This is a genomic window from Acinetobacter sp. YH12219 (genome assembly GCF_013417875.1).
In the GTDB taxonomy this organism is placed as follows: Bacteria; Pseudomonadota; Gammaproteobacteria; order Pseudomonadales; family Moraxellaceae; genus Acinetobacter; species Acinetobacter amyesii.
In genome coordinates, this window is record NZ_VPDC01000001.1 from 1 (window position 1) to 115,343 (window position 115,343).

The window sequence follows — 115,343 nt, forward strand, 5'->3', positions numbered from 1 at the left end:
ACTGAGGATCAGAAAGCTTGTTTGAATCGATGTATTTCATCCGCAGATTATGCACGAATGCTAAGAAATCCGGAGTGCAAATATTAACCAAAAAGAAGATCGTTTTTTGATTTATGAAAGAGATCTATTGAATAAGTTAATAAAATTAGGTTTGTGGTAAGGTCAATTCTTTGTATGATAGATTCTATGTGTAGGCTTCTTCATTCTGAAATTATATCGCTGAACAATTTTTTGATAACAGCATTAGGCAACAAGGCTCTAATAAATAAAATGTCCTAAGCAGCAGTACAAATAAAGAAATATATAAATGGGAGTAACTCTAAATTCCTAAAATTATCTGATATGGTTTAAATCCTTCGATCACTGCTTCAGAAATCAATTGGATAAAAGCTTCAGTTTTGTCATAAGCCATCCACTGATCCAAAGCTTCATAGTAAGCCACGCGATTTTTCAACTGTAATAACGCAAGGTGGATATCCAGATTTCAGCAACTTAAGGTTCATCAATAGACGTGATGTGCGTCTATTACCATCAATAAAAAATCCAGGTGTACTTTAGCTGCACGTTCAATAGGATGACGCTGATGCGCTTCCGACTTGTACCAACCGACTAGTTGAGCCATTTTGTCATTCAACAATGTATAGTCAGGTGGGGTAGTCGTAGCACCTGAAATCAATATATTTCGTTGGTGGTAATGACCTACATTGCCATCATCAATATTTTTTAGAATGCTGAATTTTTACGGTATTTTTTGCGGTACAATGATGTAGGTTGGGTTTAAATATTTATAATAAACAATTAGTTAAATTGTATTTACGGTGCGCGCTGAGCGCACCATTTTTTAGTTTTGATTGTTGAACTAAATTTTGCGAATCAATAGCTTTTATTATTACTACTTTTCTATTCAACCCGATCAATCTCAAAGCCCAATATTGCTTTAGCCATCATTGATGTATCTTTTTCTATATATAAAATTCAAAATATTTCTCAGTTGTTTTTATTCTAAGTTCAAAGTCATAAAAACATTTAAATTGAAAGCTTATAAAGAGTGAAAATAGAAAGTTCACTGTATTTATATCTGCATCTAAATCAAAAGAAACTATTGAAATCACGATTATAAAAGTCATGCACCAAAATAGTGGAGCTTGGAAACTTAATAGAACACTTAGTGTATTGTTCTGCCTATACAAAATAGGTAAATGATTGGTTTTAAATATTAAAGCATTGAAAAACAAAGAATAATTATAGTTGGCATGATGTGTGCAACATAGTATTCAAACTTGGATACAAGAATGAGCACATCAATGAACCCAATAAAAACTTTAGGCTGGACTTTAGCGGAATGGAAAGCGGGCTACGCAAACAACACACTTCAACTTGAAGACTTATATGCCTTGGTCGAGCAATTTGACCATGCAGACCCAGCATGGATTTCCATTGCATCGATAGAACAAATAACTGCACAGGTTGACGCTTTAAAACAAATTGAAAATGCGACTGCCTTACCTTTGTTTGGTGTGCCTATTGCAGTGAAAGACAATATTGATGTGGCAGGCTTTGCGTCAACGGCTGCGTTTAAATTATTTACTGAAATTAAAACTGAAGATGCCTATGTGGTACAACGCTTAAAACAAGCGGGTGCGATTATTGTAGGCAAAACCAATTTAGATCAATTTGCCACAGGATTGGTCGGTACACGTTCACCATTTGGTGCAGTGCCAAATACTTTTAATCCTGACTATGTAAGCGGTGGTTCAAGCTCTGGTTCAGGCAGTGTGGTGGCGCGTGGTTTAGTCCCGATTGCACTCGGTACAGATACAGCAGGCTCAGGACGAATTCCCGCAGCATTTAATAATATTGTTGGTTTAAAACCGACCAAAGGTCGCTTTTCAAATACAGGCTTATTGCCTGCGTGTAAAAGCTTAGATTGCATTTCAATTTTTGCCTTAACCGTCGCTGATGCGACTGCTGTGGCAGATGTTATGGAAGGTTTTGATGTAAGCGACAGCTATTCACGTGTGAATCCTGCAACAGCGCCTGCAACGTTCAGCGCACAATTAAAGTTAGCCATTCCAAAACAATTAGAATTTTTTGGCGATGCTCAATCGGCGGATGCATTTCAGCAAGCACTGACTAAATTAAAAAACTTAGGCGCAGAACTGACAGAAATTGATTTCAGCGCTTTTAGTCAATTGGCGAGCCAACTTTACCAAGGGTCATGGGTCGCAGAGCGAACTGCTGCAGTTGCAGACTTATTAGAAACATCGGTACAAGACTTTGATCCAACAGTTTTAGAAATTATTCAAAAAGGCCAGCAGTACACTGCGGTTGATGCTTATAACGCCGAATATTTAAAGCAAGAATTGGCTCGAGACATTCAGCAAACCTTAGCGCAATTTGATGCCTTAGTGGTGCCAAGCTCGCCAACCATACACACGCTTGCAGAAATGGCTGAATCGCCAATTGAAAATAATAGCCACTTTGGCACCTATACCAACTTTACCAATTTAGCAGACCTCAGTGCCATCGCTGTACCTGCAGGCTTTCGTGCCGACGGGCTGCCTTTTGGAATCACATTCATTGCACCGGCTTGGCACGATACGGCTTTAGCAGATTTTGCCGAAAAATGGCAAAAGCATTTGAAATTACCACTCGGTGCAGTAGCTAAAACATTGCCTGAAGCAAATTCAGTCATGTCTGCACCATCCGCACAACATTTTCGAGTTGCAGTCGTAGGCGCACATCTCACAGGCATGCCACTCAATTTCCAACTGACAACACGCCAAGCCGTGCATGTTGAAACCACAACCACTTCTGCCGATTACGCCCTCTATGCACTGCCGGGCACAGTACCTCCGAAACCAGGTTTAGCGCGTCAGGAAGCGGGTCAAAAAATTATTGTCGAGCTTTGGGATATTCCAAAAGCACGCTTTGGTGAATTTGTCGCCGAAATTCCAACACCACTGGGTATGGGCAATATCGAGCTTGCCGATGGACGTTGGGTGAAAGGCTTTATTTGTGAACCTTATGGCCTAAACGGTGCAAAAAATATCAGTGAATTTGGCGGCTGGCGCGCCTATATCCAATCACTGCAAGCAACAACAGCAAAATCAAATTAAAAAAATCGGGGAAATAATCATGTTTAAAACAGTTTTAATTGCAAACCGTGGTGAAATTGCTGTTCGTGCGATTCGTACTCTAAAAAAATTAGGTGTGAAATCTGTTGCCGTGTATTCAGAGACCGACCGTTATGCACAGCATGTCTTAGATGCAGATGTGGCAGTTTCTCTTGAAGGTATTAAACCTGCAGAGACTTATTTAAGTATTGAAAAATTGATTCAAGCAGCCAAACAAACTGGTGCTGAAGCAATATTTCCCGGTTATGGTTTCTTATCTGAAAGTGCCGACTTTGCCCGTGCATGTGAGGAAAATAACATTGCTTTTATGGGGCCAACCGCCGAACAAATTTTAGAATTTGGCTTGAAGCATCGTGCACGTGAATTGGCTGCGGCAGCCAATGTACCCATGACACCGGGCACAGGTTTATTGGCAAGTTTGGATGAAGCACTCGCATCTGCTGCAGAGATTGGCTATCCCATCATGCTGAAAAGCACCGCAGGCGGTGGCGGGATTGGTTTAACCCGCTGTGATGATGAACAATCATTAAAAGATGCGTATGAAAGTGTAAAGCGTCTAGGCGAGCAGTTTTTTAAAGATGCGGGTGTTTTCCTCGAGCGTTTTGTCGATAAAGCCCGTCATGTAGAAGTACAAATTTTTGGTGATGGTTTAGGTCAAGTCGTTGCCTTTGGTGAGCGTGATTGTTCCTTGCAGCGCCGTAACCAAAAAGTGGTGGAAGAAACACCAGCACCGCATTTACCTGAAGCAACCCGTCAAAAATTGCACCGTGCTGCTGTAGAGCTTGGTCAATTGGTGAAATACCGCAGCGCAGGTACGGTTGAGTTTATCTATGATGCTGTCCGTGATGAAGTGTATTTCCTTGAAGTAAATACCCGTTTGCAGGTTGAACATCCAGTCACTGAAATGGTGACAGGATTAGATCTGATTGAATGCATGCTGAAAGTGGCGGCAGGTGATGCTTTAGATTGGGAAAAACTCAGCAATATTCAGCCCAATGGCGCTGCCATTGAAGTGCGGATTTATGCAGAAGATCCAGTGAAAAACTTCCAGCCAAGTCCTGGTGTACTCACGGATGTATATTTCCCTGAAGACATCCGTGTGGATACGTGGGTATCTACAGGCACAGAAATTTCACAATATTTTGACCCGATGATTGCCAAAATTATTGTGCATGCGGCAGACCGAGACAGTGCGGTTGCTAAGTTAAAAACAGCCTTGGCTGAAACCCGTCTGAATGGCATCAGCACCAACTTAGACTATGCGCATACCGTAGTGTCTGATGCACGCTTTGAAAATATGCAAATTTGGACACGCCTGCTGGATGATTTTAAATATGTGCCAAATGTGATTGAGGTGCTGCAACCAGGTACACAAAGTACGATTCAGGATTATCCGGGGCGTGTGGGCTATTGGGATATTGGTGTACCGCCATCAGGCCCAATGGATGATTATGCATTTCAGTTGGCCAATCAAGTTGTGGGTAATCCAAAATCGGCAGCAGGCTTTGAATTTACCTTACAAGGACCAAGTCTTAAATTTCATGCCGACAGCATCGTAGCCTTAGCAGGTGCGCCATGCAGCGCGGCTCTAGATGGAGTAAATGTCGATTTTTGGCAGCCGATCAACATCAAAGCTGGGCAAACTTTGGTACTAGGACAAGTTGAATCGGGTTGCCGTACATATCTTGCAATCCGCAATGGGTTAAATGTACCTAAATATCTAGGCAGTCGTTCAACCTTTGCATTGGGTAATTTTGGCGGTCATGCAGGGCGAGGGCTGCGCGCAGGCGACATGATTAAAATGGTCAATCCTAGCCTGCCTTTGGATGGATTGGAAATTGCTACAGCAGCACCACAAGCTTTGGCAGCAGAGCGTATTCCAAGCTATGGCAAAGAATGGAAAATTGGCGTGCTGTATGGTCCGCATGGTGCACCCGATTTCTTTAAACCTGAATATATTGAAGAATTCTTTGCTTCAACATGGAATGTGCACTTTAATTCAAACCGTTTAGGTATTCGCCTAACAGGTCCGACACCAAGCTGGGCACGTGAAAATGGCGGTGAAGCAGGTTTGCATCCATCCAATGTGCATGATTGTGAATATGCCATTGGGGCGATTAACTTCACTGGTGATTTCCCTGTGATTTTGGCTAAAGATGGCCCAAGCCTCGGTGGCTTTGTTTGCCCAGTCACGATTGCCAAAGCAGAACTTTGGAAGATTGGTCAACTGAAGGCAGATGACAGCATCAGTTTCTATCCAATGAGTGTGGAACAAGCCAATGCCTTGGAAGTTCAGCAAATTGCCGATATCCAAAACTTTGCCCAAGCACCTGAAAAGTCAGAGTTGGCAAATTTTGAATGCAAGCCTGAAGGGATATTGGCTGTGCGTGAAGCAGATTCCCATGCGCCAAAAGCGGTGTATCGTCAGGCGGGTGACAGTTACATCTTGCTGGAATATGGCGAAAATGTCCTCGACCTTGCATTACGCTTACGTGTTTATCGACTGATGCAGCTCATTCGTGAAGCGAACATTGAGGGCATTTTAGAGCTTTCTCCGGGTGTACGTTCACTGCAAATTAAATATGATGGATTGCGTTTCAGCCAAGCGAATTTAATCCAGTTCTTATTGGGTCTGGAAAATGAGATGGGGGATTTGAGCCAAATCAAAATTCCATCCCGTATTATTCACTTGCCGATGGCATTTGAGGATTCGGCAACTTTAGGTGCTGTAGAACGTTATCAAGAAAGTGTCTGTTCCAAAGCGCCGTGGTTGCCAAATAACGTCGATTTCATTCAGCGCATTAATGGCTTAGACAGCCGTGAGCAAGTCAAAGACATCATTTTTGATGCCAATTACCTGATTTTAGGTTTAGGCGATGTATATTTAACCGCACCTTGTGCCGTGCCAATTGATCCACGTCATCGTTTACTCAGCTCGAAATATAATCCTGCACGTACCTTTACCGCAGAAGGCACAGTCGGTATTGGCGGTATGTACATGTGTATTTATGGCATGGACTCACCGGGCGGTTATCAGTTGATTGGTCGTACATTGCCTATTTGGAATAAGTTTAAAAAGAACAAGCAGTTTGGCGATCAGCAATGGTTCTTACGCTTCTTTGATCAAATTAAATATTATGAAGTAACCGAAGCTGAACTCGATCAATTCCGTGCCGACTTTGCCAATGGTGTGGCGGAAATCAAAATTGAAGAAACTGAATTTGATTTTGCAGCCTATCAAGCCTTTTTGGAAACAGAGAAGGACAGTATTGCCGAATTTAAAGCGCAGCAGCAGCAGGCATTTACAACTGAAGTTGAACGCTGGAAAGATGAGTTCGATGCGCCTGCGGAAATAGAAATCCTGCAAGATGATACTGACTATAGCCAATTTGCAGCCTTGAATGCATCGATGACCGGCAACATTTGGAAAATTTTTGTCGAAGCTGGACAGTCTGTGAAGAAAGGTGAGACTGTAGCCATTATTGAAGCGATGAAAATGGAGCTTCCAGTCTATGCCGATGATGACGGCATAGTGAAAGCGATTATCTGCCGTGCAGGACAAACGGTACATAGCGGTGAGCCGCTGGTTTATATGGAATAAACATGACCACAACCACCATTGTTGGGAAAAGCTCAGACAACTTGTCTGAGCTGGTTTTCCAAAAAATAAAAAACGATATTTTTGATTTCCAGCTCAAACCGGGCGCACGGTTTACCGAATCTGAAATTGCCGAGTTGTATGAAGTGAGCCGTACACCCGTACGTCAGGCTTTATACCGTTTACAGCAAGATGGCTATGTAAGAGTACATTTTCGTAGCGGTTGGGAGGTGAAGCCGCTGAACTTTCAAGCTTATGAAGAACTGTATGATTTGCGGATTTTGCTTGAATGCTATGCCATTGAGCAGCTCTGCAAAATGGAATCAGAGCAACTCAAACAGGCTTTACAGGACTTGGTGAATTTGTGGTGTATTCAGCCCGAACAGTATTTGCATGATTTAAAAACTTTATCGATGCAAGATGAAGCATTTCACTGCCAATTGGTTGAGGCAATCGGTAATAGTGAAATGGCGAAAGTGCATCGGGATGTGAGTGAAAAAATTCGTATTATTCGACGTTTAGATTTCTCTAAAGATTATCGAATTGAAGCCACTTATGCAGAGCATCAACAGATTTTACAATTGATACTCGAACATGATGTGACAGCTGCACTAGAGAAGATGCGCAGCCATATTCAGCAAAGCAAAGAAGAGGTGAAAAAAATTACTTTGGAAATGTTGGCGCGAATGGCATAGAAGTATTTGCAAAAGATCTACCTGACGGAAAGTCTTAGAAAATATGCATTTTACGAGTCAATCTGTGTCGTTCGGGCAGCACTTAGAGCTACAAATATCTGTATTCATTGGTTAATATGATGGAGAAAAATAAAAAAAACCACGAAGAGGAGGTTCTATATTTCAACTTTAGAAAACGCGATTTCTTTGGCGACTGAACGCCATTTCGGACAAGTCGATAAAGCGGGTCAAGCTTATATTCAGCATCCACTTCGTGTGATGCAAAATGTGCAACATCCCGACGCTAAAATCGTTGCTGTATTGCATGACATTTTAGAAGATACTGCGACAACGACGGATGAGCTTCGTGCCATGGGTTTTCAAGCGCATATTATTGACGCGATACTGGCACTGACTAAAACAGCAGGTGAGAACCGATTTCAAGCTGCGCAGCGTACCGCCAAAAACGCAGTAGCGTGTGAAGTAAAACTCAGTGATTTGCATGACAATATGGATTTGTCTCGCTTAACCACGGTCACAGCAAAAGATCGACGTCGGTATCAACAATATGTAAAAGTTAAACATAGATTAGAGTGTGCTCGGAGCGTCCATTTACATCTGATCAATTTAAATCTAACAACAGATTATCCGAGATTTCAATTTCAAAGTTCACAGCAAAATTTTCAATATCTTCTCAATGCGATGTTTGATCTAGAGCATTCATTAGGTGGCGTTCAGATTGGAAGTCCACAGGAATGGTGGATTTTATTTGAAGATGTCAGCGCATATTTTGCATATTGCCAAAGAAAGGGAGTAGTTCCCAAGCAGGCAACATTCTTAGATTTAATTTTAACCACAGATCGGGACTATTTCGGGGGCATCTTTCAAATTGAACAAGATCGGCAATTATTTGCCTCTATGTTTGGCGTCTTTATGCAAAATCATTTTTATCGCGTGGAAACTGAAGGCTGATTAGATAGATTGCATCAGCAATAGAATAAAATCACCTTTGATTGATGAATTTTATCTCGATAATTAGATGCTGAGCGGCATATATAAACATCTCGAAATGCTAGACTTCGAGATGTTTAAAGTAATTCCATCCATTGACATCTCCAATGAAACATTTGGCCATGCTTGCTGAACCTTATGCCTCAATCCTACATGGCATCATGGTGGCTGCAGGATTTATCATTCCAACTTTGGTGTTGATGTGGTTGTATAAACGCAGTGAACGCCTAAGCCAAGCGGCATAAAAAAAAGCCCTCACATTTGAGGGCTTTTTCGTTATTTTACTTCGGGTAAATCAAACCAAATCACTTGAGCATCTTCAAGCGCTTCAATTTTGCTAGCTTCTAGAAAGGCGATTGCGCCACCAGCTTCAACGGTATGTTCAGCAATTTTCACTGAGCCTGAAATGACATGCACATAGTTAATGTGTTGTGTTGCTTCAATGTCTAAAGATTGACCTTTAGAAATGACTGCTGTTTTCACTTCAGCTTGTTGGCGAATATGCATCGGTGCATTGTCATTCGGTCCAACAATTAAATGCCATTGATCTGGTTGATCACGTGGATCGCATTTAATTTGCTGATATGTCGGCTCTGCATCACGTTCGTTTGGAATGATCCAAATTTGCAATAAATGAACATCTTCATCACCTTGGTTCATTTCACTGTGACGAACACCAGTTCCCGCGCTCATCAGCTGCCATTCACCAGCAGAAATCCCACCATGATTACCCATACTGTCTTTATGGGTAATTGTACCTTTTAGCACGCAGGTCAAAATTTCCATGTTGTCATGTGGGTGTTGACCAAAACCTTCATGTGCTGCAATTAAGTCATCATTAATTACACGAAGCGCACTAACGCCCATGTATTTCGGGTCATACCAGTTACCAAAAGAGAAGCTGTGTTTAGACTCAAGCCAGCCCATTTTTACGTGACCACGGTTTTCACTTGGATGTAAAAAAGCATTCATGGCATTCATCCTTATCTTAATTATTGAACATGTGCCTATTTTAAGATTGAACTAAATCGGGATATATAGTTTTTTAGCGACAATTCATCCTATTTTTGCAACGATCATTCATGATTGAGTCTTTTGTTATGCATGAATGCACAGCTATAAAAAAAGCCTGCACGAAGCAGGCTATTTTAAATGTGACTAAGATTATTCTAAGAATTTAACAGTCACACCAGATTTGACTTTCTTACCTAAGTCATTTGCATCCCAGTTGGTCAAACGAATACAACCGTGTGATGCAGTTTTAGAGATAGCAGATGGGTTCGGTGTACCGTGAATACCAAATGATTTTTTGCTCAAGCCAATCCAGATATTACCGACAGGGCCATTTGGACCAGGTGGTAATGAAAGTGGTTTTTTGTTGTTGCCTTGAACAAAGTTAGACGGTGAGTAGCTGTACCATGGGTTTGGTGCAACACCTGTTACTTTATATGTACCTGTAGGCGATGGTGTATCTGAACTACCAATCGTTGCCGGGAATGAACCGATCATTTGGTTGCGGCTATTAAACAAGTAAAGTTGTTTCGCGCCTTTATGTGCAACGATCAGGTGAATATCTTCAGGAACTTCGTTACGAATATTCGCAACTAAGATTTTTTCACCAGCTTTTTTAAATGTCGCTTTTGGATTCAACTTTTTCAAAAAGTCTTCGTCCATGTGGAATTTTTCACCCAACATTTCAGTCACACGTGTGTAGTACAAGCCTTTCATTTTTGCTTGTAATGCATAGTCGTGTGGAATTGATGCTGCATAAGGACCTTTCAAGTCTGCGTCAGTCAACGTATATTCAATAAATGCAGGTTTAGAACCTTGTTTCGCAATCAGCGCATCCCAAGTTTCTTTAGTTAAAGTCCCTGTAGGTTTCAACCCATTCATTTGTTGGAATGAAGCGATCGCCTTTAGGGTATTTTTACCACTGGTACCATCAATTGCACCCGGTGAAGCATGTGCATTATTGAGCATGACATGCGCACGTGCATAAACAGGGAATTGACCTTTACCAATGTTGTCATACCACTGCGCATTATTTAGGTCATTTAAACCCCAAGCAACTTTGGCAGCAGGCGAAGTTGGTGTTGGAGTTGTAGCAGTCGCTGTAGCAGGTGCAGCACCGATGTCGGCTTTAACATCTTCTGATTGTTGCAAGCTGTCTAAAGTTTGCGATGCTTGGTTCAGATCTTCTTGTTCTTGAGCGCTAATCTGGCTAGTTGCAGATGAAGCTTCAGTCGCTAACGGATCAATGGGATCCTGAACTGCAACATTAGTCACTTTTTTTGGCGTTAATGGTTGTTCAGCAGTAGATGCGGCAATAGCTGTACCAGCAAATATGCAACTTAGGCTCAGTGCGAGCATGGTGCGAACGAACATGTAATTCAACCTTAAGAATTATTCATTTACTGTGTATTAAAAACTGGCTAAGTATTACAGAAAAAAAGTGGAGATGCAGTAGTTGTTTTGTGTAAATATCATTTTTGGCACTCAACATGATCGGTTTTTAAATGCTTGAGAAGTTATTATATTTACAACCTTTTTGATATGATGATGCCAATATCGAATTAAGTTGGGAAAGTGAATGACGACCTTAAAAAATGATCGTTTCTTGCGTGCCTTATTACGTGAACCGGTAGATGCAACTCCGGTTTGGATGATGCGTCAGGCTGGCCGTTATTTACCAGAGTATCGTGAAACACGTGCACAAGCGGGTGATTTCCTATCCCTTTGTAAAAATACAGAATTTGCTTGTGAAGTTACTTTACAACCTTTGCGTCGTTATGACTTAGACGCAGCTATTTTATTTTCAGACATTTTGACAGTACCTGATGCGTTGGGTTTGGGACTGTATTTTGAAGCAGGTGAAGGTCCGAAGTTTCATAAAACTGTACGTACCGAACAAGATGTACTGAATTTACCTAAGTTTAATGCCAAATCTGACTTAGATTATGTCATGAATGCAGTGACTACGATTCGTTCAGCATTGGGCGGACAAGTTCCTTTGATTGGTTTCTCAGGCAGTCCTTGGACACTGGCAACCTATATGGTGGAAGGCGGTTCAAGCAAAGATTTCCGTTTTACGAAACAAATGATGTATGCACAACCTGAAGTGTTGCATGCCTTATTAGACCGTTTGGCTGTGGCGGTGACTGAATATCTCAATGCGCAGATTGATGCAGGTGCCCAAGCCGTACAAATCTTTGATAGTTGGGGTGGGGCATTAGCACACCGTGAATACATCGAATTTTCACTAAACTACATGCAAAAAATCGTGGCAGGATTACAGCGTGAAAAAGATGGACGCAAAGTTCCTGTGATTTTGTTTACCAAAGGTGGTGGTCAATGGTTAGAGCCAATGATTGCAACGGGTGCAGATGCCTTTGGTTTAGATTGGACTACGCCATTAAATGTGGCGCGTCAAACAGTCGCAGGCCGTGCAGCATTGCAAGGCAACTTAGACCCAGCAACATTATATGGTTCGCCTGAAGCGATTGCGAAAGCGACGCGTGCCATGTTAGATGATGCATATGCCAACGGTGAAAAAACCGGTTATGTGGCGAACTTAGGTCATGGTATTACTCAGTGGGTAGATCCAGCCAATCCAAAAGCCTTTATTGATACGGTACACGAATATAGTGCCAAGTATTTATAAGGCTTCAAGGAAATAGGTTTAGGATTCAACCGTGGTCAAGATGATAAAATCATGTTTTGAGTTCTCTTATAAGGCAGCTTCGGCTGCCTTATTTGGGATATTACTGTTGATCGCTTTTGCATTAACAGCAGCAATGGGAAGTCAGGAATATTTTGGCTTTTTCCGTTATGACTATTTATTGTTTTATGCACTGATTATTCAAGTGTGTTTACTCTACCTGAAACTCGAGTCTTGGGCGGAAGCCAAAGTCATAGCACTGTTTCATATCCTTGCAATGGGGATGGAAATATTTCTGACTCATCCACATATTGCCTCATGGCAATATCCGCAGCCTGCGGTTTTTAAACTGCTGACTGTGCCATTGTTTGCAGGTTTCATGTATTCAGCGGTGGGAAGTTTCTTTGCACGTTCGCTACGTCTATATCAAGTGTCGTTCAGTAACTTACCGCGTTTTTGCAATATGCTGTGCTTAGCCGTTTTGTCATATCTTAATTTTATGACCAAATTTTTTGTGCCAGATATTCGTATGTTTTTGTTTGCTTGGAGTGTGGTGATCTTTTGGAAAACTAAGCTCAGTTTTCAATTACAAAATCATGTGATTCAGTTGCCCATGTTACCAGTACTGTTGATTTTGGCATTTTTGATTTGGATCGCAGAAAATATCAGTACTTTCTATCAAATTTGGTTATATCCAAGTCAGGTCGATGCATGGCATATGGTCGGTTGGGGGAAACTCGGTTCTTGGTATTTGTTGCTATTACTCAGTTTGGTTTTAGTGCTCAAAATTCTTGGAAAACGTGATGAAAATGGTACTTGGTTGCTCAAAAAATAGTGAAAAAGAACGTATTATTTTTAGCCAAAAGTTTTAGATGAAAATGTTTTGCCTTCTCTGAAAGATCAAGTTAATCTACAGGTGTGTAATCAAAATTACACATGTTTTAATAATTAAAAACAATGGAATAAAATTCCCTGGAGAAGTGCTATGTTAAAAAAATTAGCTTTAGTGGCAGTCGTTGCACTAGGTTCTACAGCTGCTTTTGCTGACCGTGACGTAGGTTGTGGTGTTGGTTCTCAAGTTTGGGCGGGTCAATCAGGTAAAATTCCTAAAATTTTAGCTGCGACTACCAACGGTATTTTTACTAACCAGTTACTTGGTATTACCTTTGGTACTTTAGGTTGTAGCGGTACAGGTACAGTAACTGCTCAAGCGGTAACATTTACCAATGAAAATGCTGAATCACTTGCTCGTGATATGGCAGTTGGTCAAGGTGAGAGCCTGAATGTTTTGGCTGAGCTTTTAAACATCCAATCAACAGATAAAGCACGTTTCTTTGCTGTGTCTAAAGCAAATTTTGCTGAAATCTATTCAGCTGAAAACCAGTCTTCTTTACAAGTACTTGCTTCATTACAAAGCGTAATGGCGAAAGATGAAGTACTTAAAGCATACGTTTAATCGATGCTTTCAAAACCCTGTCTCTCGGCAGGGTTTTTTATTATCTAAAATATATAAAAATGGATTTGAATATAACTGAATGAAATCAATTGCTTTATTTTGTACCTTTATGATTCCGAGCATCTTATATGCTCAGCAAGTTGTAGATCCAAACCTCTCTAAAACCGTAGAGCTACAGCGATATATTGAACTTGCACAATCAAAAAAACTGTCTGAACACATCAGTTGGCAACGACTTTTATATACAGATCATAAAGGACAAAGTGAAGTTGCCTATACAGGTTATTTTTTAGCTGAAAATGGCCGCCAAAGTGCTCAAGCTGAATTAGAGGCAGATGTCGCTGCACTGTTTCAACCCGCCGAACCTAATCAAGCCTTTCGTTGTCGTTTCCCTGCGCGTAGTCAGTGGCTGATGCAAGAATTATCCATCCGTTCAGAGCAGTTACCAGTGGTGAGTTGCCCTGAGTTTGATGAATGGTTTGGGAAAATTAAGCCGTATAAAGCGACATTAATTTACGCCACAGACTTTATGGGTAATCCAAGTTCTATGTTTGGACATACCTTATTGCGTCTCGATCCGAAAGATCAAAAAGAGCTAAATTTGGTGTCCTATGCCATTAACTATGCAGCGACAGTTGCAGGTGAAGATAACTGGTCTTATGCATGGAAAGGCTTAACAGGACAGTATCCTGGCGAATATTCCTTGATGCCGTACTACAGGAAGGTGAAAGAATATGGCGATTTTGAAAGTCGTGATTTGTGGGAATATGAGCTAGCACTGACCGAGCAAGAAACCAGTTATTTGGTTAAACATATTTGGGAAATGCAAAATGTCAGTTTTCCCTATTATTTTGCCAGCGATAACTGTGCATATCGATTATTGGGTTTAATGGATTTGGTTCGCCCGACACTGAATTTAACCCAGAAATTTAAAGTCGCTTCGATTCCCGTTGAGACGATTAAAGCGATCAATGATGAACAACTGATTCAAGCAGCGGTTTATCGTCCTGCATTAGAAACGCAGCTTTTATCACAAGCGCAGCAACATGGATATCGTTTAGCACGTGAAGCACATAAGCTCGCTGAAATTGAACCTGCGAACATGTCGACAGCACTCGCTGAGTTTAATGAAGCAGAGCAAGCGAAAATATTAGAAATGGCGTATGACCATCTGTATTTATTGCTGATTGGTCGAAAGGTGAGTGCGGAAGAAACACAGCCTAAGTTACGTCAAATCTTGGCCCTACGAAGTCAGTCTTCGCTACCGAAACAACGAACTGAACCTAAGCAGCCAAGTCTAGACCCAGTCAATGGACATCATGCGAGAAATTTTTCAGCCACAGTGGGTGAAGTTCAAGGTGAAAAATATATCGAACTCGGTCATCGTCAGGCATATCATGATTTGATTGATCCGCAAGGTGGCTTTCGGATTGGTACGCAGTTGATGTTTTGGGATGGCTCGATCCAATATCGAGATCACCAACTCAAGCTTAATCATTTTGATTTTTTATCGGTCAATTCCTACAACCCGATCACACCATTTAAAACACCGCTAACTTGGGGTTTTAATTTTGGCTGGCAGCAAGTATCTGTAGATGCAGGTCAATTTAGTGAAAAGAAACAACATGGCGTTGCTGAATTAAAAGCCCAATCCGGCTATAGCTTGGCCAATCAAGAACGCACACATTTGTGCTATGTGCAGTCTCAAATGCAGGTACAGGGCGGTAAGTCTCTCGATCAAGGTTGGCGAGTTGGACTTGGGCCGACACTGGGATGTCAAAATATTTGGTCCGAACGATTCAATAGTCTGGTTCAGGCAGAACTTCCGTATTGGCAAGATGCACATCAATGGAATCTGAAGCTCGATGCTGAATTACAATATATTGTTAACCAGCAAAATGCCTTAAGATTTGGCTATGAATACCAGCAACAAGATGATCAAGATTGGAATAAATTGAAATTGAGTTATGTATTTTTCTATTAATTTTTAAGATAGATAAAATGTGAAATATCAAATAAATTTGTTTTTTTATGTAAGTAAAGCAAGGTATGATTGCTAGCTTTGTAATAGCTGTGGTTTGTGTCACCGAATGAATCAAGAATGTATTACAGGTCTAAGTCAGGCTTGGAAAGATATTTGTGATCAATATACTGAAAATGAACATCTTGCAGCATTGCAATTTATCCAAAGGCATGTTGAACATTTAGTTACTGTTTTTTATGAACAAATGTCACGTGAGCCAGAGTCAGCTGAATTTTTTAAAGACGATATCATTCAAAAAAGGCTCATCGACACTTTAAGAAAATGGTTGTTAGAAACGTTTAATGTCGCACTGAATGGTGAATTTGAAAGCTCAGTCAAAAGACAGCAGAAAGTTGGAATGGTACACGCGCGTGTTGGTATTCCGTCATGGTTCATCATGCGTGGTGTACGTGAAATAGAACGTAAAATATTTGAAATTTTAGAGTTAAACCAAACGCAAAATATTCTCCATATGTGCAGTTATATTGTACAAATTACGGGGTTCAGCACAGAAATTATGTGCCGCTCTTATGAGATCAATACAGAAAAAAACCAAGAAACAAAACACAATTATCGCTTATTTTCAGCGATGCAAGATGTAGCAGTGCATAAAGATAAACAACGGGGTTCATTGCTCGACTGGGAAAATGAACTGATGTTTAAAATCTTTTCGGGCAATGTTGGTTTTTATCATCCCTTATTTTCAAAATCAGAGTTTGGGCTATGGTTCATTCATAAAGCGGCATATGCTTTTTCAGGTTCAGATCAGGTTCAACTGATTATTGACAGAATTTATGAAGTGGATCAATTAACCCAGCAAACGATGCAGATGACGGAAAAAGATCAGCTGCAACAGTTGATTCAACAGATTCGTGAATTGAACCGTGAAATTCAGCATCTAGTTGATCAATTGTTTCAGGTGGCTGAATATATTGAGTCTGGCAATGATTCTTTGACTCAACTCCTAAACCGTCGTTATCTCAGTACGATAATTTCACGTGAAATTACCTTTGCGCGGCAAAATGAAACGCCGTTGTCTTTGCTCGCCTTTGACGCGGATTATTTCAAAATGATCAATGATAAGTTTGGTCATGCGGCAGGTGATCTTGCGCTCAAATTTATTGCCGAAGCCTTACAGCGTTATAGTCAAGGTAGCGATTATGCATTCCGTATTGGTGGGGAAGAGTTCTTATTACTCTTGGTGGATACTGGTGTAAACCGTGCGATGAAAATTGCAGAAAATATTCGCCAATATATTGAAAAGGGTTTGATCCGAACGGCACAAGGTCAGCAATTTAGTTTTACCGTAAGCATTGGTTGTGTACAGTATGATGGACATCCTGATTATCAGCGTTTCTTAGATGCAGCAGATCATGCGCTGTATGCGGCAAAAAATAATGGTCGAAACTGTATCCAAGTCACTAAGCATTTGTCGTATATCTAATTCATTCAGAGTATAAAAAACTCCCTTATGTGGGAGTTTTTTTATGGGTAAAGAAGTTTAATGGCGAGATGTGCCGTAATTTAAACTTCAACAACCACATAGTATTTTTTGACGGCTTCGACAACTTCAAACTTGCCCTGAAACGATGGGGGAATAATGCCCGCATGGCCAGCGGAAACCTCGATATATCCACCTTGTTGATCATGAATACGTACTAAACCTTCAAGGATTGTAAAAAATTCTTGTTTATTGGGTGCAAAGACAATATTCCATGCGCCAATTTCACATTGCCAAATCCCGCAGTCCATATTGGGGTGTACATACAGGCTTGCAGTTTCACGTTTAGGATTGCCCTGAACCAAACGGTCTGGGCGAGGGAAGTCTATGCTGTGTTTGGCTTGCGCTAAACCCTGACCGGCAATATATACATCTGACATGATTCATCCTGAAAATAGTGCTTTGCTATCAAAGCAAACGATTTGCGATATTAAAACACAAATAAAAAAAGCCTCAAAAGTTTGAGGCTTTTTTAAAGAGCTGACGCTGAATGTTCTATTAATAGCTTTCAGGCACAGCACTTAAGAATTCACGGCGTTCTTCTTTATTGGTTTTGAAGTCACCGACAAAAGAAACGGTACGCGTTGTAGACTCTTGTTTACCCACACCACGCATCATCATGCACATGTGAGCTGAATCAATAACCACAGCAACACCACGTGCACCAGTCACCTCAGCCACAGCTTCAGCGATCTGCTGAGTAAGGTTTTCCTGAATTTGTAAGCGACGGGCAAACATTTCTGTAATACGTGCGAATTTTGATAAACCTAAAACATTGCCTTCAGGGAGATAAGCAATATGTACACGACCATAAAAAGGTAATAAATGGTGCTCACACAAAGAATAGAATTCAATATTCTTAACCAAGACCATTTCACGGTTATCGGATGGGAAAACCGCATTGTTGGTCACTTCTTCAAGTGTCTGGCTATAACCAGAAGTAAGATATGAAAAAGCTTTAGCAGCACGCATAGGCGTATCTTTAAGACCTGGGCGATTCAGATCTTCACCAACGGCAGTTAGGATATTTGCGTAGGATTGCTGCATAGACATAAGACGTGTTCACTTACACTGAGAGATTGAACAAGGACGGCATTGTAGCAGAAAACTATTACAATGCCTTCTTTTGGAGTTAAATCCGATTATTGTTTAAACTGTGGGTTTTTTTCTGCACGTTTAAGCAGAACCAGTACAGCACCTGTGCCGCCTTGTTTTTCTGGGGCGCTCACAAATGCCAATACATCACGATGTTGACGTAACCAACTATTTACATAAGTTTTTAAAATTGCTTCTGGACCTTTGCCATGCACAATTTTAATGACGTTTTGATTGTCATCTTTCGCCATTTGAATAATTTGCAGCACGGCAGAACGGGCTTCTTCAACAGTGCAACCGTGTAAGTCGACAGCTTCAAACCAACGTAGATTACCAGCTTTCAAATCTTCAAAAACTTTATGTTGTAAGGTTGCAATGCGATAGCTTAAAGCAGCTTGACTGGCAACAGGGTTGAGCATCGCTTGCGTATCAGAAAGTAATGCATCATCTGTTTCCATAGGACCAATTGCAGCAGCACGTTTAGCCAACGTTTGCGCATCAGGTTTTTTACGACCCACTTTTTCCATTTTTGCAATATTTCCTGCATTCATTTTTTGAACACCTTGCATTTGCTTTTGGAAAAGCGCGAAGTCTTCTTCCTGCTCTTGTTCAACAGTCTTTGGCGTTGGCTCAGGCTGTTTAGCAATCGTTGAGGAATGTGGATTCGTAATTTGCTTTTTAAAAGATTTCAGTAGGTTGTACTGATCTTTTGAAAGCGAAGAATCGTGTTTGCTCATAATGAAAAAACGGGAAATATACAAAAATTTAGTGCAATTATAGCCTTAAATGGCACTGATTTGAACTGGAAAGACTTTATATAAAGAAGATCTCTTAATTCATTACAAGTCCTATTTGGGCTTCAAAGTTGAATTAATTAATTTAATAACTTTTTTATTTTTATATTGTTCTGCAAGAGCTAATGCTGATTGTTCTTCATTAAATTTAGAAATACACACGATTTCGGTTGAAGCGCCTTTTTCAAGTAAATAAGAAATTATCTGATATTGATTTAGGCGGATAGCTTTACCTAATGGGGAGCATCTAGTGAAATAATATGTTTGTGGTTCAACTTCATCTACTACAAGTTCATTTATTTTTCTAAGCTTCATTTTTTTAATGAAAGAAATATCTGTGTGCTCGATTGCCGCCATAATTAAGGTGGTATCATAAAATTCATTGTTTTCACCAAAATTTAAATATTCAAGATACAAATTTTTGGCTTTTTCATAATTATCAATATCATTTTTCTGTGTCAGGTTCTTTATCGCATTTTGGAAAAAATCATTCATATCATCAAAATCATTTATTGCTGCATGGAACATGAATAGATTTATTAAATATGGCTCATCAGCTAAATTCTTTTTCAATAAATGAGAATTATCTTTATAAAAAATCTGTTCAAAATGATTTAATTTTTCCATGGAAATAGGGTGAGATTTGATATTGATTGGTTTTGATAAAGAATTTTTATGTCCTTTAGAAATAGAAAAATAGGCTGAATTTTCAATATTCTTGTTTTTAGTATTGATTGAGAAATTAATGACTATTGGTAAGCCTTGATAACTAATGATTTCAATTTGATTCTTATTGAAAACATAATTTTTGCCCTTTAGCACGTGAGTATTTATATTTGGAAAAATTTGATTTAGGTCAATCTGAGCAGCAATGATGCCTTCGGGCATAGTGGAAATATTAAAGTAGAGGATATGATTTTGGTCAATAAGATACGGTGAGCCTGTATACAGAGTTATATTTTTTGCCCAACTTATCTGGTGTAGTGAAACCAAGATTAATGAAATGAATAGAAGAGTAGAAGCAATAATCGACTTCATTATTTTTAATTCTCAATTGAATAAAAATTATAAAAAGGATGTGTAATTTTTTTAATATGGATGCAAAGGAGAAAAAGGGTGAGCGAACTCACCCTACATATTCCATTTATATTTTATCAGGCACACCAAACAGCTCCTTAAACGCCTGATCAGGGCGTGGCTGCTTCATAAAACTTTCACCGACCAAGAATGCATGAATGTCATGTTCTTGCATCATCGCGACATCAGCAGGTGTTGCAATACCGCTTTCTGTCACCAGCAGGCGAGAAGGCTCAAGTAACTTCTTCAAACGTAATGATGTATTGAGGTCAACATCAAAGGTTTTTAAATTACGGTTATTGACGCCTAGTAGACAATTGTCAGAAAGACGCATTGCACGCTCAAGTTCTTCTTCGTCATGTACTTCAACCAACACGTCGAGATTGTGCTCAAAAGCAGTTTTCGACATTTCTTCGAGTTGTTGATCAGACAAACAAGCCACGATTAATAAAATACAGTCCGCATGTAAAGCGCGTGCTTCAATTACACCATAAGGGTCAATTAAAAAATCTTTACGTAGCGCAGGTAAGTCACAGTTCGTACGTGCAATCTGAATGTTTTCATCGGCACCTTGGAAAAAATCCACATCGGTGAGAACAGACAAACATGCCGCACCAGCATCTTGATACTGCTGCGCAATTTCAGCAGGGTTAAAGTTTTCACGAATGGTGCCTTTCGATGGTGATGCCTTTTTAATTTCAGCAATCACCCCCGGACGTTTAGAGCCGAGGTTTTGTGCAAAACCTCGAACAGGTGTAGCTGCTTGAGCTAGCTCTTCGACATCTTTATAGCTACGTTGTTTAAGACGGGCTGCAAATTCTTCTTTTTTACGTTCAACAATTTTACCCAAAATTGTATTGGCGATATCTACCATGATCTGTGTCCTAATCTTAAGCTTCGTATTCTTTTAAAGTTTTCGTAAATTCAGACAAAATGCCCATTTTTTCTAAGGCTTGACCGCCATAGATAATGTCATGTGCTAATGCAACACCTTGTTTATAGCTTTTGGTTAAGCCTGAAACATAAATGCCTGCGCCTGCATTTAGGGCAATCATATTCGCGGCTTTATCACCGAGTGCAGATTTGTTTTTACCTAAAGCATCTTTGATCAATTTTAGACTTTCAGCAGCACTATCTACAGATAGACCCGTTAAGGTTTGCGACTCGATATCTACAGCTTCCGGCTGAATTTCCCATTCAGTGACTTCGCCATCTTTGAGTTCTGCAACATAAGTACTTGATGCAAGGCTAATTTCATCTAAACCATCTTTAGAATGCACCACTAAGACATGTTCTGCACCAAGCTGTTTTAAAACTTCAGCCATAGGACGACATAATTCTGTAGAGAAAACTCCAATCACAAAACGTTTTACGCCGGCCGGATTCGTAAGCGGGCCCAGTAGGTTGAAAATGCTACGGAAGCCCAATTCTTTACGTGGACCAGCCGCATATTTCATGGCTTTATGATGATTAGGTGCAAAGAGGAAACCCACGCCCATTTCACGAATACAACGTTCAGTTTGCTGCATGTTCAGGTCAAGGTTGATTCCTGCTTGTTCTAAAAGATCAGAAGAGCCTGATTTTGATGAAACACCACGACCGCCATGTTTAGCAATGGTTGCACCTGCTGCTGCAATGACAAAACTAGACGCAGTAGAGACGTTAAATAAGTTTTGACCATCACCACCCGTGCCAACGATATCTACCAAATGTGGTAAATCACTGACATCGATTTTGATCGCAAATTCACGCATTACACGTGCTGCGGCAGTGATTTCATCAATACTTTCACCTTTTTGGCGTAAGCCCATCATGAGTGCGCCAATTTGCGCATCGGTCGCTTCACCTTGCATGATGGTACGCATCACTTCTTCCATTTGAGGTTGAGTGAGTTCAATATTTTTCGTGATGTTATTTAAAGCTTGTTGAATATTCATAATATTTTTTGCACTCGATTAAGCGTAAATTTCTAAGAAGTTTTTAAAGATTTGATGACCATGTTCACTAAGAATTGATTCAGGGTGAAACTGCACGCCTTCGACAGGCAATGTCTTATGTTTAACGCCCATGATTTCTTCCATCGTGCCATCTTCTTCATTGGTCCAGCAGGTCACTTCTAAACATTCTGGCAAAGTCGCTTGATCAATCACCAAAGAGTGATAACGCGTTGCGGAAAATGGAGAAGGGAGGTTGCTGAAAATGCCTTGATCGCTGTGATACATGTCAGATAAACGACCGTGCATCACTTTTTTAGCGCGAATAATATCGCCGCCAAAAGCTTGTCCTATGGCTTGGTGGCCTAAACACACACCCAGTAAGGGAATTTTTCCCGCAAAGTGTTGAATCGCAGGAATTGAAATACCTGCTTCACTTGGCGAACAAGGGCCAGGACCAATGACTAAATACTTCGGTTGCCATCGCTCGATATCTTCTAAAGTCACGGCATCGTTACGTACAACTTTTACTTCTTGATTTAACTCGCCAAAATATTGGACGATGTTGTAGGTAAAAGAGTCATAATTGTCGATCATCAAAAGCATGAGCGTATTAACCTTTGAAATTTATGCACTTAAATGTGCTCTGAATAGTCCGAAATGATTCTAAATAGTTGTATATTGACCCAAATATCGTGTGGATATTTTAAATAGAAAAATAGTGAAATATTTAGAATGCAGCCAATCATAGCAAATATTATTCAATTTCTGCTGAACAATTTCGCCAAAGTTCATCGCAACTGAAATCATTTCAATAAATTTTCGACTTATAAATTTGGGATTTAATTTGAACAAGACATTAGGCTGAATTTAAGTGGGTAAAATATGTTCAATTGATATTTTAAAAAGATCTGCTTGATGTCGTTAAAAATAGCAATTCAGGCTCTAGATGGAAAAATATGAACCGTTTTGAAGCAAAATCACCAAAATGGAGCACAATTAATGTAAAGGTAAATTGATTAAAATTAAAACAAAATGGTTAAATTAACGTCGAAAAATGGGTACTTTACGGGCTCAAAAAATCTAAATATCGATTATGAATATAGTGATTACGCTGATTTTTTTCCATCTATAACTAGCTAAACCATTAGTTTCTCTCGTATTTAAATTCGATCTTAAAGCTTTGATAAAATCTCAATGATTTTATCGTTGAAAGCGATTAATCATTTTGGTGCATACTAGTGCAAAACCAAGTTGCACTATTTTGATACACCTGCGAGAAGTTTTTAAACAAAAGTGATGAAGAGTGGCTGAATATGGTGCATTTACTGTTACACACAGTATAATAGTCGAAAAGCAAGGAGTTAAAATCTTCTATTCTGATAAGGAATTCAATATTTTAGCTTGGCTTTTAAAAGTTGGTACGGTAATTGCTTAATAACTACCAACTACTAACACGCACTTCAGTGTGCACAAAAAAATCATCGGAGCAAAATGAGCATGGCGAACAAGGTCCTTCAACTCATCCAAGAAAGTGGCGCAAAATGGGTCGATTTTCGCTTTACTGATACTAAGGGTAAAGAACAACACGTAACTTACCCAGCAGATTCAATCGACGAAGATACGTTTGAAGATGGCAAAATGTTTGATGGTTCTTCAATTGCTGGTTGGAAAGGCATTGAAGCATCTGACATGATCTTACGTCCAGATGCAGAAACTTGTTTTATCGACCCGTTCTTTGCAGAAGCTACAGTTGTTGTGACTTGTGATGTTATCGAACCTTCAACTGGTCAAGGTTATGAACGTGACCCACGCTCTATTGCTCGCCGTGCGGAAGAATACCTAAAATCAACTGGTATCGGTGATACAGCTTTCTTTGGTCCAGAACCAGAATTCTTTGTTTTTGACGAAGTAAAATGGGACATCGATATGTCTGGCGCGCGCCACACATTAATCGCTGAAGAAGCTGCTTGGTCTACTGGTAAAGATTATGAAGCGGGTAACTCTGGTCACCGTCCACGTGTGAAAGGTGGTTACTTCCCAGTCCCTCCTGTTGATTCTTCACAAGATATGCGTGCAGATATGTGTGCAAAAATCGAAGATATCATGGGCCCAGGTCGTGTAGAAGTACATCACCACGAAGTTGCATCTTGCCAGCTTGAAATCGGTGTAAGCTTCAACACTATGGTTCGCAAAGCGGACGAAGTTCAACAGTTCAAATATGCTGTTTGGAACGTTGCTCACCAATATGCTAAAACTGCTACATTTATGCCTAAACCAATGGTTGGCGATAACGGTTCTGGTATGCATGTTCACATGTCGATCTCTAAAGACGGCAAGAACTTGTTTGCTGGTGATGAATACGCTGGTCTTTCAGAAATGGCGTTGTACTTCATTGGCGGTGTGATCAAACACGCTCGTTCATTGAACGCAATCACAAACCCATCAACTAACTCGTACAAACGTTTAGTTCCACATTTCGAAGCACCGATTATGCTTGCTTACTCAGCACGTAACCGTTCAGCTTCTATCCGTATTCCTTACGTTTCTAGCCCGAAAGGCAAACGTATCGAAGCACGTTTCCCAGATCCAATGATGAACCCGTACTTAGGTTTCGCTGCACTTCTTATGGCTGGTCTTGACGGCATTCAAAACAAGATCCACCCAGGTGAAGCTGCTGACAAGAACTTGTACGATCTTCCTCCTGAAGAAGAAGCTAAAATCCCTACAGTGGCTCATAGCTTAGATATGGCGCTTGAAGCTCTTGCAGCTGACCATGATTACCTTCTTAAAGGTGGCGTGTTCACTAAAGAAATGCTTGATGCCTACATCGAACTTAAAACTGAAGAAGTTCGTCGTCTTAACACGACTACTCACCCAGTTGAATTCGACATGTACTACAGCTTGTAATTCTGTACAGAATTTCACTGTAAAAAGACCCGCCTTGTGCGGGTTTTTTTATGAGATGGGTTAAGATAATGCAAAGATTTGAATGAATATCTAAACATGGCAAAACCACGTAAAAAACATACCGGTTTTTTTCCTTGGATTGATCCAGCGGATCAAGCAAAGGGATTTAAACTCAACTTCTCAGAAGTGACTTATTTGGAAGTGGGGCGGACCGTTGAAGGTTATAAGCAGGCTGAATTTGTCGAACTGAAAAACCCAGAGCTAGCATTGGAGTTTGATTACCCTGAAAATTTTTATATTACCACCGAAGGACTAGTTCTGATTAAAACGCCGCAAGGCAAGTTTGAAGCCATTGCCAAGACAGATAACTTTTAATTCAACACTAAAAAATTGAACTGAAAAAATGACCTACAACGTCGCAGGTCATTTTTTATTGAATATCTAGAAATTTGCCAATCGTCATTGCAAACCATGCTGTTTCAAATTGTCGATTTCATAAGGCGCATCTTCGGCGGGGTAGCGTAAGTTTTCTAATCCTTTTGTTTTGGCAATGGACCAAATTACACTTTCACCCGCAGGGATGTTTTGGCTGTGCTGTGCATATAACGGGTCTTGCAGGGCGCGCTCAGCTGAAATAAATGTCCAGCCATGCTGTTGAAAAGCAGTAATGGCATCCTTTAAAAATGCGGCATTAATGGCATTTACATGTAAAAGCAAAACATGCTGCGGTGAACGTTGTAAAGTGAGCTGCGCAAGCTGGTCATAATAATCCGCTCGGTGAAGCAGGTGAGCAATATACGCTTGTTTTAGACGCTCTAATTTGTCAAAGTCTTGCTGTTTGGCATAGTCGAGATATTTCCGGTTATAAAACCAGTCACTGGCATCAATACTCACACCGCCAATGCGGTATTGATGCTGCTCTAACCAGTGATAGACAGCATCACGTTTTTCAGCGTTATTACCTTCTTTTAAAAATGGATAACGGTAAATACGGATGTAATTCGGCAGCGTTTTTAGCACTGTATCTGCCTGTTCAATGCTGTGCAGATAATCGTGTACAGTGACATTTTCTTTATTCAGATTTTGGTGCAGTGCACTATGATTGCCAATCAGATGGCCAGATTGTCCCCACGCTTGAATCAGTTGTTTACCTTGATAATCGCCAATTTTAATCAGGCTAGGGAAGACAATAGTTTTGATTTGTTGATCATGCAGATGTTTTAAAATTTGGGCATTGATTTGTTCCGCTTGTGCGTTAAACACTGGATTTAATCCATCATCAAAACTGAGTGCAATAGATTTTGCTTGAACCGTGATATTGGCACAAAGTAAAACGAAAAAAATAAAAACATGTAGCGGGTAAAATGGAAACATTATGCTTGTGTAATTTAGTGGTTATCCACGACATCATACTGTGTATGTGAGGTTTGTGTTGATTGCAAATGTAATGAAGTACTTAAGCCGTTTTGTTTTGTTCATTTTACTGAAAACAAGCTATGGGTCATGAAAAACTATATTGAGTTGGTTACACTAAGGATTCGCTATACTCAGCAAATGGTTATAAGGGAAATGGAATATGCAGCGTCAAGCATGCGAAATGCGGGATAAAAGAATGTCTCCTGAATTAAGAACATGGTTGTATGCTTCGGGTTCATTAACTCAACAATTAACAGATTTTGCCCAAGGCGTATTTAAGGTTGAGCCAAGTATTGAGCAATTTCAACGTATGACGCTTCAAGATGCACGGTGGCTACAAATGCCAATACAGCACACAGCTTGGGTACGTGAAAGTTATTTATATGGCTGTGAAGCTGAGCCGTGGGTCAAGGCAAAAAGTATATTTCCAATCCTCAGTATACAAGGCCGTGCGCGGATTTTTCGGCATATTGGTAAAAAACCCATCGGACATTTTTTATTTCAACGGACCAATCCGAAGTGTGAGCGGCGTGTATTGTGGCTAGACGATGGTTGGACACGTCAGAGCTGTTATACTTGGCATGGTTGTAAATTTATAGTTCAGGAAACTTTTTTAGCGAGTTTTGAGCAATATTTGCAGAAATAACATTACCAGATGAAGGACAGTCATGGCCGTGGTGCAACAGATTACTTGGCAGCAGCGTTTAGAAGCTTATTACTATTTATGTCGCTTCGATAAGCCAATTGGCACGGAACTGGTTTTTTGGCCAACCATGTGGGCACTGTGGATTGCCAATCAAGGAACACCGCAATTCAGTATTTTGATTCCCATGATTTTGGGCACGATATTTATGCGTGCAGCAGGTTGTGCGATTAATGACTTTGCTGACCGTAAAGTCGATGGTGCTGTGGAAAGAACCAAGCATCGTCCTTTAGCCACTGGAGTGATTAGTGCTAAAGAAGCCATATATGTGTTCTTGATCTTGGTACTTGCTAGCGCATGTATGTTGTTCTTTTTACCGATAGAAACTTTTTATTGGTCCTTTGGGGCATTGTTTTTAGCGTTCATTTATCCCTTTATGAAACGCTACACGCATCTGCCACAAGTATTTTTAGGTGCGGCATTTTCATGGTCGATTCCTATGGCTTATACCGCTGTGGGGCAAACACCTGATTTGACTTGCTGGTTATTGTACTTTGGTAATTTGGCGTGGACCGTTGCGTATGACACACAATATGCCATTACTGACCGTGAATATGATTTGAAAATTGGCGTGAAATCGACTGCGATTTTATTTGGTAAATACGATATTGAAATCATTTCTTTATTACAGGCGCTAAGCATTGTATTGATTGGTTCTGCGTTGTATTTAGAAGATCTCTTGATGCCATTTGGTTTAGTTGCAATGTTGGCTGTGGCTGCCGATTTTATTTACCAATGGACTAAAACTAAAGACCGTGATCCGCAGTTATGTTTTTGGGCGTTTCGCCATAACCGTTGGGTAGGGTTTATGATTTTTATTGGAATTTTTATGGCATTGGCTCTTTAATGTCATTGATCTGAAACTGTTTAAATTGAACTAAAGCATCCTATTCGGGTGCTTTTTTTTATGCATTAATAAAAAGGCATGTAGTTTCATGTTTAAAGAATAATGATGAAAAAGGATATTTTATGAAACGTTCAAAAATAGCATTAGCTTTGACAGTTGCAGTTTCTATGCTGTCTTTAACCGCGTGTAATGACGATGATAATGACTCATCATCTTCGAATCAAAAATCAACATTTGTGTCTGAAGCAAATTATGCTTTCAATACAGTAGACAATACATCGTCCATTAAAGTCATGACCTATAACATGACAAATGTACAGGGGAAAGCAGCGACTGCAACAGCCTTGGTGTTATTTCCAAAAGCTACACAACCTAAAGATGGGTATCGCGTTGTGGTGTGGGAGCATGGGACAGTCGGAGCAGGAGATGAGTGTGCGCCAAGTAGAAATGTAATTCATCCACGTTTTAAAATTCTAGCTAACACGCTTATGGCGGCAGGTTATGTAATTGTGGCACCAGACTATGAGGGTTTAGGAACCAAGGGGGTTCATCCATACCTTAATTTATCGAGTGCGGCAAATTCGGCGCTTACTGCAGTTAAAGCGGCAAAAGAACATTATGGTAAGCAACTCAATGGTCAGTGGATGTCGATTGGTCAATCGCAAGGTGGTCATGCATCCTTAGGGACGGCGGAATTTGCGAATACCGATACTAATTATAAAGGTGCAGTAGCAGCCGCACCTGCGTCGAGTTTAGGCACGATTATTAAGATCTATTTAGATCCAAAACTAAATGTTGATGCAAATGGTCAACCTAAACCCCATGGATTGAATAGATTGGATGAACAGTTGGCACAAGTGCGTTATGCACTTAGTATGGGGCAGCTTTCGGAGGTTCAAGCACAAGCTTTAATTGATCAAATTGCTGATGGCTATGCTGAGCTTTTGGCATATGCAGCATTGACCAGTTCGGGTATTAAAGCCTATGAGCCAAATTATGATTTAAAAAATATCTTTACTGCAGATGCTGGTGTTATTGCAGAAAAAGCCTATGGACGTACAGGGGATGATGGTGCATGTTTAAGTTATGCCGATCTAAATGGCGCAAATGGTTTGCAAGAACAGTTTAAAGCAGCTGTGATTGAATTCTTAAAAGATCCAACGCATACGGTTTCACAGTATGGAATTGATTTGAATAAAATCGATACCGATCCTGTTGTTCAGAAATTTTTAATTGACAATCAGCCAGCGACAAATGCTACTGCTGCCAAAGTAATTAAAGCGCCTGTGTATATTATTCAAGGTGCAAATGATCAGGCAGTTATTCCTGTGGTTACGCAAGCGCTATTTGCAAATATGAAAACACAAGCGAAGAAGTATTTCCCAGATGCAAATTATGCTGAAGGTTATCAATTAGACGTTGTGCCAAATGCAAGTCATACACAGGCAATTATCTGTAGAAATGCGCAAGCGGTCGAATTTATTCAAGCTAAAATGTCTGCAGGTACAGGTATTGTCTTAACCAATGAGCAAAAAGATGCAAGCCAAAGTCCACATTGTAAGGGGGTAGCTGCTTCAAGCTAAGCTTTTTCAATAATAAAAAAAGGAGCATGTCTCCTTTTTTTTGCATATTGGATTATTAATCATTCAATCCTTAAAAATGAGGGGCACAGTTAGTTCGAGCAAAGAATGTTATGAAGACTTGAGCGAATTTTGTTTTTTGCTATATTGTGCGTCGAATTATTTATGTAAATGAAAGAATCGTTATGTCTGAAGTAAAGCCAAAACCCAATACCAAAAAGATGATCATTTTGATGGCACTTGGGCTATTGATTCCTATATTTTTGGTCAGTATGGCTTTTCTTGCAGTCAATAGTGATGCCAAAAACCAAGAAAAATATAAGCAACAACAAGCTGAAATGATTGAGCGCATTAAAGCAAAAGAAGCACAAGATGAGGCTTTGGCTGCTGAGGCTGACCAAGCAGTATCGGAAGTGCTGGCTGCTCAAGAGTCAAATGCTCAGTAAAATTCTGCTTACATTATGGATGTGAATGCAATGCGCATTCACCCAATGTTTGATTGTACTTTACGTATTTAACAACTATTTATTTACATCATGCCTGAGCGTGTGAACTGTTGGAATGTTGGTATAGCGGATTACACGGTAGCCAGCTTCTTCAAGCATTGCATCACGTTCAGCATCTTCTTGCTCTTTGCCTATATGACTGGGGTCATCCAGTTCGATTATCACTAATACATTATAAGTTTGGTCAAGTATGACAAAATCAGTGACTTTTCGATTAAATCTATTTCTGATTTTGTAATTTTGAGTGGTGATCAGTGCGCTAAACGCCACTTGTGCTAAAATGTGGTAGTCCGGAAATGCTTCATTTAAACGATGAAACATCTTACTTTCAAAGGCAGTGATTACACGACGTGGGAAAAACTTTTGTTTGCTTCTAAACAGTCTCGGAAAGACTAAGCAGACAAGGGCAAAAGTTGCCAAGCAACCAATAATAAAAAATATGAACTGACTTAGATCTGGCACGGAATAAACTACATATATGAAAAAAGCCCACGTCATGATGCGTGGGCTTTTTAGAATTTGGCTCTCCAACCTGGGCTCGAACCAGGGACCTGCGGATTAACAGTCCGTCGCTCTACCGACTGAGCTATTGGAGAATCTGCACGCATTCTATGGGGCAAATGCAGTGAGGTCAAGTCAGAATTGCAAAAAATAAGGAAATTTAGGCTGAATGTATTAAATATAAACACCTTTAATATAAAGCGTTTTTAAAACTTAAGCTCTGACTATTCTTTCTAATGTGGTCGGAGAGCTAAGTGAATAGCTTAGGTCATAGAGCAAGTTATACTTATCTTAAAACAAAAGTCAGAGCATAAAAAAAGCCCACGACATAATGCGTGGGCTTTTAGAATTTGGCTCTCCAACCTGGGCTCGAACCAGGGACCTGCGGATTAACAGTCCGTCGCTCTACCGACTGAGCTATTGGAGAATCTGAAACGGATTCTAAAGATGTATGGCAGGGTGGTCAAGCCTGATTTAAATAAAATACAGAAAATTCAAATTAAGTGTTTTAAAAATAGCCGAATCCGACAACTTGGTACATATACGGATACTTTTAGGAAAGCAAAAACAAAAAAGTAGGTATGCTTTGTTAAATAGTTGGCGATAAAAAACCCACTTCGCAATGAGTGGGTTTTTTAGAATTTGGCTCTTCCACCTGGGCTCGAACCAGGGACCTGCGGATTAACAGTCCGTCGCTCTACCGACTGAGCTATGGAAGAATATATGGCTCTCCAACCTGGGCTCGAACCAGGGACCTGCGGATTAACAGTCCGTCGCTCTACCGACTGAGCTATTGGAGAATCTGATGCGCATTTTAGGGATGAAAGCTAAAGCGGTCAAGTAAAAATAAAAGATAAAGCGCTTAAATGTTTTTTTATTATCCAAAGATGAGTTTCTTGCTTATTTATTGATTATTTTAAGCTTTTGTTGCGTTAAACCCTATCAGAATACTTTAACAATTATAGTTAATAGAGTGATGGATGGAATGGTGGATAAGGTTGCGTTAGATCGCTATTCTAGTTCTGAACATGCTGAGAGAAGTATGTACTGTCATTTCGGATGACCTTTATTATATTGAAATAGTTAATAATTAGTCAGTAAATTCCAGTTTTTTTAATTAATTAGCAGATTTTTTTAATAATTTTTAGATAAAAAAATCGTCTAAGTACACAAGTGGCTTAGCTTCCTGTATAAGAACTAGGCAAAGTTTCATTGTTTTATGAAATGGTATTGAATATTTACAAAAGTAGTCTAAATTCAGTATTTTTATAAAATTTAAAAATTTATTTTTTAAACAAGGATTTATATGCTTCACCTTAGAAGAAAATTATTCCCTTTAACTCTTTTATCTATTTTATTAGTCGCATGTGGTGGAGGGGGAGGAGAAAGTAGTCCAACGTCATCAGAAACATCTGTACCGAAGCCTATTGAAGAAACTACTGTACTAAGTCCAGATTTGACGCATGGCTATTTTGAAATTGAAAATTCTGGCATTGCTAATCACTCAACCATCAAGTTTTCACCATTTCACACAGATAGTGTGATTGAAGCATCTGCTACAAACAATAATATGTGGGATTTAGAAATTCTTACACCAAGCAATGATTTGTCTGCCCATATTAATAATTTGGCGGGTCTTTATTTTTATCCTAATGACGATAAAGTTGGAGTTTTTAGCTATTCAGAGAATGATAACGGGTATCTGAGAGTTCAATGTCAAAATTCATGCAGCGATACATTTTCTTATAAAATTGAAAAGCAGAGTAATGGTAAAACTTACTTTATTATAGACGCAAATGGTTCTATAGCAGGACGTTTAAATAATATTGGCTTTGCATCTACAGCTAAAATTAAGGGCTCTGTTAAGTTTGAAGTAAATTCTGATTGGCCAGTGTGGAACACCAAACGATTTAATGAATATCATGCGGAATCAGACTTAGTTGTTAATGGTAAACCTGCAACAATAGAAAAATTTTTGGATTGGAAAACTAGTTCTGTTTTAAGTTTTACGACCGATAAAGAATACTATTTTAATTTTAATAATCCTGTGGATCTTGATCACGATAGATTTATCTTAACAGAGGGGAATTATTTCAGTAATGAGCAACCTAAAGATGTGCACATATATAAGGGATACTTCAATCGAGATTTTATATTAAATACAGATTATGAAAATGGTATAACGACCTTTAAATTCATCAATAACTTATTTACTAACCCTATTGAATATATTGCTTCTCCAGACTTAAAAGTATCTGGAGGTTTTGTGAAAAAAATTCCTTATGGTCAAGTCATTGCAGGAGATGAAGTTTTTAAAATTGATGAAACTGTTTCAGCAGTTGCATATGCAGAGAATGAAAGTAAATATTATCGTTTTATGAGTCGAGATAAGCAATCTGATCTAGAGTTCACAGTGAAATACGATACTATAACTAAAAATGTAAATGTAGCTTATCAAAGACCACAGAAGGGTCAATTAAATGTGAATATCTATCTGAAATGGAACTGTAAATTGACGAATAATCATTGTAGTGGTGTAACTGTCAATGATTCAGAGGGAACTATAGAATTTAAAAACGTGCAGTTAGATGATGGTCGTCTAATAAATGGCAAGTTTGGTCATTTAGGCGTAAATGATCTCTTAAGGTAATAATTGCGTAGTTATACTCTCAAAAATATAACTATGGTAATTCTCCTACAATTAATTTAATACATAGTATTTGAAAACACCTTAATTTTAATAAATTTCAGAATCTTGTGTTGGGAAAGGCCATACCTACGGATTTTAAATTTTTAAAATGTTTAACATGCAACATGTGTAATAAAAAATCCTTGTTGCATAACTTTATTTAATTTCACTTGAACTAAAACAAGAAAAAGTAGTGCTTATATATTTTTATAGATTTTAAAATTGTTAAGCCCATAAAAAATCACCCTAAAAGGGTGATTTTTTTGACTTTTGAATAAGTTTTAAAACTTATTTTTCAACGCCAGCAGCTTGACCTGCATATTTAGCGTTTGCATAGTCCCAGTTCACTAGGCTTTCTAAGAAAGTAGAGATGTATTTAGGACGAGCGTTACGGAAATCGATGTAGTAAGCGTGTTCCCAAACGTCGATAGTCAACACAGCAACTTTACCGTGAGCAAGTGGAGTGTCAGCATTTGAAGTTTTAAGGATAGAAAGGTTGCCGTTTACTTCGTCAGCAACTAACCAAGCCCAACCTGAACCGAACTGAGTTGCAGCAGCATTTGCAAATTCTTCAGCGAATTTTTCGTAAGAACCAAAAGCTTCGTCGATTTTAGCTGCTAAAGCGCCAGTAGCTTTACCGCCACCGTTTTTAGCCATACAGTTCCAGTAGAATGTGTGGTTCCATACTTGAGCTGCATTGTTGAAGATACCAGCTTTAGAAGCATCGCCTTTAACAGCAGTGATGATTTCTTCTAAAGTTTTGCCAGCAAGGTCAGTACCTTCAATTGCTTTGTTTAGGTTAACCACATAAGTATTGTGGTGTTTGTCGTGATGGTATTCTAAAGTTTCTTTGCTGATGTGCGGAGCAAGATCTTCGTAACCGTAAGGTAACGCTGGTAAAGTAATCGTTGTCATGTTTTCAATTCCTTGCATTTTGCTGGGTTTTGACATTAAGTGCCGTTATTGTAATAGATTCTTGCAGTAAAATGCGCATTGCTTATAAATAACAATACAGAATAAAGCCTGAAAATATACGTATAAGGACTGAGCCAAAGACCAGAACGATTTAAATTAAATCGGGTTGTTTAATTCGAAATAACTATACTCAATATTGAACTGTTCTGAAATAGCTTTTGCGAGTCGTTGTACACCATATCTTTCAGTTGCATGATGTCCGCAGGCATAATAATGCACATTTAATTCTTCAGCTTCGTAAAAAGTACGTTCACTCACTTCACCTGAAATGTATGCATCACAATCTAATGCAGCGGCTTTGCCAATAAAGTCTTGTGCGCCACCCGTACACAAACCAATTTTTTGAATCGATGGTTTATCTGCCGGCAGGTGAATGACATCAAATCCTAATTTTTCAGAAACGAAGTCTTTAAACGCCGCTGGAGTCATTGCTTGTTTTAAATAACCAACATTACCAATAGGATTGCGCTCAGTAGGATCTAAGGCTTCAATATTCTCTAATTCGAGCAAATTTGCTATCGCTGCATTATTACCTAAAGTAGGGTGACTATCTAAAGGTAAGTGATAGCCAACTAATGAAATATCTTTTTTGATCAGGCTTTTGATTCGTTTGCCACGCATACCTGTGATTGGGTAAGCTTCACCTTTCCAAAAATAACCATGGTGTACCAATAGCAAATCAGCTTTTGCTGCTATCGCGGCTTCAATCGCTGTTTGTGACGCGGTAACTGCACATAAAATTTTATGCACTTCTGCTGAGCCTTCGATTTGCAAGCCGTTGGGAGCATAGTCCTTAAATTCATGTGCTTTGAGTGTGCTGTCACACCATTGAATAATTTCACTTAACTGAGCCATATACTGTCCAAAATCTCAAAAAGATGCATCAAAATTTACGATTGTTTAAATTGTAACTAAAGAATCACAAATCTCTGTGTTTATTTATAAATTTGTTGAAAAGATTACATTACAATACGATATAAATTATTTAGCCATCAATGAATTATAAAATTTAGAGGATATAGACGTGCGTCGGACCTTTACATGGTTACCTTGGGTATTATTAATACTTGTGATCATCGGTTTCTTTACATGGCAACAGGTTCAAAAACCTAAAGCACCCATTGCCCCAGATGGGGTTAAAATGCCTGCAGAAAAGGTTGAGCCCCTCATTGATACGTCGCGTAGAGGCGGTGTAGTTTCGTATAGTGCTGCGGTAAAAGTTGCTGCTCCAGCGGTTGTCAATATTTTCACTACGCAAAAAGTGAAACAATTGGATCATCCTTTATTAAATGATCCGGTTTACCGTGAGTTTTTTGGTAATCAACTTCCAGATCAAACCAATCAAAACGAAAATAGTTTAGGTTCAGGTGTGATTGTTCGTCCAGATGGCTATATTTTGACGAATAACCATGTGATTGCGCAGGCCGATCAGATCGTTGTGGCTTTACATGATGGTCGTCGTGCTGAAGCGAAAGTTGTGGGTACAGACCCAGATACAGACCTAGCTGTGATTAAGATTGAAATGAGTCAATTACCGGTTTTGCCATTTAAGCTAAGTGGCAATGAAGTCGGTGATGTCGTCCTAGCGATTGGTAACCCTTTTGGCGTGGGTCAGACGGTTACGCAAGGGATTATCTCAGCTACAGGTCGTTCAGATTTGGGAATCAACACTTACGAAGACTTTATTCAAACAGATGCTGCGATCAACCCCGGCAACTCTGGTGGTGCTTTAATTGATGTTGCAGGGAACTTAATTGGTGTAAATACCGCGATCTTCTCGCAGTCAGGTGGCTCTTTGGGGATTGGTTTTGCCATTCCTGCAAAAGTGTGCCAACAAGTGCTGAACGCTATTTTAAAAGATGGGCGAGTGGTACGTGGTTGGTTAGGTATTAGTTTACTTCCAATTAAACAAGAAAATATTTTAGATCCACGGGTGAATGGCGTGATTGTCGCAGATGTCATTCGCAATGGACCTGCAGCACAAGCAGGTTTAAAACGTGGTGATAAAATCATGAAAGTGAATAATGAGCTAATTACCTCGACTTCGCATTTAATCAACTACGTTGCACAACAAGCGCCATTGAGCACTATGCAAATTGACATTGAGCGAGATGGAAAGGCGATGACATTGCCGGTACAAGTGGGAGAGCGTAAACCGCAAACTCAAAACAGTGACTCGCAATATATTCCATTACCCCGCTAGCATAGAAAATCCCTCTTCATGAGGGATTTTTTTTGAGTTCCTTTTTTGCACATCGCTTTGAAGAGCTTCGTTTGCGCCAAACAATGCGCTTTGAAATTGAAATATCAATTACAAAAATGCATTGCACGCTTTGCTGAATTTGGCTTAATTTATAAGCAATAATAATCAGATAAGCGTATAAGAATATGAGCTTTTTACCCGCTGAACATGCCAAAGTTTTATCCAGTCAAGCCAATTTAGATATCGCCTTATATAAGACACGTTTGGCTTTGCTGATTGAGGAAAATGCCAAACAGGGGAATACCGCCGTATTTACGGTTTTACCCAAGCATTTAGCTTTAGAAGAGATTCGAAGTTTATCTGCTGAGCTTACAGAATTGGGATATCAAGTTCGATTTGAAGTGAATGAATTCTTCTATAATTTTAATGTCTACTGGATTTGATTCGGGATTCACTGCATTTAAGGTCCTAAGTTAAAAACAAGATGAAACCCTTTAGAAAACCACGCTAAGCGTAGTTTTCTAAAACTGTTTTATAACGCAGTATCTTATTCAGATTTTTGATAGTCGTTAATGACTTCAAGCGCCGCACGAAAGGCTTCTTGAGTCGCTGGTGCACCACAATATGGCAAACTATGAAGTAATACTTCCTGAATTTCTTCTACAGTCGCCCCGTTATTTAAAGCACCTCGGACATGACCTTTGAGTTCTGTCGGACTTTTTTGTGCTGTTAAAAATGCAATAGTAATCAGTGAGCGATATTTACGGGGTAAAACGCCTTCACGCTGCCAAGTTGAACCCCATGCATGCTCATTAATCCAATCTTGCAAAGGTTGAGTAAATGGCACGGTATTGTCTTGAGCACGTTTAACGAAACTTTCACCCATAACTTCAGTACGAACTTTTAAGCCATTTTCATAATCTTGTTGTGACATGTAGCAAACCCTCTGTGATGTAATTTTGCAGTACAGCCTATACCTTTGACTCTGCGATACCATTGGCTGATGGTCGTATAAAAAAGCCATCCCATTGTTTAAGAATGGAATGGCTTTTATTTTGAGAAAGATAAAGCTTAAAAGCGATGCAGAAGCTGATTAATAACGCAGGAAGGCTTCTGGTTCATCATCGGTGTGTTGTTGCTTTTTCACTTCTGGTGAAACGGTTAAATGTGGATTGGATAGCTCAAGTTCGTGGATGAGTTGCATATCGAAAACATCTGTGAGCATACTGTCATAGCGTTGAATGTTGTAAGTGCTGAGCTGTTCAGCTTCGGAGGCAGTAATGACTTTTTGTGCAATGGCATCGGCTATATGTGCTTCAAAAGTTAAACCTTTAAATTGGCCTTTAGATTCAGCTTTTTTAAATTGGTTCCACAGCGGTTCAATTTTCAACAATTGTAAAAAGGCATTTTCCATACGACCAGAAACTTCATCTGCTGCAGTGCTGTAATACACATGCTTTTTGAGTTCTTGGCGGAAAGTATTGTCTAGCATCATTTGAGTGGCAACTTCACGTTTTAAATGGTCTGTAGGTTTGGCAACAACTCGTCCAAACGGAAAGCAGATGATTTTTACTACACTTGCCGCTAGTCGCATTGGGAAGTTATCAAATAAGCCATGGAATGCTTCTTCAACATTGTACAAAGCTTTATCTAAGGCAAGTTGTGCATGTAATTGTTCAGCTTCGCTTCTTTGACCTTGTTCATAAAATTTAAGAATAGCCGTTGCTATAAATAAATAAGAGTGAATGTCTGCAAGTCGGCCAGAGAGCATTTCTTTACGTTTAATATCGCCGGCTAAAAGGCCAAGACACATATCTGCAGTCAGCGCGAAATCGGCACTGAATCGATTAATTTTTTTATAGTAGGGACTGCTAAATTCATCTGCTGAAGCAGGTGAGTCGGATGGGCCACCTGTGAACGCATAAGCAAAGGCACGTGCAGTTCGGTTAAAAGTATAGCCCAAGTGCTTAAAGAGCATTTCGTTGAATGTATTGAGTGCAGTGTTTTTATCTTCGGCTTGAAGTAATTGTAGCTCTTCAAATAAATATGGATGGCACCGCATTGAGCCTTGTCCAAAAATCATCAGAGAGCGACTTAGAATATTGGCACCTTCGACAGTAATTGACACAGGAATGGCCTGATAATTCAAAGCTAAAAAATTACGAGGTCCCATTTGCACGGCACGTCCACCGACGATGTCCATGCCATGATTCACCACTTTCCGCATGGTTTCAGTGGCATAGTATTTGGCCATTGCAGTCATTACAGCAGGTTTGCCGCCTTGGTTTAAACCACAAGTCACCAAATAGCGAAATGCTTCAAGCATATATGCGTCTGATGCGATATCACTCGAAGCTTCTTGTACACCTTCAAAATTACCCACAGAAATTTTAAACTGCTGACGAACTTTGGCAAATGCACCAACATTTAAATATGCCATTTCTCCGGCTGCCGTTGACAAAGCTGGGAGTGAAATGCCACGACCAACCGCTAAACATTCCATCAGCATACGCCAGCCTTTGCCGGCATTTTCAATCCCTCCAATGATCCAGTCTAAGGGAATAAAGACATCTTTGCCTTCAACTGTACCATTCATAAACGGAGAGCCTGGATTATGACGTGGACCTGTAATGACACCGTCATGACTCGCCGGTAGCAGCGCGCAGGTGATACCATATTCCGTTTTATTTTTATCTCCCAATAAGCCATCTGGATCGTATAACTTAAATGCAAGACCAATGACGGTGGCAATTGGTGCAAGAGTAATCCAGCGTTTGGAGAAGTTCATGTTTAAGCCGAGCACCTGTTGTCCCTCAAAAGTGCCATAACAGACGACACCTGTATCTGGAATAGCGCCTGCATCTGAGCCTGCTTCAGGGCTGGTGAGTCCAAAACATGGAATTTCTTCACCTTTGGCAAGGCCAGGGAGGTATCGGTCTTTTTGTGCTTCGGTACCATAGTGTAGAAGCAATTCCCCAGGTCCAAGAGAGTTGGGCACCATACAACTGACTGCGGCAGTCAGTGAGCGAGATGCAATCTTGCTCATGACACGGCTTTGTGCAAATGAGCTAAATTCACGGCCCCCGTAAGATTTTGGAATCACCAGTCCTAAGAAACCATTATCTTTAATAAATTGCCAAGCCTCTGGTGGGAGGTCTTTATGTTTATGGTGAATATCCCATTCGTTGAGCATGGCACAAAGTTGTTCGACTTCATTATCAATGAAGGATTGTTCTTCAGTGCTGAGCTGAGGATAGGGATAAGCCTCAAATTTTTTCCAATCAGGCGCGCCCATAAATAGCTCTTTTTCCCACCAACTTGTTCCTGCATCTAATGCTTCACGTTCCGTAATACTCATACTCGGCATTGCATTTGCTAAGGTTTTATAGGCAGGTTTGGTGAGCAGATTGAGCCGCAGTGGGTCAATCAACATAACTAAACTTAAAGCAATAAGAGGGATGCCAAGTATTAATGACCATGGGGTTAAAAAGGCGAGTGCAATTGAAACAAATATCAGTGTTATTGCGCCTACAGCTCGTGAAAGTTCAAAGAAAAAAACGGCCCAAAGAGCAAAAATAAAGAGTACGGCACTGAGTATAAATAGCATTTGTTATGGCTCCAGTGACAAGGGCCAGAGCGTTATGCGTTTAAAACAGCCTACATGCGTTTAAAAATGATCTCATCTTTTGTCTTTCTGATTTTAAAGTGCATGAGACTGTCAAAATGGCATCACTCGGCTGGTGAGTATGATTGGACAATTGCGCGAATATCATGAAAGCGCAAATAAAGTGTTATCAATAGATTGATTAATAAATAATCACAACACAATCCCTATCGGGCAAAAAAATGTCACATTACGTAAACTTGGATGATTCGATATATTGGATAACGTTTAAGGAACGCACTATTTTCGAAAGATCTTATATTTGTTAACGAATTGGGCTGAGTGTGAAAGCCACAAAAAAGCCCTCAATCAATGAGGGCTTTAATTTGCGATGTTTTAAATCTTTGCGTGATTAAGCTTCAATCGTTTGAACTGCAATTTTCTTTGCAGGATCAGTTTTACGACGTACCGCAGGTACTGGCTCACCATAGTATTGACGGTCAGCAAAGTAGCTTGAACGGACCATTGGTGCAGCCCAAATGTTTTTGAAACCAAGCTTTTGACCATGTGCTGTGTAACGATCAAACTCTTCAGGTGTAACGAAACGATCGATCGGTGCATGTTCTTTAGAGGGCTGTAAGTACTGACCAATGGTGACATAGTCAACATCGTGTGCTTTTAAGTCGTCTAATAACGCGATCACTTCTTCTTCAGTTTCACCAATACCGACCATCAAACCACATTTGGTTGGAACATCTGGGCAGTATTCTTTAAACATTTTTAATAAGTTTAGAGAGTGTTGGTAGTCAGAGCCCGGACGCATTGCTTTATACAAACGTGGCACGGTTTCAATGTTGTGGTTAAACACATCAGGTGGACACTCCGTCATAATACGAAGGGCAACATCCATACGACCACGGAAGTCAGGAACTAGAATTTCCAAAAGTGTTTTTGGACTCAAGTCACGAGCTTCTTTAATACAGTCAACAAAGTGCTGTGCGCCGCCATCAACTAGGTCATCACGGTCGACCGACGTAATTACGGCATATTTCAAACCAAGATTGGCAATGGTTTCTGCCATGTGACGTGGTTCATCTGGGTCAAGAGCATTGGGACGACCATGCGCAACGTCGCAGAATGGGCAACGACGAGTACAGATATCGCCCATAATCATAAAGGTTGCAGTACCGCCACCGAAACATTCAGGTAAGTTCGGGCAAGCCGCTTCTTCACACACGGTATGTAGTTTTTGTGCGCGTAAAGTTGTTTTAATACGTTGAACTTCATCAGGGGCAGCCATTTTGACCCGAATCCAGTCAGGCTTACGAGGCGTTTCAACCGTTGGCACGACCTTCACAGGTATGCGAGCGACTTTTTCTGCGCCACGAAGTTTTACACCCTGTACAGGTTTACGGTTCTCAGACATATTCAACTTTTCCACTGTTTTTGACGAGGAGATATTCAAAAAATTAGCTCAATCATTATAGCGGACTTGAGCTTAAATAGGGGGAAAACGATATTCATATAATAAATGTGGTTATCACATAATATATGTGAGCTAAATATCCAAAAAAGTTAGGATATACGTCATAATACAGCCTAGATTAAAGAATATTTGTAAAGGAGCGTTGAATGCCACGTAAGAAAGAGGTCGTTAGTGGAACTTTCGTGAAATACGATGCGGTAGTTCTGGGTTCTGGCCCTGCGGGTGAAGGCGCTGCAATGAAACTTGCTAAATCAGGTAAGCGAGTTGCAATTGTAGATATGCGTGAACAGCTTGGTGGTAACTGTACCCATGTAGGAACAATTCCAAGTAAAGCATTGCGTCAGACCGTTTCAAGCATTTTACGTTACCAACGTGACCCTATGTTCCAAAAAGTCGGTGAATGGAAACAGTTCACGATGAAACAGGTGTTACGTAATGCGCATAAAGTGATTCAACAACAAGTTGAAACTCATTCACGTTTTTATGACCGTAATAAAATTGATATTTTCCACGGCCGTGCGTATATCCAAGATCAAAACACTGTTTTGATTTTTAGCAATGAAGGTATGACGGAAACTTTAGTATTCCAGCAATTAGTGATTGCTACAGGTTCACGTCCTTACCGTCCAGCTGCTTTAGACTTTAATCATCCTCGCGTATTTGATTCAGACAAAATTTTGGATCTGGATTATTCAATCCAAAAAATCATCATTTATGGTGCAGGTGTGATTGGTTGTGAATATGCGTCTATCTTTATTGGTCTAGACCACAAAGTTGACTTGATCAATACACAACACAAATTACTCAGCTACTTAGACGATGAAATTTCAGATGCATTGTCATATCGTTTACGTGAGCAGGGTGTATTGATTCGCCACAACGAACAGATTGATCATCTTGAAACACATGATGATCATGTGGTTCTGCACTTGCAAAGTGGTAAGAAAATTAAAGCCGACGCGATTTTGTGGTGTAACGGCCGTTCTGGTAATACAGATGGTTTAGGCCTAGAAAATGTAGGCATCAAACCAAACAGCCGTGGTCAATTAACCGTGAATGATCAATATCAAACTGAAGTAGAGAATATCTTTGCTGCGGGTGATGTAATCGGTTGGCCTTCACTTGCATCTGCTGCATATGACCAAGGTCGCTGTGCCGGTTCTAACATGAGCGGTGAAGAAGGAATTGCACCTGTAACGGATATTCCTACAGGTATTTATACAATTCCTGAAATTTCTTCGATTGGTAAAACTGAACAACAGTTAACTGAAGAAAAAATTCCGTATGAAGTGGGTCAGGCATCTTTCCGTCATTTGGCACGTGCACAAATTACCGGTGATACCGTGGGCGAGCTTAAAATCTTGTTCCATCGTGATACTTTAGAAATTTTAGGCGTTCATTGCTTCGGTAATAATGCTGCGGAAATTATTCACATTGGTCAGGCCGTGATGAACAGCCCGAACAATACGATTAAATATTTCGTAGAAACCACATTTAACTATCCGACTATGGCGGAAGCGTACCGTGTGGCAACATTGAATGGTATGAACCGTTTATTCTAAGGCTAAATTGAACTTAGAATGTACAATGAAAGACCCGTAAGTTTCGGCTTGCGGGTTTTTTATGGTAAGAATAAAGTGTATGCAAAATATACATTCAATCCACTTATAATCATCAGCATTTCCAACTCATTTTAGGTAGCTTATGACGATCCGTTCAGTGACCATTCAAGGTTTTCGATCTATTCATCATATGAATCTGACCTTATCGCGTCTGAATATCGTCAGTGGTCCGAATGGTTGTGGTAAATCCAATCTATATAAAGCTGTACGTCTCCTGCATGAAGCTGCAAATGGCCAATTATCCCAAGCTATTGCAAATGAGGGCGGGATTCAAAAAATCATGTGGGCAGGTGGTCACCGTGCGGGTGATCGATCGAAAGACCCTAAGCGCATGAAGCTTGCAGTGGAGATGGAGCATTATGAATATCAACTTGAAATTGGTTTTCCTGAACCGCTCATCACCTTGTTTGCACTCGATCCTTTGGTCAAACTAGAAGGAATTTGGTTGAGCGGCTATCTACGTCGAAAAATGAGTGAGTTGTTGGAAAGAACCAACCAAGCGGCATTTCTTAAAAATGTTGATGAAGAACGGATTGCTTATCCGATGGCATTAACACCAGAAGAGTCGGTGTTTGGACAATTGTCCGATCCACACTTATATCCCGAAGTTTCACAAGTGCGTGAGACCATGAAAAACTGGCGCTTTTATCATGAGTTTTCAGTCAGTGGAAATTCACCGATCCGTGTCCCACAGGTGGGTATTCGTTCGCCGGTTTTAGCGCATGATGGCACAAATTTAGCCGCAGCCTTTGAAACTTTACGTGAGCGTGGCAACAGTGAAACCTTGTTTGAAGTACTAGAAAAAGCCTTTCCGCAGACCCAATTTTATGTGCAGGAAATGGGTGGGCGCTTTCAAATGATGATGCAAAAGCAAGGGATCTTAAGACCTTTGGAAAGTGCCGAATTTTCAGATGGGACTTTACGGTTTTTGTGTTTAGCTGTGGCTTTATTGAGTCCAAGACCCCCAAATTTTATGGCACTGAATGAGCCAGAAAATAGCTTACATCCCGATTTATTACCTGCCTTGGCGATGCTGATTGCCGAAGCAAGTCGCTATACGCAGCTTTGGTTGACCACACATTCCAATGAACTGGTTGAAATGATCAAACAGTATAGTGATGTGCAGCATTATCAACTAGATCAAGTCGAGGGGAAGACCGTGGTCAAGGGCGCAAGCTTAATCGATGAGGATTAGATTATTCCTTTAGCTATAGTTTTTTTGCTTAAGTTTAAAAAGGTAGAAAAGTTAAAAAAGCATAATAGCCGATAAAACTGCTTATTAAGCTAAACCAGACTGGCAGCTTGCTGCGAAGTAAAGCAATAACGACGGCAACAAATATAAAGTCCGTCCATTGAATGATGTATTTCTGGCTCATTTGAAATAGTAGACACAGTAATAGACCGACGACAGCAGCATTGATTATTTTTAAGGTGCCGAAAAGCATCGGGTATTTCATCAACTTATTCCAAAACGGTAATAAGCCAAACAATAATAAAAATGATGGTAAAAATATCGCCACAGTCGCGAGTACAGTATTTAAGAGTAGCACATCAGTCATGGGTAAAAGTGTGCCGAGATAGGCGGCGAAACTAAACAAAGGCCCCGGCATGAGTTGTGCAAGGGCATAGCCTAAGTCAAAATTTTCATTACTGATCAGTCCTGTCGAGACAAAGTCCTGATGTAAAAATGGCAAAATAATATGTCCACCACCAAAGACGAGGGACGCTGTGCGGTAGAAGCTTTCTAAGCTAAATGCCAAGACACTGCTGTGTTGTATATCGAAGAATGGCAGAACGAAAAAAGGGCTGATAAAGGCGAGAAGCCATAACCAAGAGGTGCAAGTATTTTCATGTGCATTCCGGCTAAAATTGTCATGTTTGGGTGGAACTGTTTCGGCGATATTTGGCTTTTGGCTGCGTAATTGATTTGACGATAAAACTAAACCGATAATTGCAGCGCATAAAATCACCAAAACTTGATTCAGAGAAAACTGAAAGAAATAGATAAAAAATGCAGCCAATAGCATGATCAAATACTGCAGTTTTGTTTTACAGAAGCTTCGCATCATTTGCCAAAATGCCCATGCAACAACGGCTAGTACAATTAACTGAATAACATGAAAGAATAAAGTTGAGAGTTGATTACTGAGTTTTATACTTAAAGTGGCCGCGGCACACATCAGCAGGGCTGAAGGTAAAGTAAATCCTAACCATGCAAAACAAGCACCTTGATAGCGGTTGAGTTGAAATCCAATCGCCATGCCGAGCTGGCTACTTGTTGGGCCTGGAAGGACTTGAGCCAAGGCAAGCAAATGAGCATATTCATGCTCTGTTATCCATTTTTCTTGTTTCACAAAATATTGAAAAAACAACACCAAATGTGCCGCAGGTCCACCAAATGCAATACACCCTAATCTTAAAAAGGTGAGAAAGATGACAAGGTTTCGTTGTGGTTTGGACTGGCTCATACGTTACCAATATTTAAAATCAAAAGTAAGGTTATGAATTTCTAAAGGATAAAATTATGAAAGTTAAAAGATCTTAAAGGCTGATTATTGCAGGAGTATGTAAATCCTGCTTCAAAAATATTTTGAAGTGCTTAGCAGGGAAAAAGATAATTGGATAAAGTGACATAGTACTGTCCCACATACACATGGCGTCGGTTTCCGCCGCTGATTAGCATCAGCACATACACATAAAAAATTGTCTAAAAATGACTTCTCCAAAATCAGACACCTTATCAGAAATTTTGAGCGCTTTATTGAAGTGGTTGATGAGTGGCATTGCATCGTTACTTTCAATCATGGCATTTGCAGATGATCAGCTACTTGCTTCACAAGCATTAGCAAGTTATACAGATCAAAACAGTTGGCAGGGCATTCAGCACTATCTACCCAAAGAATACCATTTAACAGAAACGCAGCGACCCAAAGAAGAGTGGTGGAGTTGGCAGGGTCATACTGTTCACTTAGATACTTATCGGAATCCACAGGCAAAAGTGAAGGTGATTCTGTTTCATGGTGTGGGAACAAATGGTCGACAAATGTCGATGATTTTGGGTCATCCTTTGGCACAACGTGGCTATGAAACTATCGCTATTGATATGCCCGGTTATGGCCTCACCCAAGTCAAAAAGGGCTCAAAAATTCGTTATGATGATTGGGTTCAAGCAGGCAATGACCTCATTGAAGCCGAGCTACAAAAAGATCATCGTCCTATCGTTTTGTATGGGCTTAGTGCAGGTGGTATGTTGACCTATCACGTGGCGGCAAAAAATAAAAAGGTGAAAGGTATCGTCGGTATGACCTTTCTAGACACTTCAAATAAAACTGTGCGTGATCAAGTCTCTTTGAATAAATTTATGAGCCGCGTGGGCAGTCCAATGGCTCATGTGACAGCACATACACCATTATCAGCATTACCAATGCCGATGCGGTGGGTAAGTAAAATGCATCGCTTGGTGAATAATGACGCAGCATTGCAGGTCTTTTTAAAAGATAAAACGTCAGCTGGGAATAGTGTATCGGTTAAATTTCTAGATTCGTATTTATATTATAAAAATGACACGCCACCGGAGCAGTTTGATGTCTGCCCAATTTTACTAACGCAGCCTGAACAAGACCGCTGGACGCCTTTGGCTTTAAGTCAGCCATTTTTAGCACGGATTCACCAAGTTCCAGTCGATGTCGTGCTGTTGAAAAATGCAGGACATTATCCTTTGGAACAGCCGGGACTTAAGCAAATGGTCAATGCAATAGATGCGTTTTATCAAAAAGTCACGCAATAATCTGTTGAAAGCGTGATGCGTAATTCATACCAACATAGATATAAAAAAACCGCCAGAAGGCGGTTTTTTTATTGGGACTTTATCGTGGAAATATTTAAGCAAAATGACCATGTTGAAAATCATAAAATGCCTGACGTATTTCATCTTCAGTATTCATGACGAATGGTCCATGTGCCGCAATCGGTTCATTTAAAGCTTCGCCACTTAAAATAAGCAGTTTGGTTGCTTCAAAAGATTTAAGTTTCAAGGACGATACTTGGTCACTCACATATAAAGTCTGTTTCGCATCAAAGCGTTGACCTTCAATTTCGATCGCCCCACTTAATACAAAAATCATGTTATTCCACTGTGGGTTGAATGAAAATTCCTGTTCAGCATTTGCATTCAAGCGCACATCCAATACATTCATCGGGCTAAAGGTTTCAGCGGCGCCCAATGTATCTTCAAATTGGCCAGCAATGACGCGTACCACGCCTGCATTTTGTGCAAGCTTTACTTCAGCAATATTGGCTGTTGTCAGTTCTTGATAGCGAGGTTCAGTCATTTTGGCATGACTAGGTAAATTGACCCAAAGTTGTACCATGTCTAAATTTCCGCCAGTTTTGGCAAAATCTTTAGAATGGTGTTCTTCATGCATAATGCCTCGACCCGCAGTCATCCATTGCACTTCGTCTTTGGCAATGCTGCCGTGATTTCCTTTAGAGTCAAAATGCTCCAATTCACCTTCATAAACAATGGTCACTGTTTCAAAGCCACGGTGTGGATGTGATCCAACACCACGTTGATGGTGACTTGGAGAGAAATGATATTGGCCGGTATAGCCCATAACGAGGAATGGACTGGTTTGATTGCCCATTTCTTGCATAGGGAGCATAGAGTTTGTTGGGAAGCCATCGCCCACCCAAGTCCTACGATCACTATGATAAACACGTTTGATTGAATTCATAATTCAGCCCTCAATTTAATGCTTCTGTGATCTATTATTGAGGTATAGTGAGGGAATGACAGGGCGAAAAACTCAACAGATTATTCTAAAAATGAAACAATCATGCAAAATTTAAATGACTATTACTACTTCGTGCAAGTGGTGAAATACCAAGGTTATACCAAAGCCAGTGAAGCATTGGGTATTACAAAGTCTAAACTATCACGCCGTATTACAGAATTAGAGACCCGTTTGGGTGTACGTCTGATTCAACGTAATACGCGAAAATTTACTGTGACTGAAATAGGACAACAGTTCTATTTACACTGCTTAAAAATTTTAGAGGAAGTCAGCGAAACGGAAAACTTTGTGCTCAGTACGTTGAATGACCAACTCTGTGGCCAAATTAAAATCTCTTGTCCTGTGGCTTTGGTGGAAATGCCTGTTGCCAAAATGGTCACTGATTTTATGCAGCAATATCCAGACATCAGTGTGCATCTGATGGCGACCAATCATCGGGTTGATGTGATTGAGGAAGGCGTAGATTTAGCCATTCGTGTGCGTAATATGCCTTTATTGGATAGTGATTTGATCGTTCGAGATTTAGATGCTTGGGATCATGTTTTGGTGGCATCGCCACAACTTTTCTTCGAGCGTGAAATTCCACAGCAATTGGCTGAGATTCAAAATTTTCCGTGTATTGGTTTTGACCGACCTAAACATTTTTGGGATTTCCGACATCGTGAAAAAAGTGAAACCCAACAAATTGAATTTCATCCACGCTTAAGAACTGACAGTTTTAGTGCGATGATTTCGGCTGCTCTTTCTGGCGTAGGAATCGCATCTTTGCCCAAAGTGTTTGTACGTGATGCTTTAAAAAGTGGTGAGTTAATAGAGCTATTTCCTGAATGGCAATTGCCGCAAGGGGTCATCCATGTTGCCTACGCGACACGACAAGGCATGCTGCCGGGTGTGCGTGCGATGTTAGATCATTTAATTTCAGGTTTTAAGGCATTAGATATAGATCATTCGTAATTTGAGCAGTGTTCTTATTGTTTTAAAATTTTAATTATTTGGAGTTATTGCTCAAACACGGATTTTACAGGGTTATTTATTTTTTATTGTTGGCATGAAGTTCAACATTAGTATGGTCGTCCTCCTGCTAGGCTAATTCGCTTTAATAGGCGACGTTGGTCTGAAGGGAAAGGGCGGCGTGAGTGTAAAGTGGCTTGGTTATCCCAAAATACAATGTCACCTTCTTCCCATTGATGTTCATATCGAAACTCAGGTTTCAATATATGTTCACGTAAGGATGCAATCAATTCACTGCCTGACTGATCATCGTAGTGAACCAATTCCACTTCAGATCGTTCATTTAACCACAGACCTTTACGGCCACTTTCTGGATGGGTACGTACAAGTGGATGTGGATAGGCATGTCCAACAATCGGTTGGTCTTTGAAACGATATAGCGGTGTAGCGCCATATCCCGTTGTGCCTTTATTATTTTTGGCACGGACAAATGGGTTGTAGGTAATGAGTTGAAGTTGGTCTAAATGTTTTTGTGTCGCTTCATCTAAAGCTTCATAGGCTTTAATGGTGTTATACCATGAGGTTTGTCCACCGTCTTGTGGTAGTTCAATGGCATAGAGTAATGAACCAAAAGATGGCAGCGGAGTCCACTGATGGTCTGCATGCGCAGCCAATTCACCATGTCCAGTATAGTCACCTTTGCCGACTGCATTTGACACAGGTACGACGTCTGGTGGTGTACCGGTATCATCTTGTGACGCTAACACTGGAATATCTGCACCGGGACGGAAGATTGAACCGAAGTAGCTTGCAAACGCGAGATACTGTAAATCATCTAGACTTTGATGTTTAAAAATTAAAATCAAGTGTTCTGCCAGCGCTTGTTTTAAACGGTAGATGGTTTCCCCAGACTGTGCTTTACGCGCATCTAAACCATAAACCACAGCCCCCAAAGCTTGGTCATGTTGCACTTCAATACGAATTTCATTGCCATCTTGAAAATGTTCTACTTGATGCCAACGCGGAGCATCATGGATGGCTTGTGAAAGTTGAGTTAATGCGGTCATTTCATAAGTTCTCAAATTGTTCTTTATTGAGACTTAATCTATGGAAGAAAGTGCAGGATGGAAAATTAAAAAATAAGCTAAGTTTATGAAAAAACGTATTATTAATACTAATGTGCTGAAAATGCAGCTTTTATTGAATCGTGTAGAAAATAGCTAAAAAACTGCTGTTGTAGTGTTGATAAAACAGCAGTTTGGGTCGGAATTAAGGTTTCAATACGTCTTTAATGCGCACAAAACGCTTGGTTAAAGTATTCAAATAATTCAGGCGTTTGGCTCCATAAGCCGATGGATAAGGCCAACAAGGCCAAAATACTGATGGCGATACTGAGTTGGAACCATAATGTTGAATTAGTCATGAATGACACTTTCCTCATTAACCATGAAATGTACCAATACCCCAAAAATACTCAGGACAATCGAAAAAATCCAAATGGCATTATAGTTACCGGTCATATCGTGGTTCACACCACCCAACCAGCCACCAAAAAATGAACCGACTTGGTGAGTAAAGAACACGATACCGCTGAGCATACTTAGATATTTAACGCCAAACATATTGGCCACTATACCGTTGGTGAGCGGTACGGTAGAAAGCCATAATAAACCCATAATTACGCCAAAAGCATAGATTGTCCATGTACTTAAAGGCAGCAAAAGAAAGGCAATAATGGCAATACCACGTAATCCATACAGTCCCATCAACAGCTTTGGTTTGGAATATTTGCCACCGAGCCAACCAGCTGTGTAGGTGCCGACAATATTAAATAGTCCAACGAGCGCGAGGAAAATAGTGCCCGTAGTGGCATTAAAGCCATGATCGATTAAATATCCCGGAAGATGGATGCCAATAAACACCACTTGGAAGCCACAGACAAAGAAACCGAGTGCTAGAAACCAAAAGGGTTTATGCTCCCAAGCCAATTGCAAAATTTGTTTAAAAGTCAGAGAGGCTTCATGCGTATTGGTTGCATTTGGTGCAACATACATTGGTGCTTTTAGCATCCAAGCTAAAGGAATAATAAGCGCAATTAAAATGGCGCTGACCACCAAAGCCGAAGACCAACCAAATTTTTGCAGTAACAGTAACGTAGAGGGCAGCATAATGAACTGACCAAAAGAACCTGCGGCACTGGCAATACCCATGGCTAAACTACGTTTGTCTGGATGCGCTGCACGACCTACGGCAGAAAGTAATACTGGAAATGAAGTGGCTGAGAGAGCCAAACCCAGGATTAAACCTGCACTTAAATTAAGCAGTAAACCGGTAGAGCTGACGGCCATGAGTAATAGTCCGAAGGCATATAATGCACCACCGACGGTGACCACGATCTTACTGCCATATTTATCTGCAAAAGCCCCAGTAATTGGCTGTACAGCACCCCAAATTAAGTTTTGCATGGCAATGGCAAGGCTAAAAACGTTATGTCCCCAACCAAATTCATCACTCATCGGCACGAGATAGAGGCCAAATGCATGACGCACCCCTAAAGACAATGCCAAAATAATTGCACTGCCAATGAGCATGTAAATCAGGGGCTTCGAGAAACGAGTATTAGACATACAGCAGTCTACATTCTTTAAATTTAATCCAATGGTATTCGAATAAACGCCGAGTTGCGATTAAATTTAATTCACCAAACAATAAATTTTTTTTATAGGTAACTATGGATGAATAAAGGAAATTGACACAGCATAAATTCAAAAGTGTTTAAAAGAGATTGAAAAGATAATTCAGAATAAAAGACCATATAAAAGCCAATAAAAAAGACGACCGTAGCCGTCTTTTATATATGTTATTTATTAGAAACGCATACCGATACCTGCATACGCAAGAATTGGATTTACTTCAATATCAGCTTTAGATTTGATCAGTTCACCATGTGTCGCATCTGTGACTGTAATAGTCGTGTCACTAGTTAGATGTGCATACGACACTGATCCAACCGCAAACCATTTGTCGTTGAAGTCATAAGTAAAACCAGCTGTCACAACAGGAGCAAAAGCATCAGAAGCTTCTAACTCAACTTTTGGCTTAGCTTTACTTGGTTTACCGTCAAGTGCGGCACCAGCATTGCCTTCTTTAATATTGGCAATCATATGTCCAGCAGCAATCAGGTCTTTTTCTGTACGTGGATTAATTTCTAGTTCATTAAAGTATGCATACATTACGCCTAGACCCACATAGGGACGGAATTTATTGACGCCAGTTTTACCGAAGTGATATTGGATTTCTGCAGCGGGGGTCCATGCACGAGCAGATGCCGCTGGGCCGTAGGCTTCTAAATCTGTAATCAGCAAACTATTCTTCATTGCGATTTCAGGTAGGTCGATAATACCTAACTCAGGTGTCGCAATAGCTGCAAATGGCGCATAAATTTTTCCTTTGCCGTTTAGGTCTACCTCAGGTGGGATACCGGCTTTCATTTCTAAAGAAATGTTATCAGTAAAGAAATAGTTGGTCATGATGCCTAGTGTGGTTACATCATCGGCTTCAAGGCCAGTACCTTGGTTATCCCAACTTTGTAGGCCATTAATTTCAGCAGTACCGCTTAGCCCTGCTGGTAAGGTACTCGTACCTAATTTATCGAGCAAACCGACAAACCAAGTAGAAATGTTTGGATCCATAGCTGGATCCATATTGGCTTTTACTGCGTCAATTGAAATATCACCAACTTTGGCTGTTTCACCATTTTTTACTGATGTATCAACATGGAATGGCTGTGCTTTACCTTGTGGCATAACATGTAGAGCACCAACAGAGACAGAAAAACGTTTGAAGCCATCGCCATCTTTTAAACTAAAATATGGTGAGTCTGCATGACTGAGCATAGGTAGGGCAGCCATAGAAACAGCAATGCACAATACACTTTTTTTCATTTTAAAGGACTCCATGTCCGTAAATTGATAATAATTTTTCTAAGTGCCCATTATTCAAAATTAGTGCGTAAAAAATGTTATAGAAAACAAGAATAAACGTAATAGTCCTGTAACATTCTTGATGATTTGTATTATTTGAAGACTTTAATTAGGTATTTGTGTAAAAAAATCGAACATTTTTGAAATTTAGAAATGGTTCTATCTATTTGTAAATATTCAATATTTATTGACATAAGTGACAGTGTATTGGTTGATTTGGGTCAATAAAATAGTTTAAAACGACCATATTCAAAGCACTTTTTTGTGCTGTTGTCCTCTATAGATATAAAAATTCATAGCTAATCATTGAGTCTTTATATGTCAATCGAGGCTAATCTCTCAAAGCCTTTTACACCAAAACCATTTTTTTTGTACAATAGCGCCAGATTCAATTGAGTTATTCGTATGAGTACGCAAAACCCTCCCAAGAAAAAGGCTTTAGTCAATTTGCCTTTTCCGATTAAAAAAGCTGAAGATAATGCTTCGGATGAAATCTTTGAAGATATGCGTCCAAAACCTCAGCGTTATGCTGACCGTACTTGGATGCCACCACGCGGTACACGTCGTTCGATGGGTAAGCGTTAAAAGATTTAAATAAAAAAGCCATGGTACAAACCATGGCTTTTTTATTGCAAATTATTGATGTTAATTGCGTATTTCAGACTGAATTCTTCGGTCTTTATTGAGATAATACTTTTTCTTCTGACGATACATGTCCAAATCGGCACGTTTAAGCATATCGTCCATCCGCTCATTCAGCTCATTGGTGGCACAGCCAATCGAGATACTCATCGGTTGATTAGAATAAAATTGGTTATCGACCAATAACAACTCATTCAAACTTTGTAAGCAGTTTTGCAGCGCCGCATCATCTGCACCAGGTAATAGAATGACAAATTCATCACCGCCAATGCGCGAAGCAGAATAGGGCGTATGCTGAATAAGTTGGTTTAAAATGTTGCCCAGACGTCTGAGGATACTGTCACCAGCATCGTGCCCAATACTGTCATTGAGTTCTTTTAGTCCATTTAAATCAATAAAAATACAAGAAACAGGACGCAATTGATTGCGTTCGAGACGATTGAGTTCTGCGATATAAAATGAACGGTTATAGAGCTTAGTCAGAACGTCATGCTTACCTAAATATTCAAGATAATTTTCAGCCTTTTTACGTGCGGTAATATCAGTCAGCGCAACCTGCACGGTGCTCCAGTCGTCGAGATAATCGGGAAATACAGTAAATTGTAGTAAGACGTGGCGAATACTGCCATCAAGTGCATAATTTATAGCTTCACGTTGATGATGTAAATTACCGTTCCAAAGTTCAATCAGTTGTTCTTTAAAAGTTTGAAGCATTTCTTTGGCAAATACTTTATGTACATTTTTGAGCAATATTTCTTTATTCGGAGCGCCAAATAAATCAAGGGTGGCCTGATTAACGTCAACAATTAGTATTTCCTTAATACACTCTTGTACAAAATCGGGGGTGAACATCCAAAAATGTCACAAAATCTTCTATACCTAAAGCGCGAAGCTGATCTAATTTTATTTTAATCCGGCTGAAATCTTCTACCCAAAGTGAGGTTGGCGAATAATGGAAACGCGCTTCTGCCAAATGACGACTTTGTTCTTGTAAACGACAAGCTTCGGTATAAGAAGTGATATCTTCAGTCGTAATTAAGACGGCAGATAAATCCTGCTCATGACTCGGTAGCACGATGCCCTTCAGTTGAATGTCTAGGCGTTGTCCACTGAGCGTATAGTTCACGGCAGAATGGGAAAAATGCGTTTCACCATTCCACAATGCAACCAACTCTCTAATGTGTGTTTGACACATCTCCGCCTGAAAAACTAAATCAAGGTTTTGACATAAATGTTCAATATTACGCGCTTGATACAGTTCTAGTGTTTTTGTGTTGACCTGTAAGATTTTTATTTTTCTCGCACATTGCAAAATACGAGATTCATCTTGTTGAAGAAAAGTGGCGAGATCCTGCATACCTTGTTGACGCCAGAGATCAAATTGTTTTTTGACTTCACTGTAATCTTCAAGCCACATGGCAATGGGGGATAGCTCAAAAAAAGGAGAATCTAGCATGTCTATTTTATGTGCTCGTCATTCTTTATGATAATGTCAGCAAGTAGTATAAGACGAAAAAAATGATATTAAAATAATGTGATATGTAAAATAAGTTTTATTTTTAATGTGACTTAAGTCGCTAAAAGTCATTAATCCACATTAGATTAAAAGCCAATGTAGACTTTGGCTTTTTTGGGGGGAAATGTGGTGAAAATAGTCTTTAGCGGCTGGCTTTACGAGCTTTATTTTCAGGCTTTGGTGCAGCGATTTCACGTTCAGCTTTCCAAACATCAATAAAATCTTTTTCATTAATATTGTACAGTTCAAGTAGGGCTAAAATGACACCGCCAAACATCATTGGGCCTTCTGAGTTGCTTTGAAACTCAAATATTTTCCCATTCAGGGCATGCAAAATATCTTCAATTTCAAAAATACGGTCACGACCATTGCTATCTGTCGGGTACATTTGGGTATTCAGCACAATTTTCGCAAGACTTTTTTCATTATCTGTTAAGGCAAGAACATCAACCAATTCATCTGCCGAAGGTGCAAAAATTACCGAGTCTTGAAAAATTGTATGTAGAAGTTTCGAAGTAAGTTTAGGTAAAGCTTTTTCAACGAAAGGACGGAATGAAATTGGAAAAATAACATTTCTGGAAATCCCCTTAAACATGGGAGCAATTTCTTCAACTTTATAGCCAGCGACACCACAGCCAATTGACGTAATGAAATATTTGGTCTTTGGATGATTCTTGGTATAGATTTTAAAATCATCAACATAATGTTGAATCTGAGACAATGGCATTTGTTGTAAATGCTCATTCATCGTTGGAATAGCAAAACTTTGACCAGCCCATCCACGACCAATACCATTCATTGCACCAAAATGCTCTAGGGCAGTACGCGCTGCACCGCCAGTATGTTGACCTGCCATATTGCTGCCAAAAACAAAAATAGTATCTTCGGGTAGGTTTTTAACAATACTTTCGTCATGATATTGGTAAGTCATAAGTTTGATCTGTGGCGTCCTTTTGTTCATGTTGCAGGTGAAATTTATATAGGTCAAGTATCAATAAGGGATAAATGAACGCTTTATTCTTGAGTTTTTTTAGAGCCAAGAGTTTCCTCAAGAAAAACATGCGAAATCAGGCGAATTATTTTTCAAACATGAGAAAAATCTGTGGGGGTATGTTGAATTATAATTTTTCAGTCTGTACACGCCTCTGGTATTTACATAAATTTAGCGTTGTTTTGTGCAACTTTGCCCTCATAATAAAGCCATATAAAACTGTTGAAGAAGAGTGTGATGCAGGAACAGCCTTTTGAACTGGTAACACAATATCAGCCGGCAGGTGATCAGCCTCAAGCGATTGAGAAATTGGTGAAGGGGATTGAAAAAGGAATGCATGATCAGTTGCTCTTAGGGGTAACAGGTTCAGGTAAAACCTATACCATGGCAAATGTGATAGCACGCACGCAACGTCCAACGATTATTATGGCGCATAATAAAACTTTGGCTGCGCAGCTTTATGGCGAGTTTAAAGCCTTCTTTCCGCATAATGCCGTGGAATACTTCGTCAGTTATTATGACTATTATCAACCCGAAGCCTATGTTCCATCTTCAGATACTTTTATTGAAAAAGATTCATCGATTAATGATCACATTGACCAAATGCGTCTTTCGGCAACACGGGCATTATTAGAGCGACGTGATGCAATTATCGTAGCGTCAGTTTCAGCTATTTATGGTCTGGGTGATCCCAATGCTTATATGAGTATGCTTCTGCATATCGTGGAAGGAGACCGTATTAGCCGTGATGATATCATCCGTCGTTTGGTGGAAATGCAATACACCCGAAATGAACTCGAATTTTTACGGGGCACATACCGTATTCGTGGTGAAATTATTGATATTTTTCCTGCTGAATCTGATCAAAATGCCATTCGAATAGAGTTATTTGATGATGAAGTTGATTCAGTTCGATGGTTTGATCCATTGACGGGCAGAATGGTCCGTAAAGTGCCACGGATTACGATTTATCCAAAGAGCCATTATGTAACACCTAAAGATAATTTACAGCGTGCAATTGGAACGATTCGTGAAGAACTCGCAGAACGACTAGGATTCTTTCGTGCAAATGATAAATTACTCGAAGCACAGCGTATCGAACAACGTACACGTTATGATTTAGAGATGATGCAGCAGCTTGGCTATACCAACGGTATTGAAAACTATTCACGCCACTTGTCTGGCCGTCCTTCTGGTGAAGCACCTCCGACTTTGTTTGATTATGTACCTGATGATGCTTTATTAATCATTGATGAATCGCACGTTACCGTTCCGCAAATTGGGGCTATGTATAAAGGTGACCGTTCACGTAAAGAAAATTTGGTCAATTACGGTTTTCGTTTACCAAGTGCGCTTGATAACCGCCCAATGAAATTTGAAGAATGGGAGCGGATTATTCCTTCGACCATTTATGTCAGTGCAACGCCTGCACATTATGAAATGGAAAAGTCTGAACAAGTCGTTGAGCAAGTGGTTCGACCCACAGGTTTGGTCGACCCTGAAATTGAAATTCGTCCAGTGTTAACGCAAGTGGATGATGTATTGTCAGAAATTAATAATCGTAAAAACTTAAATGAGCGTGTATTGGTTACGACATTAACCAAACGTATGGCAGAAGATTTAACTTCATATTTGAAAGAATATGGCATTAAAGTCGCTTATTTACATTCAGATATTGACACTGTTGAGCGCACTAAAATTATTCATGAATTGCGTTCAGGTGTATACGATGCAATTGTTGGGATTAACTTACTGCGCGAAGGCTTAGATATGCCAGAAGTGTCTCTAGTCGCCATTTTAGATGCAGACAAAGAAGGCTTCTTGCGTTCTGAGCGCTCTTTGATTCAAACCATTGGTCGTGCAGCGCGTAACTTAAACGGTAAAGCGATTTTATATGCAGATCGTATGACTGACTCAATGCAAAAAGCCATTGATGAAACGGATCGGCGTCGTAATTTACAAATCGCCTTTAATCTTGAACATGGCATTACACCACGTAGTGCTGTACGCCAAAATGTCAATGATATTGATACTGGTGAAGTGCTGACAGATGATGAAATCGATGAAAAAATTTCAGATCAGGCCAAGGCATTAACTGCAGATGAGCGTCATTTGATGTCGGATCCAAAACTTTTGGCAAAACATATGAATAAGTTGGAAAAAGAAATGCTAAAAGCGTCTAAGGATTTACAGTTCGAACAAGCCGCTCGATTACGCGATGAAATCTTGCGTTTAAAAGCACAGATGATTTCATAATTTTGTTAGACAAGATGCGGAATATTGTTTGAATGACATACATAATTCAGACAAGAAAATGATTTTTAGAGCAATTTTTTCGGCTAGAGTAAAATCACGAGAAAAGAATCTACTTTATTTTATCGATAATTTTGCAGCGAAATGAGGCATAAAAATGACAACAACGAATCTTCCGAAAGCTGGTTTTAAACTCGCAAAAATTGCACTTGGTGCAGCAGTGTTAATTGGTTTGGGTGCAGCCACAATGGCCTATGCACAGACGAAACCGTTACAGACTGTGGAAAAAGTCGAGCTCGATCGTTATTTAGGTATGTGGTATGAAGTAGCTCGTAAGCCTATGGTTTTTCAAAAAAGCTGTGACCGTGATGTGATTGCGGTTTACACGCTAAATGAAAATGGCAACATTAATGTAAATAATCGCTGTGTATCTAAAGATGGTACCAAGAAGCAATCAATAGGCGAGGCATTTGTACAAAATGCACCGTTTAACACGAAATTAAAAGTTAGTTTCTTACCAGAAGCCATTCGTTGGTTGCCTGTGGGGCGTGGTGATTATTGGGTACTCAAAGCCGATGAAGACTATCAAACAGTTTTGGTGGGTGAGCCACGTCGTAAATATATGTGGGTTCTTTCTCGTTCGGCTCATCCAGATCAGGAAGTGATTCAGGAATATTTAAATTATGCGCAATCTGTTGGTTATGACTTATCAGATATTATTCATACCAAGCAGACAGTAAAACCATAAATCTAAATATTTGAACAAATGCTAAAAAACCATGCCTGTGCATGGTTTTTTATTTGCTAGAATGTCCATGCGAAAAGCTTGATTGATCAAGCAAAATATCAAATTTATGGTGTATTTTGGACAGGAGTGGAAGATGTATAAAGGCGTTGCATTGTCTGTATTGGCATCGGTCACTTTTGGTATTTTGTATTTCTTTACCATCTTTTTAAAACCTCTAGATAGCGAGCAAACATTTGCATGGCGCATGTTAGCGACCTTACCATTTTTAACGCTATTTATGTGGTGGATGAAAGATTTAAACAAAGTCAGTGAAATTTTTTGGCGAGTGGTTAAGCAGCCGATTTTTCTGATTTGGTTAATTATCAGTTCTTTTTTATGTACCACACAGCTTTGGTTGTTTTTGTGGGGGCCAATTAATGGCCGTGGACTAGAAGTTTCTTTGGGATATTTTTTACTGCCTTTAGTCATGGTTCTGGTCGGATGTGTGCTGTATAAAGAAAAACTTTCTAAATGGCAGATGGCTGCCGTGGCACTGGCAATTTTAGGTGTCGGCCATGAAATTTGGCGCATTGGCAGTATCGCGTGGGAAACTGTTTATGTCGCTGTGGCTTATCCGATTTATTTCTTTTTACGTCGTACCTTTAAAACCGATCATTTGGGTGGTTTTTGGTGGGATCTTTGCTTAATTCTGCCTGTAGCATTTTATTTAGGATTTATTCATAGCGATAGTTTAGCGCTGATGTCGTCATTCCCGCATCTAATTTTGGCGGTTTTAGGACTGGGTTTTCTGAGTGCGCTTGGCTTAGGTAGCTATATGTTGGCGAGTCGTTATCTGCCATTTGTGATATTTGGTTTGTTGAGTTATTTAGAACCCGTGTTGTTAGCCTTTGCATCGATCGCATTAGGGGAGCGAGTAGAAGCCGAAGAATGGCTAACTTATATTCCAATTTGGGGTGCAGTGTTGTTATTGGTAATAGAAGGCATCTTACATCTGTTTAAACAAAAGCAAAATGAACGTGCGCTAGCTAAAAATGTAAAAGCGTTAAATGATAGAATCGATTCTTAGACTGAGAATATTGGTACGATAAATTGATCAGTTCACAATTAACGCTTGCTGTTTTTTAAGAAAATCTTAAACTTAGAAAATTAAAACACGCCATGATTCAATTTATTGTTTAGGAAGAACAACATTGGATGATGGTGTACAAAAATATTTATTTTAGATAAAAATAAACTGAAATCGATAAAAGATTGATTAAAGAACCAAGATACAGGAAGCAGTCAGTGGTTGTCCCATTTCATCTAAGCACTAAACTTTTACAGCTAGAGCCTGTGTTGGATCAGCATTGGCGGAGTATCGTGTCTGAAATATGTACTGACCTTGATCAATCCAATTTAGCGCAGATACAGCAGGTGTTATTGCAAAAAGGAATTCGTTGGGAGTCTTCATCACAGTCGTATCATCTTGATGTACCGATGAATTTGGGCATGCTGATGAAAGTACTAAAATATGATGTCATGCGTGAGCATGCACAGTATTTGGCAACACAGCTCGAAGAACTTCGAATATTGACAATGAGTATTCAAGTTGCGCAAAAATTAGAAGAAAACCTAGCCTATATCAATGAAATAGATGCCGAAGAAGATTTTGAATTACAGCATGAAAAAAACGTATTACATCGGCATTTTATTTTAAATGCCGCACAAATCATTCGTGAAATGGATTTGATTGCGTCGAGTGATGCACGTCAACTCACTGCTCAGCAAGTCAAAATTTTCTTGATCGAAATTTTCTTAAAGTCACATGTGTTGGGGCAAGTTTTTGATGCTTCTATCCCGAAATCATCTGAGGTTTGGCAACATCCGATTTTTAAATACTATTTAAAGCGTGAACAAAAAACGCGATATTTACAAATTGTACAAACATCTGAGTTTATTTATATTTTGTCGCCTGATTTAGATTGGACGACGCAGTATTCAGCAACTCGGTTTTTATCGACAAAGCATAATGAGGCCTTAGCAGACGACGTTTTTGATGGGGTGGCCATAGATTTAACTACTGCTTTAGAAAATCAGCAGATAGAACAATTAAAAATTCAAGTCTCTAAGCTGGCATCCATAGTAGGTTTTATACATTTAGATCTGCAAGATTTAATGCAGCAACTACATACACGGGTGGATAAGCATCTGCTTTTGATGCTGCATGTAGAGGATGCCACTCAACAATTGGCGACGGTTTTACCTGCTTTTGAGCAGCAGTTCAATGCATTGATCTTGAAGCCCTTACATCAGACTGTTCAATATCAACTGAGTGAGCAGATACAGCATGATTTTGTCTTTTTCCATAGCATGCAAATATCTCAGAAGCTCATCACGAGTCTAAACGTCTTGAGTAGTTGCCCTAAGTTTGAGGCAAGTTTAGAGTTGAAGCGACTGCGACTTCAACTACAGGCTTGGCAGGTGCTTTTGTTGAAACGGCGTACGCACATTTTTCATGTTCAAAATGAAGATGATTGGGAGTTACATCATCAGCAGTCACAGCAAATTCATACGGCGTTGAAAGCGCTCTTGCAGCCGGTCGATGATCAACAGAAGATCTTTGCTACAGAAGCAACTGTAGAAAATATGGGTACCCATGGCGCGCATGTTGGATTTTCCAAACGCATGACGAAAACAGGGGATTATGAAAGCCTTGAAGCCGATGCTTTAAAAGCGCAGCAGCAAAAAAAACGACAAACTTATATGCAGGTTTTAATGTTGCTGAAGGAACATGCGTCACAGCTCGTCAATCTCGATTTTGAGCCATGTGAAAATGCCTTAAACGTGCGATCTTTTAGTGATCAGAGATATTTTGCGATTAGTGCTGGAGAGAATAGTTTAAATGCACTTCCGAAAATATTAGAGCTGAGTGCAAATTTCTTTGATTTTAATCTGGAAAAGTTTGCTGAGAATCTGAAAAATTAACAGAATTTTAAATATTGATCTGACTTTAAAACTAATGTTAGGCAGTAACATTAGAGGCGTAATTTGATTCAAATAAAAGAACGATACGCGGTAATGTCATCCGCAATTGTCTGAGACAAGGTTACTTCTAATAAAAAATGTTTTTGCGATACTTTGAATAAATTGACGGTAGTGAACGAGTTTTGCGGTGAGGAGCATTGCTCCGCAAGATGGTTTCCTTATGAAGCATGCTTCTCATTTTGCCAAATGAGAAACAACGTTTCGTAAGAGTACCTCCAGCTGAAGGCTAAACCCTTGATTCAAACCTCAGATGTAAGACTCCGTCGAATAGTTTTAAAAATCATTTAAAAATGTGAAATTATTATTACGAGCTTAACATCAGTAAAAATACTATAAATTGAGCAAAATAAAAAAACAGCACAATTTGAAAAATATAAATATTCGTTCATCTTTGAGCTAAATGTGCTGAGATCTGGTTGATAAAACTACATTTGAAATTTTGTGACAAAAATCTGCGAAAAAGCCGGTTTTTCAACTTTCGGCTATAAAATCATAATACTAATCATGATTATTTTGAAAATTGATAGTGAATATATAACAAAATAACCTTGTCGAAATCTGCTTTTAGATTCATTAATTTTCAGTTTTCCATTACAATTGTGGGGTTTTGAAATTTATGCTTAGATTTACAATTAATTAGAGGACGTATCTGTGAGCAAAGACACTATCGTTGCCCTACATGCAGAGCACCAAGGTCGCTGGAAAAACCGTGAAGAAATCGCGGAACGTATGATTGCCCTAGTGGGTCAGTTATATCGTGAAAAAAACATCGTAGCTACAGTATACGGTCGTTCTTTAATTAACCGTTCGGTTATCCAAATTCTTAAAGCGCATCGTCGTACTCGCGTACTTGACGTTGAACTTTCAGTTGTGAACACTTTCCCAATTCTTGAAGCTTTGGCAAAAATCGAAAACATCGGTACTGCTGAAATTGATCTTGGCAAACTTGCTGTTGAGTTCAAAGAAAAAGGCGGTGATGTTGACGCATTCGTTGCTGACGCTGTGAAATCACTTGAAGGCAATGCAACTAACGTTGAAAACCGTGATGTTGTACTTTACGGTTTCGGTCGTATTGGTCGTATCCTTGCACGTTTGATGATCAGCCAATCTGGTTTAGGCCGTGGTCTTAACCTTAAAGCAATCGTTGTTCGTAAATCATCTGACGGTGACTTAGAAAAACGTGCGTCTTTGTTACGTCGTGACTCTATTCATGGTCCATTCGCAGGTACAATTTCTGTTGATGAAGAAAACGAAGCAATCATTGCTAACGGTAACTTCATCAAAGTGATCTATGCGTCTAACCCATCTGAAGTTGATTACACTGCTTACGGTATTAACAATGCACTTGTAATCGATAACACAGGTAAATGGCGTGATTCTGAAGGTCTTGCACAGCACCTTAAATGCGCTGGCGCTGCACGTGTAATTCTAACTGCACCTGGTAAAGGTGACATGAAGAACGTTGTATACGGTGTGAACCAAGCTGACATCCTTGATGAAGATACAATCATCTCTGCTGCAAGCTGTACAACAAACGCGATCACACCAACACTTAAAGTGTTAAACGACAAGTACACAGTGATCAATGGTCACGTTGAGACAGTTCACTCGTTCACGAATGACCAGAACTTAATCGACAACTACCATAAAGCTGACCGTCGTGGCCGTGCTGCAACATTGAACATGGTTATTACTGAAACAGGTGCTGCTAAAGCTGTTGCTAAAGCGCTTCCTGCTCTTCAAGGTAAATTGACTGGTAACTCAGTACGTGTACCTACTCCAAACGTATCGCTTGCAATTTTGAACCTTACTTTGGGTCAAGATGTTGACCGTGAAGAAGTGAATGAATACATTCGCCAAATTTCAATCAACTCTAACCTTCAAGGTCAAATCGGTTATACAAACTCAACTGAAGTTGTATCGTCTGACTTTATCGGTTCACGTACTGCTGGTGTGTTTGACGCTCAAGCGACAATCGCTTCTGGTAACCGTTTAACTGCTTATGTTTGGTACGATAACGAAGTGGGTTATAGCTGCCAAGTATTGCGTATTGCTGAGCAAATGGGCGGCGTAAGCTATCCAAAAGTTCCTGCTGAAACTAATGCTTAATTAGTTCACGCTGTAAAAAAAGGGCCTCATTTGAGGCTCTTTTTTTATCTAAAGAGTATGGGTTAAAAACTTAAGGCATAGATGACGAATGGATTGATCATAAGCATCAAAAGTTCTTGTTTTTTCTGCCACTGTTAGATGAGTGTGAGTCGTTTATAATGAAAAGCTGACTAAAATGTTCAAGTTTTAAGTTAATGAAATTATTAAAGAATTAAATACAAAAAAATTGCAAACTGGTTTGTATAATGTGTTCAAAATGAGACTGTAAAAAATAAAAAGCAAAAGGAATTTAGTTTGCAAGCAAAGCACATGCTCAGTGGATTGGCATTTATTGTGTTTGCTGCGCTCTGTGGTGTACTTATCGCCATTTGGGTGTTTAAGCACTTTAATATTTATATCCCGCTAGAAAATCAGAACGTCAATATTGACCTGCAAGAGCCGTTACAAGCCGAAGTCAAAATTCATAATGCCTTGGATGTGGACGTGACAGGGCGGGTGAATGCTGAAATTCCGATACATGAAAATTTAAATATTCCCTTAACTCAAACGCTGACACCACGGGTGTATTTTGATAATCAAGTCCCGATCAAGACCACGATTCCAGTACGTGAAACTTTGAAAGTGAATCAAAACCTTCCTGTGAATACCAAAGTAAAAGTTAAAGTCATGGGGCAAGATGTGACTTTACCACTCAAAGGTGATATCCCAATTCAATTGGATATTCCAGTGAATATGAATGTGCCTTTGGAGCAAAAAGTACATTTAAAGTTTGATGCACCAGTCAAAACAGTGCTGAAAGAAAACCTACATATTCCACTGAATGCAAATTTAAAAACCAACATTCCTATTGAAGGTAATTTAAATGTTCCAATTAAAACGGCATTAAAAGCGACAGTGGATGTGCAAAATACGTTGCCGGTTCAAATTAAAAAGGGTGAATTGGTAATTCCACTAAAAACAATGCGACTCAACAGAGAGCATGCCAAAACTGAAGCGAAAGCTCAGGAGTAAGCCATGTGGATATTTCAATCGGCGAAGCGCATCATTTTGAGTTTTATCGCAGTTGCGTTATTGGTTGCGGTACTATTTTGGTTGTATTTAAATATTTATGCGTCGATGCAAGTACGTGCAAAAAATGCTGATATTCAATTGTCGCATTCACTACCCACCAAAATTTCCGTTGGTAATTATTTGCAAACGCAGTCTATTGGGACTCTGGATACGCAGATTGCTTTAGATCGGAAGCTGCAATTACCCTTAAAGGGAAAATATCTGGCAGATTTGCAGTTTAGTGTAGAGGTTCCGATCTCAGTGGATATTAATTATTCCACCAATATTCAAATTAACCAGACGATGCCGCTTGAGGCGACCACAGATTTGGTGATTAAAAATAAACTCGTGCCGAAATTTCCGTTAAAAATGGACATTCCTGTTAAGTTAGATGTGCCTTTTCATCTGAAAAGAACCTATAACATTCCTATTCGAATTAATTTTAATGGTTCTGTGTATTTTGAGTTTAATGAAAAAGTTGATTTGCATGTGGTACATCAGTTTGCACCACAACTAAAACTTAATGACCCGATGACCATGCGAAAAATTGCAACCTTTAATGCCACGATGTACAACGCAGAGCGTAATACCAAGGCAAATTTAGAGTTGAACATGGATTTGCCGATAAAAAATGTACATCCCTAAGCGAAATTCAAATCAAAAAAGCCCGAATCAATTCGGGCATTCTTATGGTTCGATCTTATTTTAAAGCAGCTTCAACAGCACTGTGTAGAGTAGTGGTTGGGTGGCCGAGTAGCTGTTCCAAGTCCTTGCGATCACTTTGCATCGCACCGTCAATGCTATTGATATCGGCATCGACGATCACATCTACAAGACCAGCAGGTAAGCCAGCTTGTAATAAACCTTGCGTGTAGTCTTCTGCAGTTAAATTTTGATAGTGAACATTTTGACCTGAAACTTGCTGTAGGGTTTCAGCAAGCTGTGCCAAAGTAAAACTGACTGAGCTTGCAAGTTCATAGGTTTTATTCTCATGGCCAGCGCTTGTAAGTACTTTTGCAGCAGCTTCAGCATAGTCAGCACGTGTCGCTGCATTAATTTTTCCATCCTTTGCTGCACCAAATAAGGTACCTGTTTCAACCACATGCCCTACAGCGGCAAGATAGTTTTCGACATACCAGTTATTTCGTAAGAAGGTATAGGTTAAACCACTAGCTTGAATCAGGCTTTCTGTTTCACGATGTTCTTGAGATAAACCCAATGGTGACGTATCTGCACGTAACAGGCTGGTATAAGCTATATATAGAACCTTTGCTTCTACTGCAGCATCAATTACGGCTTTGTGTTGTGGAGTACGCCGACCAATTTCATTGGCGGAAATAAGTAATAATTTATCGACACCTTGTAGTGCAGGAACAAGTGTATCTGGTTGATCATAGTCAAAATGACGAAGTTCGATGCCTTGAGCTTGTAGAGATGCTGCTTTTTCTGGTGAGCGAACTAAAGCGATGATGTTTTCGGCCGCGGTTTCTTTCAATAAGAATTGAAGGACCAATTGGCCTAGTTGACCTGTTGCACCTGTAATTGCGATTTTCATATTTAAACCCTCTGATTGTTGAATAAATGATCTTGATGGTTGAATCTTAATCTGTTAACTTACTAAATGTAAGTACGTACCAAAAAGTAAGTTAGTGACTTTAAGGAAAGATTTAATGAATACATACGCTACAAGTAAGTTATTAGGTCAAGTTTTATCCACGGACTGTCCTTCTCGAGAAATATTGGAACATCTCACCAATAAATGGTCAGTATTAGTTTTGCGTTGTTTGACTGAAGGGGTACACCGTTTTAGTGAACTTAAGCAGCGGATCGAAGGGGTGAGCGAAAAGATGCTGGCTCAAACGCTGAAAATGCTCGAGCAAGATGGTTTTATCTTACGGACAGTCTATCCAGTTGTGCCACCCAAAGTTGAATATCAACTGACTTTAATGGGCTCACAGGCTGCAGAAAAGTTAATGTATCTGATTGGTTGGGTTGAACGAACCTTGCCTGAAATTATTGAAGCCAAGGAAAATGCACGTAAATAGCTTTCAGAAATGGGGAGTGAAATTCGTTTGCCATTTATCAACGGTATTTTGATGGTGCGCCAAAGATTTTCGAGCGATGTGCGGATTTTCCTAAAAATTTGCATCAGCACCAAGATGAATGAAATTTATAGTATTGCTGAATAATATTGTTCGAGAAATTCTTTAAAATATGGCAGAATAAGCGGTTTTAAAGTTTTTAGAGGATTGGCAAATATGCGCTTTGTTGATGAAGCAGTCATTACCGTAGAGGCTGGCGACGGTGGCAATGGCGTAGCCAGTTTTCGCCGTGAAAAATTCGTACCATTTGGTGGTCCAGATGGTGGTGATGGTGGTGATGGCGGTAACGTATACGTTCAAGCCGACAACGACACAAGTACCCTAGTAGATTATCGTTATACACGTAAATTCCGTGCAGAACGTGCTAAAAATGGTCGTGGAGCGAACTGCTCAGGCCGTGGCGGTGAAGATACCGTATTGCTCGTTCCAGTGGGCACAACAATTGTAGATACAGAATCTGGCGATATCATCGGCGACTTAGTGGCTGACGGTCAGCGTGTGTTAGTGGCAGCAGGTGGTGAAGGTGGTTTGGGTAATACTCACTTCAAATCTTCAACCAACCGTTCTCCACGTAAATGTACACACGGCTCAAAAGGCGAATATCGTGAAATTCGTCTTGAATTAAAAGTACTCGCAGACGTTGGTTTGTTGGGTATGCCAAATGCGGGTAAATCAACCTTTATCCGTGCAGTTTCAGCAGCAAAACCAAAAGTTGCAGATTATCCATTTACCACTATGGTGCCAAATCTAGGTGTGGTTGATGCCGATAGTCACCGTTCATTTGTAATGGCGGATATTCCGGGTCTAATCGAAGGGGCTGCAGAAGGTGCTGGTCTAGGTATTCGATTCCTGAAACACTTGGCGCGTACACGTATTTTATTGCACATCGTAGATGTTCAACCGATTGATGGTTCTGACCCTGCGTACAATGCAAAAGCAATTTTGGAAGAGTTGAAAAAATTCTCCCCAACACTTTCAAAATTACCTGTTGTATTGGTACTCAATAAAGTAGACCAATTGGCGGCTGAAACGCGTGATGAATGGTGTGATCACATTCTCGAAGAGTTGCAGTGGAAAGGCCCTGTATTCAAAACTTCAGGTTTAACGTTTGAAGGTACTAAAGACGTTGTGTATTACCTGATGGATCAAATTGAAGAGCAGCGCGAACGCGAAACTGAAGATCCTGAATATGCTGCAGAAGTTAAAGCATTCCGTGATCAGCTTGAAGCTGAAACACGTGAGCAAACGCTTGCGGCGAAAGAAGCATATCGTGAAATGCGTCGTCAACAACGTCTGGCAGGTCAAGGTGAAGACTTTGATGATGAATTTGAAGACGGTGATGATGAGGCAGAATCGTACTACGTACGTTAATTGCTGAATAAGTGTCAAAGCAAACAAGTCTGAGGACAAGATGATAGAAGTGGTAGATGGGCAACGTCAGCTCAAGGGTTGTAAACGTATCGTTGTTAAAATCGGATCATCACTACTCACAGCAAACGGAAAAGGGTTAGATCTGGATGCAATCTCGCATTGGGCGGGACAAATTGCAGAACTACACAATGCAGGACACGAGATCATTCTTGTGTCTTCCGGTGCTGTGGCTGAAGGGATGGTTCGTATGAATTTGGACAACCGACCCACAGATCTACCCAGTCTACAGGCTTGTGCTGCCATTGGTCAGATGGGCTTAATTCATACTTGGTCTAGCGTATTAGAACAACGTTCGATTCGTACAGCACAAGTGCTGTTAACGCATGATGACTTGGCAGACCGTCGTCGCTATTTAAACTCATGTGATGCTTTGCAGCATTTGATCGATTGGCGTGTGATTCCTGTGATCAATGAAAATGACACAGTGTCGACTGACGAAATCCGCTTTGGCGATAACGATACTTTAGCTGCGATGGTGGCTGGACAGGTTCATGCAGACCTCTTGGTGATTCTAACTGACCAAGAAGGTATGTTCGACTCTGACCCTCGTTCGAATCCAGATGCAAAACTGTTCCATACAGTACGTGCAATGGATGAATCATTATTCGATATGGCTGGCGGCGGCGGTAAATTCGGTCGTGGCGGTATGTTGACCAAAGTTCGTGCGGCACGTTTGGCAGCCAAGTCAGGTTGTCCAACAGTCATTGCGAGCGGCGATAGCGACAATGTACTTTCACGTGTGATGGCCGGTGAATTACTCGGTACCTTATTCATTACGGATAATGACCGTGTCACAGCCCATCAACAATGGTTAGCTGCACATTTACAAACAGCTGGTCGTTTAGTGATTGATGATGGCGCAGTCAAAGCCATTCGTGATAATCACCGCAGTTTATTACCTGTAGGCGTGAAAGCGGTTGAAGGGCATTTTGAACGTGGTGATGTGGTGGAATGTGTCGATACACAAGGTCATCGTGTTGCCGTAGGTCGTGTAAACTTCAGTTCACGTTCGGCAGAAATCGTTAAAGGTTTGGCCTCAGATAAAGTTCATCAAGTTTTAGGGGAAGCCCGATCACTTGAAATGATCCATCGCAATCATATGTCAATTTACTAAATTGAAAGATCAAAATCCCGCTTCCGAGCGGGATTTTTTATGGCATGTCATTTGAATATAACGATAAAAATAGTAATAAGACGAGAAGAATATGAGCGAAATTCAATATTTAAACCTTCAAGATCTAAAAGATGAGCAGGCTCAACTGTGCGAATTATTGGCACAATGTGTGCAAGATGGTGCATCACTGGGTTTTTTGGCAGAAGAATCTAAGTCGCACTATGATGAATATTTGTCTGCTGTGACAAAGGATATTCAAAAGCATAAAACCTTTTTGTGGGCGGCGCTACAAAGCGGTGAAATTGTGGGCACAGTACAATTGGTTCGTGCCACCAAAGCCAATGCACTGCATCGTGCTGAGATTGAAAAACTTATGGTGCATCCAAAGGTACGTCAGCAAGGCATTGCTCACCAACTATTCACACTTGCAGAAGATAAAGCAAAACACTTGAACTTGAAATTACTTGTACTTGATACGCGTACAGGCGATGTCTATGAAAAGCTATATGAAAAATTTAACTTTATAAAAGCTGGGATCATTCCGCAATTTGCATTGAGCCATACGGGTACATTAGATTCAACGACATTATTTTATAAATTATTAGTTTAAGTTGAAACGGATGGATATTTTAGACCAAAACTCCTGCACAGATGCAGGAGTTTTTCATTAAAGGTTCTTTTGATTAACTCGTTTAGAGAGTTCTTCCGCACTTTCAACTCGTTCAGAATAGCGATCTGTGAGGTAGGCAGATTGACCACGTGTGAGTAGGGTAAATTTATATAATTCCTCCATCACATCGACAATCCGAGTGTAATAGGAGGAAGGTTTCATGCAGTCATTTTCATCAAATTCTAAAAATGCTTTTGCAACGGAAGATTGATTTGGAATTGTGATCATCCGCATCCAACGCCCAAGGATGCGCATTTGGTTAACAGCATTGAAAGATTGCGAACCGCCACTGACTTGCATTAACGCTAGCGTTTTACCTTGAGTAGCACGAATGGCACCAGCGGCTAACGGAATCCAATCAATTTGTGCTTTCAAGATAGAACTCATCGCACCATGTCGTTCTGGCGAACACCAAACCATGCCTTCAGACCATGCAAGCAAATCATGTAATTCCTGAACTTTAGGATGGGAGGTTTCAGCATCTTCAGGCAGAGGAAGACCTTTAGGATGAAAGATTTTGACTTCTGCACCAAAATGTTCAAGGATTCGACCCGCCTCCAATACCGTTAAGCGGCTAAATGAGCGTTCACGGTTAGAGCCATAGAGCAGCAGGATGCGTGGCGGATGTTCAAGTGCTTTAGCTTGAACTTGTTCAAAACGCGGTGTTTCAAGTAAATCTAGTTGAATATTGGGGAGCTTCATTTTAGTTCTCTTTATACCATTTGCGTTTTAGCCAGAGCGATACACTCACTAATGCAATAAGCACAGGCACTTCAACCAATGGGCCAATAATCGTGGTAAATGCAATCGGAGATGCAATGCCAAAGGTGGCGATGGCAACAGCGAGGGCAAGTTCAAAATTATTACCCGCTGCGGTAAAGGATATGGCAGTGGTTTTGGCGTAATTATTACCCATCCATTTGCTCATCAAAAAGCTAATGAAAAACATCACCACAAAGTAGATCGTGAGGGGAATGCCAATACGCAGTACATCCATTGGAAGGCTCAAGACATCTGCACCTTTGAGGCTAAACATCACCACAATGGTAAAGAGTAATGCCATTAAACTGATGGGGCTGATTTTGGGTATAAATTGATTTTTATACCAATCCAGACCTTTTTGTTTTACCAATATGGCACGCGTTAGGAAACCGAGCAGGAAGGGAATGCCTAGATACACCAATACTGCATGTGTGATGGTCCAAAAGCTGACTTGGATCACTTGTGCTTCTATACCAAAATAAGGCGGTAAAAAACTCAAAAAGAACCATGCGTAGGTACTAAAAAATGCAATTTGGAAAATACTGTTAAAGGCCACTAAAGCCGCAACGTATTGGTTATCCCCGCAAGCTAAATCATTCCAAACCAGAACCATCGCAATACAACGTGCTAAACCAATCAGAATCAAACCGGTCATGTATTCAGGGTAGTGTTGTAAAAAAACGATCGCCAAAATAAACATCAGGCAAGGCGCAATTAACCAATTTTGAACCAGTGATAGGTACAAGGTACGTTTATCTTTAAACACTTCAGGCAGGGCTTTGTAATCCACTTTAGCCAAAGGCGGATACATCATCAGGATTAAACCAATGGCAATCGCAATATTGACATCACCGATATTGAGTTGATTTAAAGCCCTTGAAGCACTTGGAATATACACGCCAATCGCAATGCCTAGCCCCATTGCGATAAAAATCCATAGCGTTAGATTGCGGTCTAGAAATGACAGTTTTGCAGCAGCCATTATTGGATCTCTGAAATATTTTGGATTTCTTGGTTGAGTTCTTCGCGACTTAATTGCGTAAAATCGAGCGCAAATAAAGCATCTAAACGGCGGTTAATATGCGCCACGGTATCAAGAAATGCTGCAAGTTTGATGTCATCTGCAAGCTCTAAATGGGAAGGATCTTCTAAGCCCCAGTGGGCTTTGATGGCAGAGCCTAAGTAAATTGGGCAAGCTTCTTGAGCGGCAGAACCACAGACAGTAATTACCACATCGGGTTGGTATTGTTCACATGCTGCAATGGATTTACTCGACAAGCCCTCAGTCGGTAGATTGAGGTTGCGTAGGGTTTTTAAGGTAAACGGGTGGATTTGTCCTGAAGGTTTGCTTCCTGCGCTATAGGCACGGAAACCTTCAGGGGCACGCTGGTTAAAAAGTACTTCGGATAAAATGCTGCGGCAGCTATTGCCAGTACATAGAAATAAAAAATTCATAGCGTTTCACACAATGTTGTCGTGTTTTTTGGGGAATTTAAATCAAGGTCTTTAAATCGTTCTTGGTGACGCATGACATCAAGTATTTGTGTACACCAAGTAGGCAGTGCAGGGTGAATGGAGTAATAGACCCATTGACCTTTACGTTGATCACTCAGCACACCTGATGAACGCAGTAATGCCAAATGACGTGAAATTTTGGGTTGGCTTAATTCAAGGGACTCAGTGAGTTCGCAGACGCAGAGTTCACCTTTACATGCCAACAGCATGATGATGTTCAGACGAGTCTCATCTGCAAGTAATTTGAAAAATTCAGTCTGTTCCATGCTTATCTGTACATATGGATTTGCATATATCTTTACATATGAATATATGGATGTCCATATGTATTATTCAATAAAAATCCCACACTCGGTGGGATTTTTATATTTAGACTAGTTTAAAAGTCGAATGAAGTTTGTAAGAAGAAGGTACGTGGCTGACCAATATATTTACCACCTGTTGCATCTGATGAACGGGTGAAATACTGTTTATCAAAGACGTTCTTAATACCAGCAGCAACTTTAACTCCTTGTAACGAACCGCCAAAGTCATAGCCTGTACGCACAGCAAAAGTTGAATAGCCTGGAATATCGCCTAGTTTACCATTTGCCGTTTCTTCTGTTTGGTAGATCCCCGAATCCTGGTTACCTGGGGCACGTTGTTTAGATTGTGCATACATGTCGGCATTGATGGACCAAGCATCATATTTATAACCTAAGCCAAAGTTTGCGACATTTTGTGAATAGAAGGGCAAATCTTTACCTTTAAAGTTACCTGCTTCAGCAACCGCTTTGGTATAGGTGTAATTACCATAGGCTTTCAAGCCTTCGAGACTGTCAGCTAAATGTCCAAAGTCATAGCTAAAACCGGTTTCGATCCCTTTATGACTTGTAGCACCAAGATCAGTCCATATGCCATTGTTTGCAGCATCGTGTTCTAAAATCAGTTCTTTGTCAAAATCTAGATAAAACGCAGTCAATTCAGCGCTCAAACCATTGCCTAAATATTTGGTACCAATTTCAAAGTTATTAGACTTTTCAGGATGTAAGCCATCTAAGGTGGTGACCGCTGTAGTGCCTTGTGTTGTTGCTAACTGGTTATATTGCTGTGGACCAAAAGAGACACCGGCATTGGCAAAGAAATTCCAATGGTCTGTTGCTTTATACAGGACAGCTAAACTTGGCAAAAATTCATCTGATTGGATCGATGGATGAACAGTATTTTGTAATACGCCATTTTTATAGGCACTAAAACTGTTTTGCGTATCAATCAATTCAAAACGAACGCCAGGTGTAATATTCCATTTACCTAGTTCTATACGGTTATCAATATAAGCTGCGTGTGCTTTGGTGCCACCCGCACTGCGGGTACGTGCTATAAACTGACCGGGTTCAGCATCTGCAGCGTATTCAGTACGGCCTGCGAACTCGGTGCTTTCTTCATCCATATAACGGTAGCCTACAGTCACTTCATTCAGCGTGCTACCTAAGCTATAGCTACGAGAATAACGTGGCTCAATGGCAAAGACTTTATAATCACGCGGTGAAGTATCTAAGCGATGATTGCCATTGGTTAAGGTGGATTCAAGATTGCTGGTACGGAATGAATCGATGTAATAACTTAAAAGTTCAAAGTTGTTCGTGTCTCTTTATGTGTATAACGCAGCGATACATCTGAACGACGGCCAGTGAAAAAATCACGATAATGCGACGTTTGATATGGATTTGCTTCGAATTCAGCAGTGCTTAAACCTTCAGGCATTTCACCTGTACCATCGTAGTGATGTAAATTTAACGCGATTTTATCCTGATCAGTGATGTCATAAGCGGTTTTTAACATGACATCATCAATGTCATTTTTATTGTTCGCTTCACGATAACCATTGCCTTTAGTACCTGAATAAAGCAGGGCTAAGCCTAAACCATTATCTAATGTTCCACCAACGAACAGACTAGGACTTAATTTTACCTGATCTGTACCTGTTGCATATTCAGAGTTTAAAGCTACAGTTCCTTTAAATGATTCAGGAATGCTACGTGTGGCAAAATTGATAATACCACCGACATTTTGTGGCCCAAAACGGACAGAACCTGTTCCACGGACTACATCAACAGATTCTATATTTCCTAAAGAGACCGGTGCCATAGAAAGCTGTGGTTGTCCATAAGGTGCAAATGACATCGGTATGCCATCGATCAACACGGTTGAACGGGGGGAAAGACGAGAGGTTAATCCTCGAACACCGATATTTAATGAAACATCGCTGCCGCCAGTACCATTATTTTCTTGAACCTGAACACCAGGAACTTGGCGTAACGCATCTTTTAGAGATGTTGCTGCGCTTTCGTTTAAGCGTTTACGGTCAATAATGGTCCGCGCACCGGCATGCTTTTGCACCTTTTTTCATTGGCGTTTTCCAGCCAGTTACCTTGAGTTTCAATGGTGATGGTCGGTAAAACATTAGCTTGCGCGGTATCTGTATTTTCAGCAGCAGAAGCCATAGTGGCAACCATGCTTATACCTACGGCAATACTCAGCGGTAATAAAGGGAAGTTTTGAAGCTTTGAAGATTTTTTGCTTGAACTATACATAAAAGTGTGAGTAATGGAGAGAGTGCGCGTATCATAATCTTGAGTGTGATAAATTTAAATAAGGATGATTATCATTTAAAACTATGAATTTGACTAAGCTAATAGACTTTTTAATTTAAATAAAGAATAGGTGGATTTTATAATTAAAAAAACCGCGCTAAAGCACGGTTTTTTAAAATGAATTTAATTATTTGAACTGGATAGAGCCATTTGCACTGACCGTGATTTTAGATTCACCACCTGCCATTTCTTGTTCTGGAATTGCATCAGCTGCTGCAGCTTTCATCATCGCCATACGTGGTACAGGCTGACCACCATAATTGCTGGTATTTAAATTGATATTCACCAAGTTATAGCCTGACTTATTCCACGCTTGTGACAATGTTTGCGCGCGTTGTTGGAAGTTTTTAGAGGCTTCAACCATCAGTTCATTTTCTACTTTTTTTCGCTGTGCATCTGACACGCTAAAGCTGATGGACTGAGTTTGGAAATTTTGTTGTAACTCGCTCACCAACTGGCTAGCTGCTTTAAAGTCTGTACTTTCTAAACGCACTTCGGCACGACCACGCCATTCTTTCAATTTACGACTGTCATTGTCATAAATCGGGTAGGTGCTTTGAGACCCCGTTTCGATTTTTACCGCAGGGTATTTACGGGCTGTGTTCACCGCTTGGGTCATCAATTGGTTGATTTGGGTAGCAAGTTCAGCCGGTTGTTTATTTGATTTTTCAATATATAAAACGGCATGCATTTGGTCATTCGACACTTGGCGAGTGGCATCCGCTTGAATGTTTACGATGTTGTAATTGAGTGGGTCAGCTGCTTGAGTTGCTGCTGCCAAACCTAGACCGGATGCTAATAAAACAGTGGATAAGATAATTTTACGCATTGTTATGACCTATTCTTCTTTCAGAATGATTAATTTAGCTTATGCTGTTATCTTAAAAGGGGATTGTGATGGATTAAAGGAAAATCTGTGGTGGGATTGTAAATCTTTCAAAAAAAATAAATGTAGTGCTTGATGAATTATTTATTTAAATAATCAGTACTTAGTTGTTTAAATAATTGATGATTACAATAATCATTCATAAGTTGTAAAAAAGCATAAAATAAAAAGGTTTTCTTTGTTTTGTCACACTGTAAGATGATAATTCAAGATATCCATGGAATAGATCTGTTTTTTCTCTAAATTATCTTTTTATTTGGTCATAAAAGTGATTTATTTTCTTGAAAAAGTCTGTATCATCCGCCTCCTAGTTAGCCCATACTCAAAGAGCTTTTAAAGCTAACTAGAAACTCATAAAGCACCGAGTCAAAGGACCGCAAGTCACCCGACTTATTTCTTTCAACCCATATCAGAGATGGTAATTCGATATGAGCGTTTCTTCTGTAAACCCTGCCACTAATTCTACTAACGAATACTATTTGACTCGCCAAAGCCAGATGGAATCCAATGTTCGTAGCTATCCGCGTAAACTTCCACTTGCGATAGCAAAAGCTTTAGGTTGTTGGGTTACTGATGTTGAAGGTACAGAGTACCTCGATTGTTTAGCTGGGGCAGGAACATTGGCATTAGGCCATAATCATCCTGCGGTAATTCAAAGTATCCAAGACACACTTGCAAGTGGCCTCCCATTGCATACTTTGGATTTAACAACGCCTTTAAAAGATGCTTTTACTGAAGCACTACTTGAGCAATTACCTGGTGGTAAAGAAGAGTATTGTCTACAGTTCTGTGGTCCGTCTGGTGCAGATGGTACAGAAGCAGCAATTAAGTTAGCAAAAACATACACTGGTCGTAGTTCAGTAATCAGCTTCTCAGGTGGCTACCATGGTATGACTCACGGTTCTTTAGCAATGACAGGTAACTTGTCTGCTAAAAATGCTGTGAACGGCTTAATGCCGGGTGTTCAATTTATGCCGTATCCGCATGAATACCGTTGCCCATTAGGCATAGGTGGTGAAGCGGGTGTAGACGCATTAACGTATTATTTCGAAAACTTCATTGAAGACGTAGAAAGCGGTGTAACGAAACCTGCAGCTGTAATCTTGGAAGCAATCCAAGGCGAAGGCGGTGTAGTGACTGCACCTGTAAAATGGTTAAAGAAAATCCGCGAAGTGACTGAAAAGCACAACATCGTGTTGATTCTTGATGAAGTACAAGCGGGCTTTGCACGTTCAGGTAAAATGTTTGCCTTTGAACATGCAGGTATTGAGCCAGACGTCATTGTAATGTCTAAAGCGGTAGGTGGTAGCTTACCACTTGCAGTATTGGGCATTAAACGTAAGTTTGATGCATGGCAACCAGCGGGTCACACGGGTACATTCCGTGGCAACCAACTTGCTATGGGTACTGGTCTTGCAACAATCAAAACCATCAAAGAGCAAAACTTGGCTCAAAACGCACAAGAGCGTGGTGACTTCTTACAAGCTGAAATTAAAAAATTAGCGGTAGAATTCCCATGTATCGGTAACGTACGTGGCCGTGGTTTGATGATTGGTGTTGAAATTGTTGATGAACGTCAAAAAGCAGATCACATGGGTTCTTTACCGGGTGATTCTCAATTGGCAGCAGCAATTCAAGCAGCATGTTTCAACAATAAATTGTTGTTAGAAAAAGGTGGTCGTAACGGTACAGTCATTCGTTTACTTTGCCCATTGATCATCAATCAAGCTGAATGTGAAGAAGTGATCGTTCGCTTCAAGAAAGCACTTGCTGAAGCACTTGTTGCAACTCGAGGCGCGTAATAATGGTTGATTTTGCAGAACATCGTAAAGCGTTATTCTGCAATGATGCACAATCCATTGCTGACTATCAGTCAGCAATGGATTCAGCTGTAAAAGCTGTATCTGCATGGTTGCAAAATGACAAAATGTACACAGGCGGTAGCATTAAAGAGCTTCGTAGTGCAATTGCATTCAATCCTTCTAAAGAAGGTATGGGTGTACAAAAATCACTAGACCGTATGGTTGAGCTGTTCTTAAACAAAAGCTTAAAAGTACATCACCCACATTCTTTAGCGCATTTACACTGCCCAACAATGGTAACAAGCCAAATCGCTGAAGTGCTGATCAATGCGACTAACCAATCTATGGACTCATGGGATCAAAGTCCTGCAGGTTCATTGATGGAAGTTCAATTGATTGATTGGCTTCGCCAAAAAGTGGGCTACGGTGCAGGTCAAGCAGGTGTATTCACCTCTGGCGGTACACAGTCTAACTTGATGGGTGTGTTACTTGCACGTGATGCGTGCATCGCGAAAAACTGGAAAGACGAAAACGGCAATCCATGGTCTGTTCAGCGTGATGGCGTACCATCTGATGCTATGCGTAACGTCAAAGTGATCTGTTCTGAAAATGCGCACTTCTCTGTGCAAAAGAACATGGCGATGATGGGCATGGGCTTCCAATCTGTCGTGACTGTTCCTGTAGATGCTAACGCACGCATGGATATGGACGCGCTTGAGAAAACCATGGCGCACCTTCAAGCGACAGGTAAGATCGTGGCATGTGTGGTTGCAACTGCAGGTACTACCGATGCAGGCGCAATTGATCCATTGAAAGAAATTCGTGAAATCACCAACAAATATGGCGCGTGGATGCATATCGATGCAGCATGGGGTGGTGCACTGATCCTTTCTAATGACTATCGTTCTATGTTAGACGGTATTGAACTGTCTGACTCGGTAACGCTTGATTTCCATAAGCATTACTTCCAAACGATTTCATGTGGCGCGTTCTTGCTTAAAGATGAAGCGAACTATCGTTTCATGCATTATGAAGCTGAGTATTTAAACTCTGCTTATGATGAAGAGCATGGCGTTCCTAACTTAGTATCTAAGTCACTACAAACAACTCGCCGTTTTGACGCGTTGAAATTGTGGATGACGGTTGAAGCGCTAGGTGAAGAGCTTTATGGTTCGATGATCGACCATGGTGTAGGTCTAACACGTGATGTTGCAGATTATATCAATGCAACTGACGGTCTAGAAATGCTGGTTGATCCGCAATTTGCATCGGTATTGTTCCGTGTAGTGCCAGCAGGCTACCCAGCTGAATTGTTAGATACATTGAACCAAAACGTAGCAGACGAATTGTTTGCACGTGGTGAAGCGAATATTGGTGTAACTAAAGTAGGTCAGGTTCAATCTTTGAAAATGACGACTTTAAGCCCAGTAGCGACTTTAGACAACGTGAAGAATTTGCTTGCTCTGGTGCTTGCAGAAGCTGACCGTATCAAAGGCCCAATCGCTGACGGTACATATACACCTGCAATTGACTAATTGTCATTTTGTAGTTGTAGAAGAAGGAGCTCATTTGAGCTCCTTTTTTTTGTTTTAAATGAAAAGGCGCTTAATTTATTACATGGCCACAATTTTTCATTGAGTGATGATAGTTTACTGTGTAGGCAGATTTTTACTTTGACGGATCAAAGTAACTAAAATCCTTCTCAGGGAAAAGGTACATCCATGTGACCATTACCTTATAGTGACATCCCTGTCGCCAGTCGCGATATTCATTGATGTTTATCATTTGATGAATGAGATACCACTTAATATTTATAACCAATAGAAGGCTTGTAAAGGAGTTTCCCTCTCCTTGTAGGAGAGGGTTAGGGTGAGGTGAATGCAATACGATATTGATGTTATGCCGCAAATAATGGACTAAAACCTTTCTTACGCAGCAGTTTGCGGTACATACTCGAACTGCGGTCCGCAGGGAAATGCGCTTCGATGCTTAAATCTAAGGGTAAATATTCAGGCTTTTGCGATTCAGAGACTAAACGGTCTTCTTCAAATATTTTCAGGTTAAAGTCATAAGCATCTTCGACAGGTAAGTCTTTGTCATAATTGCGGCAAATGGGAGCAAATAGACGGGTGGAGCGGGCAGTCATGGGGGATGCCGCATTCATAATCACTTGCTTGCTGTCGTTTGGAAAATGTATGGTGAGCGTTGCAGTAAAGGGTAGATGAATCTCAAAATGCCGTAGCCATTCAAAGCCATCTTGTCCTCGTTGTTCTAATCCAATTGGGTAGCGCCCAACACTGCTCCAATAGTCTGCATTAAAGCCAGTTGCTGTTTCCGTGGTTTTATAGTCAGGCACTTCTACATTTTCAGGGTCGCCAAAGGTATCAGGATGTACCCAAGCAAAATGCGCGACATCAATAAAGCCTTCAAGCTGACGGCCTGCAAAACATTGAAAATCGACCGTTGGGCACACCAATTGCTGAAACTCGGCTTCATCCCAATATGGCATGACTGGAATGTTTGGCGCAGCATCTTTAGTGGCAGTGAGCGAACACCATATCAGTCCATAGCGCTCAACAGCGGCATAAGTACGTAAGTTAAAGCGAGGTGAAATTTTGTGCTCAGGATGTGCAGGGATGCGGTTGCAATGACCGTGTTCACCAAAGCGTAAGCCATGATAGCGGCAGACTACCCCTAGACCATCATTTTTACCTAAGCTGAGTGGGACGCCGCGGTGAGGGCAGGCATCTTTAGCGACAATCAGTTCTTCTCCCATTTTATAAATGACGAGCGGCATATCTAAAAGCATGGTGCCATAAGGCTGTTCTGTAATGTCTCGAGCGAGTGCAATGGGATACCAAAATTCTGCAAGTAAGTGCCAGTCATGTTCTTCAAAAGTCATATGCACAGGCAAGTCCGGATTAAATGTCGCAATGGCTTTACTGGTCATTTTAGGCTCTGTTTTTATGTAAACTTGCATATTGAGCGAACTAAAAATGTAATGAAATTTCAATTATTGGAATACGAGGAAATAAAAAATAGAACATGCAAATCTGCATCATTCAGAAAAAGAGGGGAATTTGAAAAAAGAAAATAAGACAAAATATGACAAGGACATGAATTCTTACGAATATCAAAGTAGAAATAAATAAGACCAATACTTTGATAAATTTCATTACATGTTGAAAAATAAAGAATTATATTTAAATCAATGTGCAATCATCAATTATCATAAAAGCGTCATAAAGATGTAACCTAACTGTCATACTCTAAAATCAAAATGCGTATATCGAAAAAGTACAAGACTTTATTAGAAAGTGGCGTACTCCAATAAATGCATCAATAAAGAGAGATGAGAATGCGCTTAAATCATATCGCACTTGCTATGGTACTCACTACTGGGGCAACAGTCGCTACAACTGCAAATGCAGCTCGTGACACGATCCAAATTGCTGGTTCTTCAACTGTACTGCCTTATGCAAGTATTGTTGCAGAAGAGTTTGGTAATACATTCCCACAATTTAAAGCACCTGTTGTAGGTTCTGGTGGTACTTCAGGTGGTTTGAAACAATTCTGTAATGGCGTTGGTGATAACACAATTGATGTTGCAAACGCATCTCGTAAAATTAAAGGTACTGAATTGGCTGCATGTAAAAAAGCAGGCGTTAACCAAATCTTAGAAATTAAAGTTGGATATGACGGTATCGTATTTGCTTCAAATGCGAAAAAAGCGGCATTCAAACTTCGCCCACAGCACGTATTTGCTGCACTTGCTGCTGAATTACCTTCAAAAGGTAAATTGGTTGCAAACCCATACACACGTTGGAATCAAATCGACCCAACTTTACCAAACGAAGCAATCACTTTAGTTATTCCTGCATCAAACCATGGTACACGTGAAGTGTTCCAAGAAAAAATGGTCGATGCTGGCTGTGAAACTTATGAAGCTTTCGCAAAATTAGATAAAGATGCTCAGAAAAAAGCATGTTCAACATTCCGTAAAGATGGTCGTGTGATTGAAATCGCAGGCGACTATACAGAGACATTGGCACGCTTAAAAACTTCACCTAACGCTGTAGGTGTATTCGGTCTAGGTTTCTATGACCAAAACCGTGACAAGTTACGTGTAGCAACAGTGAATAATGTAGCGCCATCTGAGAAAACAATTCTGAATGGTTCATACCCAGTATCTCGTCCATTGTTCTTCTATGTAAAGGGTGAGCACTTAAAATCAATTAAAGGCTTAAAAGAGTTCACAGAATTCTTCCTAAGTAAAAAAGTATCAGGTAAAGGTTCTAAGCTAGAAAAAGCAGGCTTAATTTCAATGTCTGACAAAGAACGTGCTGCGGTACTTGCAAACTTCAAAGCGGGTAAGGCTGTTAAATAAAGTATGGAAATAGCCAATGGCAGGGTCGACCTGCCATTGGCTTTTTGCAAAGAAACAGTTTTTTCAAGAAGGGCTTTTGAAAAAACAGTGGAGATTACATGAATCTGCTACTTATTGGTGTGTTGCTCGCAATTATTGCAATCGCTTATCAAGTTGGACTGACCAAAAGTCGCAAACTTGCAGGTAAAGGCAATAACTCAGCAATGTTGCATTCACGACCGGGCTACTATGGTGTTTTGGTCGCTTTATGGTGTGGGATTCCCGCTTTTTTAATCTTGATTGTTTGGAACTTGGTTGAACCGAGTGTTTTTCAACACGTTATTTTAAATAATGTCCCTGAAAATATTCGTTTAAGTTTAGATCCTGCAAGCACGAGCGTAATGGTTGACCGCGTTCAAGCGATTGCTTCTGGTTTTGGAGTAAGTGATACGCCAGCTGCATATGAACTTGCAGCAGCAGAACAGTTAAAGAAAATTGAGAACATTGGTTCATTCGCGAAATTAGCAGTTGTAGTAAGTGCGGCATTGATTGGTTTAGTGATGGCTAAACGTCGCATTGCAGAAAAATATCGTGCACGAAACCAAGTTGAAAAAGTTTTAAATGTGGCATTGGCACTATGTTCAGGCATGGCGATTTTGACCACTGTCGGCATCGTAATGTCGATGTTTAGTGAAGCAATGCGCTTCTTTAGTTTTGTTAATCCACTCGATTTCTTCTTTGGTACTGAATGGAACCCAGGTTTTAGTACTTCGGGAAGTGCAGAAGGCAGCTACGGCTTATTACCTTTATTGTGGGGTACGCTCATGGTGAGTGGTATTGCGCTATTGGTTGCTGTTCCTGTTGGTTTGATGATTGCTATTTACTTGGCTGAATATGCAAAGCCAAGTTTCCGTGCTTGGGCAAAACCGGCCATTGAAGTTCTCGCAGGTATTCCAACGATTGTTTATGGTGTATTTGCCTTAATGATTATTGGACCCTTTGCAAAACAACTTGGCGCATATATCGGACTCGATATTAATGCAACCAGTGCTTTAACAGCAGGCTTTGTGATGGGGATTATGATTATCCCATTTGTTTCATCATTATCTGATGACATCATTACCCAAGTCCCTCGCGCGCTTCGTGACGGTTCACTCGGTTTGGGTGCTACAAAATCAGAAACCATTCGCCAAGTAGTGATTCCAGCTGCATTGCCGGGCATCATCGGTGCATTCTTATTGGCAGCATCTCGTGCAATTGGTGAAACCATGATTGTGGTGCTTGCAGCAGGGAACAGTCCTTTACTGCATATCAACCCACTCGAAGCGGTGTCTACCGTCACTATTACCATCGTAAACCAATTAACAGGTGATACAGACTTTGCGAGTCCTCAAGCATTAGTTGCTTTTGCACTCGGTTTAACACTGTTTGTGATTACTTTAGGTCTGAATATTGTTGCACTGTACATTGTGCGTAAATACCGTGAGCAATACGAATGAGTACGACGAATACATCAAATATGGATCAAACTTTTGATCCGCTCGCAGCCGCAGAGCTTCGTGAAAAACGTAAGAAAATCATTGAAAACTCATTGGCGAAAAGACACCGTAAAGAAAATACCTTCCGTGTCTTGGGTTTTAGTGCAGTAGTGACTGGCTTATTGTTCGTCGTGCTATTGTTTGGCAGTATTTTAGCCAAAGGCTTACCAGCATTCTGGCAAAGCTCGATGACGGTGCCTGTGTTTTTTGATCCAAACATTGTCAATGTAGGAGCGAAACCGGTTCAAAAAGAAGGTGAATCTCCTGCACAGTTCCAAGAGCGTTTTATTGCTTGGCAAACTGAAATGGGCATGGTGGATTGGGATGCGCTCATCGTAAATGGCATCATAGCAAAAGATCCAGCGATTGCCTCTCAACGTGATGATCTCAACAGTTTATATACCAGTTCAGAAGCTTATCGCTTACGAGACATGGTTATGGCAGATCCATCATTGATTGGCCAAAAGCAAGATTTGAAAATCCTTGCAGATGCCAATGTCGATGTCTGGTTGGCTGGTAATATTGACCGCAGCTTGCCTGATGAACAGCAACAATTGAGCCCAGATGTACGCCAACTTGCAGATAAACTTAAAGCTGATGGTGTTATTACTAACTCGTTTAATACTGAAATATTTAAGAATCCAGACTCTCGTAGCTCACCTGCAACTTCAGGTTTAGCTGGGGCGTTTATGGGGTCGTTATTTATGATGCTGATCGTGATCATTATTTCGATTCCAATTGGTGTAGCATCCGCAATTTACTTAGAAGAGTTTGCACCTAAAAACTGGATTACCGATGTTGTCGAAGTCAACATTAACAACCTAGCAGCGGTTCCTTCGATTGTCTTTGGTTTGCTTGGTGCAGCGATCTTTATTGGTTGGATGCATATGCCGCTTTCGGCTCCTGTGGTTGGTGGTTTAGTCTTAAGTTTGATGACACTACCAACGGTCATTATTACCACACGTGCTTCACTAAAAGCGGTTCCTCCATCGATCCGCCAAGCCGCTTTAGGTTTGGGTGCATCACGTTTACAAACTGTATTTCACCACGTCTTGCCACTGGCATTACCAGGTATCTTAACCGGTGCCATTATTGGTGTTGCGCAAGCCCTAGGAGAAACTGCTCCATTATTATTGATTGGTATGAGTGCCTTTGTGGCAAGTGTACCAGCCACTCCTTTAGATCAATCCACTGCATTACCTGTACAAATTTTCCTTTGGCAAGGTAACGAACTACGTAACTTCTTTGAAGGGCGTACCGCAGCAGCAATCATTGTACTTCTTGCTCTCATGATCGGCTTAAACAGTTTAGCCATCTGGTTACGTAAGAAATTTGAAGTACGCTGGTAATTGAGGGCATTATATGAATAGCGTCGTTACAACAGAAAAGAATTCCTTAGATCAGGATAAGTCCGTGAATCCAGAACAAACACAATTTACCTCTGCTCAGGGCAGCCAAAAACAAACCAATACTGCGTTTGTGTCACAGTTTGATACGCAATCTAGCGCGAAAAAAGATGCGAAATCGAGCAATGTGAAAATCAGTACCAATGATGTGCATGTGTACTATGGCGAATCTGAAGCGATCAAAGGCATAGATCTGAACATTTATGAAAATGAAGTGATTGCCTTTATTGGTCCGTCTGGTTGTGGTAAGTCAACTTTCCTACGTACGCTCAACCGTATGAATGACACGATTGATTCTTGTCGTGTGACAGGGCAAGTGCTTATGGATAATCAAGATATCTATGATCCAAATCTCGATGTGGTGTTACTGCGTGCCCAAGTGGGTATGGTTTTCCAAAAGCCGAACCCATTCCCAAAGTCTATTTTTGACAATGTCGCTTATGGTCCAAAATTGCATGGTTTGGCACGTGACAAATACGACATGGAAGAAATTGTTGAAAATAGTCTGCGTAAAGCAGGCCTTTGGGATGAAGTGAAAGACCGTTTGAACCAACCGGGTACAGGACTTTCAGGTGGTCAGCAGCAACGTCTATGTATTGCGCGAACCATTGCTGTCAGTCCTGAAGTGATTTTAATGGATGAACCTTGTTCAGCACTCGATCCAATTGCAACAGCAAAAGTAGAAGAGCTCATCACTGAACTTTCAGCGCAATATACCATTGCGATTGTGACACACTCGATGCAACAAGCAGCGCGTGTTTCTGACCGTACCGCATATTTCCATTTGGGTGATTTAATTGAAGTGAATTCCACTGAAAAAGTCTTTACCCAACCGGATCATCAGCTTACAGAAGCCTATATTACCGGTCGTTTTGGTTAATCTAGACTGTTTAAAAATAGAGCCGAAAGGCTCTTTTTTTATGAAGTCAATAATTAGGTCAAAAAGTCTTGATAAAAATAAAATGCTCAATTTGGCTCAATGAGAATTATTTTCAAAAAATAGATTGAATTTTTGTGATGCAACCCACATGTTATACAACATAAATATGAATTAAATGAGTTTCAATTTTATGCTATTTCATAATCCCAAGTTGCCTGCGGAAATTCGTGTAAGCCATTTAAATGCACGTATTAATGAACAACGAAAAAAAATTGCGCAAACGACTGCATCTAAACTTGAGCTGCTGCAACTAAGCCAACAATTATCAAAAGAAGCGCGCGCACGTAAAAAGAATAACCAAAAAATTTATGTAATCGATTTTAATGGTGATACCGCTGCATCTGCGGTAACGAGTCTACGTGAAGAAATTACCCTGATCTTAGCGACAGCAAAAGCAGGACGTGACCGCGTGGTTTTACGTTTAGAAAGTCCAGGCGGGATGGTGCATGGCTATGGTCTGGCCGCTGCACAATTGGTACGTTTACGTGATGCTGGATTTAACTTAACCATTTGCGTGGATAAAGTTGCTGCAAGCGGTGGCTATATGATGGCCTGCATTGCAAATGAGATCGTTTCAGCACCATTTGCCGTGGTGGGTTCGATTGGTGTAGTTGCACAAGTGCCGAACTTTAACCGTTTATTGAAAGAAAAACATATCGATTTTGAACTGTATACCGCGGGTCAGTTCAAACGTACCGTAACTATGTTTGGTGAAAATACTGCTGAAGGTAAAGCCAAATTTGAAGAAGAGTTACAGCAAACCCATAACTTGTTTAAACACTTTGTTGAAAAATACCGTCCTCAGCTCAATGTCGATAAAGTTGCCACAGGTGAGCATTGGTATGGTCAAGATGCAATGGATCTCAATTTGGTCGATAAACTCCAAACGTCAGATGAATATCTATTAAGTCTTATGCCACAACATGATGTATATATGATTGAAACCCGCAAAAAACCAACACTGGGTGAGAAGTTAGGCTTACAAGCAGCACAAATTGCGGATTCATTGGTTCCTGCTGTCATGTCAAAAGTGATGGAATCATTGAGCAAAGCTAATGCAAATATCGTTCAATTAAAAGATCTAAAATTTTAAAATCTTTATGCTTATAAAGTATTTAAAGCTCACTTCGGTGAGCTTTTTTTATGCTAAACGATGCTGTTGTGATAGATTGCGTTGCGTACATAGATATTGATGATAATGATGTCTAATTTTCTGTTTATTTTAGGTGGTGTCATTTGCCTAATGGTTTGGCCTTGGCTATATTTGCTGCATTTTCAAAGTGTGAAAAAATCTGTGCTGAAACAGTATGCTGCGCTGTTTGGCCCAGCAGCAACACTGTTGGCAGGCTATATTTATTGTTCATCACTACAGGTAGATGTTCGCTCTGAAGCCTGCGGCACTGTTGTGGCCTATCAGAGTTATATGAGTAGCGGAAATATAAATAAAAGACAGCCTTTTGAGCGGGTTGAAATTTTAGTGAATCATACAAAATATACACGGCATTTTCGTATAGATGATGATCTACAAAAAATGCCAGCGGGAGCAAAAGCGTGCTTTCAGTATTATGACCGAAAATTGAATCCGCAAATGTCAGATTCAATCTTAATTCAATGGACTGCTTAAATATTTAACTGATGTTACGCAGTAACACCAGAAGTGCAATTTGATTCAAATAAAACAACGATACGCGGTAACGTCATCCGCAAGTGTTTGAGACAGGGCTGCTTCTAATCAAAAATTTTTTTGCGATACTTTGAATACGTAGACGCGAGCGAACGAGTTTTGCGGTGAGGAGCATTGCTCCGCAAGATGGTTTCCTTGCGAAGCTTCGCTTCTCATTTTGCCGAATGAGAAACATCGTTTCGTAAAAGTACCTCCAGCCGAAGGCTAATCCCGTTATTCAATTCCTAGATGTAAGACTCCGTCGAATAGACTTAAAAATCATTTTTAAAATGAGAAATTACTTCTAGGTGCGTAACATCAGTATTTAAGATAAAAAATATTCAGGCTTTTGTTTAGCGTTATTCAACAAATTTGATGTCATTAAACAAATACCACCAGTGATCATCGCACCAAGTGTTGCAAGTAGCATATCTTTATGTGCATCCCAAATATCACCTTGTTGCCCATTATAATTTTCAGCTTCTTCTGGTGATAAGCCAATGGCAATCAGCCATTCGATCCATTCATAAAATAAACTGGTCGCCATGACGAATTGTACGACCAATAAAAAGAGTGTTCCGGCTTTTAACTGCGGTAGCCAGATTTGAAATATGCGATAAAAGAACGGATAGAGCAGCAATCCATAGGCAAGATGTACAAGCCGATCATACATATTCCGAGACCATCCCATGCTTTGGTCAAGGTTGAAACCGAAGAGAGCTTGTGTCCATTCAGAATAAGGTACATAAGAATATAAATAATGGGCACCGATAACATGAATCAATAAAAAGCCAAGATACAGGCAAACAGTTGTGAAACTTAGCCCTATTTTATAGAGGAAAACGAGCAGCACAATCAGCATAAACGCAGTGCCGATTTGATGGAGGATATATGCTTCCATTTCTAAAGGTTGGATACTGGCGATCACAATGGCAAGAGTTAATAACGCAAAAGCTAAGATGTGCTTAAGTTTTAATTTGAAATCAATCATGAAAAGGCAAAGCTCAAATTTTTTATCGGTGTGCAATGTTTATAATTCGCGGCAAGTATAGCCATAATGCGATGAAAAGTGATAGTTAGACGGCGCTAGAATTTGTGCATTATTTTTTCAAATGTCTTTAGTTTGCGGCTGGGGATAAGTATTTTTAAAAAGATTGTATTAAACTCAGATGAATATCGATGTTTAAGTATTTGGTAGTAACTATGGCCGTTGTTGAGGCATTTATTGCGACTCAAAATTGTTATTTTAACTATGAGTTTGAAGAACTTAATTTAACAGGTGATTTTCCAGAAGAGCTCTCTGTGTCTTTGCGCGGCATGATGTTTCGCCATAAGATTCAATATCCCGATACCACATATTATGTTTATTATTCAGATGTTTTAACAGGCTGTGAATTACAAAGGATGAAAGATGATTGGGCGAAATATTGCCCTGCAGAATAAAATTGCGTCTAAATTTTCTATCTCCTTGCGGAGCATGCTCCTCATCTCAAAGAGAGCAGAAGTATTATAAATAAAAAACGAGGCATGAAGCCTCGTTTTTTTTGATCTATCTAAAATTAGATTTTAGAAATAAGATCTTTAATGTTTGCTGCTTGAGTTGATGCATTACCTGTATATGTTGCAGGTGTCATTTCTGCAAGACGCGCACGGTCAGCTGCAGGAACAGCTTCAAGCTCATTACCATTTACGAAATCAACCATCATGTCGCGAGTCATTGCTTGACCACGAGTAAGGGCTTTAAGTTTTTCGTAAGGTTTTTCAACTGCATAACGACGCATCACAGTTTGAATTGGTTCTGCAAGCACTTCTTGCGCATGGTCAAGGTCTTCTAGAATACGTTGAGCATTCAATTCAAGTTTACCAATACCTTTAGAGCAAGCTTCAAATGCGATCAAGCTTTGTGCAAAACCAACGCCCATGTTACGTAGAACAGTAGAGTCAGTTAAGTCACGCTGCCAACGAGATACAGGAAGTTTTTCACCAAGGTGAGCCAATACCGCATTCGCAATACCCAAGTTACCTTCAGAGTTTTCGAAGTCAATTGGGTTAACTTTATGTGGCATTGTTGAAGAACCAACTTCGCCTTCTTTCAAACGTTGTTTGAAGAAACCAAGTGAGATGTATCCCCAAACGTCACGGTTAAAGTCGATTAAGATTGTGTTGAAACGACGTAGCGCATCAAAAAGTTCCGCCATGTAGTCATGCGGTTCAATCTGAGTCGTGTACGGGTTGAAGGTTAAACCTAAAGACTCTACAAAAGCTTGAGAATGAGCAGGCCAGTTAATTTCAGGGTAAGCAGAGTAATGAGCGTTGTAGTTACCTACAGCACCGTTAATTTTACCTAGAAGTTCAACTTGTTTGAATTGCTTGATTTGACGTGCAAGGCGGTAAGCCACGTTCGCCATTTCTTTACCCAAAGTTGTTGGGCTTGCAGTTTGACCATGTGTACGAGACAACATTGGTTGTTCAGCGTGTTGTTCAGCCAAAGCAACGATTGAATCGATGATTTGCTGCATTGCTGCAACTAAAACTTCACGGCCATTTTTAAGCATTAAAGCATGAGACAAGTTGTTGATGTCTTCAGATGTACATGCAAAGTGAATGAATTCTCCAGCATTTTTAAGCTCATCGATATGTGCGATTTGCTCTTTTAAGAAGTACTCAACTGCTTTTACGTCATGGTTTGTTGTACGTTCAATTTCTTTAATGCGGTTTGCATTGTCTTCAGAGAAGTTCGCAACAATTGCATCAAGCGCAGCATTCGTTTCAGCACTGAATGCTGGAACTTCTGTGATTTCTGGACGGTTCGCAAGCGCTTGTAACCAACGCACTTCAACAGTCACACGAGCATGGATTAAACCAAACTCAGAGAGGAAAGGACGTAGAACATCACATTTGCTTGCGTAACGTCCATCTAATGGAGAAAGTGCGGTTAAAGCGTTCATAGCGATTCCTTAAATTTTGGAATTAAACGTAAAACAAAAAGCCCGTACTGCATCAGTTAAACCACCTGATACTGTAAACGGGCAAGATCTTGAATATCTTGGAGCAGCTTACGCTTGCTGAAAATCATACCCCACGAGCTACCGCCGAGCTGACGCCACAAGTGAGCCATTTGTAAGCCTGTGAATAATGTCGCGCGAATGCGGTTGGTATGTGCTGTATCTTTAAATGCTTCAGCGTTGCCTCGAACCATAATGCGAGGATTGATCGAACCCGCAGTTTCAATATAGGTTTGGGCAAGGTTTGCAATGATACTTGGATGTAAATAATTATTATCGAAAAATGAAAGCTGTCTTAGGATTTTTTGTTGGGATTGTTCAATAATTTCAACGAACTTCGGATTGCTATACACTTTCTTTTCTAACTGCAATAACGCCATCGCATACGTCATGGGTAGCTTGGTATTGGCAAGTTTAGGAAGTCTAGATTTGGGAGATGTATTGAAGGGTTGAGTAATGCTACTTTCTAAGGTCTTTAAACCCAGTGAAATATCCGCCAAACCACTAAAAAAATCGAGCGTCTGACTAGACTGATTCGACTTGGGACGGATATTTAAACTGGCTTTAATGAGATGTTCAAAATAAAAGTTACCGCTTTCCCCGATACTCTGTTGCCCAGTCAATGCAGTCATGTGAGTCAGCTGTGTTGCTTGAAATACAGCAGCTAACGCCAATGCACGATTTTGGCGAGTATTCAGAGTCTGAGGCTGTTGAAACGGTAACTCTGTCATCCGAAACAATCCTTATACAATAAAATCCGGTTTAGGCGCATTGGTATGATGAATCACACCGCCACCTAAACAAACTTCACCGGTGTAGAACACCACACTTTGACCCGGTGTAACAGCACGTTGTGGCTCATCGAACTCGACACGCACACCATTTGGCGCTGTAGAGTCTTTAAATAATGTACAGTCTTGGTCAGGCTGACGATAACGAGTTTTCGCTGTGCAGCGGAAGCCTGTTTCAGGAATCTCTTGTTCACCAGCCACCCAATCAATCGCTTCAGACCATAAAATGGTGCTTTGCATGAGTGGATGTTCATGACCTTGACCAACGACTAGGCGATTACCTTCGATATCTTTATGCAGTACAAACCAAGCGCCTTCTTCAGCACCTTTTAGACCACCAAGACCGATGCCACCACGTTGGCCGAGCGTATAGTACATTAAGCCGTGATGTTCACCAACCTCTTTACCTGTGTCAAGGACGATTTTTCCGGGTTGAGCAGGTAAATATTGCTTTAAGAAGTCATTAAATCGACGTTCACCAATAAAGCAGATTCCTGTTGAATCTTTTTTCTTCGCGGTGATTAGACCTAATTCTTCAGCGATTTTACGCACTTGTGGTTTTTCAATTTCACCTACAGGGAATAAAGTCTTGTTAATTTCGCGACCATGCACTGCATGTAGGAAATAGGTTTGGTCTTTATTGTTGTCTAGGCCACGTAGTAGAGGGGCATACTCTTCACCACGTGAATTTTTTAGCGTTTCACCACGACGGCAATAGTGGCCTGTCGCAATAAAGTCAGCTCCTAAGTTCACAGCATGGTCTAGAAATGCACGGAATTTAATTTCTTTATTGCAGAGAATATCTGGGTTTGGTGTACGACCTGCGGCATATTCTTCTAAGAAATGCTCAAAGACACGGTCCCAATATTCCATTGCAAAGTTTGCAGTATGAAGTTTGATACCAATTTTGTCACAAACGGCTTGAGCATCGGCAAGATCTTCCATTGCCGTACAGTATTCCGTGCCGTCATCTTCTTCCCAGTTTTTCATGAAAAGACCTTCAACTTGATAACCTTGTTGAAGTAAAAGTGCTGCAGATACAGAAGAATCTACACCACCAGACATACCGACGATGACACGTTGTTGCATAGGATTAAGCATCCAAATTTGAAATTAAGGGAGAATTTTGGTGCTCGTAAATGAGCGATAAAGGAAATTTTTGACCTGAAAGAGCATCTTGCACTGCCTTAATGACTAATGGACTGCGCGCACGGGCAGACTCAATGAGTTCATCAAGCGTCATCCATACTGCACCGACAATACCTGTGTCTAATTGTGCATCGGCATGGTGCTGAATGTCTTTAGCTAAGAAACAGAAACGGAAATAAGTACGATCAGGGAACATCGGAGGAGTATAAGTATACATGCCTAGGAGGTTCGTGATTTCTACATCGTGACCTGTTTCTTCCATGGTTTCTCGAATGGCTGCTTCAATAATGGTTTCGCCAGCTTCGACATGACCTGCAGGTTGATTAAATACAGTATGGGTAACACCTTCTGTATGTTCTTCAACAAATAGGAATTTTCCGTCTTTTTCAACGACTGTCGCAACAGTGACGTGAGCAGTCCAAGCGGTCATAGAAAAGCACCATGGGGTAAAAACGCTATTCTACAAAATTTAGGGAGCGGTGGCTATGATTGATTTTTTTCTTAATTTCCTTGAGATGCGTTTCAATATTGAAGTAAGAAGAACGTGGAGGAATCTTGTAAGATAAATCCATTGTACATATCTTCACACTGAAAATTATTTTGAGAATTAGATGAAAATATTAAGTTTATTTATATTTGTTATGTTAATGGTTAGTTGTACGGCAAAAAGCGGTGCTGATGAAAATTTGTTGCTTGTAGATGATGCAATTCTCGACGTTAAACAAACGCTGCCAAAGAAAAATAATGCATATACAGTTTGGAAAGATATATACAGAGATGGTGCAACTATTAAATTAATATATCAGATGGATAATTATACATTTCCAAAAGATAAAATATATTTGTTAGAAGAGTATGCAAAACCAGATTCTGTAAAGAATGTTATTTGCAAATCTTTATTGGAAACATTTGGTTGGGATTATTCTGTGGAGTCAATTACATATGATATGAATGATACAGTTTTATTTTCTTTTGTTTATAGTAAGAAAAATTGTTAAATAAAAGTGTATTGTTTAATTATTTAGTTAAATTATATTTTTGTCCAGTACTGACCGAATTGTTATAGATTTAACATTACAGCTTTTTAAAATACTTGCTTTAAAAAGCAGTCATGTTAAATATTAAAATCTTTATTCAATGAAGGGAGTCTTGTTATCACGAGGAAAATCAGGGAATAGCGTGTAAATCATATCAGGATTCTTTTGAAGACCCGCACCATCAATGTATTTCCACTCCTTACTTTCAATTGGACGTACTGCAAGCATGAAGGAAAGATCACCTGTCATTTTTCGACCATTCATAGAAATCGTGACTTGTTTAGGTACGGCACAAAACTCATTTCTACCAATGATATAACTTTGTTTTGGAGGATGAGTGTCAACTTGAGAGACATATATTTTATTTTGTTTAAAGGAGTTTGCAGCAAGTTCTAATATGGCATTATATTTATCTTTACCACCTGCATAATTGATAATAGATGAATCTGTTTTTTCGGTGATTAATGCATAATTACCCTTATTCAAGGCTGTGCCGATATCTTTAATTTCTTTGGCAATGATTTTTTCATAATCATCTTTACACTGCGTTGAATTCGCAAAAGCAGTTGTAGAGGTTAAAATTACGCCTGCAAAAAATATTCTAGTAATTAATAAAGTATAAGGTTTAATCAACATTAAAGAGTTACTCTGTATTTGAATTTGTCTGTCAATGAAGCATTTAGACATAAGCTGGAACTGTTAAAACTAAAAACGAATGCGTATATTATTTATTTTGATCAAGATAATTATTCGACACCTTCACATAATTTTGTGCTGAATAGGGCAAGAACGCTTTTTCTTTATCCGTCAGTGGTCGAACTTTCTTAACGGGACTACCGACATATAAATAACCACTTTCCAAAACCTTATTTGGTGGAACAAGTGAACCAGCGCCTATCATCACATCATCTTCAACAATTACATCATCTAAAATAATCGTACCTATACCGATTAAAACACGATTACCAATGGTACAACCGTGTAATTTCACGTGATGACCAATCGTCACATCTTCACCAATAATCAGTGGAGAACCTTCAGGCTTATCGGCTTTTTTATGACTCACATGCAACATTGAGTGATCTTGCACATTAGAATTTTTACCAATACGAATGTGGTTTACATCACCACGAATCACAGCAAATGGCCATATCGAGACATTTTCAGCCAATACAACATCGCCAATTACAACGGACATTTCATCAATATAACAAGAGTCATCAATGTGTGGAGCTGTGTCTAAATAAGGGCGAATGTTTTGGCTCATAGGAAAGTCATCTACAGGTTTTTAGGCAGTATAAAATAAAAAAGCACCTAGACCGAAATCTAGATGCTTTCACTTTAGTCTTAATATCGAGTTTTCATCAAATTTAGAATAAGTTACTAAAGAATTGTTTGATGTGATCAATCATTTTTGCAAAGAAACCAGCTTCTTCGACATTTTGTAGAGCGACAAGTGGTTTTTCAGCAATGACTTTGCCATTAAGCGTTGCAACGTATTTACCAACCACTTGACCTTGTTTTAAAGGAGCAGTCAATTTAGGTTGAACAACCAATTGAGTTTTAATGGCGTTCGCTTCGCCTTTAGGCATCGTCACGTTAAAGTTTTCAGCTAGACCTACTTGAACTTCATTGTCTTTACCGTACCAAACTTTTGCTTTTGCAAGCACTTGTTTAGCAGGTTGAACTTTTACAGTTTCAAAGTTTGCATAACCCCAAGCTAAAATTTCACGTGTTTGAGATGCACGTTCGTTCATGCTTGGCGCACCAAAGATCACTGAAATTAAACGTAAAGGACCACGTTTAGCTGAAGTCGTTAAGCAGTAGCCAGCTTCTTCAGTATGACCAGTTTTTAAACCATCTACACTTGGGTCAGTATAAAGCAGGGCATTACGGTTGCCTTGCTTAATGCCATTGAACGTAAATTCTTTTTCAGAGTAGATCGGATAGTATTTTGAACTGTCATGAATGATATGTTGCGCAAGAGTCGCCATATCTTTGGCAGTCGAGAAATGACCTTCAGCTGGCATACCTGTCGCATTGATGAATTGAGTATTCACCATGCCAATACGTTTCGCTTCTTGGTTCATCATGTGGGCAAAGGTGCCTTCATTGCCAGCAATATGTTCTGCCATAGCTTTAGAAGCGTCATTACCCGACTGAATGATAATGCCACGTAACATTTCTAATGCAGTTGCAGTACCGTTGAGCGGAACGTACATACATGACTCAGTGCTGCTGCCGCGACACCAAGCCGACTCATTCATACGTACTTTTTCATTTTCAGTTAGTTCACCGCTTAATAACTTTTGCTCAATGATGTAACTGGTCATCATTTTTGTCATTGAAGCAGGAGCTAATTTTTCGTTTTCATTTTTAGAAGCAAGGATTTGCCCTGTCTCATAGTCCATCAGCACATAAGATTTATTATTTAATTCAGGTGGTGCAGAAAGGACAGTTGCCGCGAATGAAAAACTAGGTGCAAGTAGTAATGCGGCAAGGGCGGTTTTTCGGGTCATTCTGGGTGGTTCCAATAACTTAGGTATAAGCACAAAGAGCCTAGCATTTTAGGACAAAGCTAGGCGGACTGCTATGGGGTGCAAGCGCTTATTTTAAAAGTATTGTAACCAATTGGTATTATTTGCTGTAAGCAGTCAATTCTTTGCAAATCGCACCATTTTTCTTATCGCCAGCTTTCTTCGCATCAGACTGCGCTTCTTTTAAAGCGTCTTTAAAACTTTTTTGTTTGCTGAGTTGCTGTAAAGCATTTACTGGGTTCTTTTCATTCGGCATATATTCTTTAGCTAATTTTGCATAACCCGCTTCAAACTTTGGTTGATCTTTGTCATTCACCAGTTTTGGGCAGACTTCAGATAGTACATAGATAGCTGCAAGTTCTTGAGTAGTCACTTGAGGTGTAGGGGTAACTTCAATTTTTTCATCTGCGGCATGTGCAGACAAGGTAGTGAAAGCAAAAGCAGAAAGACTAAGGGCACAAAGAGATTTTACAAAGGAGTTTTTCATTTAAATAACCTGTTAAATAACCTAAAAGATATCAAATAGCTAAAATTTATTTGCTTAGCTTAATCGTATTTCTGGTAGAGATCAGTAGAAAATTGTATTGAAGCTGTTTAAAAATCAATACATTGTGAAAGAAAAAAGGATGAGGCTATAAGGCTTCATCCTTTTTTTGGCAGGTTTGATGCAATAAGGACTAACCTATTGAGAGGGCGTCCAAATCTGAATGATCAATTAACCTTCATAATTTAAAACGTCATCACAAACTGATTTTTGTTCAGCTTTATCAGTTTCTTTAGCAGCTTGACGTGCTTCTTCAAGAACTGATTTATATTCGCTGTCAGACTGTAGTTTTTCTAAAGTCATTGATTTATCAGAATAATCAGCAAGATATGTTTTAGTGAGTGCTTGAATGTTGGCATCAAATTTTGCATTTTGACCAATAATCGCAGGGCATACTTCTAACATGACTTGTGCAGATGCAATGTCTTCTTTTACGATGGTATTGGCTTCTTCTTGAGTGAAGTCATTGTCTGCGACCACAGTTTGAGTCATGCAAGCTGCTAGAGCAAAGCCCAATAAACCACGAAGTGCTACGGTTTTATTCATTTTGTACACACACATTTATGCTGGATGTTGAAGTGTAAATATATATAATTATTCATATATTTCAATAAAATGTTCTTGCGAGTCATTTTTAATTTTTTAGTAATGGAAATTTAGTTGTGAATATATTAATTGCCAATGATGATGGCGTTTTTGCTCCCGGTATCCAAGCTTTAGCACATGCATTGCGTCCTCTCGGTCGTGTGGTGATTGTTGCACCTGAAAGTGAACGCAGTGGTTTTTCAAGTGCACTGACTTTAGATCGACCATTACGACCTGTCGAAATTGCACCAAATATGTGGGCGGTAAATGGCACACCTGCGGACTGTGTGTATTTATCAATGAATGGTCTGTTCGATTTTGAATTTGATTTGGTGGTGAGTGGGATCAATAGCGGCGCAAATCTGGGTGATGATGTGCTGTATTCAGGGACGGTCGGTGCCGCATTTGAAGGTCGTCTAATGAAACAACCTGCGCTAGCCGTGTCTTTGGCTGGGCCGAATGTGCGTAGTTATAACAACCCTGAAGATTATGCCGTAGCTGCACAATGGGTGCATGACTTTATTGCCAATGGCTTACCTGCGCTACCTGCACGACATATTTTTAATATCAATATTCCAGATGTCGCTGAACTTCAAGGCACTAAAGTGACCTATCAAGGGCGACGTTTACAGTCCAAACCGATTACCAGTCATGTAGACCCGCGTGGTCGTCAAGTCTATTGGATTGGCTTGGCAGGTGAGGCTGTGGCAGAGCCTAAAAAAGGCTTAACCGATATCGAGTCAGATTTCTTTGCCGTGGCAAATGGTTATGTCAGTGTAACGCCTATACAAATGGATGCTACAAACTATGAGATTTTGAATAACTTACACGCAGAGTTATCTAAAATTTAAGTATTAGTGTTATAACTTTGTGAAAATGGTTATGCCGCAACTTTTTTAGAGTGGATTTTTGCTAATCTTAGCCCATTCATAATGACTATATTTGAATTATTAGTGAGGAAGATGATGTCCCTGGTGTCACAATATCGCGTTATTACCGCTCCTGCAGCATTATTTAAGACCCTTGTTTTATCTGCTGCTGTGGTTACAACTTTGGTCATGACTGGCTGTGCGTCAAAACCACAAATTAATAATGCGACCCGTTATGCGACTGCTCCGGATTATTATACAGTTCGTTCGGGAGATACTTTAAGTGGCATTGCAGCTCGCTATGGCTTGAGCTATGTCAGCATCGCAGAAATGAACGATATTGCCCAGCCTTATCGCATCTATGTTGGACAATCCATTCGCCTTAAAAATAGTGGCTCTCGTCGTACGACGTCTACACAAGCCATGACTCAAGCGGCACCAATTCAACGCCAAACGATTGCAATGCCAACGCAAACAGCGCCCGTGACTCAAGCTTCAACCACTCCATCGACAGTGACGCGAACTACAGTTCCAACGCCTGTGGTCAGTTCTTCAAGTTTACGTTGGGTGAGTCCAGTATCGCGTCCTACGGTATTACAAGGCTATAATTTAGCATCAAATGTGAAAGGAACACGTTACGCAGGTAATACAGGTGATCCTATTTTTGCAGCAGCTGATGGTCAAGTGGTCTATGCCGCCGATGGTCTTAAAGAGTACGGCAATTTAATTTTGGTCAAGCATATTAATGGCTATATCACCGCATATGCACATAACAGTAAAATGAATGTCAAAAGTGGCGATACTGTGAAAGCAGGGCAGCAAATTGGTGAGATGGGTTCATCAGGTACCAACCGCACGATGCTTGAGTTCCAAGTGCGTTTAGATGGTAAACCAATCAATCCAACTGCAGTTTTACCAAATAATTAAATATATAATGCAAAAGCAAAATATCCCCGTATAATACAATGAGTTGCTTTTATCGAAAGATGAAGCTTCTCATAAGTTTATGAGGGAAATTTATGTTAGATCAACTTCGAGCAATGGGTGTCTTTGCTTGCGTTGTGGAAAAAAATTCGTTTAGCGGTGCTGCTCGTGAGTTAGGTATTACCACGAGTGCCGTGAGTCAGCAAATCCGCTCACTAGAGCAGGATATGGAAGTCATTCTTTTACATCGTTCAACACGTAAGTTAAGTTTGACAGAAGCTGGACAAGCTTTTTTTCATAGTTGCCAAGAGATGCTATCTGCCGCAGAGCGCGGCAAAATTCGTATCAATGAACTTCGTGACGACTTAGTCGGTGAATTACGTATTGCATCGACACCAGAAATTTGTGCGAATCATGTGATTCCTGCATTGTCACATTGGATGTCGGCACATCGCGGTTTATCCGTTCATCTAGAAGCAGATAATCAATATATCGACTTAATTGATGGCCGCATTGATATTGCGCTACGCATGAGTTCAAAAATTGATGATCAACAGTTTCATGTGGTGCCATTGGCACATGTTGAACAAGTTCTCGTTGCAGCACCAAGCTATATCAACCAAACCAGTTTAATTACACGACCAGAAGATTTACAAAATCATGATATGGTTCAAATAAATTTGGTTAAAAACTTTCAGCATTTTGCATTTGAAAATGCAGTGACTAAAGAGCAGGTTGCATTGGATGTGCACTCCCGATTTACAACAAATAATGTATTTGCTGCAAAAGCAATGTGTCAACAAGGACATGGCATTGCAAGAATATTATATCTAGATACGCAAAAAGACTTATTAAACGGTTCTCTTGTTGAAGTTTTACCAGAATGGCGTTTACCATCATTTACTCTATATGCGGTGATGTCTAAACGTGATCAACAGCCTACTAAAATTCATCGTTGCCTAGATGCATTAAAATTGTATTTCAGTCAATTACCAGGCGGACGTGTATACCAAGAAGCCTCATAAAAACAAAAAAGGTTTAAAAAGATATAAAAAAAGCCGCAATCAGCGGCTTTTTTTACTTTCGGCACAAATTACGCTAGAAAGTTTTTCACCATTTTAACAATGCGTTCAATCAAGATATCCGCTTGTTTTTTATTGATGTTCAGCGTAGGTAATAAACGAATCACAGAGCCTGCTGTTACGTTAATAATCAAGTGATGCTCATCACGTGCAATATTCACAAGTTCGCCACATGCTTTTGGTAATTCAATGCCGACCATTAAACCAAAACCACGAACAGTTACGTTTTGCTCTGCAAGTTGCTCTGTGAATTGCTCAACAAGATACGCACCCATATTTGCAGCATTTTCAACAAGGTTTTCCTTTTGAATGGTATCAATCACGGTATAAACCACACGTGAACCTAATGCAGTACCGCTATAAGTTGAACCGTGGTTACCCGCTGTTAAAACCCCAACACCACGACCTTGAGTCATGACTGCGCCGATAGGGAAGCCATTGCCTAGACCTTTTGCTGTAGTTAGCACGTCAGGAATAATATTGGTATGTTGATATGCAAAGTATTTACCAGTACGGCCGTTACCTGTTTGCACTTCATCAAGCATCATTAACCAGTTGTGTTGGTTACAGATACGACGAATATCTTCTAAATAGCTAAAACCTTGAGGTGCAGTATTTACACCACCTTCACCTTGGATCGGCTCAACCAAAATCGCTACGATGTCAGGGTGGTGAATTGCAGCTTCTTCAATTGCTTCGATATCACCAAAAGGTACACGAATAAAACCTTCAACCAATGGGCCAAAGCCTTCTTGAACTTTTTTGTTGCCTGTCGCAGATAACGTTGCCATGGTACGACCATGGAATGAATGATCAGCAACAATAATTTTAGGGCTTGCAACACCTTGCATATGACCAAATTTACGTGCAATTTTGATTGCACCTTCATTTGATTCTGCACCACTATTTGAGAAGAAAACTTCTTCCATACCCGCAACTTCAGCTAATTTTTGCGCAGCAGCCGTTTGCCAAGGCACTTCAAATAAGTTACTGGTATGAATGAGGGTCGCTGCCTGTTCAGCAATTGCAGCTGTAATTGCAGGATGTGAGTGACCTAAACCACAAACAGCTATCCCTGTCAGTGCGTCTAAGTATTCTGTGCCATCTGCGGTATACAGGTGAGCACCTTGACCTCGGACAAAGCTGATCGGTTGGCGGCCAAATACTGGCATCAAGTGCGATGGTTGATCAGTTTGTACTGGGGCAAGGGTAATGTTATTCATGACTAACTCTAATTTGTCAGGTGATTGAAATAATATAGAGGAGACGCCATATATATATGAGCATCAAGAGGTCTATATAAGCAAAATATGACTCACTTGAAAAGCTGAAATGTAAATAAAACGTGAAATATTGCTTTAGTCATATTGTTTTACTCAGTTTTGGGTATAATGCGAAGCAGATTTATTGAGGATATATCAATGACTGAACAAGCACGCGATACAGAAGCGTTAATTCGTGACCAAATTGCTAAACACGCAGTTCTACTTTACATGAAAGGCACTCCACAGTTTCCACAGTGTGGTTTCTCTGCGCGTGCAGTAGAAGCGCTCAGTCAAATTGGTCGTCCGTTTGCTTATGTAAATATTCTTGAAAATCAAGATATTCGCGCAACTCTTCCACAAATTGCAAACTGGCCGACTTTCCCACAATTATGGATCAATGGTGAGTTGATCGGTGGTAGCGACATTATGCTTGATATGTTCCAAAAAGGTGAATTACAACCTTTAGTTGAACAATATAGCCCAGCTCCTGAAGCTTAATTGGATGTGTATTTGATGATTTTGATCATTGGATACAGATAAAAATAGCGCCTTTAAGGCGCTTTTTTTATGACTCATTTATCAAAAAAGTCGTGGTTTATGCGTTTTTCCACCATCCCCATACGCATTTAAAGCACAAAGGGTGGTGGAAAAATCAACAAATGAATAAACTCATCGAAGATTTATGACGGATTGTCTTCAGTCGGACTTTCTTCAACACGTTGCTCGTTTTCAGCAGTCCCATTTTTAGCAGTACTGTCTTGAGCTTCAGACTTCTTTGCCTTTTTATCTTTGTCCTTTTTTGACTTCTTCTTTTTTTTCTTTTTCTTTGGCTCTTCTTCCTCAAACTCAGCACCATCTTCAATCGCTTGCCAGTATTCAAGTTGCTCCATGACAGCAGCGTAGATTGAGCCTTTGCTATAACGACCTTTTTTATCAAGAGTGCCTACTGGACGCGCCATCAAAATTTCTAGAGCTTGGTCAATGGTATCTATGGCGTGAATATGGAATTGACCTTGTTGCACAGCTTCAATCACATCTTTGCGTAACATTAAGTGCTGCATATTTTGGCGTGGAATAATCACACCTTGCTTGCCTGTTAGCCCTTGTAATTTACATGCATCATAGAAGCCTTCAATCTTGGCATTTACACCACCAATCGGTTGAACTTGACCCAATTGGTTCATTGAGCCAGTGATTGCCCATGATTGATCGATCGGTAATTGGCTAATAGCGGAAATCAGAGCTGAAAGCTCTGCAACAGTTGCGCTGTCGCCATCTACTTGGCCATAGCTTTGCTCAAAGGCAAGGGCAGCAGAAAAATGTAAAATTTGTTCACGACCAAAGTGTGCCTTTAAGAAACTCGACATCAGCAGGACGCCTTTGGCATGTAAAGAACCACCAAGTTCTACACTACGCTCGATATCTAAAATATCGCCGCCGCCTTGATAAACCGAAGCCGTTAAGCGTGACGGTAAACCAAATTCAACATCTGCATATTGAATCACAGAGAGGGCGTTGATCTGCCCGAATCGATGACCTTTGGTTTCGATTAACTGTGTACCGCGACTGAGATCTTGCCAATACAATTCACGTAAGTAGCCTAGACGGTATTTACGATGATCAAGAGCGGTGTTGATATGTGTTTCTGTCACCATTTTATCGCCAGCGAGGGCTGCATGATGATGTGCTTCACGAATCAAATCACCTAAGGTGAGGGCATGTAATGACAAAGAGCTTTGATCTTCAGCTTGACGACTTGAATCAGTTAACAGTGCTGCGAGAGCCGTACGGTCAAACGGCAGAAGTTTATCTGTTTGCACATAGTCAGCAATCAGCTGCATATATGCCTGCTCATTAATGTCATTACGTTGTAATGTATCGGTAAAATCGGCACGAATTTTAAAGACACTGCCAAGTTCAGGTTCGAGTTCTAAAATATCGTAATAAATATCAGGTTCAGCAAGCAGGATCACTTTGATATTTAAATCAATGGCTTCTGGCTCAATCGAAATACTGCCTGTTAGCGTGAGCATGTGTTCAAGTGAAGACAGCTTTAAATGTCCTGATTTTAATGCACGTTTTAGACCTTGCCATGCATAAGGCTGTTCTAAAAGTTGTTCAGCTTCCAAGATGAGGAATCCACCATTGGCCTTATGTAATGCACCGGGACGGATTAAGGTAAAGTCTGTGGTGATGGTACCGTTTTGAGTTAGTTGTTCAACATGACCTAACAAATTGTAATGGGTAGGGAAATCTTCAAAAATGACGGGCGCACCAGCATTAGGTTTGTGTGTGGCAATGATGTTTGCTTGGTAGCGAGATGGCACGCGGTTAAATTGGCCGGGTGTAAAGTCATCTTCTTCTTGCTCAAGCACAAACTCAACATTTTGAATGATGTCATCTGCATATTGCTTCAGATAATCTTCCAAGCCTTCAACCATGCTGAATTTATTTTGAATTAGATCAATACGCGGCATGACGACTTGTTTAGCAATTTCACGGTTTAAAACCTGAACTTTATCGCGTGCGTCATCTTCAAGATCACCAAGATGTAGACCAAGGCGTTCAAGTTTTTTATCCATATAACGGACGTTTGACGCAATTTCAGCTCGTTGTTTACTGCTTAGTGCATTGATGTCTTCTTTGGACATTTCTTGGTATTTGTTATCGACCAAATGCACGGGAACGAAACAATGATCATCATCCTGAGAAATCAGTTTAAGATCGAGCTCTTCACCTTCTCGGGTTAATTCAACTAAAGCAAGATGTTGTTCATCACCAGCATGTTGGCGAATCATTTCAATGCGATTGTGATAGGTTTCTGCGGTGAAGCGACGTTCAAGCTGTTTTAATATAGTTTGCCAACTTTGATGTAATAACGTTTGGAATTTTGTCGCTTGACCAGAAGGAAGTTTCAGCGCAATCGGTTCACGCGGAAACTTGAAATTATTGACATACACCCAGTCTGAAGGCGTTGGCATATTTTTAGCGTGTTGTTGTAATAAGCGCTTAATCATGGTGCGCTTACCTAAGCCTGCGGTACCTACAGCAAAAATGTTATAGCCTGAATAGGGTAATGCAATGCCAGCCTCGACCGAAGCTCGGGCACGATCTTGTCCTAAAAAGTCATTAAGTGGTTTGATCCGCTTGGTAGACGTTGGTATTTTTTTGAGTTCAGGTGTATGCGTCAGCTGAAGCGGCTGCAACTGGGTTTTAGTTAAAGTATTCTGTATTTCGGGTTGATCAAAAGCGCTCTTTAGTGTCGTTACTGTTTCTGCTAAGTTTTTTGTGTTGGTTTCATTAATGGTGGTTGATAAAGAAGAGTGAATTTGTTCAAGTCGCTGGGTCACTGTTGAATCCAAAAAACTAAAGAATAGAGATATGTAATTAAGGTATACAGGTTTAATGCCAAAGATCAAGCAACAGCATGCGAAATATCGATAAAATAAAACAATGATTTCATAAATGTTGTTGAAACCGTTGTCATTAAGCGCTTGAATAGCAACATTCGATTTTGACAAAAATAACTGAGTCATGACAACACAAGCTTCAGGATGGAAATCTGCTTTTACTGCATTTTTAGACCGACGTGCGCTGATTATGCTTTTTCTTGGCTTTTCGGCCGGTATTCCAATTTTACTGATCTTTTCCAGTTTATCGCTTTGGTTAGGTGAAGCAGGAATTGATAAAAGTGCAGTAACTTTTTTTAGTTGGGCTGCACTTGGCTATTCGTTTAAGTTTGTTTGGGCACCCTTAATTGATGAGTTGCCTGTACCATTTTTAACCAAACAACTCGGACGTCGCCGTGCATGGTTGTTGATCGCTCAGGTTCTCATTATCTGTGCAATTTGTATCATGGCATTTTCAGACCCAGCTTTAGGGCAAAGCTATATTTACCAAATGGCTGCTGGAGCCGTATTACTTGGTTTTTCTGCCGCAACGCAAGACATTGTGATTGATGCGTATCGTATTGAGTTGGCAGAAACTGAAATGCAGACCGTTTTAGCTTCGACCTATAATGCAGGTTATCGTATCGGCATGATCGTGGCAGGTGCAGGGGCGTTATTTTTGGCTGCATATTTAGGCACGGCCAAAGGTAACTATATTTATGAAGCTTGGAAATATACTTACCTTGCAATGGCTGCTGTGATGGTTATCGGTATTATCACAACTTTATCGATACGTGAGCCGCAAGTTGACCGTGTACAAAAGCATTATAAACGGACCGACTATTATCGTTTAGTCGCTGTATTCTTTGCTGCGGTGGTTGCCTTTGTCTTGAGTTATATCTATTCAGGTGTAGCGGTTGAAAGCTTGAAAGAGCAGTGGCAAATTTCAGACTCATTCGCCTTGTTCTGTTTAGAGGCTGTACGCTTTATTGGTTCAGCTGTGGTTGCTTTTGGTGTCGGTTCTGTTTTAGTGAAATCGGGTGCTGTAAATAAGCAGATGGCATTTGAAACTTGGGTTAATCCAGTTGCAGATTTCTTTAAGCGTTATGGTCTAAAACTGGCTTTAGTGTTGTTGTTACTTATTGGTTTTTACCGTATTTCCGATATTATCGCCGGCGTCATTTCTAATGTGTTTTATCAAGATTTAAACTTCACCAAAGAGCAGATTGCCGAAGCTGTAAAAGTCTATGGTGTGATATTTAGCTTGGTTGGTGGCTTCCTTGGCGGTTTGCTAGCGCAGCGCATGAACATTATGAAATTGATGTTTGTTGGTGCGATTTTAGCAAGTTCAACAAACTTGATTTTTATCGGTCTGGTCAAATCAGGTCAGCCATTGAGTGATGTCACTGTCAATGTAGCAGGGCAGCAATATACAGCGACGCCGGATGATACGGGTGCTTGGGCAGTTCAAATTCCAAAAGCAATCTTGGCTGCAGATCAAAATATTAAAGTCAGTGCGGATTATCAGTCTAAGAATCAACATCCAATACAGGTGAGTTTGCCGTATCTGAATAATGCTTTTGCAAACTCAGCAATGATGTTGTTGCCAGTGACTTCAGATAACACGATTTCAGCTCAAGAGACTGCAAATAGTATCGTGGTCCGTGGACAATACTTGGCAGGCGAGTTAAAAGAAAATCAAAAAATTCAAATTATTTTGGATGCTAAACCATTCGACGCGAAGCTTGATAAAACCGGTGTTTTTAGTGCTGCAATTCCAGGGCAAGCGCTCGAAACAGCAAAGCAAAAAACATTAACGGCTCAACTGCTAGAAAATGATGTAGTGAAAAAGAGTGTCGATTTAACATATCAAGTGAATACATCAGCCAATATGGCGGGTGTACTTGGTGTTGATATTCAACCGATTAATTTGGCAAGTGCTGAACAGAATGTGGACATCAAAGGAAAGGTCATTAAGCCTTATAGTTCGCTGTGGTTATATTTCGCGATTATTGTTGATAATTTGGCGTCAGGACTTGCAGGCGCGGCGTTTATCGCATTTTTATCGAGTTTAACCAGTGTTTCTTTCACAGCTGTTCAATATGCTATCTTCAGTTCATTAATGACCTTAACCCCTAAAATTTTAGGCGGTTATTCTGGTACGATTGTGACCAATATCGGTTATCCGAAATTTTTCTTGATGACAACTCTAATTGGTATTCCGATTTTAATTTTAGTGGTTTGGGTCGCCAAACTATTGAGAGAACATGAACAGAAATCCAGTTCATAATTCAATTTAACTTAAAAAAAGCCTATTCAGTTTGAGTGGGCTTTTTTATTCTAAGCTGTTAAATAGCCTAAGCAAATTTATGATTTAAGGCGAGGATATTTGAAATAAGTGGGTATATGCGTTCTAGACTTAAATTGAACTTTGTATGTTAAATCCCTATAGTATTCAAACATAATGATAGATTTAGGAAACTCGATTATGCGCATGCTGCATACCATGTTACGTGTAGGCAATTTAGAGCGTTCATTGGCGTTCTATACTGAAGTACTCGGTATGACTTTGCTTCGTAAGCGTGATTATGAAGAAGGTCGTTTTACTTTGGCATTTGTGGGCTATGGTGATGAAGAAAATCATACTGTACTCGAGTTAACGCATAACTGGGATACAGATAGTTATGAGTTGGGAAATGCGTATGGCCATATTGCTATTGCAGTAGATGATGCCTACAAGGCTTGTGAAGAAATTAAAGCACGTGGCGGAAACGTGGTACGTGAAGCAGGACCAATGAAAGGTGGTGTGACCGTCATTGCCTTTGTTGAAGATCCCGATGGCTATAAAATTGAGTTGATCCAACAAGACTCAAATGCACGAAATAATTAATGTGCAATCATTAATATAAAGTCATATGTAATGCTGAATATTCTTATTTATAAATTTTTTTGCGTTGAGCTCACTATCAACGTTTAAAATAATGAATATATCGGAGAAAAGCTGGCTTTATTTATATGGCCCAGTAAGATGAAATTTACTCAATGGTAAATTTAGCTTATTGGGCATTTTTGTGCCGATCAGCTTTAAAGGGAAATTTTTACAGGATGTTGTTATGCTAAAAATGTTGGCTTTGGATCGTTTTACCATTCTACTTTTTGTAATGGTCATACTTGCGACTTTTTTGCCTGTCAGTGGTCAAGCTGCAGAAATTTTTGGCTATATTACAACGGCTGCAATTGCCATTTTATTTTTTCTACATGGTGCAAAGTTATCTCGTGAGGCTGTGGTTGAAGGCATAATGCATTGGAAGTTACATGCTTTAGTTTTTGCTTTTACCTTTGCATTATTTCCATTATTGGGTTTAATGGCGAAACCAATCCTCGTGCCGATGTTAGGGCAAGAGTTGTATTGGGGCTTTTTGTTTATGTGCTTTTTACCTTCGACAGTACAGTCTTCCATTGCATTTACTTCGGTAGCACAGGGTAATGTTGCTGGTGCAGTCTGTAGTGCATCATTTTCAAATATTATTGGTATGTTTATTACCCCAGTGATGGTGGCCTATTTTATTCTCGGCCAGTCACAACATAACTACGATCCGACAGCATCTATTATTCAAATTACGCTGTTATTACTCATTCCCTTCATTTTAGGGCAGCTCCTCCGTCCTTGGGTGTTTCCTTATATGAAGAAAATGCCAAAAATCGTCAAGGTATTTGATCAGGGCTCAATTTTGATGGTGGTCTATGGTGCATTCAGTAGTGCAGTGGTGGCAGGGCTATGGCATCAAGTGAGTGGTATGACCTTATTCCTATTGATTGTGGCGTGCTCTGCCTTGTTAACGATCATTATGTTATTGGCGCTATATGTACCACGTTGGTTGGGCTTTAGCCGAGCTGATCAAAAGACGATTTTCTTTTGTGGTTCTAAAAAAACCTTGGCGAGCGGCGTGCCCATGGCACAAATTTTATTTATTGGGCAGCCGATGGGGATGATAGTTTTACCGATTATGATCTTTCACCAAATTCAGTTGATGGTCTGTGGTGTGATTGCCAACCTTTGGGCAAAACAAAGCCGTGGGCAAGAATAGGGCGAGATGAGTACGTCCTTTTAAAATACCTTATATAGATGAAAAAAAATCATGAAAATTAAAAGAGGCTTCTTCATTTTATTCTTGGGTTTGAACACAGTCGTTCATGCCCAAGAGGATTTATCCGTAAATAGTAACCGTGATGTCATTGAAAAAATGCCGCTCATCAGCCTGCAGCCCATGTTGGATTTTTGTCGTGATCGACAACCACAGATGAATACGGAATTAGATCAGGCTTATCAAGCTGCCAAGCTAAAATTAATTGCTGCGGTTCAGGCTGTCCGTTTTAAGGGTGTAGAGCCATTAAAAGCAAAAGATGTTGATTTGCCAGTCGATGCACAATTTAAACAGCAGCTTCAAGGCATGTTAGAGGGCATGAGCAAATCATTACAGCCAGTAAATGCAGCGACGTTTTGTCCTGCATTTATTGAAAAATTAAAACATTTTGATCAAGCCCAATTTCAGCGTACAGTCGAATTACAATATCAGAAATATTTAGAGCAAGCTCAACCTAAAGAGTAGAGTGATTCAGCCTTGAATATCTATTTATTAACAATAAAAAATCAGCTATAATTTGCCCCAACTTGTTGTGCTTAGCTCTGGCGGTATCCGTCTCGGTGGGCCAAAAGAATGGTCTGTTATGGTGTTGGTCTGCTTTTTTAAGCCTTCCTTGTAGTGATGCAAGAGTGATCAATTGCGATGACAGCTAAACCTTCTTAAATCTTAGGAGTAATCGACGATGCGCGCCGATATTCACCCAAAATATGAAACTTTAGTTGCTACATGTTCATGCGGTAACGTAATTGAAACTCGTTCAGCTCTTGGTAAAGAAACTATTTACCTAGACGTATGTTCTGCTTGCCACCCATTCTACACTGGTAAACAGAAAAGCGTTGACACTGGCGGTCGTATCGACAAATTCAAACAACGTTTTGCTGGTATGTCACGTTCTATCAAACGTTAATATCCAAAACGAAAAAACGGGCTTTATGCCCGTTTTTTTTGTGCCGATAAAAAGATAAACCTTAAATCGGCAATGTTCAGAACCTTATTGGTCCTGAACATCGATGAGATGGTCGAGTTTCTTTTGGAAATAATCACCTTGAATAAAACGAGCTTCTACATTCCAAGCATTGGCAAACAGGGTCATGTCATTTAATTCACGTAGCATGATTTCAACAGTTTTGATTTCATGATAAGTGGTAATTTTTTCTTGGAGCTCTTGGCATGACTTGTCGTTTGCAAGCATTTGGGTCAAGCTTGAATCTAGTGTTAAGCAGTGAACATCCATTTGACGTAATAATGATTCGCTAAACATCGAATGACCAAAATTACGTAAAGCCAGTTCGGCACCATTTTTACGAAGTTCAATAAATGCTTTTTGAGCCGCATCAATATTGAGCTGAATGTCTTCTTCTGCAAATTGTAAAATTAACGGATTTTTCAATTTACTACGAATAATCGTAATGAGTTTTGAAATAAACTCAGGGAAGGTGCGGTCGTTATATAGCACTTCCTTGTTCAGGTTAACGATTAATTTAGCTTCAGGGAACTGAGTAATAAAGTTGTGTAGCTGTTTACACGATTCAACCAAGATCCAACGATCCAATTTAATGGATAGCTCTGAGTCTTCAGCCAATTCACGTAGTTGGGCGATATCTTTCCATTTATTTTCAAAAATAAAGCCGCTGGTTACTTCATAAGTATAAAGATGAGAATCTTCTTTATCATACAGTTGCTGATATTTAAGATGAATTTCACCGCGTTCTAAGCAGGTGCGAAGGGCCTTGATAACAGGAGCTTCATCACTAACGACAATCGGTGCAATTTGCGCTTCTGGTGTACCAAAATCCAAACTTGGAATATCAATTTCTAATGGAATAGTTAAGTCGATTTCAGGTGCTTGTTGGTTGGTTGGTAGCGCAGTATTAAAGGCTTTCGCAATAAAGGTATCAAAATGTGCTTCATCACGAATATCGCTGTCTAAAACACTGTATCCTATGCGTAAATTTAATGGATAAGTTTCATTGTTTACACTGAGTAATTGAGGTTTGCTCAGGGTGTTAAGACCAATCAACTTAGACTCAAGTTTGAGCTGATTATCCGCTTGGAATAAGGCAACGATTGCACCATTATCTAAACTAAATAATGGAGCATGAGTCTGATCTTTCAAGAAGTCTTTAATATTGGTGAAATAGCTCTTATAAGTATTCCAATCTTTTTGAAAAATCGCATCAGAACAAGAAGCCAATGTAAATAGAACCAATGCATTTACATTAGCAGGTTGCTGGCCAATGGTGCGGTTGAGTTGTTGAAATGCTTTTGGTTTTTGTGGGCTAGCTTCAACTGGAGCGTTGCTTACAGCATTGCTGCTTTGACTGCCAATTTCAATTGCGAGCTGTAAAGCATCTTCTTCAGCCGCGGCAATAAATTCGAGTTTTAGTGGGTTTTGCCCAGCCACTGCGATATTTTGCGAAACAAGATCAAAACGTCCTAAATCGAGCTGTCCTTGGCTGATTTTTTTAAAGCGTTGCTTAAAGTCGTTGAGGTCAGTAGGTTGTAATAGATCGAGTAAAGGCAGACCAATTACATCATCTTCATTTTTTAGACCAAATAAAGTGAGATATTCAGCATTGGCTTGAATGTGAATGCCTTCTTGAATCACGGCAACCGCTTTACGACTATCTTCAACTAAAGACTGGGTTTGGATTTGAGCTGTTTCGAGCTCTTCCATTAAATGTTGCTGCGATTGTTGTAGGCGACTAAAGGATAAAGCACGGATTAAACCAAAATAGAAACTCTCAGGTTCAGCAATATCGACAATGTCATAAATCCCTTTTTTGACTAAACTTGCATATTGTTCTGCTTGATAGTCCTCGGGTTTAAGTAAAATAATCGGTAAATTCGGTTGGCTCGATAGTTGAACTAAACTTAAAGCTTGTTCATATTTTAAATCATAAGCACGTCCAAAAATGATCAAGTCCCAATTGAGATTCAGCTGTTTTTCGAAATTTTGTAAATCATCAAGTAATATGGCATGAACTTGATGTTCGCTGTCTGTCAATAAATCACGTATCTGGTTAAAACGTATTTGATTATCATCAATAATGAGTAATCGAGTTTCCGTACGTTTTAGTTTTTTGGATAGTAATGGATTTCTCACTTTAATGCTTCCCATAAGTCGTTATTTTTGATCTCATTGCTCTGTTTCGCAATATAGTCTTTAACGACATTTTCTTGCTCTTCATTCAATAATTCATATTCAAAGCGAATAAAGCTTTGTGTCACCAACTGCGCTTTGGTGAGATAGACTTTGATGTCTTCTTTGCCTAAGCGAAGGTGGATCGTTTGTTTCTCTCGGAAGAGATTTGCCCCAGGTAAAATTAAGGTCGTAGACACTTGATCAAGTTGTGTGGTCTGTACCAATAAAGCAGGTTGATGATTTGTTGTATTGCGGTCGGTACGAATATGGGCTGAACATGGATACAAATCTTGAGCCAGTACTTCGAGACCCAATTCCAAACTTTTTTCAGTCGATTGTTTGATCCAACGAACAACACCGCCACGCCATTGGCTTTGAGCATTTTCTTGGATCAAAATAAATTCGCCGGTTTTTAAATTAGCAGGGGTAGGGCCAGTCCATTTAATGCGATAACCATTCACACTAATATCTAATACGTCAGCAGTATGAATCTGTTTTGCTTCACGATCTAGCGCTTTCGCATTAGTCATGCCTGTTGGCATATTTGAATCATGCGAATTGACAAAAGAGGCTTCATTGTGGAATTGATAATTGCCTTCTAAATCTAAAGTTTCGTGGAAGTTTTTACCTTTAGAGAGATAGAAATGCGCCACCATTAAGCTAAAGCAAATATTAATTTGCGCAGAATATTCATAACGTTCATGACGGCGTTCAGTGTTGTTGGTCAAAATATTATGAATATGGAAATATAGCGCTGGAGTTAAAAATAACTTTTCATTTTTAGATAAATAATTGGCATTTCTAGTTTGCGTTTCGGTCAAATGATCGAGCAAGTTTTGCGTTGAAATGTATACATTGGCTTGATAAGACCGATCTTGTTTTGAGTTATAAATCGGTGGGTGATCTTTTTTCGTGTCTACAACATAGCGTGAAAGCGTGGTTTCTTTCGGTAGGATTTGAACCAATTTTGCCCAGTCAAAGCTACATAAATACAAACCTTGGATTTCAGCAGGGCGAATCTGATGATTATTGAAAATATCTAATAAGATTAATTGTGCATAAGCTTGAGCAATATTTGCAATTTGATGTTGAGTACCCAGTAACTGATTGACATTACTTTGGTAGAAATTGTGTTCAATGGCACATTCAATCAGTTGATGTGCCGCAATCCATTGACCTGCAGTCGGTGTGGCATACAACATATGTTGTTGATACAACAACAGTGTCAGTTGTTGCAACGCATAGTAGATTGATGCAATTCGAGCGGTTTGTAAGCTTTTTTTATGGCCGAATGAAAAAATCGAAAACTTTTGTTGATTAAGCTGCTGATTACATCGTTTGGCAATATCAATATAGATTTTGGCAAAGTGACTGCGTAAAAGCATCGCCAATTCAATGATTTGGTCATTACGATCCGTGGTAATGAGGCTTTGATTGGTAAAGTGTTTTTCTAAGCTTGTGAGCACACTTTCCATAGTCGGATGTAAAATTTGAACCAAATCAAAACGTAACATCTCTTGGCATTTCAGCTCGGAGATTTCAAGTAAGGCATTGAATAAAGCTTTAGATGAGGTACCCAATTGTAAAATTGAAATACCGTTTAACCACTCTTGCAGACCTTTAGCATTGGTCGGACAAAAGCTTAATTTATCCAGCTTTAATTCAGTCGGATTGTAAAACGTATCTGAAGTATGCGTGGTCATCTTTATTATTTAACTCAAAAAGTTGAAGCCCCAAAAAGCGGTGTCTTGTTTTTTTCGCCCGCTATTTCCCGTACAAGTTTAGGAACCAAATAACCAGGTAGGTTCTCTAAAACTTTTTTATAAATTAAATCAATATCCTGAGCTGGTGTATCAAAATGATGAGCACCTTTTACTTTATCCAGAACATGCAAATAATATGGCATTACACCTGCGTCGAATAAGCGGTAACTTAAATCGACCAACACTTCTGCAGAATCATTAACCCCTTTTAATAAGACTGCTTGGTTCAGCACGGTGATTCCTTGTTTGACAAGCTGTTGAAGCTGGCTGCACGTGAAGTCATCTAGCTCTGATGGATGATTTGAGTGTACCACTAGAATAATGCGTAGCCTACTGTTTTTTAAATTAGAAACCAGCTCTTCATCGACACGGTTGGGGATTACGATAGGAACTCGTGAATGAATTCTCAAAAATTTAATTTGTGGCAAAGTCGATAAACGTTCAATCCACACTTGAAGTTTACGATTTGATAGTGTGAGCGGGTCTCCACCACTTAAAATCACTTCATTAATATCGGGTTGTTGTTCAATATATTGTTTAATGTTTGCCCAATCGTCATTTTTAGGCAGGTTTTCTTGGTAGGGAAAATGCCGGCGGAAACAATAACGGCAATGGACCGCGCAGGCACCGGTTAAAGTCAGTAAAAAACGAGACTTGTACTTATGTAATACCCCTGGCTGTTGGTTAGCCTGCTCTTCACCTAAAGGGTCGGTGACAAAACCGGCGTGTTCTTCAAGTTCCAAATGATGCGGTAGGACTTGGAGTAAAAGCGGATCAAGCGGATTACCTTTTTGCATTTTTTCGACAAAAGCGCGCGGCACACGTAGGCGAAACTCATCTGCTGCGAACTGAGCACCCGATAATAACTGATCATGCGAAAGTTCTAATACATCGAGTAATTCTTGAGGATTTGTAATCAAATCACTCAATTGGGTTTGCCAGTTTTGCTCTTGAAATAAATAGTTTATCATGCCGATTGTTTAAAAAATGCAGAAAGGTGAGTAGGGAATATTGCTGAAATTAATGCGTCGAACTTTTAAGTGTAAGCTGAAATAATTCCGATAAAGCTCACAACGGATGAAGCCTACGAAACATTTATTAAGTTTCAGTAAACAGCAATTTTACCTGTTTGTGGGCATTGTATAAACAAAGTTCTTTAATGTCTGAGTGTAAGTTAAGCAGCTTGACCCCTTTAATGGGGATTTTTTCGTTGCGACATGGTGCA

General features: G+C 40.0%; 98 protein-coding genes, 4 tRNA genes and 4 pseudogenes. 54 read left to right on the plus strand and 52 right to left on the minus strand.

Going from position 1 to position 115,343, the window contains the following annotated elements:
* Positions 1-319: 319 nt before the first annotated feature.
* Positions 320-730, minus strand: a pseudogene (locus FTV04_RS00005) (Fic family protein); the annotation flags it as partial.
* 574 nt (positions 731-1,304) lie between these two features.
* Between FTV04_RS00005 and atzF the strand changes: the two are divergent.
* The 5 genes and pseudogenes from atzF to FTV04_RS00030 all read left to right on the plus strand — a co-directional run bounded on the left by atzF (position 1,305) and on the right by FTV04_RS00030 (position 8,665).
* A complete protein-coding gene (gene atzF, locus FTV04_RS00010; protein ID WP_180088226.1) occupies positions 1,305-3,119 on the plus strand; it encodes an allophanate hydrolase in 1,815 nt (604 codons plus the stop codon).
* Positions 3,120-3,138: 19 nt separating this feature from the next.
* Complete coding sequence (gene uca, locus FTV04_RS00015; protein WP_180088019.1) at positions 3,139-6,738, plus strand: urea carboxylase; 3,600 nt, start codon at positions 3,139-3,141, stop codon at positions 6,736-6,738.
* A 2-nt stretch (positions 6,739-6,740) separates the two neighbouring features.
* Positions 6,741-7,430 carry a GntR family transcriptional regulator gene (locus tag FTV04_RS00020; RefSeq protein ID WP_180088021.1) on the plus strand — a complete coding sequence of 230 codons (690 nt, stop codon included), beginning with the start codon at positions 6,741-6,743 and terminating at the stop codon, positions 7,428-7,430.
* Positions 7,431-7,589: 159 nt separating this feature from the next.
* Positions 7,590-7,991: pseudogene (locus tag FTV04_RS00025) on the plus strand (guanosine-3',5'-bis(diphosphate) 3'-pyrophosphohydrolase); the annotation flags it as partial.
* 536 nt (positions 7,992-8,527) lie between these two features.
* A complete protein-coding gene (locus FTV04_RS00030) occupies positions 8,528-8,665 on the plus strand; it encodes a hypothetical protein (RefSeq protein WP_180088023.1) in 138 nt (45 codons plus the stop codon).
* Positions 8,666-8,696: 31 nt separating this feature from the next.
* On the opposite strand, the gene FTV04_RS00035 is transcribed toward FTV04_RS00030, so the two are convergent.
* Together FTV04_RS00035 and FTV04_RS00040 are read right to left on the minus strand one after the other, a co-directional pair.
* Positions 8,697-9,392, minus strand: a complete 696-nt coding sequence (locus FTV04_RS00035) for a pirin-like bicupin family protein (protein ID WP_180088025.1) — start codon at positions 9,390-9,392, stop codon at positions 8,697-8,699.
* 192 nt (positions 9,393-9,584) lie between these two features.
* Entirely contained in the window at positions 9,585-10,805 is a 1,221-nt protein-coding gene (locus tag FTV04_RS00040) for a L,D-transpeptidase (RefSeq protein ID WP_180066393.1), read from the minus strand.
* 205 nt (positions 10,806-11,010) lie between these two features.
* On the opposite strand from FTV04_RS00040, the gene hemE reads away from it, so the two are divergent.
* The 5 genes from hemE to FTV04_RS00065 all read left to right on the plus strand — a co-directional run bounded on the left by hemE (position 11,011) and on the right by FTV04_RS00065 (position 17,001).
* Positions 11,011-12,081 carry a uroporphyrinogen decarboxylase gene (hemE, locus tag FTV04_RS00045; protein WP_180088027.1) on the plus strand — a complete coding sequence of 357 codons (1,071 nt, stop codon included), beginning with the start codon at positions 11,011-11,013 and terminating at the stop codon, positions 12,079-12,081.
* A 40-nt stretch (positions 12,082-12,121) separates the two neighbouring features.
* The gene (locus tag FTV04_RS00050) at positions 12,122-12,913 is read left to right on the plus strand and encodes a DUF817 family protein (protein WP_180088229.1); all 792 of its coding nucleotides are present in this window, start codon (positions 12,122-12,124) and stop codon (positions 12,911-12,913) included.
* A gap of 150 nt (positions 12,914-13,063) precedes the next feature.
* Positions 13,064-13,534 (plus strand): DUF3015 family protein, encoded by a 471-nt coding sequence (locus FTV04_RS00055; protein ID WP_078190276.1) that lies wholly within the window; start codon positions 13,064-13,066, stop codon positions 13,532-13,534.
* Positions 13,535-13,643: 109 nt separating this feature from the next.
* A complete protein-coding gene (locus FTV04_RS00060; RefSeq protein ID WP_373688104.1) occupies positions 13,644-15,518 on the plus strand; it encodes a DUF4105 domain-containing protein in 1,875 nt (624 codons plus the stop codon).
* A gap of 106 nt (positions 15,519-15,624) precedes the next feature.
* Positions 15,625-17,001, plus strand: a complete 1,377-nt coding sequence (locus FTV04_RS00065) for a diguanylate cyclase (protein ID WP_180088031.1) — start codon at positions 15,625-15,627, stop codon at positions 16,999-17,001.
* Positions 17,002-17,081: 80 nt separating this feature from the next.
* Here FTV04_RS00065 and FTV04_RS00070 read toward each other — a convergent pair whose 3' ends face one another.
* The 7 genes from FTV04_RS00070 to FTV04_RS00100 all read right to left on the minus strand — a co-directional run bounded on the left by FTV04_RS00070 (position 17,082) and on the right by FTV04_RS00100 (position 22,564).
* On the minus strand, positions 17,082-17,438 hold the full coding sequence (locus FTV04_RS00070; protein WP_180003198.1) for a cupin domain-containing protein: 357 nt from the start codon (positions 17,436-17,438) through the stop codon (positions 17,082-17,084).
* Between the two features lie 118 nt (positions 17,439-17,556).
* On the minus strand, positions 17,557-18,105 hold the full coding sequence (gene folE / locus FTV04_RS00075) for a GTP cyclohydrolase I FolE (protein ID WP_171262632.1): 549 nt from the start codon (positions 18,103-18,105) through the stop codon (positions 17,557-17,559).
* A 95-nt stretch (positions 18,106-18,200) separates the two neighbouring features.
* Positions 18,201-18,890, minus strand: coding sequence for a Smr/MutS family protein (locus FTV04_RS00080; RefSeq protein WP_078191970.1), 690 nt, complete (start codon positions 18,888-18,890; stop codon positions 18,201-18,203).
* Between the two features lie 111 nt (positions 18,891-19,001).
* On the minus strand, positions 19,002-19,985 hold the full coding sequence (locus tag FTV04_RS00085; RefSeq protein WP_180088033.1) for a hypothetical protein: 984 nt from the start codon (positions 19,983-19,985) through the stop codon (positions 19,002-19,004).
* A 106-nt stretch (positions 19,986-20,091) separates the two neighbouring features.
* Complete coding sequence (gene trpC, locus FTV04_RS00090) at positions 20,092-20,898, minus strand: indole-3-glycerol phosphate synthase TrpC (RefSeq protein WP_180088035.1); 807 nt, start codon at positions 20,896-20,898, stop codon at positions 20,092-20,094.
* Between the two features lie 16 nt (positions 20,899-20,914).
* Positions 20,915-21,961, minus strand: a complete 1,047-nt coding sequence (gene trpD, locus FTV04_RS00095; protein ID WP_168379163.1) for an anthranilate phosphoribosyltransferase — start codon at positions 21,959-21,961, stop codon at positions 20,915-20,917.
* Positions 21,962-21,979: 18 nt separating this feature from the next.
* A complete protein-coding gene (locus FTV04_RS00100; protein ID WP_078190263.1) occupies positions 21,980-22,564 on the minus strand; it encodes an aminodeoxychorismate/anthranilate synthase component II in 585 nt (194 codons plus the stop codon).
* 888 nt (positions 22,565-23,452) lie between these two features.
* On the opposite strand from FTV04_RS00100, the gene glnA reads away from it, so the two are divergent.
* Positions 23,453-24,868 (plus strand): type I glutamate--ammonia ligase, encoded by a 1,416-nt coding sequence (gene glnA / locus FTV04_RS00105; RefSeq protein WP_171319222.1) that lies wholly within the window; start codon positions 23,453-23,455, stop codon positions 24,866-24,868.
* Between the two features lie 96 nt (positions 24,869-24,964).
* Complete coding sequence (locus FTV04_RS00110; protein WP_180022633.1) at positions 24,965-25,243, plus strand: hypothetical protein; 279 nt, start codon at positions 24,965-24,967, stop codon at positions 25,241-25,243.
* An 84-nt stretch (positions 25,244-25,327) separates the two neighbouring features.
* Here the strand turns inward: FTV04_RS00110 and FTV04_RS00115 are convergent, their stop codons facing one another.
* A complete protein-coding gene (locus FTV04_RS00115) occupies positions 25,328-26,242 on the minus strand; it encodes a polysaccharide deacetylase family protein (protein WP_180022632.1) in 915 nt (304 codons plus the stop codon).
* Positions 26,243-26,444: 202 nt separating this feature from the next.
* On the opposite strand from FTV04_RS00115, the gene FTV04_RS00120 reads away from it, so the two are divergent.
* From FTV04_RS00120 to FTV04_RS00135, 4 genes are all read left to right on the plus strand, one after another.
* Complete coding sequence (locus tag FTV04_RS00120) at positions 26,445-26,930, plus strand: chorismate lyase (protein ID WP_180022631.1); 486 nt, start codon at positions 26,445-26,447, stop codon at positions 26,928-26,930.
* A 22-nt stretch (positions 26,931-26,952) separates the two neighbouring features.
* Entirely contained in the window at positions 26,953-27,834 is an 882-nt protein-coding gene (gene ubiA, locus FTV04_RS00125; RefSeq protein WP_180084131.1) for a 4-hydroxybenzoate octaprenyltransferase, read from the plus strand.
* Between the two features lie 122 nt (positions 27,835-27,956).
* Positions 27,957-29,417 carry a S9 family peptidase gene (locus FTV04_RS00130; protein ID WP_180088037.1) on the plus strand — a complete coding sequence of 487 codons (1,461 nt, stop codon included), beginning with the start codon at positions 27,957-27,959 and terminating at the stop codon, positions 29,415-29,417.
* Positions 29,418-29,599: 182 nt separating this feature from the next.
* Positions 29,600-29,860, plus strand: coding sequence for a hypothetical protein (locus tag FTV04_RS00135; RefSeq protein ID WP_168379169.1), 261 nt, complete (start codon positions 29,600-29,602; stop codon positions 29,858-29,860).
* A gap of 75 nt (positions 29,861-29,935) precedes the next feature.
* On the opposite strand, the gene FTV04_RS00140 is transcribed toward FTV04_RS00135, so the two are convergent.
* The 5 genes from FTV04_RS00140 to FTV04_RS00160 all read right to left on the minus strand — a co-directional run bounded on the left by FTV04_RS00140 (position 29,936) and on the right by FTV04_RS00160 (position 31,221).
* A complete protein-coding gene (locus FTV04_RS00140; RefSeq protein ID WP_218949870.1) occupies positions 29,936-30,418 on the minus strand; it encodes a DUF2726 domain-containing protein in 483 nt (160 codons plus the stop codon).
* A 22-nt stretch (positions 30,419-30,440) separates the two neighbouring features.
* Positions 30,441-30,516 (minus strand) — tRNA-Asn (locus tag FTV04_RS00145).
* A gap of 256 nt (positions 30,517-30,772) precedes the next feature.
* Positions 30,773-30,848, minus strand: a tRNA-Asn gene (locus tag FTV04_RS00150).
* Between the two features lie 216 nt (positions 30,849-31,064).
* Positions 31,065-31,140: transfer RNA gene (locus FTV04_RS00155), tRNA-Asn, on the minus strand.
* A 5-nt stretch (positions 31,141-31,145) separates the two neighbouring features.
* Positions 31,146-31,221 (minus strand) — tRNA-Asn (locus tag FTV04_RS00160).
* A 506-nt stretch (positions 31,222-31,727) separates the two neighbouring features.
* Between FTV04_RS00160 and FTV04_RS00165 the strand changes: the two genes are divergently transcribed.
* On the plus strand, positions 31,728-33,071 hold the full coding sequence (locus tag FTV04_RS00165) for a hypothetical protein (protein WP_180022628.1): 1,344 nt from the start codon (positions 31,728-31,730) through the stop codon (positions 33,069-33,071).
* 327 nt (positions 33,072-33,398) lie between these two features.
* On the opposite strand, the gene FTV04_RS00170 is transcribed toward FTV04_RS00165, so the two are convergent.
* Both FTV04_RS00170 and FTV04_RS00175 read right to left on the minus strand, forming a co-directional pair.
* Positions 33,399-34,025: a superoxide dismutase gene (locus FTV04_RS00170; protein WP_078192384.1), complete on the minus strand. Its 627-nt coding sequence runs from the start codon at positions 34,023-34,025 to the stop codon at positions 33,399-33,401.
* Between the two features lie 156 nt (positions 34,026-34,181).
* Positions 34,182-34,940 carry a Nif3-like dinuclear metal center hexameric protein gene (locus FTV04_RS00175; protein WP_180004814.1) on the minus strand — a complete coding sequence of 253 codons (759 nt, stop codon included), beginning with the start codon at positions 34,938-34,940 and terminating at the stop codon, positions 34,182-34,184.
* 169 nt (positions 34,941-35,109) lie between these two features.
* Here FTV04_RS00175 and FTV04_RS00180 point away from each other — a divergent pair, with 169 nt between their 5' ends.
* Together FTV04_RS00180 and FTV04_RS00185 are read left to right on the plus strand one after the other, a co-directional pair.
* On the plus strand, positions 35,110-36,288 hold the full coding sequence (locus tag FTV04_RS00180) for a trypsin-like peptidase domain-containing protein (RefSeq protein ID WP_180088041.1): 1,179 nt from the start codon (positions 35,110-35,112) through the stop codon (positions 36,286-36,288).
* A gap of 185 nt (positions 36,289-36,473) precedes the next feature.
* Complete coding sequence (locus FTV04_RS00185) at positions 36,474-36,731, plus strand: hypothetical protein (RefSeq protein WP_078191893.1); 258 nt, start codon at positions 36,474-36,476, stop codon at positions 36,729-36,731.
* A gap of 104 nt (positions 36,732-36,835) precedes the next feature.
* Here FTV04_RS00185 and FTV04_RS00190 read toward each other — a convergent pair whose 3' ends face one another.
* From FTV04_RS00190 to lipA, 3 genes are all read right to left on the minus strand, one after another.
* Complete coding sequence (locus FTV04_RS00190; protein WP_005008801.1) at positions 36,836-37,222, minus strand: carboxymuconolactone decarboxylase family protein; 387 nt, start codon at positions 37,220-37,222, stop codon at positions 36,836-36,838.
* Positions 37,223-37,381: 159 nt separating this feature from the next.
* A complete protein-coding gene (locus tag FTV04_RS00195; protein WP_180088043.1) occupies positions 37,382-39,895 on the minus strand; it encodes an acyl-CoA dehydrogenase in 2,514 nt (837 codons plus the stop codon).
* Positions 39,896-40,304: 409 nt separating this feature from the next.
* The gene (gene lipA / locus FTV04_RS00200; RefSeq protein ID WP_180004941.1) at positions 40,305-41,318 is read right to left on the minus strand and encodes a lipoyl synthase; all 1,014 of its coding nucleotides are present in this window, start codon (positions 41,316-41,318) and stop codon (positions 40,305-40,307) included.
* Positions 41,319-41,524: 206 nt separating this feature from the next.
* Here lipA and sthA point away from each other — a divergent pair, with 206 nt between their 5' ends.
* Both sthA and FTV04_RS00210 read left to right on the plus strand, forming a co-directional pair.
* Entirely contained in the window at positions 41,525-42,940 is a 1,416-nt protein-coding gene (gene sthA, locus FTV04_RS00205; RefSeq protein ID WP_078190237.1) for a Si-specific NAD(P)(+) transhydrogenase, read from the plus strand.
* Between the two features lie 142 nt (positions 42,941-43,082).
* The gene (locus FTV04_RS00210) at positions 43,083-44,195 is read left to right on the plus strand and encodes an AAA family ATPase (protein ID WP_180055041.1); all 1,113 of its coding nucleotides are present in this window, start codon (positions 43,083-43,085) and stop codon (positions 44,193-44,195) included.
* 34 nt (positions 44,196-44,229) lie between these two features.
* Here the strand turns inward: FTV04_RS00210 and chrA are convergent, their stop codons facing one another.
* Positions 44,230-45,468 carry a chromate efflux transporter gene (chrA, locus tag FTV04_RS00215; protein WP_180088045.1) on the minus strand — a complete coding sequence of 413 codons (1,239 nt, stop codon included), beginning with the start codon at positions 45,466-45,468 and terminating at the stop codon, positions 44,230-44,232.
* 335 nt (positions 45,469-45,803) lie between these two features.
* Here chrA and FTV04_RS00220 point away from each other — a divergent pair, with 335 nt between their 5' ends.
* On the plus strand, positions 45,804-46,787 hold the full coding sequence (locus FTV04_RS00220; protein ID WP_257220929.1) for an alpha/beta hydrolase: 984 nt from the start codon (positions 45,804-45,806) through the stop codon (positions 46,785-46,787).
* 94 nt (positions 46,788-46,881) lie between these two features.
* Here the strand turns inward: FTV04_RS00220 and FTV04_RS00225 are convergent, their stop codons facing one another.
* On the minus strand, positions 46,882-47,733 hold the full coding sequence (locus FTV04_RS00225) for a pirin family protein (protein WP_180007676.1): 852 nt from the start codon (positions 47,731-47,733) through the stop codon (positions 46,882-46,884).
* Between the two features lie 102 nt (positions 47,734-47,835).
* Here FTV04_RS00225 and FTV04_RS00230 point away from each other — a divergent pair, with 102 nt between their 5' ends.
* Positions 47,836-48,747: a LysR substrate-binding domain-containing protein gene (locus FTV04_RS00230; RefSeq protein ID WP_180088049.1), complete on the plus strand. Its 912-nt coding sequence runs from the start codon at positions 47,836-47,838 to the stop codon at positions 48,745-48,747.
* A gap of 107 nt (positions 48,748-48,854) precedes the next feature.
* Here the strand turns inward: FTV04_RS00230 and FTV04_RS00235 are convergent, their stop codons facing one another.
* The 4 genes from FTV04_RS00235 to FTV04_RS00245 form a co-directional block, all read right to left on the minus strand.
* The gene (locus FTV04_RS00235; protein WP_180088051.1) at positions 48,855-49,811 is read right to left on the minus strand and encodes a TauD/TfdA family dioxygenase; all 957 of its coding nucleotides are present in this window, start codon (positions 49,809-49,811) and stop codon (positions 48,855-48,857) included.
* Between the two features lie 221 nt (positions 49,812-50,032).
* Positions 50,033-50,167, minus strand: a complete 135-nt coding sequence (locus FTV04_RS16685) for a hypothetical protein (RefSeq protein ID WP_257220922.1) — start codon at positions 50,165-50,167, stop codon at positions 50,033-50,035.
* Entirely contained in the window at positions 50,160-51,371 is a 1,212-nt protein-coding gene (locus tag FTV04_RS00240) for an MFS transporter (RefSeq protein WP_180088053.1), read from the minus strand. The genes FTV04_RS16685 and FTV04_RS00240 overlap by 8 nt, the downstream gene beginning before the upstream one ends.
* 240 nt (positions 51,372-51,611) lie before the next feature.
* Positions 51,612-52,688, minus strand: coding sequence for an OmpW family protein (locus FTV04_RS00245; RefSeq protein ID WP_180088055.1), 1,077 nt, complete (start codon positions 52,686-52,688; stop codon positions 51,612-51,614).
* 444 nt (positions 52,689-53,132) lie between these two features.
* Between FTV04_RS00245 and FTV04_RS00250 the strand changes: the two genes are divergently transcribed.
* Complete coding sequence (locus FTV04_RS00250) at positions 53,133-53,312, plus strand: hypothetical protein (RefSeq protein ID WP_078190224.1); 180 nt, start codon at positions 53,133-53,135, stop codon at positions 53,310-53,312.
* Positions 53,313-53,372: 60 nt separating this feature from the next.
* Here FTV04_RS00250 and FTV04_RS00255 read toward each other — a convergent pair.
* Together FTV04_RS00255 and FTV04_RS00260 are read right to left on the minus strand one after the other, a co-directional pair.
* Positions 53,373-54,831 (minus strand): annotated as a pseudogene (locus tag FTV04_RS00255) (diguanylate cyclase domain-containing protein).
* 196 nt (positions 54,832-55,027) lie between these two features.
* Positions 55,028-55,816: a hypothetical protein gene (locus FTV04_RS00260; RefSeq protein WP_180023438.1), complete on the minus strand. Its 789-nt coding sequence runs from the start codon at positions 55,814-55,816 to the stop codon at positions 55,028-55,030.
* Between the two features lie 294 nt (positions 55,817-56,110).
* Between FTV04_RS00260 and uvrB the strand changes: the two genes are divergently transcribed.
* From uvrB to FTV04_RS00295, 7 genes are all read left to right on the plus strand, one after another.
* Positions 56,111-58,132 carry an excinuclease ABC subunit UvrB gene (gene uvrB, locus FTV04_RS00265; protein WP_180035629.1) on the plus strand — a complete coding sequence of 674 codons (2,022 nt, stop codon included), beginning with the start codon at positions 56,111-56,113 and terminating at the stop codon, positions 58,130-58,132.
* Positions 58,133-58,286: 154 nt separating this feature from the next.
* A complete protein-coding gene (locus FTV04_RS00270) occupies positions 58,287-58,877 on the plus strand; it encodes a lipocalin family protein (protein WP_180060292.1) in 591 nt (196 codons plus the stop codon).
* Positions 58,878-59,010: 133 nt separating this feature from the next.
* Complete coding sequence (gene rarD, locus FTV04_RS00275; protein WP_180088057.1) at positions 59,011-59,943, plus strand: EamA family transporter RarD; 933 nt, start codon at positions 59,011-59,013, stop codon at positions 59,941-59,943.
* A 218-nt stretch (positions 59,944-60,161) separates the two neighbouring features.
* Entirely contained in the window at positions 60,162-61,841 is a 1,680-nt protein-coding gene (locus tag FTV04_RS00280) for a hypothetical protein (protein WP_180088059.1), read from the plus strand.
* Between the two features lie 711 nt (positions 61,842-62,552).
* Entirely contained in the window at positions 62,553-64,010 is a 1,458-nt protein-coding gene (locus FTV04_RS00285) for a glyceraldehyde-3-phosphate dehydrogenase (RefSeq protein ID WP_111885541.1), read from the plus strand.
* A 309-nt stretch (positions 64,011-64,319) separates the two neighbouring features.
* Entirely contained in the window at positions 64,320-65,021 is a 702-nt protein-coding gene (locus FTV04_RS00290; protein ID WP_218949873.1) for an MFS transporter, read from the plus strand.
* A 3-nt stretch (positions 65,022-65,024) separates the two neighbouring features.
* Positions 65,025-65,705: a hypothetical protein gene (locus FTV04_RS00295; protein ID WP_180088063.1), complete on the plus strand. Its 681-nt coding sequence runs from the start codon at positions 65,025-65,027 to the stop codon at positions 65,703-65,705.
* A 55-nt stretch (positions 65,706-65,760) separates the two neighbouring features.
* On the opposite strand, the gene FTV04_RS00300 is transcribed toward FTV04_RS00295, so the two are convergent.
* The gene (locus tag FTV04_RS00300; protein ID WP_180088065.1) at positions 65,761-66,615 is read right to left on the minus strand and encodes an SDR family oxidoreductase; all 855 of its coding nucleotides are present in this window, start codon (positions 66,613-66,615) and stop codon (positions 65,761-65,763) included.
* Positions 66,616-66,730: 115 nt separating this feature from the next.
* Here FTV04_RS00300 and FTV04_RS00305 point away from each other — a divergent pair, with 115 nt between their 5' ends.
* The 4 genes from FTV04_RS00305 to FTV04_RS00320 all read left to right on the plus strand — a co-directional run bounded on the left by FTV04_RS00305 (position 66,731) and on the right by FTV04_RS00320 (position 70,317).
* A complete protein-coding gene (locus tag FTV04_RS00305) occupies positions 66,731-67,105 on the plus strand; it encodes a helix-turn-helix domain-containing protein (protein WP_180088067.1) in 375 nt (124 codons plus the stop codon).
* A gap of 213 nt (positions 67,106-67,318) precedes the next feature.
* The gene (cgtA, locus tag FTV04_RS00310; protein WP_180088074.1) at positions 67,319-68,533 is read left to right on the plus strand and encodes an Obg family GTPase CgtA; all 1,215 of its coding nucleotides are present in this window, start codon (positions 67,319-67,321) and stop codon (positions 68,531-68,533) included.
* Between the two features lie 40 nt (positions 68,534-68,573).
* Positions 68,574-69,707: a glutamate 5-kinase gene (gene proB, locus FTV04_RS00315; RefSeq protein ID WP_078190202.1), complete on the plus strand. Its 1,134-nt coding sequence runs from the start codon at positions 68,574-68,576 to the stop codon at positions 69,705-69,707.
* A 91-nt stretch (positions 69,708-69,798) separates the two neighbouring features.
* Positions 69,799-70,317: a GNAT family N-acetyltransferase gene (locus FTV04_RS00320; RefSeq protein WP_180088076.1), complete on the plus strand. Its 519-nt coding sequence runs from the start codon at positions 69,799-69,801 to the stop codon at positions 70,315-70,317.
* Between the two features lie 57 nt (positions 70,318-70,374).
* Here the strand turns inward: FTV04_RS00320 and arsH are convergent, their stop codons facing one another.
* The 6 genes and pseudogenes from arsH to FTV04_RS00350 all read right to left on the minus strand — a co-directional run bounded on the left by arsH (position 70,375) and on the right by FTV04_RS00350 (position 76,116).
* Positions 70,375-71,079: an arsenical resistance protein ArsH gene (arsH, locus tag FTV04_RS00325; RefSeq protein WP_180088084.1), complete on the minus strand. Its 705-nt coding sequence runs from the start codon at positions 71,077-71,079 to the stop codon at positions 70,375-70,377.
* 1 nt (position 71,080) lies between these two features.
* The gene (gene arsB / locus FTV04_RS00330; RefSeq protein WP_180088086.1) at positions 71,081-72,121 is read right to left on the minus strand and encodes an ACR3 family arsenite efflux transporter; all 1,041 of its coding nucleotides are present in this window, start codon (positions 72,119-72,121) and stop codon (positions 71,081-71,083) included.
* On the minus strand, positions 72,121-72,594 hold the full coding sequence (locus FTV04_RS00335) for an arsenate reductase ArsC (RefSeq protein ID WP_180088088.1): 474 nt from the start codon (positions 72,592-72,594) through the stop codon (positions 72,121-72,123). The genes arsB and FTV04_RS00335 overlap by 1 nt, the downstream gene beginning before the upstream one ends.
* Complete coding sequence (locus tag FTV04_RS00340; protein WP_168379193.1) at positions 72,591-72,920, minus strand: metalloregulator ArsR/SmtB family transcription factor; 330 nt, start codon at positions 72,918-72,920, stop codon at positions 72,591-72,593. Before FTV04_RS00340 ends, FTV04_RS00335 begins: the two co-directional genes overlap by 4 nt.
* A gap of 113 nt (positions 72,921-73,033) precedes the next feature.
* Positions 73,034-75,227 (minus strand): annotated as a pseudogene (locus FTV04_RS00345) (TonB-dependent receptor family protein).
* 187 nt (positions 75,228-75,414) lie between these two features.
* A complete protein-coding gene (locus FTV04_RS00350) occupies positions 75,415-76,116 on the minus strand; it encodes an SIMPL domain-containing protein (protein ID WP_180035340.1) in 702 nt (233 codons plus the stop codon).
* Between the two features lie 485 nt (positions 76,117-76,601).
* Between FTV04_RS00350 and FTV04_RS00355 the strand changes: the two genes are divergently transcribed.
* A complete protein-coding gene (locus tag FTV04_RS00355) occupies positions 76,602-77,975 on the plus strand; it encodes a diaminobutyrate--2-oxoglutarate transaminase (protein WP_180035339.1) in 1,374 nt (457 codons plus the stop codon).
* Positions 77,976-77,977: 2 nt separating this feature from the next.
* A complete protein-coding gene (locus FTV04_RS00360) occupies positions 77,978-79,510 on the plus strand; it encodes an aspartate aminotransferase family protein (RefSeq protein ID WP_180088090.1) in 1,533 nt (510 codons plus the stop codon).
* A gap of 362 nt (positions 79,511-79,872) precedes the next feature.
* On the opposite strand, the gene FTV04_RS00365 is transcribed toward FTV04_RS00360, so the two are convergent.
* Positions 79,873-80,925, minus strand: coding sequence for a Rieske 2Fe-2S domain-containing protein (locus FTV04_RS00365; protein WP_180088092.1), 1,053 nt, complete (start codon positions 80,923-80,925; stop codon positions 79,873-79,875).
* Positions 80,926-81,333: 408 nt separating this feature from the next.
* Between FTV04_RS00365 and FTV04_RS00370 the strand changes: the two genes are divergently transcribed.
* The 6 genes from FTV04_RS00370 to FTV04_RS00395 all read left to right on the plus strand — a co-directional run bounded on the left by FTV04_RS00370 (position 81,334) and on the right by FTV04_RS00395 (position 87,849).
* Positions 81,334-82,362, plus strand: a complete 1,029-nt coding sequence (locus FTV04_RS00370) for a substrate-binding domain-containing protein (RefSeq protein WP_180009604.1) — start codon at positions 81,334-81,336, stop codon at positions 82,360-82,362.
* A gap of 98 nt (positions 82,363-82,460) precedes the next feature.
* Complete coding sequence (gene pstC, locus FTV04_RS00375; protein ID WP_180088094.1) at positions 82,461-83,840, plus strand: phosphate ABC transporter permease subunit PstC; 1,380 nt, start codon at positions 82,461-82,463, stop codon at positions 83,838-83,840.
* Positions 83,837-85,228 (plus strand): phosphate ABC transporter permease PstA, encoded by a 1,392-nt coding sequence (pstA, locus tag FTV04_RS00380; RefSeq protein WP_180088096.1) that lies wholly within the window; start codon positions 83,837-83,839, stop codon positions 85,226-85,228. The genes pstC and pstA overlap by 4 nt, the downstream gene beginning before the upstream one ends.
* A 13-nt stretch (positions 85,229-85,241) precedes the next feature.
* Positions 85,242-86,165, plus strand: a complete 924-nt coding sequence (gene pstB / locus FTV04_RS00385) for a phosphate ABC transporter ATP-binding protein PstB (RefSeq protein ID WP_218947256.1) — start codon at positions 85,242-85,244, stop codon at positions 86,163-86,165.
* A gap of 190 nt (positions 86,166-86,355) precedes the next feature.
* Positions 86,356-87,318 carry a protease SohB gene (sohB, locus tag FTV04_RS00390; protein ID WP_180009607.1) on the plus strand — a complete coding sequence of 321 codons (963 nt, stop codon included), beginning with the start codon at positions 86,356-86,358 and terminating at the stop codon, positions 87,316-87,318.
* Positions 87,319-87,426: 108 nt separating this feature from the next.
* On the plus strand, positions 87,427-87,849 hold the full coding sequence (locus FTV04_RS00395) for a hypothetical protein (protein ID WP_168379213.1): 423 nt from the start codon (positions 87,427-87,429) through the stop codon (positions 87,847-87,849).
* Positions 87,850-88,213: 364 nt separating this feature from the next.
* On the opposite strand, the gene FTV04_RS00400 is transcribed toward FTV04_RS00395, so the two are convergent.
* Entirely contained in the window at positions 88,214-88,879 is a 666-nt protein-coding gene (locus FTV04_RS00400; RefSeq protein WP_180088097.1) for a DUF2238 domain-containing protein, read from the minus strand.
* Positions 88,880-89,091: 212 nt separating this feature from the next.
* Here FTV04_RS00400 and FTV04_RS00405 point away from each other — a divergent pair, with 212 nt between their 5' ends.
* Entirely contained in the window at positions 89,092-89,331 is a 240-nt protein-coding gene (locus FTV04_RS00405) for a hypothetical protein (RefSeq protein ID WP_180055204.1), read from the plus strand.
* A 116-nt stretch (positions 89,332-89,447) separates the two neighbouring features.
* On the opposite strand, the gene purB is transcribed toward FTV04_RS00405, so the two are convergent.
* The 4 genes from purB to FTV04_RS00425 are packed head-to-tail and all read right to left on the minus strand — an operon-like array spanning position 89,448 to position 93,263.
* Complete coding sequence (gene purB, locus FTV04_RS00410) at positions 89,448-90,836, minus strand: adenylosuccinate lyase (protein WP_180088098.1); 1,389 nt, start codon at positions 90,834-90,836, stop codon at positions 89,448-89,450.
* Between the two features lie 56 nt (positions 90,837-90,892).
* Entirely contained in the window at positions 90,893-91,624 is a 732-nt protein-coding gene (gene hflD, locus FTV04_RS00415; protein WP_218949500.1) for a high frequency lysogenization protein HflD, read from the minus strand.
* A gap of 12 nt (positions 91,625-91,636) precedes the next feature.
* Positions 91,637-92,773 (minus strand): tRNA 2-thiouridine(34) synthase MnmA, encoded by a 1,137-nt coding sequence (mnmA, locus tag FTV04_RS00420; RefSeq protein ID WP_180088099.1) that lies wholly within the window; start codon positions 92,771-92,773, stop codon positions 91,637-91,639.
* Between the two features lie 4 nt (positions 92,774-92,777).
* A complete protein-coding gene (locus FTV04_RS00425) occupies positions 92,778-93,263 on the minus strand; it encodes an NUDIX hydrolase (RefSeq protein WP_078190179.1) in 486 nt (161 codons plus the stop codon).
* Between the two features lie 181 nt (positions 93,264-93,444).
* Between FTV04_RS00425 and FTV04_RS00430 the strand changes: the two genes are divergently transcribed.
* A complete protein-coding gene (locus tag FTV04_RS00430; RefSeq protein ID WP_180088100.1) occupies positions 93,445-93,831 on the plus strand; it encodes a hypothetical protein in 387 nt (128 codons plus the stop codon).
* A gap of 132 nt (positions 93,832-93,963) precedes the next feature.
* Here FTV04_RS00430 and FTV04_RS00435 read toward each other — a convergent pair whose 3' ends face one another.
* The 5 genes from FTV04_RS00435 to FTV04_RS00455 all read right to left on the minus strand — a co-directional run bounded on the left by FTV04_RS00435 (position 93,964) and on the right by FTV04_RS00455 (position 97,497).
* Positions 93,964-94,506, minus strand: a complete 543-nt coding sequence (locus FTV04_RS00435) for a hypothetical protein (protein WP_078191840.1) — start codon at positions 94,504-94,506, stop codon at positions 93,964-93,966.
* Between the two features lie 88 nt (positions 94,507-94,594).
* Complete coding sequence (locus FTV04_RS00440) at positions 94,595-95,137, minus strand: gamma carbonic anhydrase family protein (protein WP_180088101.1); 543 nt, start codon at positions 95,135-95,137, stop codon at positions 94,595-94,597.
* Between the two features lie 103 nt (positions 95,138-95,240).
* Positions 95,241-96,389, minus strand: a complete 1,149-nt coding sequence (gene dacC / locus FTV04_RS00445) for a D-alanyl-D-alanine carboxypeptidase PBP5/6 (protein ID WP_078191838.1) — start codon at positions 96,387-96,389, stop codon at positions 95,241-95,243.
* A 118-nt stretch (positions 96,390-96,507) separates the two neighbouring features.
* Positions 96,508-96,894 (minus strand): MCR_0457 family protein, encoded by a 387-nt coding sequence (locus FTV04_RS00450; protein ID WP_180088102.1) that lies wholly within the window; start codon positions 96,892-96,894, stop codon positions 96,508-96,510.
* 228 nt (positions 96,895-97,122) lie between these two features.
* Positions 97,123-97,497, minus strand: a complete 375-nt coding sequence (locus FTV04_RS00455) for an MCR_0457 family protein (protein ID WP_168377836.1) — start codon at positions 97,495-97,497, stop codon at positions 97,123-97,125.
* A gap of 116 nt (positions 97,498-97,613) precedes the next feature.
* On the opposite strand from FTV04_RS00455, the gene surE reads away from it, so the two are divergent.
* The 3 genes from surE (at position 97,614) to FTV04_RS00470 (ending at position 100,354) form a co-directional block, all read left to right on the plus strand.
* The gene (gene surE / locus FTV04_RS00460) at positions 97,614-98,387 is read left to right on the plus strand and encodes a 5'/3'-nucleotidase SurE (protein WP_111884223.1); all 774 of its coding nucleotides are present in this window, start codon (positions 97,614-97,616) and stop codon (positions 98,385-98,387) included.
* Positions 98,388-98,501: 114 nt separating this feature from the next.
* On the plus strand, positions 98,502-99,332 hold the full coding sequence (locus FTV04_RS00465) for a peptidoglycan DD-metalloendopeptidase family protein (protein WP_180010411.1): 831 nt from the start codon (positions 98,502-98,504) through the stop codon (positions 99,330-99,332).
* Between the two features lie 92 nt (positions 99,333-99,424).
* Positions 99,425-100,354 (plus strand): LysR family transcriptional regulator, encoded by a 930-nt coding sequence (locus tag FTV04_RS00470; RefSeq protein WP_180004878.1) that lies wholly within the window; start codon positions 99,425-99,427, stop codon positions 100,352-100,354.
* Between the two features lie 68 nt (positions 100,355-100,422).
* Here the strand turns inward: FTV04_RS00470 and FTV04_RS00475 are convergent, their stop codons facing one another.
* Entirely contained in the window at positions 100,423-101,634 is a 1,212-nt protein-coding gene (locus FTV04_RS00475; RefSeq protein ID WP_180022917.1) for an aspartate aminotransferase family protein, read from the minus strand.
* Positions 101,635-101,832: 198 nt separating this feature from the next.
* On the opposite strand from FTV04_RS00475, the gene grxD reads away from it, so the two are divergent.
* The gene (grxD, locus tag FTV04_RS00480) at positions 101,833-102,174 is read left to right on the plus strand and encodes a Grx4 family monothiol glutaredoxin (protein WP_067762767.1); all 342 of its coding nucleotides are present in this window, start codon (positions 101,833-101,835) and stop codon (positions 102,172-102,174) included.
* Positions 102,175-102,356: 182 nt separating this feature from the next.
* On the opposite strand, the gene FTV04_RS00485 is transcribed toward grxD, so the two are convergent.
* The gene (locus FTV04_RS00485) at positions 102,357-105,005 is read right to left on the minus strand and encodes a Lon protease family protein (protein WP_373688105.1); all 2,649 of its coding nucleotides are present in this window, start codon (positions 105,003-105,005) and stop codon (positions 102,357-102,359) included.
* A 205-nt stretch (positions 105,006-105,210) separates the two neighbouring features.
* Between FTV04_RS00485 and FTV04_RS00490 the strand changes: the two genes are divergently transcribed.
* The 5 genes from FTV04_RS00490 (at position 105,211) to rpmE (ending at position 110,117) form a co-directional block, all read left to right on the plus strand.
* Positions 105,211-107,355, plus strand: a complete 2,145-nt coding sequence (locus FTV04_RS00490) for an MFS transporter (RefSeq protein ID WP_180088105.1) — start codon at positions 105,211-105,213, stop codon at positions 107,353-107,355.
* A gap of 198 nt (positions 107,356-107,553) precedes the next feature.
* Positions 107,554-107,955, plus strand: coding sequence for a lactoylglutathione lyase (gene gloA / locus FTV04_RS00495; protein ID WP_078190168.1), 402 nt, complete (start codon positions 107,554-107,556; stop codon positions 107,953-107,955).
* A gap of 223 nt (positions 107,956-108,178) precedes the next feature.
* Positions 108,179-109,153 carry a bile acid:sodium symporter family protein gene (locus tag FTV04_RS00500; RefSeq protein ID WP_180026456.1) on the plus strand — a complete coding sequence of 325 codons (975 nt, stop codon included), beginning with the start codon at positions 108,179-108,181 and terminating at the stop codon, positions 109,151-109,153.
* Between the two features lie 51 nt (positions 109,154-109,204).
* Positions 109,205-109,675 carry a hypothetical protein gene (locus FTV04_RS00505; protein WP_180088107.1) on the plus strand — a complete coding sequence of 157 codons (471 nt, stop codon included), beginning with the start codon at positions 109,205-109,207 and terminating at the stop codon, positions 109,673-109,675.
* A gap of 217 nt (positions 109,676-109,892) precedes the next feature.
* Complete coding sequence (gene rpmE / locus FTV04_RS00510; RefSeq protein WP_078190165.1) at positions 109,893-110,117, plus strand: 50S ribosomal protein L31; 225 nt, start codon at positions 109,893-109,895, stop codon at positions 110,115-110,117.
* Between the two features lie 84 nt (positions 110,118-110,201).
* Here the strand turns inward: rpmE and FTV04_RS00515 are convergent, their stop codons facing one another.
* Genes FTV04_RS00515 through epmB form a run of 3 tightly spaced genes read right to left on the minus strand, consistent with a single transcriptional unit; the run spans position 110,202 to position 115,089 of the window.
* Complete coding sequence (locus FTV04_RS00515; RefSeq protein WP_180088109.1) at positions 110,202-112,331, minus strand: EAL domain-containing protein; 2,130 nt, start codon at positions 112,329-112,331, stop codon at positions 110,202-110,204.
* Positions 112,313-114,058, minus strand: coding sequence for a GTPase (locus tag FTV04_RS00520; RefSeq protein ID WP_180021984.1), 1,746 nt, complete (start codon positions 114,056-114,058; stop codon positions 112,313-112,315). The genes FTV04_RS00515 and FTV04_RS00520 overlap by 19 nt, the downstream gene beginning before the upstream one ends.
* Positions 114,059-114,072: 14 nt before the next feature.
* On the minus strand, positions 114,073-115,089 hold the full coding sequence (gene epmB, locus FTV04_RS00525) for an EF-P beta-lysylation protein EpmB (RefSeq protein WP_180010399.1): 1,017 nt from the start codon (positions 115,087-115,089) through the stop codon (positions 114,073-114,075).
* Positions 115,090-115,343 lie beyond the last annotated feature (254 nt).

Excerpts from the sequence above, each read along its gene's own strand:
- atzF (WP_180088226.1), top strand. The coding sequence starts at position 1,305 with ATGAACCCAATAAAAACTTTAGGCTGGACTTTAGCGGAATGGAAAGCG.
- uca (WP_180088019.1), top strand. The coding sequence starts at position 3,139 with ATGTTTAAAACAGTTTTAATTGCAAACCGTGGTGAAATTGCTGTTCGT.
- FTV04_RS00020 (WP_180088021.1), top strand. The coding sequence starts at position 6,741 with ATGACCACAACCACCATTGTTGGGAAAAGCTCAGACAACTTGTCTGAG.
- FTV04_RS00030 (WP_180088023.1), top strand. The coding sequence starts at position 8,528 with ATGAAACATTTGGCCATGCTTGCTGAACCTTATGCCTCAATCCTACAT.
- FTV04_RS00035 (WP_180088025.1), bottom strand. The coding sequence starts at position 9,392 with ATGAATGCTTTTTTACATCCAAGTGAAAACCGTGGTCACGTAAAAATG.
- FTV04_RS00040 (WP_180066393.1), bottom strand. The coding sequence starts at position 10,805 with ATGTTCGTTCGCACCATGCTCGCACTGAGCCTAAGTTGCATATTTGCT.
- hemE (WP_180088027.1), top strand. The coding sequence starts at position 11,011 with ATGACGACCTTAAAAAATGATCGTTTCTTGCGTGCCTTATTACGTGAA.
- FTV04_RS00050 (WP_180088229.1), top strand. The coding sequence starts at position 12,122 with ATGATAAAATCATGTTTTGAGTTCTCTTATAAGGCAGCTTCGGCTGCC.
- FTV04_RS00055 (WP_078190276.1), top strand. The coding sequence starts at position 13,064 with ATGTTAAAAAAATTAGCTTTAGTGGCAGTCGTTGCACTAGGTTCTACA.
- FTV04_RS00060 (WP_373688104.1), top strand. The coding sequence starts at position 13,644 with ATGATTCCGAGCATCTTATATGCTCAGCAAGTTGTAGATCCAAACCTC.
- FTV04_RS00065 (WP_180088031.1), top strand. The coding sequence starts at position 15,625 with ATGAATCAAGAATGTATTACAGGTCTAAGTCAGGCTTGGAAAGATATT.
- FTV04_RS00070 (WP_180003198.1), bottom strand. The coding sequence starts at position 17,438 with ATGTCAGATGTATATATTGCCGGTCAGGGTTTAGCGCAAGCCAAACAC.
- folE (WP_171262632.1), bottom strand. The coding sequence starts at position 18,105 with ATGCAGCAATCCTACGCAAATATCCTAACTGCCGTTGGTGAAGATCTG.
- FTV04_RS00080 (WP_078191970.1), bottom strand. The coding sequence starts at position 18,890 with ATGAGCAAACACGATTCTTCGCTTTCAAAAGATCAGTACAACCTACTG.
- FTV04_RS00085 (WP_180088033.1), bottom strand. The coding sequence starts at position 19,985 with ATGAAGTCGATTATTGCTTCTACTCTTCTATTCATTTCATTAATCTTG.
- trpC (WP_180088035.1), bottom strand. The coding sequence starts at position 20,898 with ATGGTAGATATCGCCAATACAATTTTGGGTAAAATTGTTGAACGTAAA.
- trpD (WP_168379163.1), bottom strand. The coding sequence starts at position 21,961 with ATGAATATTCAACAAGCTTTAAATAACATCACGAAAAATATTGAACTC.
- FTV04_RS00100 (WP_078190263.1), bottom strand. The coding sequence starts at position 22,564 with ATGCTTTTGATGATCGACAATTATGACTCTTTTACCTACAACATCGTC.
- glnA (WP_171319222.1), top strand. The coding sequence starts at position 23,453 with ATGAGCATGGCGAACAAGGTCCTTCAACTCATCCAAGAAAGTGGCGCA.
- FTV04_RS00110 (WP_180022633.1), top strand. The coding sequence starts at position 24,965 with ATGGCAAAACCACGTAAAAAACATACCGGTTTTTTTCCTTGGATTGAT.
- FTV04_RS00115 (WP_180022632.1), bottom strand. The coding sequence starts at position 26,242 with ATGTTTCCATTTTACCCGCTACATGTTTTTATTTTTTTCGTTTTACTT.
- FTV04_RS00120 (WP_180022631.1), top strand. The coding sequence starts at position 26,445 with ATGCAGCGTCAAGCATGCGAAATGCGGGATAAAAGAATGTCTCCTGAA.
- ubiA (WP_180084131.1), top strand. The coding sequence starts at position 26,953 with ATGGCCGTGGTGCAACAGATTACTTGGCAGCAGCGTTTAGAAGCTTAT.
- FTV04_RS00130 (WP_180088037.1), top strand. The coding sequence starts at position 27,957 with ATGAAACGTTCAAAAATAGCATTAGCTTTGACAGTTGCAGTTTCTATG.
- FTV04_RS00135 (WP_168379169.1), top strand. The coding sequence starts at position 29,600 with ATGTCTGAAGTAAAGCCAAAACCCAATACCAAAAAGATGATCATTTTG.
- FTV04_RS00140 (WP_218949870.1), bottom strand. The coding sequence starts at position 30,418 with ATGACGTGGGCTTTTTTCATATATGTAGTTTATTCCGTGCCAGATCTA.
- FTV04_RS00165 (WP_180022628.1), top strand. The coding sequence starts at position 31,728 with ATGCTTCACCTTAGAAGAAAATTATTCCCTTTAACTCTTTTATCTATT.
- FTV04_RS00170 (WP_078192384.1), bottom strand. The coding sequence starts at position 34,025 with ATGACAACGATTACTTTACCAGCGTTACCTTACGGTTACGAAGATCTT.
- FTV04_RS00175 (WP_180004814.1), bottom strand. The coding sequence starts at position 34,940 with ATGGCTCAGTTAAGTGAAATTATTCAATGGTGTGACAGCACACTCAAA.
- FTV04_RS00185 (WP_078191893.1), top strand. The coding sequence starts at position 36,474 with ATGAGCTTTTTACCCGCTGAACATGCCAAAGTTTTATCCAGTCAAGCC.
- FTV04_RS00190 (WP_005008801.1), bottom strand. The coding sequence starts at position 37,222 with ATGTCACAACAAGATTATGAAAATGGCTTAAAAGTTCGTACTGAAGTT.
- FTV04_RS00195 (WP_180088043.1), bottom strand. The coding sequence starts at position 39,895 with ATGCTATTTATACTCAGTGCCGTACTCTTTATTTTTGCTCTTTGGGCC.
- lipA (WP_180004941.1), bottom strand. The coding sequence starts at position 41,318 with ATGTCTGAGAACCGTAAACCTGTACAGGGTGTAAAACTTCGTGGCGCA.
- sthA (WP_078190237.1), top strand. The coding sequence starts at position 41,525 with ATGCCACGTAAGAAAGAGGTCGTTAGTGGAACTTTCGTGAAATACGAT.
- FTV04_RS00210 (WP_180055041.1), top strand. The coding sequence starts at position 43,083 with ATGACGATCCGTTCAGTGACCATTCAAGGTTTTCGATCTATTCATCAT.
- chrA (WP_180088045.1), bottom strand. The coding sequence starts at position 45,468 with ATGAGCCAGTCCAAACCACAACGAAACCTTGTCATCTTTCTCACCTTT.
- FTV04_RS00220 (WP_257220929.1), top strand. The coding sequence starts at position 45,804 with ATGGCATTTGCAGATGATCAGCTACTTGCTTCACAAGCATTAGCAAGT.
- FTV04_RS00225 (WP_180007676.1), bottom strand. The coding sequence starts at position 47,733 with ATGAATTCAATCAAACGTGTTTATCATAGTGATCGTAGGACTTGGGTG.
- FTV04_RS00230 (WP_180088049.1), top strand. The coding sequence starts at position 47,836 with ATGCAAAATTTAAATGACTATTACTACTTCGTGCAAGTGGTGAAATAC.
- FTV04_RS00235 (WP_180088051.1), bottom strand. The coding sequence starts at position 49,811 with ATGACCGCATTAACTCAACTTTCACAAGCCATCCATGATGCTCCGCGT.
- FTV04_RS16685 (WP_257220922.1), bottom strand. The coding sequence starts at position 50,167 with ATGACTAATTCAACATTATGGTTCCAACTCAGTATCGCCATCAGTATT.
- FTV04_RS00240 (WP_180088053.1), bottom strand. The coding sequence starts at position 51,371 with ATGTCTAATACTCGTTTCTCGAAGCCCCTGATTTACATGCTCATTGGC.
- FTV04_RS00245 (WP_180088055.1), bottom strand. The coding sequence starts at position 52,688 with ATGAAAAAAAGTGTATTGTGCATTGCTGTTTCTATGGCTGCCCTACCT.
- FTV04_RS00250 (WP_078190224.1), top strand. The coding sequence starts at position 53,133 with ATGAGTACGCAAAACCCTCCCAAGAAAAAGGCTTTAGTCAATTTGCCT.
- FTV04_RS00260 (WP_180023438.1), bottom strand. The coding sequence starts at position 55,816 with ATGACTTACCAATATCATGACGAAAGTATTGTTAAAAACCTACCCGAA.
- FTV04_RS00270 (WP_180060292.1), top strand. The coding sequence starts at position 58,287 with ATGACAACAACGAATCTTCCGAAAGCTGGTTTTAAACTCGCAAAAATT.
- rarD (WP_180088057.1), top strand. The coding sequence starts at position 59,011 with ATGTATAAAGGCGTTGCATTGTCTGTATTGGCATCGGTCACTTTTGGT.
- FTV04_RS00290 (WP_218949873.1), top strand. The coding sequence starts at position 64,320 with ATGCTCAGTGGATTGGCATTTATTGTGTTTGCTGCGCTCTGTGGTGTA.
- FTV04_RS00295 (WP_180088063.1), top strand. The coding sequence starts at position 65,025 with ATGTGGATATTTCAATCGGCGAAGCGCATCATTTTGAGTTTTATCGCA.
- FTV04_RS00300 (WP_180088065.1), bottom strand. The coding sequence starts at position 66,615 with ATGAAAATCGCAATTACAGGTGCAACAGGTCAACTAGGCCAATTGGTC.
- FTV04_RS00305 (WP_180088067.1), top strand. The coding sequence starts at position 66,731 with ATGAATACATACGCTACAAGTAAGTTATTAGGTCAAGTTTTATCCACG.
- cgtA (WP_180088074.1), top strand. The coding sequence starts at position 67,319 with ATGCGCTTTGTTGATGAAGCAGTCATTACCGTAGAGGCTGGCGACGGT.
- proB (WP_078190202.1), top strand. The coding sequence starts at position 68,574 with ATGATAGAAGTGGTAGATGGGCAACGTCAGCTCAAGGGTTGTAAACGT.
- FTV04_RS00320 (WP_180088076.1), top strand. The coding sequence starts at position 69,799 with ATGAGCGAAATTCAATATTTAAACCTTCAAGATCTAAAAGATGAGCAG.
- arsH (WP_180088084.1), bottom strand. The coding sequence starts at position 71,079 with ATGAAGCTCCCCAATATTCAACTAGATTTACTTGAAACACCGCGTTTT.
- arsB (WP_180088086.1), bottom strand. The coding sequence starts at position 72,121 with ATGGCTGCTGCAAAACTGTCATTTCTAGACCGCAATCTAACGCTATGG.
- FTV04_RS00335 (WP_180088088.1), bottom strand. The coding sequence starts at position 72,594 with ATGAATTTTTTATTTCTATGTACTGGCAATAGCTGCCGCAGCATTTTA.
- FTV04_RS00340 (WP_168379193.1), bottom strand. The coding sequence starts at position 72,920 with ATGGAACAGACTGAATTTTTCAAATTACTTGCAGATGAGACTCGTCTG.
- FTV04_RS00350 (WP_180035340.1), bottom strand. The coding sequence starts at position 76,116 with ATGCGTAAAATTATCTTATCCACTGTTTTATTAGCATCCGGTCTAGGT.
- FTV04_RS00355 (WP_180035339.1), top strand. The coding sequence starts at position 76,602 with ATGAGCGTTTCTTCTGTAAACCCTGCCACTAATTCTACTAACGAATAC.
- FTV04_RS00360 (WP_180088090.1), top strand. The coding sequence starts at position 77,978 with ATGGTTGATTTTGCAGAACATCGTAAAGCGTTATTCTGCAATGATGCA.
- FTV04_RS00365 (WP_180088092.1), bottom strand. The coding sequence starts at position 80,925 with ATGACCAGTAAAGCCATTGCGACATTTAATCCGGACTTGCCTGTGCAT.
- FTV04_RS00370 (WP_180009604.1), top strand. The coding sequence starts at position 81,334 with ATGCGCTTAAATCATATCGCACTTGCTATGGTACTCACTACTGGGGCA.
- pstC (WP_180088094.1), top strand. The coding sequence starts at position 82,461 with ATGAATCTGCTACTTATTGGTGTGTTGCTCGCAATTATTGCAATCGCT.
- pstA (WP_180088096.1), top strand. The coding sequence starts at position 83,837 with ATGAGTACGACGAATACATCAAATATGGATCAAACTTTTGATCCGCTC.
- pstB (WP_218947256.1), top strand. The coding sequence starts at position 85,242 with ATGAATAGCGTCGTTACAACAGAAAAGAATTCCTTAGATCAGGATAAG.
- sohB (WP_180009607.1), top strand. The coding sequence starts at position 86,356 with ATGCTATTTCATAATCCCAAGTTGCCTGCGGAAATTCGTGTAAGCCAT.
- FTV04_RS00395 (WP_168379213.1), top strand. The coding sequence starts at position 87,427 with ATGTCTAATTTTCTGTTTATTTTAGGTGGTGTCATTTGCCTAATGGTT.
- FTV04_RS00400 (WP_180088097.1), bottom strand. The coding sequence starts at position 88,879 with ATGATTGATTTCAAATTAAAACTTAAGCACATCTTAGCTTTTGCGTTA.
- FTV04_RS00405 (WP_180055204.1), top strand. The coding sequence starts at position 89,092 with ATGGCCGTTGTTGAGGCATTTATTGCGACTCAAAATTGTTATTTTAAC.
- purB (WP_180088098.1), bottom strand. The coding sequence starts at position 90,836 with ATGAACGCTTTAACCGCACTTTCTCCATTAGATGGACGTTACGCAAGC.
- hflD (WP_218949500.1), bottom strand. The coding sequence starts at position 91,624 with ATGACAGAGTTACCGTTTCAACAGCCTCAGACTCTGAATACTCGCCAA.
- mnmA (WP_180088099.1), bottom strand. The coding sequence starts at position 92,773 with ATGCAACAACGTGTCATCGTCGGTATGTCTGGTGGTGTAGATTCTTCT.
- FTV04_RS00425 (WP_078190179.1), bottom strand. The coding sequence starts at position 93,263 with ATGACCGCTTGGACTGCTCACGTCACTGTTGCGACAGTCGTTGAAAAA.
- FTV04_RS00430 (WP_180088100.1), top strand. The coding sequence starts at position 93,445 with ATGAAAATATTAAGTTTATTTATATTTGTTATGTTAATGGTTAGTTGT.
- FTV04_RS00435 (WP_078191840.1), bottom strand. The coding sequence starts at position 94,506 with ATGTTGATTAAACCTTATACTTTATTAATTACTAGAATATTTTTTGCA.
- FTV04_RS00440 (WP_180088101.1), bottom strand. The coding sequence starts at position 95,137 with ATGAGCCAAAACATTCGCCCTTATTTAGACACAGCTCCACACATTGAT.
- dacC (WP_078191838.1), bottom strand. The coding sequence starts at position 96,389 with ATGACCCGAAAAACCGCCCTTGCCGCATTACTACTTGCACCTAGTTTT.
- FTV04_RS00450 (WP_180088102.1), bottom strand. The coding sequence starts at position 96,894 with ATGAAAAACTCCTTTGTAAAATCTCTTTGTGCCCTTAGTCTTTCTGCT.
- FTV04_RS00455 (WP_168377836.1), bottom strand. The coding sequence starts at position 97,497 with ATGAATAAAACCGTAGCACTTCGTGGTTTATTGGGCTTTGCTCTAGCA.
- FTV04_RS00465 (WP_180010411.1), top strand. The coding sequence starts at position 98,502 with ATGTCCCTGGTGTCACAATATCGCGTTATTACCGCTCCTGCAGCATTA.
- FTV04_RS00470 (WP_180004878.1), top strand. The coding sequence starts at position 99,425 with ATGTTAGATCAACTTCGAGCAATGGGTGTCTTTGCTTGCGTTGTGGAA.
- FTV04_RS00475 (WP_180022917.1), bottom strand. The coding sequence starts at position 101,634 with ATGAATAACATTACCCTTGCCCCAGTACAAACTGATCAACCATCGCAC.
- grxD (WP_067762767.1), top strand. The coding sequence starts at position 101,833 with ATGACTGAACAAGCACGCGATACAGAAGCGTTAATTCGTGACCAAATT.
- FTV04_RS00490 (WP_180088105.1), top strand. The coding sequence starts at position 105,211 with ATGACAACACAAGCTTCAGGATGGAAATCTGCTTTTACTGCATTTTTA.
- gloA (WP_078190168.1), top strand. The coding sequence starts at position 107,554 with ATGCGCATGCTGCATACCATGTTACGTGTAGGCAATTTAGAGCGTTCA.
- FTV04_RS00500 (WP_180026456.1), top strand. The coding sequence starts at position 108,179 with ATGCTAAAAATGTTGGCTTTGGATCGTTTTACCATTCTACTTTTTGTA.
- FTV04_RS00505 (WP_180088107.1), top strand. The coding sequence starts at position 109,205 with ATGAAAATTAAAAGAGGCTTCTTCATTTTATTCTTGGGTTTGAACACA.
- rpmE (WP_078190165.1), top strand. The coding sequence starts at position 109,893 with ATGCGCGCCGATATTCACCCAAAATATGAAACTTTAGTTGCTACATGT.
- FTV04_RS00515 (WP_180088109.1), bottom strand. The coding sequence starts at position 112,331 with ATGGGAAGCATTAAAGTGAGAAATCCATTACTATCCAAAAAACTAAAA.
- FTV04_RS00520 (WP_180021984.1), bottom strand. The coding sequence starts at position 114,058 with ATGACCACGCATACTTCAGATACGTTTTACAATCCGACTGAATTAAAG.
- epmB (WP_180010399.1), bottom strand. The coding sequence starts at position 115,089 with ATGATAAACTATTTATTTCAAGAGCAAAACTGGCAAACCCAATTGAGT.